Source organism: Streptomyces sp. BF23-19, from assembly GCF_041106355.1.
GTDB lineage: Bacteria > Actinomycetota > Actinomycetes > Streptomycetales > Streptomycetaceae > Streptomyces > Streptomyces virginiae_A.
Genome location: NZ_JBGBPT010000002.1, coordinates 1 through 115,343 on the forward strand (window position 1 = coordinate 1; position 115,343 = coordinate 115,343).

Consider the following 115,343-nt stretch of genomic DNA (forward strand, 5'->3'; position numbering starts at 1 on the left):
CGCACCGGATTCCGGTGCGGGGCACTTCCCGTTGCGCGCTCAGTACGTCCGACGGTGCGCGGGCAGGCCCATGAAGTCGAATAACTCCTCGGCGGCCGCGCGGTGTCCGGCCGCGGCCGGGAGATCCCCGAGCGCCTCGGCCGCATGGACCATGCCCACCAGCGCGGACGCCTCCTCGGCGCGGAAACTCATCGGCTCCGCGAGCTTGTGGGCGTGCGCGTGCAGGTCGAGCGCCACCTCGTGCTCCCCCCACGCCATGTGGAGCCGACCGAGCACGTTCTCGACCTTGGCGAGCCGGATCGGGGCGCCGCTGGTGCGGCCCAGGGCCAAGGAGCGCTCGGCGAACGCGCGGGCCTGCGCGCCGTCGCCCCGCTCGTGCGCGACCTGGGCGGACAACGCCAGCACCAGGGCCACGTCACCCGGCGACCTGGTCTCGTCGCACAGGTCGCGGGCGCGTTTGAGTCCGGCGTCGGCCTCCGCGTACTCGCCGAGCCCCACCTGCGCGAAGGCCAGGTCGGCCAGGGCCATGATCTCGTTGCTGCGGTAGCCGAGGTCGCGGTCGATCTCGATCGCCCGGCCGGCTGCCGCGGCCGCCTCCGGATAGCGGCCCCACCGCTCGTACAGCGTGCTGAGGGTGGTGAGGCTCTCCGACTCCGCGCGCGGATTGCCCAGTTCCCGGGCCGCCGTCACGGACCGCTCCAGCAGGGGAAGGGCCTCCCCGTACCTCCCGAGCATCGACAGCAGCAGCCCGATGGTCGATTCGCTGTTCGCCTCGGTGTGCCGGTCCGCGGCACGGACCGCGGTGTCGCGCGCCTCACGGGCGACCTCCAGCCCCTCCTCGAAGCGGCCCAGCTTCCAGCAGGCCGCGCCCAGATTGGCCAGGCTGATGCCGAGGAGCGCCGGATCGTCGAGTCGGCGGGCCGCCGCCACCGCGAGGTGGCCGACGCTCCAGAACTCGTCGAGCTGCCCGTGCGAGTGCAGGTGGAAGCCGATGTTGCGGCTCAGGCAGGCCGCGTACCGGTCGTGGCCGGACCGCTCGGCCAGGGACACGGCCGCCAGCAGGCCAGCCTGCTCCCGGTCGAACCAGCTCACGGCCTGCTCGGCGTCCCGGAAGCGCGGGCGTTCGCCCTGGTACGGCAGGATGCCGGTGGGGCGGCGCTCACGGCCCGGGAACAGCATCTCGCAGGCCGCGTCCGAGGTCGTCATGTAGTAGCTGAGCAGCCGCTCGACCGCCGCCGCGTCGTCGTCCGCCGTCGCCGGGCCCCGCAGGCTCTGGGCGAAACTGCGCACCAGGTCGTGGAAGGTGTAGAGGCCGATGTCGGGCTGCTGGACCAGATGTACGTCGAGCAGGAACTCCAGGGCGTCCTCGGCGTCCCGGACGGTCGTACCGAGGAGCGCCGCCGCCGAATGGACGTCGGTCCCGGCGCACGGGTACAGGCTGAGGATGCGGAACGCGGTCCGGTACTCCTCGTCCATCGCCAGATAGGACAGCCGAAGGGTCGCCGCGACGCTGCGCTCCCCCGAACTCAGCTCGTCCATCCGGCGCTTCTCGTCGCGCAGCCGCTCGACCAGGTAACGCACCGTCCAGCGCGGCCTGTTGCGCAGCCGGGCGGTCGCGATCCGCAGCGCCAGCGGCAGGTGCCCGCACAGTTCGGCCAGTTCGGCGGAGGCCCCCGGCTCGGCGGCCACCCGGGTGGCCCCGAGGGTCTCCGCCATCAGGCTGGTGCTGTCCTCGGGCTCCATCATCCCGATCGACACCCACTCGACGCCGTCGAGGTCCAGCAGCCGGCCGCGGCTGGTGATCAGGGCGAGGGAGCCGGGCGAGGCCGGCAGCAGGGGCCTGATCTGCGCCGCGTCGACCGCGTTGTCGAACAGGAGCAGCATCCGCCGGCCGTCCAGCTTGGAGCGCCACACGGCGGTGCGCCCCTCCAGGTCCTCGGGAATCCGGTCGCCCGGGGTACCCAGGGTCCGCAGCAGGCCGTCGAGCGCGGCGGCCGGCGTCACGGGCTCGCGACCCGGGGTGAATCCGTGCAGGTCGATGTGGAGCTGCCCGTCGGGATACCGGTCGGCCAGCCGGTGCGCGGCGCGCACCGCCAGGGTGGTCTTGCCCATGCCGCCCATGCCGTCGATGGCCACGATCCGGGCGTAGCGCTCGCCGCCGCGGCCCTCGTCCTGCACGTAGTCGAAGAGCTCGGCCAGCTCCTTGGCGCGGCCGGTGAAGTCGGGCAGGTCGTAGGGCAGGGTGCACGGGGCGTCGACGGGCGCGGTGCGCGTTCCCGGCTCCCCTTCCCGGTCCGCTTCCGTACGGGCCGGGGCCTCGGGTGCCGCGCCCTCGGACACCGCGGTCACGGGACCGGCCGGTTCGGGCGCCGGCTCCACGGGAACCGCCGGTTCGGGCACCGGACGTACGGGTGCCACCATGACCGGCGCCGGCCGTTCGGGCGCGGCCAGCTCGGGGCTGTCCCGCAGGATCGCCTCGTACAGCTTGGCCAGCCGCGGGCCCGGGTCGATCCCGAGCTCGTCCACGAGCAGCTCGCGGACCTCCCCGTACTCCTTGAGCGCCTCGGCCTGCCGCCCGGAGCGGTACAGGGCGAGCATCAACTGGCCGCGCAGCGTCTCCCGCAGCGGGTGCTGGGTGATCAGGGCGCGCAGGCCCGAGATGAGCTCGCCGCTCTCGCCCAGTGCGAGGCACAGGTCGAAGAACTGCTCGGCGGCGGCCAGCCGGCGCTCCTCCAGCGCGGTCGCCGCGGCCTCGATCACCGGTCCGCCGGTACCGGACAGCACCGATCCCCGCCACAGCGCGAGAGCGGACCGCAGTGCCTCGGCGGCCGCGGACCGCCCGCCTTCCCGCAGGGCCTGGCCCGCCGCCCTGGTCAGGGCGTCGAACTCCAGCAGGTCGACCTGGTCGTCCGCCACCACCACGCGGTATCCCGGACCGTCGGTGGCGATCACCTCGGTGCCGGTGGGTACGCGCCGCCGCAGGTCGGCGACCGCCTTGCGGACCTGGTGCGCCGCGGTCACCGGCGGGTCCTTCTCCCAGGTCGCCTCGACGAGGCGAGCCACGGGCACCACCCGGCCGGCTTCGAGAAGCAACATGCACAGGACCCGTTCCTGTATCGCTCCCCCCAACCTCAGCCGTACCTCGCCGAACCATCCCTCGAGCGATCCGAGCACGTTGAAGCGCAGCCTGCCCCCCGCAGGATTCGCGCCACGTCTCTCCCCGGACTCCGCATCCGCCCCCGGCATCGGACATCCACCCCCAAATGAACAAGACCCCTGGCCAGGTCATGTCAACCGGATCATAGGGGTTCCCCCTTGCACGCGGTAAGCATCCGGTAGCAGATCAGGAAGGGCGACACGGACAGTTCATGGGCGGCCCGGAGCAGGCAGCACACGGAGCGAGTACCGAAGGAGCAGGCTGTGGGAAGACTGGAGAGACCGCTGGCCCCCGATGCCGGACCAGTCACCGCGTTCGCCCGGGAATTGCGCAGGCTGCGGACCGCGGCCGGCAGTCCCGGATACCGCGACATGGCCACCCGTGCCATGTTCTCCGCGTCCGTGCTCTCCGACGCGGCCGCCGGCTACCGCCTCCCCACCCTTCAGGTGGCCCTCGCCTTCGCCGAGGCCTGCGGCGGCGACCGCGCCAGCTGGGAGCGCCGCTGGCACGAGGCGGCACGCGCCGACGGGGACGACGGGAGCGCCCGTCCGGCGGTCAAGGCGGTGCAGCAGCACCAGGAGAACGAGCTGCGGGCGGCCGACGTACGCGCCGTGCTGCCGCCGCCCTCACAGCTGCCGATGGAGGCTCATCCCCTGGTGGGACGGCGTGAGCTGCTCCAGCGGGCCCGCGCGCTCACCGCTCCCTCGCCGGACGGACAGCGCCTCGCGGCGCCCCTGGTGATCAGCGGTCAGGTGGGTGTGGGCAAGACGGCCTTCGCCCTGCGGCTCGCCCACGAACTCGCCGTGAACCTGCCCGACGGGCAGCTGTACGCGAACCTCGACCCGGCCGCGGACGGACGCAAGGACGCCGCCGGCATCGCGGGCGGTTTCCTGGAGGCGCTCGGCATCCCCACCGACCGGATCCCGAACGATCCCGGTCAGAGAATTGGCCTGTACCGATCGCTCCTCAACCGGCGGCGGCTGCTCGTGGTGCTCGACGGCGTCCAGCACGAGCGGCAGATCCGGGAACTTCTCGTCGCGGCACCCGAGAGCCGCGTCATCATCACGAGTCGATCGCGTCTACTGGGCCTCGACGGAATTGGCCGGATCCGGCTCCCCGCACTGGACCGCGACGAGTCGATGGAGCTGCTCGCACAGCTCCTCGGCGGCGACCGGGTCGGTGACGAGCCGCGCGCCTGCCTGCGCCTCGCCGACGCCTGCGGGGACCTGCCGCTGGCGCTCAACCTGGCCGGCCGGCGCATCGCGGCCCGCCCCGAGTGGATGCTCCAGGACTCCGTGTCCGAGCTGCTCGGCGACGGTCCCGGCGGGCCGGTCGGCCGCCAGGGACGCGACGGGCAGCGGGCACCCGGCCGCTTCCTGGCCCGGCTGCAGATCGGGGACGACGCGCTGAGCACCCGCCTCGACAGCGCCTACCGGCTGCTGACCCCGTGGGCCCGCCTGATGCTGCGCCAGTTCGCCGGCTCCGACAATCCGCCCTCCGTGGACAACGTGGTGTACGAGTCCGCGGACGCGCTCGCCATGCTGGTCGAGCGGTCCGCGCAGCCGGTGGAGGACCTCCTCGAACGGCTCCTCGACGCGGGGCTGCTCGACCACTCCGACCTGCCCGGGCAGTACGGACTCACGCCGATGGCCCGGGCGTACGCGCTGACGCAGCCGGACCCGACGGAGGAGGACCCGGCGCCCGCGCCCGCGCCGGCACGGGGCCAGGCGCCCGCGCGGCAGCCGAGGTAGGACCGGCCCCGGGGAGGGCGCCGCCGGCCGCCTCAGGCCGCGTGGGTGATCGTGACGTAGAGGTGCTCGTCGAGGATCTTGGCGAGGGACACCCCGGGGCGGCCGATCTCGGCGCACAGGGCGGCCTCGTCGAGGCCGCCGCTCTCCTCCAGCACCGTACGCGCCCAGCTCCGCCCGAGCTCCAGGTGGCGGGCGAAGGCGGCCCGGTCCCGGGCCCCGTGCAGCCGCTGCGCGATGGCCGCGTCCCACGGCATGACCGAGTCGGGCCGTAGCGCGTACAGCGCCTTGGCCGCGGCGGTCGGGCCGAGGCTGCGGCGGCCGATCGACAGCGCCGCCAGTTCCTCGTACGCGGCGGCGAACCCGGCGATCTCCCGCGGGGTGAGCCGGGCCAGCGGCGCGTGCGCGGGTGCGTGCCGCCGCGCCCATGCGGCGAGCCCCGCGCCGAAGGTGTCGGGCTCGCCCTCGCGCGGGTAACGGATGCGGCAGCCCCAGGAGTTCAGCCAGCGGTGCAGAGCGCTGCGGTGCGCGGCGCGCGAGAGGTCCAGGGCGCGGCCGGTCTCCTCGCGAAACGCGAGCCAGCTCCGGTCCACGCCCGCGAAGCCGTTGAACACCTCGGCCGAGGCCCGCAGTTCGGCCAGGGACGGCGCGGGTGGGAGCGGCGGCGCGGCCGGCGGGTCCAGATGGGCGCGGGCGACCTTGGCGGGCACCACCATCCGCCAGGCCTCGGTGACCAGCTCCGTCAGCTCCTCGGCGCCCAGGGCGGCCAGGTGGGCCTCCACCCAGTGAAAGCGCAGGTCGGATTCGCGGGGCAGGAAGAACTTCTCCGGCTCGGCGGCGACGAGCGCCGCCCGCTCCTCCTTGGGGAAGGCGAAGCCCAGCTCGCTCTCGTCCCGGGACAGGGCGAGATAGACGATGCTGCCGATCCGGAACTTCACCCGGTCCCGAATCAGGTGCTCCTCGGTCCTCGGCAGGCTCAGCGCGAGCCGCCGTACGTCGTCCACCGTTGCCATTGCCCGCTCCTTGCGCATCCTGCCGCCGCTCACAGACCCGCGAGCTGCGGGGTGTGGACGTCCAGCGGTGGCCCGTCGAGCGCACCGAGGCCGATCAGGGACGGACTCCTGCCGATCAGCCGGTCGGCCAGCGACCGTGCGATGAGCGGCGCGAACTTGAAGGATGTGCCACCGCAGGCCGCGTACGCGAATCCCGCGCCGCCGAGGGCGACCAGCAGGGGGCCGCCGGTCTCGGCGAAGGACGAGTAGTAGGCGTCCTTGGCCGCGGTGACCCAGGCCGGGCCGAAGCCGGGGAGGATGTCCCCGAACTCCTTCTCCAGCTTGCGCTGCCAGTACGGGTCGGTGGCGTGGTCGGTGATCGCGTCCACCTCGCGGCAGGCGGTCGCCGAGGTCAGCTTGAGGGCCGTGCCCGCCACCGGCGGGATCAGCCAGGCTCCGCCCGCGGTGCCGAGGGCCGGTACGGCCGGAGTGGCCGCCCAGGCCGACGACTGCTGCCGGGGCACCCGGCAGTAGAGGAGGGACTGGCGGTACAGGGTCAGGCGCTCGGAGATGTTCGGCGGCAACAGGTCCCGGGACCAGGGGCCCACGGCCACCAGCACCGCGTCGCTCCGCAGCACCCGCCCGTCCACCAGCCGTACGCTGCCGCTCTCGCCGTCGACGGCGGTCACGGCCCGGTGCTCGATCAGCTCGATGCCCCGCTGCCACTTCAGCCAGCCGACGCAGGCGGCGAGGACCCGTTCGGCGAGCAGGACGCCCGCCTCGTCCTCCAGTACCGCGCCGAGGCCTCCGCCCACGTGCAGATGCGGATAGCGGTCGGCCAGGCCCGCCGCCGTCAGTTCCCGTGCGTGGCCGCCGGCGTCGGCGAGCATCGCCGCCGCGTCCGTCGCGGCCGCGGGCGGCAGGACGGTGAGGGAGCCGACCTGCTCGTAGAACCGCGTCAGGAACAGTTCCTCCAGTTCGACCCAGCGGTGGTGCGCACGCAGTGCGGCCGCCGTGGTCCGCGGGTCCGCCGGGTGCAGGGCCCGCAGGATCCGGTGCTGGTCGAAAGAGGTGGCTCTGCTGTGCGGGATGGGGCCTTGGTCCACGACCGTGACCTTGTGTCCGTCGAGCACGCACTCGACCGCCGTGAGCAGGGCGATCACTCCGCCGCCCACTACCGTCACCCTCGTCGACATCACACACCTCCCTTCAGTTTTCGTTGGAGCCGACGGGTCAGCTGTCGAGGACGATCGTGGTCAGTGCGGCCGCCTTGGCGAGGGACTCCTCGCAGCTCAGGAAGGTGTCTGCGGCACAGATCAGGTTGGCGTAGCGGCTGAGGTAGCCCTCGGGCGGCAGCAGCAGCCGCGCTCCGGGCGCCACCATCACGTTCGTCTCCAGCAGCCCCGGTACGTCCGAGGTGGCGGGTACGTCGACCGAGCGGACGGTGCCGTTCTGCGGCGGGTACAGGAAGCGGATCCCCACGGTGCGGGACTCGGTCGGGTCCCACGCGGGGCGGACGCCGGCGGCCACGTCCGCGGCCAGTTCCCCGGGCTCCACGCCGGTGGCGAGGCTGCCGAGGTAGGGGATCAGGTCGCCGCCGAGGCGGGCGTTCACCTCGATGATCACCGGGCCGCGAGTGGTGAGCTTCACCTCCGTGTGGGTGATCCCGTAGCCGATCCCCAGTTCCCGGTGGGCGGACCGCAGGACGCGCAGCAGTTCCTCGTCGGCGAGCAGCGGGTCGGTGGCGCTGACCACGTGCCCGGTCTCCTCGAAGTAGGGCGCGAGGCCCACTTCCTTGTGCGCGAGGAAGAGCGGGGTCCACTCCCCGTCGAAGACCACTCCGTCGATGCTGATCTCGGGGCCCATGACGCACTCCTCGACCAGCACCCCGCCCTCGTAGTCGCTGTTCCCGCCGCGGCTCGCGGCGTCGGCGACCTCGAAGGCGGCGCGGATGCCGGCCGCGTCGTCGACCCGGATGACGCCGATGCTCGCGCCCATGCCGCGGGGCTTGAGGACGACCGGGTAGCCGAAGGAGTCGGCCGTGGCGAGGGCGGTGTCGGCGTCGGTCACGTAGGCGAAGTGCGGTTGGGGAAGGCCCGCGGCGGTCAGCAACTGCCGGGTGTTGTGCTTGTTGCGGCAGTTGTCGGCGCCCCGGGAGGTCAGTCCGGGCAGTCCGAGCCGCTCGGCTATCAGCGCGGTGGTCACCACGAGCGTCTCGTCGTAGCTGAACACGCCGATCACGCGGTGCTCGGCGGCCACCGCCTCGGCGGCCTTGATCAGGCCCTCCGTGTCGGGCACCAGGCGTTCACGGTCGAGCAGTTCCACCGTGGTGGAGCCGCGTACGTACTCCTGCTGCCAGGTCGGGTCCGCGGCGTCCAGGATCCAGATCGGGCGGCGCCGGGCGGCGCCCGCGAGCAGGTACTCGCGGTAGGCGCGCTGTCCGCTGCCGACCAGGATCACCACGCCGTCATCGGTCGTACGGTCGTCGTCCGTCATCTCGTCACCTCGCGGAGTGGGTCAGGACCCGGTCGCCGGCCGTCGCGATCGCCGCGAGCTGCGGCTGGGCGATGGCCAGGTAGTCGGGGGTGGACAGGGCCACGGAGCGGTCCAGGCGGGCCGCGTTGAAGTAGATCTCTTCGGTGAGGATCAGGCCCTCGTCGACGACGAGGTGCAGATCGGGGTGGAAGCTGAGCGGCATCACCGTGCCGCAGACGCTGCCGGCCAGGCGCTCGGCGATCTCGGGGGTGGCGAAGGCCGTCCGCCCGCCGCCGAAGAGCGCGCCGACCGCCTCCAGGTCGACCTGCCGGTCGCCGGGAACCACCGCGAGCACGTACTTGCCGACCCGCTTGGTGATGCTCACGCGGACGACGATGCACTTGGCGGCCTGGTCCAGCGGGTGGCCGCGCAGGACGCTCGCCAGGTCGGTCCGGCCCTCGGCCGGATGGTCGATCAGCCGGTAGCGCGCCTGATTGCTGTCGAGGAGGCCGATCAGCCGCTGGTACATCAGAGCACCTCGCCGGCGTAGTACCAGTCCTCGGGGTTGATCAGTCCGAAGGGGTTGATCGGAGCCACGCCCTTCAGGTTGTGGGCCACTTCCAGCAGGCGGAAGGGGAAGTTGGGCATCCAGATGACCGGGACCTGCTGCGCGATGTAGTCCTGGTAGGCGTACAGGTCCGCCAGGTCGTCGCTGACCACGGTGCGGGCGATCAGCTCGTCGGCCTTCGGGTCGCTGTAGCTGCCGAAGTTCACCGAGGAGCCGCTCGAGTAGAGCGCCTCACCGGTCGGGTAGAAGCCGGGGCCGTAACCCCAGCCGCCGTTCCAGTCGCTGAACTCCCACAGGCAGGGGCTGTCGGGGCCCGGGGTGCAGGTGGTGTCCTCCAGGACCAGGACGCTCGCCTCGACCTCGGTCAGCACGATCTCGATGCCGGCCTTCGCCGCGTCGGCGGCGTACTTGCGCATGACCGCGGTCAGGGTCTCGTGCCCCTGGGCGTACCGCATCGAGAACCGCAGCGGGGTGCCGGCGGGGATGCCCTCGCCGGCCTCTCCGGGGCCGGTGCCCTCGCGGACGCAGAGCGCCGGGGTGGTGCTGGTGTCCCAGCCGTTCTCGGTCAGGAAGGCACGGGCCGCCTCGACGTCGAAGGGGTACGGGTCCTCGTGCGCGGCGGGTGAGAGCAGCGGGCTGTCCGGCAGGGCCGGGATGGGCCCGGTGGTCGGGTAGCCGTAGCCCTTGTAGACGTCGCGGATGGCGCCCCGGGAGTCGAGGCAGGACTGCAGTGCCTGGCGGAAGTAGAGCTGCTCGAAGATCCTTCCGGAGACGGTGGGGTTGTTGAAGTTGATCGGGAAGTAATGGATTTTGTAAGTGAGTTGGGGGACCAGGTCATAGTGCTCGCCGAGCGGATTGGGACCTCCGAGCAGGGGGTCCCGGGCCGGCTCGGTGACCTCGTCGAAGGGCAGGAAGCCGATCTGCACGCCGTCCAACGCCTCGGGGCCGCGGCGGAGCATCTCGTACTGCTCGGTGTCCGAGCCGGTGGGCACCAGCCGGAACTCGTCCAGGTAGGGCTTGTTGGGGCCTCCGTAGCTCTCGTTGGGCACCAGGACGGCCTCGCCCGAGACGCCGTCGATCGTGTAACTGCTCAGCTTCCACGGTCCGTTGACAACGCTCCAGACGGGGCTGGTGTCCCAGCTCTTGCGCTCGTCGTTGCAGGCCCGCAGGTAGGCGTAGACCGCGGAGGCCTGCGCGGGGTCGTGGGTGGCGTCGGCCGGCCGGTCGTCGGCGGTGCGGTCCCAGGCCTTCGGCAGCGGGGTGATGGTGCTGAACTGGTTCATCAGCACCCAGTTGTGCGAGTAGGCGCGGTCGAAGGTGAAGCTGACCTTGTCCTCGGCGACCTTCTCGTAGCCGGTCAGGTTGTCCGGGAAGAAGCCCGGCGTGTAGCCGCCGAAGCTGTCCTTCTCGGCCTCCAGGAGGTGCATCCACAGCATCACGTTGTCGGCGTCGACGCTCTCGCCGTTCGACCACCGGTAGGGCTTGATCGTGATCGTCGCCGTGCGGCCGTCCTCGCTCCACTCCGGGGGCTCGGCGAGGCTGCGCTCGTAGTCGACCGTCGGCTGCCCGCCGGTGCCGTACCAGTACAGCGGGCGGTACATCAGGGTCTGGAACTCGTGCAGGTTGGCCACCCCGTAGTACTCGCCCGGGGTGAAGGGGAAGATGAAGACCGGGCTGAAGCCGCTGGTGCAGGCCCAGGTCACGCTGCCCCCGCGGAGCGGGGTGGTGGGCGGGGTCATGTCGCTACCTCCTCCAGTGCGGATATGCCGCTGTCCGCGTGGGCTCCGTAGCGCTCCCAGCGCTCGTTGAGCCGGATCCGTCCGTCGTCCAGGAACTCGGGGGTGCTCCAGCACCGCCCGGCGACGACCTCGCCGTCCGCGAGGACCATCGTGTAGGCGAACTCCAGGTTCCCGTCGGGCTCCACACGCCCGTTCAGCGAGCCCCTGCGGACCGGGCCTCCGTCGAAGTCGGCCCAGAGCAGGTCGCCTTCCTGGCGGTAGTGGCCCACGGGGGCGTCCTGGTCGGACGGGTAGCCGGTGTTGCGGAAACTTCTGCCGTCGTAGTCGATCACCGGTGTCGTATCTCCTGAGTGATGCACTTGACCGCGCCACCGGCCTTCAGCAGCTCGGACATGTCCACGGGGTGCGGCTCGAAGCCGCGCTCGCGCAATTCGTCGATCAGGTGGGTGGCGGTCTCCGTCACCACCACGTTCAGTCCGTCGCTCACCGCGTTCAGGCCGAAGGCATCGGCGTCCTGGCGGGTGGCGAGGATCGCGTCCGGGTAGAGCTCCCGCAGCACCTCCTGGCTCTCCTCGGAGAAGGCGGCGGGGTAGTACGCCACCAGGTCCTCGTCGAGGACGAACAGCGCGGTGTCCAGGTGGTAGAAGCGGGGGTCGGTCAGGGTCAGGCCGACCACCGGCAGGCCGAAGAACTCGGCGAGCTCCTCGTGCGCGCCGGGGTCGCTACGGAATCCCGCGCCGGCCAGGATCCGTCGGCCGGCCGGGGCGAAGTCGCCCTCGCCCTCGTTGACGTACCGCGGGAGGTGGATGTCGGTGTGGCCGCGGGCCTCGAACCAGGCCCGGTGGGCGTCGGCCTCGGCCGCCCGCTCCTGGTGGCGGAACTTCGCGATCAGCACCTTGCCGTCGATCACGGTGGCTCCGTTGGCGGAGAACACCATGTCCGGCAGGCCCGGGACCGGGTCGATGAAGGAGACCTCGTGCCCGAAGGCGAGGTACAGGTCCCGGATCCGCTCCCACTGCGCCAGCGCCAGGTCGGCGTCCATCGGCTTCTCGGGGTTCATCCACGGGTTGATCGCGTAGGTCACCTCGAAGTGGGTCGGCCGGCACATCAGGTAGTGCCGCCTGGTGGCCGTACGCCGCGGGGCCTCAGCCATGCTCCGGCCTCATCTCGGTGCTGATGCGGCCGGCCGCGACGTGCGCGGTGGTCAGGGCCTCCGTCAGCGAGGTGCCGGTGGCGCCGATGAAGCCGAGGATGTTGTTGCCCGCCGGGGGGCGCTTGATGACGGTCCCCGCCGTGGCCGTGATCTTGAGGAAGAACAACGCCGGGTCCTCGGCGACCTCGGTCGGCACCTCGATGGACTCCACCGTGCCCGCGCCGCTGATCAGGCACATCGCCGCGGTGTGCACGCCGGTCGGCGCGTAGTGCGAGACGTCGGGCCGCAGGCCGCGGGCCACGTCCGCCACGCACCGGATGGGGTCGTGGCCGGCGCTGATCCGCGCCATGTGGTCGAGCCCGCCGCCGCCGGGGCGGATCGCGATCTCCAGGATGAAGGGCTTGCCCTGGTGGAAGCGCACCTCGGCGTGCAGCACGGACCGGCGCAGTCCTTGGGCGTGGGCCGCGTCCCGGACCACCTCGTGGACCGCGGCGATCTGCTCGGGGGTCAGGGAGCTCGGGGCGTGGTGGACGTCGTCGTCGAAGGTGCCGCTCTCGACGGTGATCCGGTCCACGATGGAGCCGAGGTACACCTCGTCGTCCCAGGCCAGCGCCTCGATGAGGTGCTCGTGGCCGTCGAGGTAGCCCTCGACGATGATCCCGTTCGGGCCGAGGTCCAGGCCGTCGGCCTCCATCAGGGCCCAGGTCATGGTCTCGATGCCCGAGGTGGCGTCCGCGAAGCGGGCCCGCATCTCCTCGGGGTCGTCGACCTTGAACACGAAGTTGCTGGCGGCGCCCAGGGTGGGCTTGAGGATCAGCGGGTAGCCGAGCTCCTCACCGGCCGCGAGGGCGGCCTCGACGTCCGGGGCGTACCGGAAGCCGGGGTGCGCCGCGCTGCCCCGCTCGTGGGCCTGGCGCATCAGCAGCTTGTTGCGGCTGGTCCGGGCGGCCTCGAAGCCGATGCTCGGCAGGCCGAGCGCCTCGGCGACGACCGCCACCGTGACGACCCCGGACTCCGAGAAGGTCAGGACCCCCTCGAACTCCTCCTCCGCGTGCCAGATCTTGGCGGCGGTGACGATGTCCTCGATCTGCTTGGAGCCGGCGATCCGGTAGCGGTCGGCGTCCCAGAAGTCCTCCGTGCCTATGCCGTTGAGGACGTGGACCTCGGCCCCGAGGGCCTCGATCTGCTGGTAGCGCGAGATGTAGTAGGTGGCGTTCTGGCTTGCTTCGATCGCGAGCAGCTTCATCGGTGCCGACCCCCCTCAGACCTTGGCCGGGACGGGCTCGGCGGCCTCGGTGACCTCGGCGGCGGGCTCGGACACGGTCTCGGCGGCGGCAGCGGCGGCCTCGGCGGCGGCGACCTCACGGTCGTGCTTGCGGAGCGAGATGACGGTGAGGGTGGAGATGACGACGACCAGGGCGGAGAGGGCGTAGAAGCCGTTCTTCACGTGGGTGGAGTCGACCAGGAGCGAGATCAGGACGACGGAGGCGGTGCCGGCGGCGAGGCCGAAGGCGTTGGTGGCGCCGAACACGAAGCCCGTCTTCTCCTCGGGGGCCGCGCTCATCAGGGCGGTACGGGCCGAGATGCGGGCCACGCAGAAGGCGATGGCGGCGAAGGGGATGACGGCCATCATGGCGTAGAGGTGGACGGACTCCATGGACAGCAGCACCGCGAAGGCGAGGTAGCCGATCAGGGCCGTCTTCAGCACGGTGGCCTTGGAACTGATCTTCTTGAAGGCCCAGGCGGCGAACAGGGCGCCGATGCCGAACAGGGCGTCGACGATGCCGAGGTAGCCGGCGTTGGACTTGAAGCCCTCGATGACCAGGACCAGCATGATGCTGTTGCCGACGATGATGACGATGTTGCCGATGATGTACAGCAGCGCCAGGCGGGCCAGCGGCGGACGGGACGCGGACAGGCGGGCGGCGGCGGCCGCCGCGGCCTTGGACGCGGCCTCGGTGACGGCCTGGCCGGCCGGACGACGGCCGATGAAGAACAGCAGGGCGGCGGAGAGCAGGAACGTGATCGCGTTGAAGTAGAAGAGCGACGTGGTGCCGACCCAGACGATCACCCAGCCGCCGAGGGCCGCCGAGGCGAGCGTGCCGGCCTGGATGGCGATCTCGGCGTTGCCGTTGAACTGGGCGAGCCGCGACTCCGGGATGCGCTCCTTGATCAGGGCGTTGCTGGCCGGGAAGAACAGGGCCGCGGAGATCGACAGGACGAAGCTGGCGACGTAGCTGACGGTCGAGGGGTTACCGCCGAGGGCCAGCCAGACCGGCAGGGCGATCGCGGCGACCGCGCTGGCCAGGTCCGAGATCATCGCCAGGGTGCGGCGGTCGAAGCGGTCGGCGAGCTTGCCGAAGAAGAGGGACAGCGCCACCTGCGGGATGGTGACGGCGATCATCAGCCAGCTGACCGCCAGCATGGTGTTGGCCTCGGTGAAGACCAGGTACGAGGCGGCGGTGAGCTGGATTCCGTTGCCCAGGTTGGTGATGAAGGTCGCGGGGATGAGCAGTCGTTCTGCCCGATTGGGACGGGGCGGGGCGATCGTGGACACAGTGCTCCTCGGAGGTCAGGCTCGGGTGACGGCCGGCTCGGCCAGGGGCGCGAAGGCCCCGACCGCGGTCGACAGGAGGGGGAGTCGCAGCGGGGCGACGGGGTCGGCCGCGAAGGCGCCGGCCGGCAGGCTCAGATCGGCGCCGGCCCGCTCGGCCCGGGCCGCGAGGTCGACGAGCAGCGGAGCGGCGCACGCGGTCAGCGTCCGGACGGCGAGGACCAGGTCACCGAGGTCGCTCGGGACGCCCGGCGCCACCCGGTCCGCCTGCTTCAGCAACCGGTCGAGGTGCACGACGATCAGGTCCGCGGCCCGGTGGAGGCTGAAGCTCTCCAACTCGTAGTGGGAGCGGAACCGCTCGACGACGATCCCCGCCTCCTGGGCCCCGGTCTCGGAGACCGGCAGCGGCGCGTCCGCCGGAACCGCGGCGAGCAGCTCCTCCAGCCGGCCCGCGAGGTGGTTCCACGGATCGACGAGCCGGGAGCTCGACAGGGTCTCGAGCGCCTCTCGGCTGAAGTTCGTCCGGGAGTGCTCCGGCGCGGTGAGCGCCAGGTAGAAGCGCACCAGGTCGCGGGGTACCTCGGCCACCAGATCGGCGGCCCAGACCACGTGGCCTTTGCTTGTGGAGAACTTCTGGTTCTCCAGTTCGTAGAACTCGTTCGACACGATGGCGTGCGGCTCGACGTACCGGTCGCCGTGCGCCATCAGCAGGGCCAGGTGCGTCATTCCCCAGAAGTAGACGTTGTCGAATCCGAGGAAGTACACGAGGTCGATGCCGTGCTCGGACAGCCAGTGCTCGTCGAAGCGGTCGGTGTGCTCACCGAGTTGCTCCGCCGCGTACCAGGTGCAGTACATCGAGGCGGCCATGCCCTCGGCCCAGGCGTTGAGGACCTGGCCCGGCGTCTCGGTGAAGGGCGCCGGGATGCCCCACGCGGTGGGATAGGTGATCGGGAAGTCCGGCAGCGGCCGGTCCAGCGCCTCCCGGACGAGCTGCGCGGTGTGCGGGCGCAGCACGTCCCGGTGCCGGACGTAGTAGTCGGCGAGCCGGTCGCGGTACTCCTCCATCGGCAGCACGAGGATCTGCGCCTCGCGGTGCGTGACCACGGCGTCCGCATCGACGGTGGAGCGCGGACGCAGCAGCTCGTCGAAGTTGTTGGGGTGGCCGCAGGACTCGCACAGTCCGCCGCGGCTCTCCACGAGGCACACCGGGCAGTCGCCGGCGACCAGGCCCTCCATCAGGTACTCGCCGGTGGCCTCGACGTACGGCAGCCGCACCGTCTTGAGTCGGAACGCCCCCTCGCTGTGGAGGTCGGTGACGAAGTCGATGACGGTCTGGCGGTAGCCCTTGTCGAAGGGGGCGAAGCCGTCGACGGAGACGCCGGCCGCCTCCAGGGTGGCGCGGATCTGCGTGGCGGAGCGCAGGGCCAGCTCCTCCGGGGTCAGACCGGCACGGGCGGCGCTGGCCACCACGTAGGTCTGACTGTCGTCGGTGCCGCTGGTGAAGATCACCGGCCGGTCCGACGCCCGCAGGTAGCGTGCGTACACGTCGCCCGCCAGGTACGGGCCCGCCAGGTGCCCGGTGTGCAGGTCCCCGTTGGGGGTCGGCGGCGGCGCGATGATGACCGTACGGCGTGTCATGCCTGGGCTCCTTCGTGGCGAGCTGCGAACCGCTGTGTCATGTCGAGGTCCCACCAGACGCTGTACATCTCGAAGTCCTCGTCGGACTCGTTGATCACCCGGTGGTCGGAGCCCGGGGTGAAGTGCACGATGTCCCCGGTCGTGAAGGGCCTGCGGACGCCCTGCGACTCCAGGACGGCGGTGCCGGCGACGGCGATGAAGATCTCGTACTCGTGGTGGGCGTGGGCCGTCGATGCGGTGCCGGGCCGGATCACGCACCAGGAGCCCTCGAAGGGGGCGTTGAGCTCGGGCCAGGGCAGCAGCCGCTGCGCGTCGAGGCCGTTCTCGTGCGTCAGTCCTTCACGGTCGAGTGGCTGGGTGAGCATGTGCTTCGGTCTCTCCTCGTCGGACGGGTACGGCTCGTGAGGGGTGCGCGGGTCTCAGACAGCGCCGGCGAAGGCGAGTTCCCGCGGGGCCGGAACCTCCGCGGAGCGGGCCCGGCGGTGCGCCAGGATGTCCTGGGTGATCTCGGCGGAGCGGCCCGCGAGCACGCTGAGCAGCGAGTCGGCGATGCCGTGGGTGGCCTCGTTGACGCCCTGCAGGTAGCAGGCGGCGGTCGCGGGACGGCCGAGGTCGAGCCGGTAGTTGCGGCTCACGTTGATCTCCTCGACACCGATCGACTCCGCGAGGGCCTTGACCGCCCACGGCATCTCGCGGACGAAGCCGGTGCCCAGGAGCACCAGGTCCGTGCGCATCTCCCGCTCGGCTCCCGACTTGCGGTCGACGAGGGTCAGGACGACCTCGTCGCCGTCCATGCGGGCGCCGGTCACGTCCGTCATGGGATGCATGCCCAGGCGCTCCTGGCCGGAGCGGCGGTCCTGGTAGAACTGCCGGTACAGGCCGTCCAGGGTGGCCGGGGAGAGACCGCCGTAGTTGGAGCGGTACATCTCGCCGAGGAGCTGCTGGCGGGCCTCGGGCGAGGAGCCGTAGAACTCGTCGATGAAGGACGTGTAGTAGAGCTCGTTGGTGAACTTGCTGCTCTCGTAGCCGTTCAGACCGATCGAGCGCATGATCATCGTCGGCTTGCACTCGGGCAGGTCCCGCAGCGCTGCGCCGAACAGCTCGGCCGCGCTCTGCGCGCCGCCGATCACCGCGACGCGGTGCGGCAGGTCGGCCCGCACCTCGGCGATGCGCTGCGTGTACTGGGTGCTGTGGATGACGCGCTCGGCCGGCAGACCGTCGAACACGGCGGGCACGTGGGCGTCGCGGCCCGCGCCGATCACGAGGTAGCGGCAACCGATGGTGTCGCCGTCGGCCAGGGTGACCAGCCAGCCGGCCAGCTCACCGTCGTCGCCCGTCACCGCCTCGACGCCGGCGCATTCGCGGCCGTATTCGACCTGCACCGTCTCGAGTTCGTTGGCGACCCACTGCAGATACTCGGATATCTCGCTGCGGTAAGGAACGAAACTCGCGAGGTTGACGAAGGCGTCGAGACGTTCCTGCGAGTGAAGGAAATTGACGAAGGAAAATCTGCTGGTCGGATTGCGCATGGTGACCAGGTCCTTGAGGAAAGACACCTGGCTGAGCGCGTCGGGCAGCAGCATGCCTCGCTGCCACACGATGTCCTGCTCGCGCTCGATCAGCAGGGTGTCACCGGCCAGCTCGGGTGCGAGCTCCTCGACGGCGACCGCCAGCGCCAGGTTCGCCGGGCCTGCACCGACTGCGAGCAGTTCGACATTGCGATGCGCCATGGAAGTACCTCCAGATGGAACAGGTGGACAGGTTCGTACGGTCAGGCAGGACGGTTCGCGTCCTTGCGTTGCCTCCCGGGTGATGACCACATTCCATGGCAGCGCCCGATTGCCCGGAAGCCGTCTCGGCCACGGACAATCAACTCGGCGGCGGCCCTCGCGGGCGGGTTGATTGGCCGGTACCACCGATTACTTCCGGTCAATGCGGAGCCCCATTTCCATGGGGTCACGTGATCAGTTGCGTCACACGTATCCGGCTGGCCGAACCATCCCTCGGGCAGCCGGGCTTCCATCGAAACCCCATGAGAAGGAGCCCTCGTGCCGCTCACCGAGCCCATCACCCCTGCCGGCGCCCTCTACCGTTCCGAGAGCCCCACCCGGGTCGCCACGCGCCGACGTCTGCTGATGTGCCGGCCCCGGCACTACGACGTCACCTACTCGATCAACCCGTGGATGAACCCGCAGCACGCCACGGACAACGCGCTCGCCGTCAGCCAGTGGGAGGGTCTGCGTGACCTGTACCTCGAACTCGGCCACGTGGTGGAGGAGATAGACCCCATCGAGGGCCTGCCCGACATGGTGTTCGCCGCCAACGGCGCCACCGTCGTCGACGGCAAGGTCTACGGGGCCCGCTTCCGGCACGCGGAGCGCACCGCCGAGGGACCGGCGTACCTGCGGTGGCTGGAGGGCCGCGGCTACACGGACTCCCTCTGGCCCGAGTTCGTCAACGAGGGCGAGGGCGACATCCTCACCGTCGGCCGCCGCCTCCTGGCCGGTACCGGCTTCCGCACCGACCCGCGTTCCCACGCGGAGGCGCAGGAGTTCTTCGGCCTCCCGGTCACCTCGCTGACCTTGGTGAACCCGGAGTACTACCACCTGGACACCGCGCTCTCCGTGCTGTCCGAGGACGAGGTCATGTACTACCCGGCCGCCTTCTCCCAGGGCAGCCAGGCCGTACTGCGCGCGATGTTCCCCACCGCGATCCTGGCCACCGCCGAGGACGCGGCCGTCTTCGGCCTCAACGCCTTCTCCGACGGGCGCCACGTACTCCTGCCGGCCGCGGCCACCGGCCTGCACGCCAAGCTGCGGGCGCGCGGCTTCGAGCCGATCGGGGTCGAGCTCTCCGAGCTGCTCAAGGCCGGCGGCAGCGTCAAGTGCTGCACGCTGGAACTGCGCGACCGCTGACCGCGCAACCCTTTCGGCGGCGACGGTGTTTCTACCGTCGCCGCACGGCCCTGGCGGTGGGCCGGGTCGTGACGAATGAAGATCATGACGAACGAAGGAGTCCCGCCATGCCGACCCCCGGTCCGCTCAGCGCCGCCACCGCCACGGTGGCGATCCATCCCACGGCCTTGGGGCCGCTCGTGCTGGCGGCGACGGACGACGCGCTCGTGCTGTGCTGCTACGGCACCACCGAAGCGGCCGAGGAGCGCCTGGGCCGGGGCGGCCTGCGCCCGGCCGGACCGGGGGAGGCGGACGCACCGGGACGCAAGGTCCTGGACGAGGCCCGGGAGCAGATCGACGCCTATCTGGCCGGGACGCGCCGGGACTTCACCGTCGCGACGGACCTGCGGCTCGCCACCCCGTTCAGCCGGCGCACGAACCTGATGCTGGCCGAGTTCGTCCCGTACGGGAGCACCGCGACCTACGCGGACCTCGCCCGGGCGCTGGAGCGGCCCGGCGCCGCGCGTGCCGTCGGCACGGCGCTGGGAGCGAATCCGCTGTGCGTGGTGCTGCCCTGCCACCGGATCATCGGCTCCACGGGCAGTCTCAGCGGCTACGCGGGAGGGCTGGAGGCCAAGCGCCATCTGCTCGCCCTCGAAGCCACGGCCTCGCCGGCCGCCTGAATCCGCCCTCCCCGCCGCAGAAAGCAGAGCATGTGAGCGCGTACGAGCCGTCCCAGCTCCCGGGCCTCGAAGTACCCGGCCCGGTCTTCGCCCCACCCGCGCCCGGAAGCCTCGACTGGACGCGGCTGGCCGCGGAACTGAACACCGAGGGGGTGGCGGTGACCCCGCCGCTGCTGTCGCCCGAGCAGTGTGCGGAGCTGCGGGAACTCTTCGACCACCCCACGGCCTTCCGCAGCACCGTGACCATGGCGCGGCACCGCTTCGGCGAGGGCCTCTACCGCTACTTCGCCTACCCGCTGCCCCCACTCGTCCAGGACCTGAGGGAACGGCTGTACCCGCCGCTGGCCCTGATCGCCAACGAATGGGCCCGGCGGCTGGGGCAGCCGGCCTTCGCCCCCGACCACGAGGGACTGCTCGGGGCGTGCGCTGCCGCCGGGCAGCACCGCCCGACCCCGCTCCTGCTCCGGTACGGGCGCGGCGGCTACAACTGCCTGCACCAGGACGTCTACGGGGACCTGACCTTCCCGCTCCAGGTGGCGATCATGCTCGACCGCCCGGACGAGGACTTCACCGGCGGGGAGAGCGTGTTCGTCGAACAGCGTCCGCGCGCCCAGTCCCGCCCGCTCGTCAGACGGCCGACCCAGGGCCAGGGCCTGATCTTCACCGTCGACCACCGCCCGGTGCGCTCGGTGCGCGGCTGGAGCCGGGTGACGCTGCGGCACGGCGTGAGCGCCGTCCTCAGCGGGGAGCGCCACGTACTGGGCGTCATCTTCCACGACGCGCGCTAGGGGGTGTCTTGCCGATCGGAGCGGGGTGATCGGCGCGAGGTTTTCCCGGTCGATCCCTATACCGGGAGGCGGCGGAATCAACCGGTCCGAGGACCCGGTTTCTGCCGCCTCGTTCCAGCGGACCGCCGCGGTGCGCGGTTCTCGCGGGTCAGCGTCCCGTACGGCGGGCCCGCGCCCGGCAGAACCGCCGCTCGCGCTGAAGTTCCGCTGGAGTTCCGCACCATCGCGCTTCCGTACGGTCGCCTTGCGACGGAGCGCCGATCTTGACGAGCCGTCGTGCACCTCGGCTGATCGGGCGGTCCAACGTGAGGAGCGGTGGCGAACATGCAGCACGTCCAGGGCGCACAGGTCGCGACATCAGGGCACGATCCCGGACCCGACGGTCCGAGCCTGTCGCTCAACAGCTCTCAACACCGGCTCATCACCGCGTCCCTGCAATCGCTGGCGCAGGAGATGAACGACATCGCCGAGCAGGCGTCCGCGCTGCTCACGACACCCGCGGGCCGTCCGTCCACCGACTCCGAGGCCTTCACCCGGATCGCCCGAAGAACCGTGCCCCGCTGGCACTTCGCGATGCTGAACGACACCGAGCGCAACGACGCCCTGGCCGGCGCCCTGGCTCGCGGCATCCCGTCCGGGGCGACCGTGCTGGACATCGGCTCGGGGAGCGGGCTGCTCGCCATGGCGGCGGCCCGGGCCGGCGCGGCCCGCGTGATCACCTGCGAGATGAATCCGCTGCTCGCGGAGGTGGCCCGGCAGGTCATCGACGCCCACGGCTACGGCGACGTCATCACGGTGATCGGCAAGCCGTCGACCTCGCTGGAGATCGGCCGTGACCTCGACGGCCCGGTGGACGTGCTCGTCTCGGAGATCGTCGACTGCGGGCTCATCGGAGAGGGCCTGCTGCCGTCGATCCGGCACGCGCGCCGGCACCTGCTGAAGCCCCACGGGATCATGTTCCCCTCCGCGGCCCGCATCCTCGGCCGTCTGGTCAGCAGCGAGGACATCCTGCGGCTCAACCAGGTCACGACGGCGAGCGGCTTCGACGTCTCGCTCATGAACACGCTGTCCACCCGCGGCCACCTCCCGGTGCGCCTGGGCACCTGGCCCCACCGGTTCCTTTCCGAGACGGCCACGGTCGTGGACTTCGACCTGGCCGAGGACCCCCTGGAGCCGGGCGAGCGCCAGATCGACCTCACCGCGAGCGCCGACGGCGAGGCGCACGCCCTGGTCGTCTGGTTCGAGCTGGACATGGCGGCCGGCACCACACTGACCAACTCCCCGGAGAACACCCGCTCGCACTGGATGCAGGGCTGGGTCCCGCTGGAGAAGTCCGTCCCGGTGAAGGCGGGCGAGAGCGTCCCGCTCCGGCTCCGGTGGAGCGACTTCTCCCTCAGCGTGCACGTCTGACCCACACCGCCGGCGGGCCCACCCCGTACCGCCGGCCGTACCTCCTGCGCATCCGGACCAAGGAGAACGCAATGAGTCACGTACCGCAGCACGTCCCGTTCGAGCTCAGCGGCACCGCACTGCGCGACGCGATCGTGCAGTACGCCACGAACCCGATCTTCCTCGACAACCTGGACTGGCAGAACGACGACAACCCCTACCGTCGCCAGCTGCGCCCGCAGGTCCTGCCGCACCTCGACTTCGACAAGGTGCCGGGCCGGGAGAACATCCTCGACTACACGAGCCTGGCCGTGCAGCGCCTGCTCACCTCCGTCTACGAGGCCGACCTGGTGTTCTTCCCCAAGTCCGGCCTGGAGGGCAAGGAAGAGGACTTCCGCGCGTTCTACAGCCCCGCCAACCGGGCGCTCGGGGAGAGAATACGGCCGGCGCTGGAGCGGTACGCCTTCGGTTTCCTCGACGACGAGGTCGAGACGTCCGGGAAGTGGACGAAGGCGAGCCTGGACAGTTACCTCGACTCGCTCGACATGGGCGGCGGCGAAGAGCTGTCAGCGATCGAGGCGGCCGTCACGGGCTCCACCGACCCCGAGCGCGCCGCCCGCATGTGGCTGGTGCAGTTCGCCCCCGACTTCCTCTCCGAGGCGTCGCCGATGATGCGCAACGTCCTCGGCTACTACGGGCCGGTCCAGTCCGAGTGGTTCAAGGTCGTCATCGACGAGTACGGCTACGGCGTGCACGACACCAAGCACAGCACCCTGTTCGAGCGGACCCTGGAGTCCGTCGGCCTGAAGTCCGACCTGCACCGGTACTGGCAGTACTACCTCAACAGCAGCCTCCTGCTGAACAACTACTTCCACTACCTGGGCAAGAACCACGAGCTGTTCTTCCGCTACGTCGGCGCCCTGTTCTACACCGAGAGCTCGCTGGTCGACTTCTGCCGGCGGGCCGACCGCCTGCTGCACGGTGTCTTCGGCGACTCCGTCGACACCACGTACTTCACCGAGCACGTGCACATCGACCAGCACCACGGCCGGATGGCGCGCGAGAAGATCATCGCGCCGCTCATCGAGGCCCACGGCGAGGGGATCATCCCCGAGATCGTCCGCGGCATCGAGGAGTACCGGGTGCTGCTGGAGGTCGCCGACAAGGACTTCGTCGCGCAGATCTCCTGGATGGACGACCAGCCGGAGCTCAAGAAGCTGCACGGTCCCGTCTACGAGGCCATCAAGGAGGGCCGGGTCCAGGCGCCGGTGGCGCACCTGGTCGAGCCCTTCAACGAGCTCTCCAACACGCACTGCCACGAGGGCGACGAGCTCTGCCACATCGTCTCCGGAACCATGCGCTTCGAGAGCGGGCTCGGCTCCTCCCTGACGCTGGAGGCGGGAGAGGGGGTCGTCATCCGGCGCAACCGGCTGCACGGCGCCGACATTCTGTCCGAGGAGTGTGTCTACGAGATCCACTCGGTGGGGGATTACCGCAAATGCCTGTAGTGAGCTTCCCTGTCGCGGGGCGGGAGAACTGCGTGGTCGTCTCCGGGACGGCCTACGTGTACGCCACGGTCGACGGCCGCGGCTTCGTGATGAACGCCCAGTGCCCCCACCGCGGCGGCCCGCTCCACCTGGCCGGTGTGACACCGGACGCCGGCCGGCTGATCTGTCCCTGGCACGACCGCAAGACGTCCGCGGCGCGGCTGCGCAACGAGATCCCGGCCGTGCGGACCGGGAACCGGGTCACGGCGGTCTTCCCCGACCGTCCCGCCCGCGCCGCGACGGCCCCGGCCGACGTATGCGGCCGCACCAGCCGTGAGTACCGGCCATTGTCGGCCGAACTCGCCCGCCCGGGTGCGGCGGTCTGATCCCATCCCGTTGCACCCGGCGTCGGACATCCGGCGCCGGGTGCAACGGCCTGCACCGACCCGGTGTTCTACAGGTGGCGGCGCACCGGCCGAAGGCATCACGACGAACGAGGAGTGTGGACCATGGCGTGGGACGGCGAGAAGCCGCTTCTGCTGCTGATCGGAAGCAGCGGTCAGCGCAGCAGGGAGTTCATTCTGCGGACGGTGAGCACGCGTTACGCGTTATGGCTCCTCCAGCCGGCACCGGTGAGCTGGGAAGAGCCGTACGTCGTGGGCTCCTCCATCGTCGACAACACCGACGCGGACGCCCTGACGGCGGCCGCCCGGCAGGTGGCCGCCGCGCACGAGGTGGCCGGTGTGTTCTGCTACGACGAGGGCCTCGTCACCCCCGCCGCGCACGTGGCCCGGGCGCTCGGGCTGCCGGGCAACTCCCCCGAGTCCGTCATCGCCTGCCGGGACAAGGCCGCCACGCGGGCCGCGCTGGAGACGGCCCGGGTGCCCCAGCCGGCCTCGATCGGGGTCCGGTCCCTGGCCGAGGCCCGGGCGGCGGCGGAGAAGATCGGCTTCCCCGTCGTGCTGAAGCCGCGCGGGCTGGCCGGCGGGATGGGCGTGCGCAAGGCCGACGGCCCCGAGGACGTGGAGAGCGCCTACCGGGCGGCGTCCGGCGCCTCCTACCCCGGTGTTCCCGTCTTCGACGTGTCGGTGCTCGTCGAGGAGTTCGCCGACGGCCCGGAGATCAGCGTCGACACGGTCTTCTTCGACGGGGAGTGCGTGCCGCTCGTCGTCGCCCGCAAGCAGGTCGGCCTGGCGCCCTTCTTCGAGGAGACGGGTCACGAGGTCGACGGCGCCGACCCGCTGCTGACCGATCCCGAGCTGTTGGAGGCGCTGCGGGCCGCGCACGCCGCCCTGGACTTCCACACCGGCGTCAGCCACACCGAGTTCCGCATCACCGCCGGCGGACTGCGTCTGATGGAGGTCAACGCCCGCCTCGGCGGCGACATGATCCCCTACCTCGGGGAGCTGGCCACCGGCGTCGACGTCGCGATGGCGGCGGCGGACACCGCGGCGGGGGTCCGCCCGAACACCGAGGTACGCCACCGCAAGGCCGCGGCCATAGCCTTCCTGTACCCGGACGAGGACATCGAGATCGATGCCGTGACCGTCCACGAGGACCGCTTCCCGGCCGATGTCCACAGCGCCGACGCGATGGCGGGTCCCGGCTCGGTGCTGCGTCTGCCGCCGCGCGGCTACATCTCCCGCTACGCCCGCGTGATCGCCCTCGCCGACTCGGTCGAGCGGGCCCGCGCCGCCCTGCTGACCGCCCCCGAGATCGTGGAGCTCGACTCCCGCCCGGCGGAGGTACCCGCTCCGTGACGAACACCGGACACGACTCCCCGGAGGGCCGCAAGGCCGCCCGGCCGTCCGTCGTACAGACCCTGCGCGGGATCCCGGGACCGATCTGGCTGGTCCTGGTCGGCATGCTGATCAACCGGCTGGGCAATTTCCTCCAGATCTATTTGGTGCTCTACCTCACCGACAAGGGCTTCAGCACGTCCGCGGCCGCCTTCGCCCTCGGTGCGTACGGCGTGGGCTCGGTCGTCGGCGTCCTGGCGGGCGGCTCGATCTCGGACCGGGTCGGCTACGCGTGGACCATCGTCGGCTCCATGGCCCTCGCCGGCCTGCTCACCCTCAGCCTGGTCTTCCTCGACAGCCTGCCCGTGGTGATCACGGTGGCCGCGGTGATCGGCATCGCCGCCCAGGCCTACCGGCCCGCCTCCTCGGCGCTACTGGTGGAGGCCACCCCCGAGGAACACCACGTCATGGTGTTCGCGGTCTACCGCATGGCGTTCAACCTCGGCACCACCGCGGGCCCGCTCCTCGGCGCCCTGCTCATCAGCTACTCGTACGACCTGATGTTCTACATCGACGCGGTGACGTCGGTGGGCTTCGCCCTCTTCGCCCTGGTCCTGGTCCGCACCGGGACGACCACCGGTCCCGGCGCCCGGGATCCGCAGGCCGACGGCGCCTCGTACCTGGCCGTACTCCGCGACCGCCGCTACCTGCTGTTCCTGCTGGCGCTGTTCCTCAACGCCGTCGTCTACATCCAGCACACCTCCGCGCTGCCGCTCCAGCTCAAGGCCGACGGCCACGGACCGACCTTCTACTCCGCGCTGCTCTCGCTGAACGCGGCCATGGTCATCTGCCTGGAGCTGCTGTTCACCAAATACGTGCAGCACCTCCCCGGACGGTTCGCCGTCGCGCTGGGCGTCGGCCTGGTCGGCGTCGGCATGAACCTCTACGTGGCCGGTCCCGGCATGGCCATGTTCGTGATCGCGACCGTGGTCTGGACGGTCGGCGAGATGATCGGCACCCCGACGGCCTCCGCCTGGCCCGGCAAGGTCGCCCCCGCGCACCTGCGGGGCCGCTACATCGCCGCCTCCTCCTTCCCGATGCAGATCGGCTACGCGGTCGGCCCGGTGATCGGCATCGCGGCGTGGCAGGCCTCGGCCGCCTCCGTGTGGTGGCTGTGCGGAGCACTGACCGCCGTCGCCGTCGTCGTCACCCTGATCGGCATGGCCGAGCCCCCCGCCGACAAGCGGCGGCCGGCCGCGGACACCGAACCGTCGGCCGCGCCGGCGCCCGCCGAAACACCCTGAGCCCCCTGACCCGTGCCGCGGTTCTCCGGCACGCCGTGATCCGGAAGTGAGCGAAGCTGCCCATGGCCTACGCAGACGGCATCGAGAATTTCGTGAAGACGGTCGACGGCGCCCTGCCGCCGGACTTCTACACCTACCCCGTCGAACGACAGCGCGCCCTGTACGACGGGCTGACCGAGGTCCTCCCGATCCCCGTGCCCGAGGGCGTGACCCACCGGGACGCGAGCGTCACCCACGGCGGACGCACCGCCCGGATCCGCATCTACGAGCCGGCCCGGCGCACGGGCGACGCCGTGCTGTTCTACATACGCGGCGGCGGTTTCGTCATCGGCTCCCTCCACAGCCACCACAGCCTGGTCGCCGAACTCGCCGACCGCACCGGCCTGGTGGCCGTCGCCCTCGACTTCGGCATGGCCCCGGAGAACCCGCATCCCGGCCCGCTGGAGGACTGTTACGCCGGACTGTGCGGCACGCTGGCCGACCTGCCCGCCCTCGGGCTCGACTTCATCGACCCCGAGGGCGCGGTGCTCTGCGGGGAGAGCTCCGGGGCCAACATGGCCGTCGTCCTCTCGATGATCGCCCGCGACCGGGGCGGCCCCCGGCTGCGCGGCCAGGCGGTCATCAGCCCGGTGCTCGACTTCACCCGGTGGCGGCACGGCGGCGAGGACGCGCCCCTGCTCTCCGGCGGGGAGATGGAGTTCTACACCGCGTGCTACTGCCCCGAGCCCGGACAGGCGGAGCTCCCGTACGTCTCGCCGTTGCTCACCGGCACCTTCCACGACCTGCCGCCCGCGTACGTGGTGGGCTGCGAGATGGACTCGCTGCGCGTGGACGCCGAGAAGTACACCGCCCGACTGCGGCAGAACGGCACGCCGGTGACGTACGTGATGGAGGAGGGGATGGTGCACGCCCCGGTGCGCGCCCGCCGGATCAGCGAGCCGGCCGGGCGGTTCTTCGCGCGCTACTGCGACGCCGTGGCCGCCCTGGCGGCCGGAGAGGCGGCCGGCCGTGACGAGCGCTGAACGGATCCCGGACGCACCGCAGGGCCCCTGTGTGATCGTCGACCCGTACTCCTCGGGGGCCCTGTTCGCCCGGACGCTGGCCGACCACGGCGTCCCGGCGGTGGCGGTGGTCACCGGCCCCCGCCCCCCGGAGGCCTACGCCGGCTCCTACCGGCCGCAGGACTTCCCCGAGGTCATCGTCTACGAGGGCGACCTGGAGGCCGTCGTCGCGCGGCTGCGGGCGCTGGACCCGCGCTGCGTCGTGGCGGGCTGCGAGTCCGGGGTGGAACTGGCCGAACGGCTCGCCCCGCTCGTGACGCCCGAGCGGTGCAACGTACCCGAACTCGCCGATGCCCGCAGGGACAAGGCCGCCATGGCGGCCGCCGTCGCCGCGGCCGGCCTGCCGGTCATCCCGCAGCTCTGCACCGATGACGCCGACGAGGTGGCGGCCTGGCTGGAGCGCGAGGGCCTGGCCGGGGCGGACCTGGTCGTCAAGCCGCCCAAGAGCGCCAGCACCGACGGTGTGATCAAGCTGGTCGGCGGCGCGGACTGGCGGGCGGTGTTCGCGCGCCAGCTCGGCCGGGTCAACCAGTTCGGCGAGGTCGACGACCGGCTCCTGGTCCAGAAGTTCGTCACCGGGACCGAGTACGTGATCGACACCTTCAGCCACGACGGCAAGCACGCCGTGGTCGACGTGTGCGCCTACCGCAAGGTCGACAACGGTCCGCACATGGCCGTCTACGACACCATGCGATGGCTTCCCCCGGACGATCCGGCCCTGCCCGGCCTCACGGAGTACGTCTTCGGCGTCCTGGACGCGGTGGGTCTGCGCTTCGGCTCGGCCCACGTCGAGGTGATGGGGACGGCGGACGGACCGCTGCTCATCGAGCTCGGGGCCCGGCCGCACGGCGGCGGCCAGCCGCGCTTCAACCGCAACGCCACCGGCGACAGCCAGATCGACCGGACCGTGCGCTGGCTGACCGGGGGCGAACTCCCGCAGGGCTACGAGCTGCTCGTCCACCAGATGTGCGTCTTCCACATCGCGCCCCGCTCCGGAACCGTCAGCGGCACGGCCGCCCTGGACGGGGTCCGCGACCTCCCCAGCCACCACTTCTCGATCCAGAACCTGACCGACGGCGACCACGTCCCCGCCACCAAGGACCTGGTCGACAGCCTCAACTTCGGGTTCGTGATCCTCGCCCACCCCGACGCCGAACAGATCCAGCGGGACTACGAGGCCGTCCGGGCCGCGGAACGCCTGCTTTCCATCGAGGAGCAGCGATCAACACCGCCGCCTTCCTGATCAGTTCCCTGGTGGTGATCATGACGCCCGGACCCGACCTCGTCATGATCACCAACCTGGTGCTGAACGGCTCCCTCCGCGTGGCCACCGCCGCCGCACTCGGCATGATCACCGCGGGGGCCGTCCAGGCCGGACTCGGCGCGGCCGGGCTGGCCGCCCTCCTCGCGGCCAGCCCGGGGCTCTTCGCGGCCTTCCGCTGGGCCGGCGCGGTCGTGCTGCTCGGCTGGGCCGTGCTCGCCGTGCGGCGGGCCACCGCCCGGGTCGGCGCCCAGCCCCCGGCGCCGACCCCGGAAACCACGGCCGTCCCCGCGCCCGCCACGGGTGAACCGTCGGTGCGCCAGGCCTTCGGGCAGGGCCTGCTGTGCACCGGGTCCAACCCCAAGGTGGGCATCTTCCTGATGGCCTTCCTGCCCCAGTTCGTGCCTGTGGGCATGGCCCCCGAGATCGGGGTCCCGCTGCTGGCCGCCTGCTATCTGGCCCTGGGCCTGCTCTGGCTCCTCGCCTGGATGCGGCTGGTCCACCGGCTCGCACCGCACCTGCGGTCCCCGCGGGTGCTGCGGATCGCCGACAGCCTCACCGCCGCCGTGTTCGGGCTCTTCGCGGTCCGGCTGGCACTGGGCGGGTGATGTGGCCTCCCGCCTGCGCCCCCGCTGCGGTCACACCGACCGCAGCGGGCACTGCGCGTCCTCCCGCAGCGCCAGTCTGCGCGCATAGCGCAGCAGCGGAGCGGGGAGGGAGAACCGGTTGGGCGCGCACTCCCGCAGCAGGCTCACGCCGACCAGGCGGCGCAGCGCCCGCGTCGCCTCCAGCGGGGTGGTTCCCGCCAGGTCTGCCATGGCGTAGCCGCTGACGAGCCGTCCCTCGGTCCGCGCGAACAGCCGGAACCAGCGGCGCAGGGGCTCCGGCAGGGACACGTAGGAGAGTTCGAACGCCGCGTGGACCGCGGTGAACAGGTCGTCGTTCTCGACCGGCAGCTCCCGGAACGCCCCGGCCTCCTGCAACTCCACGCAGAGCTGGGCGATACCGACCCGGGGGTGCTCCTCCAGCCGTGCCGCGAGCAGCCGGATCGCCAGCGGCAGACCTCCGCACCGCCGGTTCAGCGCCCTCGCGGCCAGCGGCTCGGCGTCCACCCGCCCGCTGCGCAGCAGCCGGGCCAGGAGCGTGATCGCCTCGTCCTCACCGAGCACGTCGAGGTCGAGCCGCGGGACGCCGTCCCGGGCCACCAGTCCCGGCAGGGTGTCGCGGCTGGTGACGAGGACCGCGCAGCCGGCCGCGCCCGGAACGAGCGGACGGATCTGGCTCTCCTGGCGCGCGTTGTCCAGCACGATCAGCATCCGCCGGTCCGACAACAGGGTGCGGTACAGGTTCGCGGCCTCGTCGAGGGACCGGGGGAGCTCCCCGTCGGGGACGCCCAGGGCGCGCAGGAACGAGGCGAGCACCTCCTGCGGGTGCAGCGCCCGCCGGTCGGCGTACCCGTGCAGGTCGACGTACAACTGCCCGTCGGGGAACCGGTCGCGCACCCGGTGTGCCCAGCGCACGGCCAGCGCCGTCTTGCCCACGCCGGGAAAGCCCGTGACCAGCACGGCCGGGACCTGCCCGACCTGCTCGCCGGTGGGCAGGAGCAGCCGGTCCAGCCGCTTCAGTTCGGCGGTGCGGCCGACGAAGCCCGTGCTCGCCGCCGGTGTCTGGGACGGCCGGGGCCTGGCCGGGGGCGCGGCCGGCCGGGGCGCGGGCGCGGGCGCCGCGTCGAACGCGGCCCACGTGGCCGCCGGTCCCGTCCGCGGCCAGGGCAGCTCCTGGTGCAGGATCCGCAGGTGGGCGCGGCGCAGTTCGTCGCCCGGTTGGACGCCCAGCTCACGGTCGAGCCGGCGGGCCACCTCGGAGTAGATCCGCAAGGCCTCCCGCTGCTCCCCGCAGCTCGCCAGCACCAGCATCAGCCGTGCCTGGAGGCCCTCGTGCAGCGGTTCCTCCTCCGTGGCGCCGCGCAGGGCTCCCAGGACCCGCTCGGGCCGCCGCACCTGCAGGGAGAGGTCGGTGTAGAGCAGCAGGCTCTCCACCCGCTGTCGGGCGGCCGCCATGGCCGCGGGATGGTGCGGCAGCAGCGGTTCGCCGGCCAGGAGCGGGCCGCGCCAGCAGCCGTAGGCGCGTTCGGCCAGCTCGTGGGCCGCTTCCGCGTCACCGGCCCCGTGTGCCTGCCGGGCCCGTGCCCACAGGTCCTGGAACTGGGTCAGGTCGATCTGGTCGCGCTCCAGTTCCAGCACGTAGCCCGTGTGGGTGCGGGCCAGGAACGAAGGGGCCGGTGCCTGCGCCCCGTCACCGGGGAGCAGCAGCACCCGGCGCGCCTGGCTGACGTAGGTGTGCACCAGGTTCTGGTACGACCGCGGCGGGTCCTTCGGCCACAGCGCGTGGGTGATCTCCCCCAGGCCGGCCGCTTCGGGGTACCGCACGGCGAGCAGGGCCAGCAGGCGTCGCACCTTGGCCGCGTGGACGTGGGTCTCGACGCCGCGGTACCGAACGGACAGCGGACCGAGGACGCCGATGTGGAGCCGCTCGTTCCCCGGTCGTACGGCCTCACGCGCGGGCGGCGCCAGCTGCCGTGCGGTGTCGGCGTCGAGGCCCAGCACCCGGGCCAGGAGCCGTACGGTCCGCGTCTGGGGCCGGTGGACCCGGCCGTGCTCGATGTCCCGCAGGACCCGCACGCTCACCCCGGCGCGTTCCGCCAGCTCGCGCTGCGTCAGTCCCTCGCGTCCCCGGAACGAGAGAAGCCGTTCACCGAAGGACCAACTGCCGCCGCTTAAGTCTTCGTCCGCGGGCGCCGTGCCGCGGACGCGGTTCCCCATCATGCCGGGAATACGAGTACGGACGAAAGCGAGGCGGGAAGGCAACGCCTTGTGAATCGTTTTTCCATTGTTGTGCGCAGAACGGTCGCCACCACGCCTCCCCCGAGACCTCACCGGATCTTGAGCAACCCGGACCGTGAGCGACCCGGCTGTGCGCCCACAACTCGTTCGCAACTCTAGCTTCGCGGTGCGACCACTGGTCAAGGGGCTCGCCCCCTTTTGTTCCGAACCGGTCACATCGCACCCCTTGTACCTCCGGCTTTGGGATTCCCACGAATATCGGCCAGATGGCGAGAAATGGGCAGTACTCCATGATCTCGCCCCGACAAGATCTCCGCCACGCCCGGGAAGATCGCACCGGCGCGCCCGATATGCGGATGACATAAAGGGAACCGGATATCACACCGAATGCGAATGGCAAGCAAAGTAAAAGAATTTTGGCGGTAGCTGCAACGTTCGCGCGCGGCCCGGTGTTCACAAGGAGGATGGACGAGACGACTCTCCCGCTGACGGAACTGCTCGCGACCGACCTGGACGACGGGTTCACCGAACTCGTACGCACCCAGGCCGGCACCGTGCGCGCTGTCCTGCTGCGTCTCTCCGGCTCCGCGCGGGACGCCGACGACCTGGGCCAGGAAACGTTCCTGCGCGCCTACTCCGCCCTGCGCGGGTACCCGCCCGAGCGCCGCGGGCAGCTCCAGCCGCGCGCCTGGCTGCTGACCATCGCGGCGAACGTATGGCGCAACCACGTCCGCACCCTGAGCCGCCGGCCCGGCGTCGCCGACGGCATCGAGGTGACGACCATCGAGATCCCGGACGGCTGCCCCGGGCCGGAACAGCTCGCGCTCGACGGCGCGCGCCGGGCCCGGCTGGTGGCCGCGCTGTCCCGGCTGCCGGACCACCACCGGCTGCCCGTGGTGCTGCGGCACATCGGCGAGCTGAGCTACCAGGAGGTGGCCGGGATCCTGGGCTGCCCGGTCGGCACGGTGAAGGCCCAGGTGTCGCGGGGGCTCGCCGCCCTGCGCGCGGAGCCCGGCCTGGCCGCCGACCGCGCGACGCACGGAGCGGCCGGGGCGAAGACGGCGACAGCGAAGACAACAACAGCGAAGACGACACACGAACCGGCCCGGACGGAAAGGAAGGAGGCGACGGGATGAGACTGCCGGACGAGTTGGACACGTTGCGCGAGGCGGCACCCGCGGGGTTCGCGGCCCGCGTGCTGGACCGCGTCGGCGTTCCGGCACATCGCTACGACTGCTACGTGCGGGTCGATTCCCCGGTCGGCCCCCTCTACGTCGCCCACGGGCGGGGCGCGGTGACCGGCTCCGCCGCCACGGACTGGTACGCCGACGACCGGGCGTTCGAGGACGCCTACCGGGCCCGGACCCATCGGTCGGCGCTCTCCGGGGTCAAGCCCCCGCCGGGTCTGGCACGGGCCCTGCGCGGCCGGGACCGGACCCTGCGCTACGAGTTCGGGCCGCTTCCGGAAGAACAGCGCGCCGTCCTGCGGGCGACCCGGGCCATCCCGTTCGGGCAGCTCCGACCGGCGGCCTGGCTGGCCCGCGAGGCCGGGCTGCCGGATCTGGCGCCCGAGGTGGTGGTGGCGGCGGTCCGGGCCAACCCCGTCCCCGTGCTCGTGCCCGCGCACCGGTTGTGCACGGACGACGGGCTCCCGGCCGACTGCGGACTGCCGGCCGGGTTCGAACGGCGGCTTCGGGATCGGGAGGGCGTGGACGCCGAGCGCGTGGAGCGGTTCGTGCGGGCGGGCGCCCGGTTCCTGGGCAGCGGCACCACGCGGATCTTCTGCTATCCGACCTGCGCGCACGCGCGCCGCATCACCGCCCGCCACGAGGTGCCCTTCACCTCGGCCGACGAGGCCTCCGCCGCCGGGTTCCGGGGCTGCCTCAGCTGCCGGCCGGCCGTCGTCTGACCTTCCGGCCTCCGGCCGACGCGCGTTCAGCGGTCGGCGGCGATCAGGTCGAGCAGGCCGGGGAAGCGCAGGTCCAGGTCCACGCGGCGCAGCGTGGCCGCCCGGCTGTTGCCGCGGTCCACCTGCCGCACCAGGCCCGCCTCGCGCAGGATCCGGAAGTGGTGGGTGGTCGTCGACTTCGAGACCGGGAGGTTGAAGGAGGCGCAGGTGCGCGCCGTGCCCGCCGGTTCCCCGAGCAGCTCGCGCACGACGGCGTAACGCAGGGGGTCGGAGAGCGCGTTCAGCACGACCAGCAGGCTCATCTCCTCCAGCGAGGGGTGGCCGTCCTCGTCGGGCATCGCGCCCTCCTCCCATAGGTACGGCTTGCATCATACCTCCCTCCTGTGCCAGCTTAAGGTTCGATCAAAACCGAACCTGGCCGTCAGCGGGCCGGGCCGAGCCGGGAGTTGTGCCCATGAGTACGCAGACCACACCGTCGGCCGCGCCACCGTTACGACCGCAAGAGCCACCGGGGCGGCCGGCCCGGTCGGGGCGCACCGCCACCCTGACCGCCGTGCTCCTCACGGTCCCCGCCCTGCTGTGCGCCGTGACCACCACCCTGCTGCGCGGCGGCTCCCCCAGGAGGACCGCGTGAAGCACACCCAGGTCCTGGTCGTCGGGGGCGGTCCCGTCGGGATGCTCGTCGCCGCCGAGCTCGGGCACCACGGCGTCCGCACCGTCGTACTCGAAGCCGAACCGCGGACCGTCGACCGGCCCAAGGCCGGCACCGTGCACGCCCGCACCGCGCAGGGTCTGGCCCGGCGCGGTCATTTGCCCGTGCCCATCGCGACCGAGGACCTGCTGGGGCGCGGCCGTGCCGAAGGGTTCCACTTCGCGGGTGCCCCGGGACTCGTCATCACCGCCCCCGCCACCGAGCCCCGCCCCGTGCTCGGCCGCTCCCAGGCCGAACTGGAACGGGACTTCGAGCTCCGGGCCCGCGAACGGGGCGTCGACGTGCTGCGCGGACACCGGGTGACCGACATCGTCCAGGAGCCCGACGCCGTCCACGTCAGCGCCCAGGGCCCGGACGGCGAAAGGCGGTTCACCGCCGAGTACGTCGTCGGCGCCGACGGCGCCCGCAGCACGGTGCGCGAGCGGCTCGGCTTCGCCGCGGACACCCACCCGGCCACCGTGTCCGCCGGGCTCGGCCTGGTGCGGCTGACCGACCCGGACAGCGTGCCGTACGGCTGGCACCGCACCCCGCGCGGCTGGACGATCGCGGGCGTCGACCCGTACGGGCACAGCCGGTTCATCACGATCGACTTCCGGGGCCCGCACCCCGACCGGCACTCCCCGCTCACCCTCGACGAGCTGCGCCAGGAGGCCGAACGCGTCATCGGCCACCGCGTGCCCATGGCCGACCCGCGATTCCTGTCCCGCTTCAGCGACTTCGCCCGGCTGGTGCGCAACTACCGACAGGACCGGGTGTTCCTCGCCGGCGACGCCGCCCACGTCCACTTCGCCGTGGGCGGGCAGGGCCTCAACCTGGGTCTGCAGGACGCTCTCAACCTGTCCTGGAAACTCGCGCACACCCTCGCGGGCACCGCGGGCAAGGACCTGCTCGACACCTACGACGCCGAACGCCGGCCCGCCGGGCAGCGCGTCATCGACAACACCCGGGTCCAGCTCACCCTGATGCGGCCGGACCCCGGGCTCGACCCCCTGCGCGACCTCGTCGCCGAGCTCCTGGGGATCGACGCGGTGAACACCCACGTAGGCCACATGATCAGCGCCCAGGAGACCGTGTACCCCGCGCGCACCGGGCGCGGCTCCCGCGGGGAGGGCCGGTTCCTGCCGAACCTGCCGCTCACCACCGCCGCCGGCCCGACCGACCTGATCCGGCTGCTGCTGCCCGGCCGCCCCGTCCTGCTCCTGCTCGGGGAGGCCGGCCGGGCCCACGGCGAGCAGGGCGCGGCCTGGGCCCACGTGGTCCGCACGGTATCCGCGACGCCCGCCCGGCCGCTTCCCTGGAACGCCGTCCTCGTCCGGCCCGACGGGTACATCGCCTGGGCCCCGGACGGCGGAGATCTGGCCGGCGCCCTGGGCGACTGGTTCGGCGAGCCCCGCCGACGGACATGAAAAATGCCCTCCGGTCCTGCGTTTCCGCAGGTCGGAGGGCATTTGAGTGTGGAGCCTAGGAGATTCGAACCCGAAATTGTTACCTCCCTGACCTGCAGAAACGCCGGAAAATCGGACATTAAGCACTGTTTCCATCCTCCTGCGTCCTGCTCCATCTGCCTCGATCAGGCTCCCGTGCTGACATGTCAGCACGGACAACCGCACATTTGCAGAGCGATAACCTCACGGGCTGAAATGCCTGTTCACAGGGGCCTCAAGGTTGTCCACGCCAGAGTTTGCACGGCTCACGGCCTACAGCAATTCCAGAGGGTCAGCGGGCCTCAGGTCAGGCCGGGGCAGCTCGTCCAGGTCGAGGGTGAAGGGCTCCTTCTCGGGTGCCCGCCCCTGAGCCGTAGGTACCCTGTGGACAACCCTTCCTGGGAAACAGCCACCGACTAGGATGTTTGCTGAGGTACGTGCCCCTAGCACCGGAACCTGGGCGAGCCTCCAGGACACTCTGGTTCCATTCGGCACCGTGGGCCTACCCGTACCTTCCGTCCGTGCCGTGCCCATCAGATCCAGGAGGTCTCCCGGTGGCATCTGCCGCGCGGCCGACCACTCCGAAGCCCGGACCGCCCCCCCGCCGAACCCGCTGGTTCCAGCCGAAGCGTTCGGGTTTCGGCTGGGAGCAGGAGGGTCTTGATCACGTACGGCAGCTGATGCCCGATGCTGAGCCGTACCGGGCATGGGCGACGTTCCAGTTCACTGCTCCGTCCGGCCGCGTCAATGAATGTGATCTGCTGGTCGCCGTCCCCGGGGGCCTGTATCTGCTGGAGCTGAAGGGTCACCCAGGCCGCGTCGTCAATCACGGTGACACATGGCAGTTCAACGACGAGAGGGTCCGCACTCTCAAGAACCCCTTGCACCTCACCGATCTCAAGGCCAAGGAACTCAAGAGCCAGCTAGAGCGAGCCGCTCGCAGCATGGGGTCGGATCCGCGCCGGGTTCCCTTCATCAAGCCTGCCGTCTTCCTGCACGACCCGGATCTGGTGAGCGAGCTCGACGAGTTCCAGCAGACCTCGGTCTTCGGGCGTGATGGCGGTGGCAGCGGGCTGCCGGGGATCTGGGACGGCCTGCTGGGCCTGCCGCCCGAGCGGGAGAGCTGGCGCGTCACCCCACAGACCAGCCAGCTCCTCGAAACGCTGATCAAGCGGATCGGTATCAGCCACTCCACGGCGCACCTGCGCTACGGCGACGACTGGCGCCTGGAGCCGCGTGCCCTGGATGCGGGCCCCGGCTGGGAGGACCGTCTGGCGGAACGTGACGACGGCCTGGTCAAGGAAAGCGGCCGGGTACGGATCTACCTGGCCGGCGAAGCCGCCTCGGCCCAGCAGCGCCACGCGGTGGACCGGGCGGCCCGCCGCGAGTACCAGGTCCTGCAGGGCATCAACCACCGCGGCATCGTGCAGGCCGTACAGATCCGCGAACACGTCAGCGGCCCCGCCATCCTGTTCCGCCACCGCGTCTCGGATCTGCGTCTGGACGCCTACCTCGACGCGTACGGCGGCCGGCTGACCCCCGAGCTCCGCCTCGACCTGGTGCGTCAGCTCGCCGAGGCGGTCCGCTACGCCCACAACCGCTCCCTCTACCACCGCGCCCTGTCCGCCCGCTCCGTCTACGTGTCGGCGCGCGAGGACGGGGGCGAGCCGGTGCTGAGGATCGCCGACTGGCAGACCGCCGCCCGCGATTTCGAGACCTCGCTGCACCGCTCGCTCGGGGACACCCCACTGGACGCCGGGCTGATCGCCGATGTGGCCCAGGTGTATCTCGCCCCCGAGACCGACCAGGAGTTCGCGGACCCGGTCGACCTCGATGTCTTCGGGCTCGGCAGCCTCGCGTATCTGCTCCTCACAGGGCGTCCCCCGGCCGACCGGCGCAGCGCTCTCGTCGACCGGCTGGCCGCGGAGGGCGGCCTGCACCCGTATGCGGTGGCTGACGGTGTCTCCGCTGCCCTGGACGACCTGGTTTTTCAGGCCACGGCGGCCGACGCCCGGTACCGGCTGGCCTCGGCCGACGAGTTCCTGCGTCTCCTCGACGAGGCGGAGGCCGATGCGGCGGCCCCCGAGTCGGCCGGTGCGACGGTCCCCGACCCGCTCACCGTCCTGCCGGGCCACCAGCTCGACGGCACCTGGACGGTCGCCCGCGTGCTGGGCACCGGCGCGACCGCCCGCGCCCTGCTGGTTCGGCGCACCGCAGAAGAACCGGGCACCGACGCGGACTCCGTCCGCGTCTTCAAGGTCGCGCTGGACCACGACAAGGATGGCCGCCTGTACGCAGAGGCCCAGGCGCTGAAGGAGGTCGGCGGCGGCCACATCGTCAAGCTGCTGGCCGAGCCCCGGGAGCTGGGCGGCCGCACTGTGCTGGAGATCGAGTACGCGGGCGGCTTCCGCTCACTGACGGACCGCGATCCGGTCAGCCTCGGCTCCCGGCTACGCGGTGAGGGCCCGCTCGGATACGGCCAGCTGGAGCGCTTCGGCAACGACCTCTTCGCCGCCCTCGACAGCCTGGCCGCCCGCGGCGTACGACACCGCGACCTCAAACCGGACAACCTGGGCCTGTTCAAGCGCAGCGACGGCTCCTGGCAGCTCATGTTGTTCGACTTCTCCCTGGCAGACGCCCCGGACCAGGACCTGCACGCGGGCACGCGCGGCTATCTCGACCCGTTCCTGGGTGGCAGCCGCCGCGAGCGCTACGACGATCACGCCGAGCGGTACGCGGCAGCCGTCACCCTGCACGAGATGGCCGCGGGTGAGCGCCCCGTGTGGGGCGACGGCCAGCTCGATCCCCTCACGGTCCTGGACGCCAAGCTGTACGTCGCGAGCGAGCTGTTCGACCAGACGCTGAGTGAGGGCCTGACCGAGTTCTTCGAGCGGGCGCTGCACCGCGATGTCGAGCAGCGGTACGACAGCCTGCGCGACATGCAGGAGGCCTGGCGCCGGATCTTCCGCAGGGCGGACGCGGCGCCCCCGGCCACCACACCCGCCACCGTGGGCATGACCGCGGAGGACATCGAGGACGCCCGCGAGCAGGCGGCAACGGCGGCGGACCTGGAGACGCCACTGGAGGCGGCCGGCCTCTCCCCGCGTGCCGTGTCCGTAGCTGCCGGCCTCGGCGCGTCGACCGTGAAGGCCCTGCTGGAGGTCCCCCCGCACACGATCTCCCGGGCTCGCGGTGCGGGCAACGTGATCCGCAAGGAGCTCAACCGGCGGCACCGCCAGTGGACGCAGGCCTTGCGCAAGCGTCCCGCCACCCGCACGCCTGTGGTGATCCCGGCGGATGCGCCTGAAGAGGCGCTGGAGTCTGTGGAGACGCTGACCGCGCGGCTCACTCCGCCGGAAGGCAAGCGCCGTACGCGGCCGCGGCCCGACGTCGTGCGCGCCACCCTTCAGCTCCCAGGTGGCGCTGCCCTGGAGCCGTGGCCGGGCCAGCCCGTCATCGCCAAGGCGCTCGGCATCAGCCAGCCCACCGTTTCCCAACACCAGCTGGCCGCCGTCGAACAGTGGGCGGCCCTGCCGTGGCTGACGCGCGTCCGCAATGAACTGATCGCCATACTGTCCGAACAGGGCAGGGTCATGACCGCCGAGGAACTGGCGGGAGAACTGCGGGCTCGGCACGGCGCGGGCGGCGACGATGCTGCCGACACTCTGGCCCAGGCGCTGGCCGTGGTCCGTGCGGCGGCGGACACCGAGGCCCGCAAGCGGGGCGAGGACACCCCCGAGGACGACGAACCTCCGGCCAGGCTCGGCATCCTGCGGCGCGGCGGCCGCGTGGTCCTGGCACTGGAGGACCAGCCCGGCTCCGACGACCCGACGCCCGCCGAACTCGCCGACTACGCGGCGGCTCTCGGAGGAGTCGCGGAACGGCTGGCCACCCGCGACCCGCTGCCGGGCAAGGCGACGGTACTGCGTGAGCTGCGCGCGGTAACCGCCCCCGAGGGCATGGCATCGCTGGCCGACACACGGCTCGTCGACCTGGCCGCGGCCATGGCGGGCGGCGTCGGCGTCTCCCCCCGCCTGGAGCTCTTCCCGCTGGGCCTCGACCTCGTCCGCGCCTTGCGCGTCTCGCAGGCCCCCGCCGGGGTACGCACGGACACTGGTATCAGCGCAGCCGACCTGGTGGCACGCGTCCGCGCCCGCTTCCCCGGCCTGTCCGCCCTGGCCGACACCACGTACGTGGAGCTGGACGAGGCGCTGCGGCAGACCGACTTCCCGCTCGCCTACGATCACCAGCGCAAGCGGTTCATGCCGCGGACCCGGGAGACGGCCGGCACCCTGATCGGGCCGACGGTGTCGGCTCTGACCAGCACCGGCTCACTCATCGCCGCGGCGCAGGGCGAGCTCGCGCTGGGGCGGGACCCACGCCGGGTGCTGTCCGCCCGGCTGGAGACGGCCCGCCGGCGCGGCGGTTTCCTCGCGCTCACCGTCAAGGGGCCCGAACTGCCCGGCCTGGCAGCACGGTTGTCGGAACGCTTCGACGTGCTGCCGGTCTCGCTGGACGAGCTGTTCCTGTCCGTACTGCGGGAGCTGGCAGTGGAGCACGGCGTGGCGTGGCAAGCCCTGCTGACGGCGGACGCCGCGTTGACCACGTCCGGCACGATCGGTGCGGGCCTCGCGTCGTACACGCGCGCGGCGGCCGAGCGGGTCGTCACGCGTGCCGCCGCCCTGGCGGAACAGGCGGGCCCGCGTACGGTGCTGCTCGCCCACGAGGCCGCCCTCGCCGCCCGCTACTGGTCCTCCGGCGGGCGCGAGGCCCTGGTCGCGCTCCAGGAGGCGGCCCGACGCCCGTCGGACGCCCCGCACGGCCTGTGGCTGCTCGTCCCCGTGGAGGACCCGGAGGTCTCGCCGGCCCTGGACGGCCGCACGGTGGACATCGTGGACCGGGCGAGCGAGTGGGCGGTGCTGGACGGGCTGTTCCTGAAGGAGTTGAAGGGCCAGGGGGCCCGGGGTCCGGAGAGGGTGCCCGTCACGGGCTGACGCGCGCCGAGGCGGGGAACGGCTGTGGCCGGTTTTCCCTCCCCTCCGCCCCGAGCCCGGCCTAAGATCATCGGGTGCCGCAACTCACACAGGAAGACCACTTCGCCTCAGCCGCCGAGCGGCACTTCTGGGACGCCGACTACCTCCGGACGGACGGTCGGCTGCCCGCCGCGGACCACCTCTACGGATTCGCGGCGGAGTGCGCGACGAAGAGTCTGCTGCTGCGGTTCACCGAGGTGAGTATGGATCCCAAGCCTGGTGAGGCCACGCCTTCATCCAAGCCATGGGCCGAGCATCCGGGCGATCCCGACCGGCTCATCGAGTTCGGCCATGTCAACCAGCTGGTCAAGGAGATCGCGCTGCTGGCACACGGCCGGGCTGGGGCACAGCTCCATCTGGCACTCGGCGCCAACCTGCACGTGTTCAAGAAGTGGAATGTGAAGTACCGGTATTTTGACGGTGGTTACGCCCAAGCTGATGTGGTGGACCGCCGACGGCTGGCCGCGCACAACATACTCGTCCTGCACCAGCAGGCCCAGCTCGACGGAAAGCTGCCGTGATGTCCTCCCCCTTCCCCGTGCGCTTCGACGCGGCGCGGCAGTACGCGATCGAGGCCGCACACGGCGTGACCGGGCAGGGCTTCGGCGTCGTCCTGGTCCGGGATGTGCTCGGCCGTTTCTCCCTCGTCGTCGACGACACCGGCAGGCAGCAGGACGCGGCCCCGCTCCACGAATCCTGGCAGGCGGAGTTCACCAGCCGCCTCGGTCCATACTCAGCTGACCGGCCGGTGCTGCTCGCCTCGCGGATGTTCTCCGCCGACGCGGTACTGAACTCTCCCCGGGTCGTGGCCGATCCGGCAGGAGCATCCACCGCGAGTCCGTTCCGCTACCTCGACAACACCGTGGTCGGCGAGGACTGGGCCAGGGTGGCCGCACCCGACCCCGGCCCCGTCCGGGCGGGCTCCCGCGCCCACCGCACCGCGCTGTACGGCTTCAAGGGCGGCGTCGGCCGCACCACGGCGACCGCGGTGCTGGCCCGGCACCTGGCCGACCTGGGCCACTGCGTCCTGGTGGTCGACCTCGACCTGGAGTCACCCGGCGCCGGCCCACTGCTGGCGGGCCGCGACCTGCCCCGCCACGGGATCGTGGACCACCTCGTCGAGGCGGCGGTGGACAACGCCGAGGGGCTGGAGCTCGTGACCCGCACGGCCTACGCCCCCCACCACCGGTACGGCGAACTGTGGGTGGCCCCCGCCCGGGGCCAGGGCACACCGGGCACGCCCTACACCTACGTGGACAAGCTGAACCGCGTCTACTCCGACCTTCCGGGCCTGTCCTTCGCAGGCCGACTGGAGCAGGCGGTCGCGGCATGCGAGGACGCCGTGGAGCGCGACGGCGATACGGGCCGCCGCCCCGACGTTGTGCTGCTCGACAGCCGCGCCGGCATCCACGACATCGCCGCCGTGACCATCTCCCAGCTGTGTGACGTGGCCCTGCTGTTCGGCGCGGACAACACCCAGACCTGGGCCGGCTACAGCGACCTGTTCGCCGCCTGGCAGTCGTCGGCGCAGGCTCCGCGTATCCGCGAGAAGCTCCACATGGTGGCGTCGATGGTGCCGGACTCGGTGCACTTCCCGATGCGGGGCTACCTGGATTCCTTCCGCGCGCACGCGTTCGAGGCGTGCTCGGTCCTGTACGACGAGGTCGCGCCGCGCGAGCAGGCCGACCCGGACACCGACACCTCGCCGGAGACGCCGTTCGCCCCGTCCCTGCACGACGACTGGGCCCCGCACGCGCCCGTCCCGATCCTCTTCGACCAGGGCCTGGTCGGCATGGACTCGGTCAACGTGCCCGACTGGTGGGACCGTGCCTTCGTCCAGGCCGCGTACCGTGACTTCCTGGCCACCGTCATCCCGCTGATCGAGGACGCCCTGAAGGGCGACGGGGACCGGGAAGGAACACGATGACCGAGGCGCCCCTGACCGCACGCGAGTACCGGGACCTGCTGTCGGCCGCGCTGGCCGAGGCCATGACGGCCGACGCCCGCCACCCGACGGCCCACACGCTCTTCACCCCGGACTCGCACCGCAGCGCCCTCTACGTCGACAACGTGGTGGTACAGGGCGGCCGGGGCGCTGGCAAGACCTTCTGGTACTGGTCGCTGCTCGACGAGAAGCTCCGCGGCCTCGCCGCCGACGAGTACCGCATCAACCGCCTCCGCCGCCTCGGCGTCGCCCCCGGGTACGGCCTGGCCCCGCGGCACGAGTGCTACCCCGGCCCGATGGTCCTGCGCGGCCTGCTGGAAGCGGGCGAGGACCCGTACGACATCTGGTACACGGTCCTGCTCGCCTCCCTCGACCAACCCGACCTGCGCGGCCTGACCGAATGGGCCGACAAGATCGCCTGGGTGCGCGCAAACCCCGGCCCGGCGGAGCGCACCATCGAGGAGGCGGACCGGCGGGCGTACGGGGAGAACATCGTCCACCTGCTGCTCTTCGACGCCCTGGAGCACCTGCACAGCGACCGCCGGCACGCCGACCGCCTGGTCGGCGGCATCCTGCGGCTGGCCCTCCAGATGCGGTTCGCCACGCGCAGCCTCCGCCTCAAGGTGTTCGTGCGCCCCGACATGTTCGAAGCGGCCCGGCACCACTTCGCCGACGCCTCCAAGCTGTCGGCGTCCTCGGCACGGCTGGAGTGGACCCAGACCGACCTCTACGGGCTCCTCTTCCACTACCTGGGCAACGAGGACGGGGACGGGGCCCGGCGGTTCCGCGAGACCACGGGCGGCTGGCAGCCGGAGGCCGACGGCACCCGCCAGACCCCGCCGAGGCTCCTGTCCGGCAACGAGGAGGCCCAGCAGCGCCTGTTCGAGGAGATCGCCGACGAGTTCATGGGCAGCAACATTCGCAGGGGCAGAACGTACGCCTGGCTGCCGAACCACCTGATGGACGGCCGCGGAAAGGTCAGCCCCCGCAGCTTCCTCCAGGCCCTGTCCACGGCAGCCGAGACCACCCGAACCCAGCACTCGGAACATGGGCGTGCTCTGCACCACGAGGCGATCCAGAAAGGGGTACAGGAGGCATCGACGCAGCGTGTACAGGAGGTCAGCGAGGACACGCCCTGGGTGGAAATTGCGATAAGGCCGCTCGCGGGTTACCAGGTGCCCATCACAGCGGAGACTGTGCGACGGCTGTGGAGGGAGGCGGATCTTTCGGCAGCGCTGGCAAGGGAAGCCGCCCGCTACGCGCAGGCCGACACCCCCGACCTCGTCCGCACCGGGCCGCGCCACCCGGAGGACCTGCCCCGGCTGATCACGGAGCTGACCGAACTGGGCGTGATGACCCCGCCCCGCACCGATGGCCGCCTGGACCTGCCCGATGTGTACCGGCTCGCGTTCGGTCTGGGCCGCAAGGGCGGGGTCCCGCGCCCGAAGTAGCCCCCCGGCCAGGCCTCGGGGCCTGCCGCCGCTCCCGCTACCCGGCGCCGGGCTGGCAGGATGGGCGGATACGCCGTGCTCGTGACACGGCGGGCTTGTCGGGGATGGAGAGGTTCCGCCGGTGTCGTCTGAGGAAACCGTCATGGTGACGGGTGCATCGCTGAACCATGAGAAGCGGGAGGCGCTGCTCAAGGATCTGCAGAAGCAGGTCGCACTGCTGGTGGAGGACCTACGGGAACGCGCTGGCCTGGCTGAGTTCGACGGGCCGCTGCGCGCCGAGTACGAACAGGCCGTGGAATCGGAGCGCACCTCCCCGCAGCACTACGAGTCCTGGCTTGAGGACCGACTCGTCCAGATCGCCGCCGCATGGGTCCTGGCCTGCGTCTTCGTACGGTTCAGCGAGGACAACGGGCTGATCCCGGACGCCTCACTGTCCGGTCCCGGCGAACGGCTGGCCGAAGCCCAGGACCGGCACGACGACCACTTCCGCACTCACCCGGAGCACAACGACCGCGACTGGCTCCTCACCTCTTTCCAGGCCCTCGCGGACGCGCACCCCACCGCCGCCGCCCTCTTCGACGACCGCCACAACCCGATGCTGGAGGTCCTGCCCTCGTACGGGGCGGCGGCACGGCTGCTGGCGTTCTGGCGGGAGCGGGGCGCGGACGGCGAGATCCGCTACGCCTTCACGGACCCCGAGTTGAGCACGCGTTTCCTCGGCGACCTCTACCAGGACCTCTCCGAGTACGCCCGCAAGACCTACGCCCTGCTCCAGACTCCCGTCTTCGTGGAGGAGTTCATCCTCGACCTGACGCTGGAACCGGCCGTGGAGGAGTTCGGTCTCGACCCGGCCTGGAAGCACCGCCCGGCCGACTGGAAGGGCGACCTGGACGACGATGGACAGGTACGGGGCCTGCGCTGCATCGACCCGGCCTGCGGGTCGGGGCACTTCCTGCTGGGCCTGTTCGAGCGGCTGCTGGGCAAGTGGCGGGAGCTGGAACCCGGCGCGGAGAACTGGCTTCAGATCCGCCGGGCCCTGGAGTCCGTCCACGGCGCCGACAAGAACCCGTACGCAGTCTCCATCGCCCGCTTCCGGCTTCTCGTCGCCGCGCTGAAGGAAGGCGGGGTACGCGAACTGCGCCGCGCCCCGGCGTTGCCGGTTCGGGTGGCGGTGGCCGACTCGCTGCTGCACGGCCGCGAGGCTGGCCAGGGCTCAGGCCAGACCCTCGATGATGCCGAGCGAGGCGAGGCCTTCACGTACCGGACGGAGGACGTCCAGGAGTACGTGGACGAGGTGGACCTGCTGGGCCGGGGTGCGTACCACGTGGTGGTGGCGAACCCGCCGTACATCACGGTCAAGGACAAGCAGGAGAACCAGAACTACCGGGATGCGTACTGGGCCTGCTCGGGAAAGTACGCGCTCTCGGTGCCGTTCGCCCAGCGGATCTTCGAATTGGCGATCCGGGCCGGCGGCGACGAGCGGAACGGCGGCTTCACCGGTCAGATCACGGCGAACTCCTTCATGAAGCGGGAGTTCGGCAAGCTCCTCATTGAGTCGTTCTTCCATGGCGGTCGCTACAAGGACACCGGCACAAAGCGCTGGGATGTTTATTCCGGGGTCGAACTGACCCACATTATCGACACCTCGGGCGCGTACATTCCCGACCACGGTACACCGACGGTGATTCTGGCCGGGCGGAACCAGATGGCACGTCAGGCGAACCCGATCCGAGCTGTGCTAGGCGTACAGGGGGAGCCGGCTCTACCTGAGGATGCCGCACAGGGCGTCGTGTGGACTGCAATCATTCAGCAGGTAAGGAAGCATCGAAGTGAGTCCGCCTGGGTTAGCGTGGAGGACGCTGAGCGAGCTCGGTTCGCCGCGCATCCATGGTCTCTTGGTGGTGGAGGCGCAGGCACGGTCACCGAAGTAATCCAGTCCGCCGCATTGCGCAAGCTGTCGAGTCGGGCCGAGTCCATTGGAATCACCGCGGTCACGGGTGAAGACGACTTGTTTCTCCTGCCGCGCAACGGTGCAGCCGCAAGGCTCCAAATTGCTGCCACGCAGCCACTCGTGACGGGCGATGCCATCCGGGATCACACGTTGGAGCCGGAATTCGATTCAATTTGGGTGTACTCGAAGGATTATAAAGCCCTTCCGTGGGGGTCGATCGGCACATCACAACACCTGCTCTATCCATATCGCTACGCAATCTCCTCGCGTAGGCGATTTGGCGTGCCAATAATGGAGCGCGGCATGTTCTGGCACGAGTGGCAGGAACTGTATCCGAGCAAGCTGAGAAACCCCCTATCCATCGCTTACGGAGAGGTCGCCACACATAACCACTTTGTGCTGGATCGAGGTGGAAATGTATTCAAGCAAACCGCACCTGTAATCAAACTACCAAAGTCAGCTCCCGAAGAGGAACACCTGGAGTTGCTGGGAGTCCTGAACTCCTCAACCGCATGCTTCTGGATGAAGCAGGTGAGCCATGTCAAGGGCGGGAGCGGTATCGGGCGCGGTGTACAGGACGAAGCTTGGGAGAACCGGTACGCCTTCAATGCCACCAGGCTCCAGGAGTTCCCGCTCCCCGATGCCCTCCCTCTCGCCCTCGCCCGCGAGCTGGACCGCCTCGCCCAGGAGCTCGCCAGGCACGAACCCTCCGCCGTCACCGCCACCGACGCCCCCACCCGTGCCGCCCTCGATGAGGCCAAGGCCGCCCAGGAGCGCATCCGGGCGCGGATGATCGTGCTACAGGAGGAGCTGGACTGGACCGTGTACGGGGCGTACGGGCTGCTCACACCCAAGGAGGTGGCGCGGACCACCCTGCCCGTCGACCCCGCCGAGCTGACCGACGCCGACGCGCCACGGCTCCGGCTCGGTCAGCGAGCCTTCGAGATCGTGCTGAAGCGAAAGGCCGACGCCGGCGAGATCCAAACCGCCTGGTTCAAGCGGCACCGCTCGGAGGGCACCGCCGTCACTCAGATCCCGGACACCTGGCCCGACGCGTACAAGCAGGTCGCCAAGGCCCGGCTCGACGTCATCGCGTCCCACAAGGACATCCGGCTGATCGAGCGCCCCGAGTACAAGCGCCGCTGGTCCACCGAGGAGTGGGAGAAGCGGGAGGCCGCCGCCCTGCGCGCCTGGCTGCTGGACGCGACCGAGCGCGAGGAGCTGTGGTTCGAGCAGCGCGGGGAGTACACCGCGCCGCGCACCCTCACGGTGTTCCAGCTCGCTGACGCCCTGCGGCACGACGAGGAGTTCCAGGACGTCGCAGCCCTCTACGCCGCCAGCCACCTCGACAACCCCGACGCCTCCCTCGCCACCGTCCTCGCCAAGGTGGTCGACGCCGAGCACGTCCCGTACCTCTCCGCCCTCCGCTACAAGGAGCCCGGCCTGCGCAAGCGCGCCCAGTGGGAGCGCGTGTGGGACGAACAGCGGGAGGAAGACCTCACGGGGGAACGCCGGGACATCAAGGTGCCCCCGAAGTACACGGGCACCGACTTCCTCAAGCACTCCTACTGGTCCAACCGCGGCAAGCTCGATGTGCCGAAGGAGCGGTTCATCTCCTACCCCGGCGCCTCCCCGGACGGCGACCAGTCCCTTCTTCTCGGCTGGGCCGGCTGGAACCACCGCGACCAGGCCGAAGCGCTGGTCAACCTCATCAACGACCGTTCCTCAGAGGACGGCTGGGGTAAGGAAGACCCGCGTTTCGTGCCGCTGCTGGCCGGACTGCTGGAGGTCATGCGGTGGGTTCGTCAGTGGTACGACAAGGACGACGAGGAGTGGGGCGACAACCCCGCCACGGAGTTCCAGACCGCCCTGAATCGCGCCTGTACCGAGCGCCGCCTCTCGGAGTCCGACCTCCGCGACTGGCGCCCCGAGAAGGGGCGGGGTGGCCGTAGAGCGGCCACGGCGTAGTCACCGGGTGCCTGAACCCAATGGGCCGCCGCCCGCCTGCCGACGCATTGTCGCAGGCGAGCGGCGGCCCACTTTGTCATGCGGCGGGCGGCTGCTCTGCGCGCACAAAGGTGCCCTTGATGGGAACTGTGATCACAAGCCCTTGATCGCGAAGCTCGCGGACCGCACGGCGGATGGTGTTGACAGCCACGCCGTACTGGTCGGCAAGGTCACGTTCGGCCGGGAGCCTCGCCCCAACAGGCAGGTGTCCGGTACGGATCTGCTCGGCAATGTGGTGCACGACCTGGATATACACGTAAACGTGGCTCGCAGGGTCAGGGCTCCAGTCACGGTCGTCTGCCATGACTGAACGCTAAAGCGGCCCTTAGCACCTCACCACATGCGGGATGATCCGCACGCATCCACATGCTTCCTATTGCTACCTAATGCATCAGGATGCAATGCTGGTTGGGACAGCAAAGACCCCGGCGGCCTGGCAGGGCCCCGGGGCACGGCCTAACGCTTCAAAGGAGCGTCGACATGCACGACCTTATCCGCCGCCTCACCCATTGGCTGAGCCTCACGCTCGCCCCCGGCACCGGAGTGCACCACGCGGGCGCCCGCCGGGCGGCACCGTACGCCAAGCCCACGTCCCGCCCGGCCTGCGTGCCGGTACGGCTGCCGCGCCACCGCTCCCCGTACGGGCTGGAGCCGGCCCTCCAGCTCGACGGCCGGGCCGCCAGGCTCGTACGCCCGTACCTCCTCGCGCACGAGAACGCGCAGGAGCAGGCGCGCCAGCGTTACCGCCGCCTCGCTCTCGTCCTCGCCGCCGACTTCGGCATCGACCTCGACCCGCACGTGATCGGCGCCCGGGTGGTGACCGCCTGATGGAAAGCCCCACCACCCTGCGGCTGCTGCCGTGGCCCTCTCCGGAGGGCAAGCCGTGCTACCTCGCGACCGACGAGAAGGGCGGCTACCTGTCCCGCCTCGCCGACAGGACGGAGGCTGAGCAGATCGAGATCGGCACGGAGGTCCTCACCCACGCGCGCGAGGCGCTGAGGGACCCGCTGTCCCCGCGTTCGGAGATCCACTACGCCGCGATCCGGCTCGCGGAATGCCTCACGGACGCCCTGCGGGTCGCCGAGTCCCGCGGCCTGCGCCTGCCCTCGCCCGACCCCGAGGGCCCGGAGGATCAGCAGGTCACCGGGGAGCGGAAGCCCGGCCACGAACCGCCCCCGCGGGTCCGGTGATGCGGGCTATGGTCGTAAACACGACGCGCCGAAGGAGTATCCAGGTCATGACTGCCCACGCCACGGAACCCTCACCGCTCGTCCCGCGCATGCCCGAGCGGAACCCGAAGGCCCTGCGCGAGGCGATCGCCCGGCACGCTCCTCAGCTCCTCCCCGACTTCGACGAGCACTGGAAACGGGCGATCGCCGACACCTTCGACATCGGCCCCCTGCCCGCCTTCCTCGCCCGCTGGTGGGTCGAGTACTCGATCGCACGCGATCCGGAGCTCGACGCCCATGTGAGGGATCTCCACAGCCGCGCGGCAGAGACCGCCGACTACACCGAGGCCAAGGCCCTCCTCGAAGAGGTGTCGAAGATCCGCTACAGCGCGCGGGACCTGGAGCCCGGCCAGTGACCGATGACGGATTCATGGGTCCGCCGTGGCAGATGGACTGGCGGCTCGACGCCCTCGCCAACCGCAACGCCCTGCCCGAGCCCGTACAGAAGATGCTGAACGAGGCCCGTGCCGAACTCGTCACGGCGAAGGATCCGTACTTCCGGGGGATCGACGGCAATGGCGGCCTCCCGGAGACCATGTACGTCGAACCTGTGCGGTCCACAGAACCCAAGGGGTCTCACATCCTGTACTTCGACAACCACCGAGGCTGGCTCGTCTACACCTTCGACCGGCGCCCCGAGGATCCGCAGATCGTGGTCGTAGAGGTCTTCTGGCAGTGAGCTGAAGCCGGGCGCACGCCCGCGATGTCCTTCCCGCATCAGACCCCGCCTTGGCCACACCACCCCTCCCGACCCCGCCGAGCTGGCAGGATGGAGGGGTGGTGTGTGCGGGGCCCAGGTGACCAACCGGCTCCGCCGGGTAGCCGGCCGGGTGGCCGGGCGGGTTCTGTGGGGAGCTGGAGCGGCTGATGGCCAAGGGCAGCACGATCGCGCTGAGGGATGTCCTCGACATCAGGGAGGACGCCCACGCCGGCGACTTCAAGATCGCACTGTCCCACGGCTTCGGCGACTCCTCCGCCGGTTCGGTGGCGGACTACGTGGTCACCGAGCAGCTGGCGAAGGAGTTCGACAAGGCGCTGCGCCTCGTCCGCGGCGCCGTGCGGAAGAACACCTCGTACGCCGCCTACCTGCACGGCTCGTTCGGCGCCGGTAAAAGCCACTTCCTGACCGTGCTGCACGCGGTGCTCAACAGCGACGCGGCGGTCCGCGCCAAGCCTCGGCTGCGCGAGGTGGTCGCCGACCACGACGACTGGCTGCCCGGCCGGAAGTTCCTCATGGTGCCCTACCACCTGGTGGGTGCCGCCAACCTGGAGTCGGCGCTGCTCGGCGGCTACGTGAAGACGGTGCGGAAGCTGCACCCCCAGGCGCCCACGCCGTCGGTGTTCAAATCGGACTCGCTGCTGGCCGACGCCCGCACCCTGTGGGAATCGATGGGCGACGAGGCGTTCGTACGGCTGCTGCCCACCGCGAGCACCGCCGCGCCCGCAACCGGCGACGGGCTCGCCCCCATCGGCTCCGCGCCCGCACCCGCGGCACACACCGGCGGCGACGGCCTGACGCCGATCGGCGCCGTCGCGGCCACCCCGTGGACCGGCGAGCAGCTCGCCGCGGCCTTCGCCGCACCGGCGGGGGACAAGAGGCGCGAGCGCCTGGTGTCGGCGCTGATCAGCGGGCCCATGAAGTCGTACGCGGCCGGTGCGGCCGGAGACGCGAACGCGTACGTCTCGCTGGACGACGGACTCAGCGAGATCAGCAAGCACGCCCGCACGCTCGGGTACGACGGCGTGGTGCTCTTCCTCGACGAGCTGATCCTCTGGCTCCAGGCCCGGATGCGGGAGCGCACCTGGGTCAACGAGCAGATCCAGAAGCTCGTCAAGCTCATCGAGTCCGACAACCCGGACCTGCCCGTGCCGATCGTGTCCTTCATCTCCCGCCAGCGCGACCTGTCGCAGCTCGTCGGCAAGGACATCCTGGGCTCCGATGTGCAGAACATGGAGCAGGCACTGGAGTACCTGAAGGAGCGCTTCACCGTCATCAACCTGGAGGACCGGAACCTCCCGGAGATCATCAAGGAGCGGGTGCTCAAGCCCAGGACGGGCCAGGAGGACGTGCTCCGGTCCGCCTTCAAGGGCATCGACGCGTCGAACCAGCAGGTCAAGGACATCCTGCTGGACGACGGTGGGGCCACCCACGCCGACTGGGACGACTTCCGCGCCGTCTACCCGCTCTCCCCCGCCCTGCTGAACGTGCTCGTGGCACTGTCCGGCGCGCTCCAGCGGGAGCGCAGCGGCCTCAAGCTCGTCCAGCAGCTGCTGGAGAAGAACGCGGACGCCCCGCTCGGCCGGCTGATCCCGCTCGGCGACCTGTGGGACGTCCTCGTCGACGGCACCGGCGCCGCCTTCACCGACCAGCTGGGGCACGAGGCCGACGCAGCGGAGAAGTTCTACACCAAGGCCCGCCAGAACCTGCTGCGGAAGTACGGCCGCGAGGACCACCCCGACTTCCTCGCCGACGTCCGTTTCGTCAAGACGCTGCTGCTCTCCGCGCTCGCCCCGGACGTGCCCGCGCTGCGCAGGCTCACCGGCGCCCGGCTCGCCGCCCTCAACCACGGCTCCGTCCACTCCCGGACCGTGCCCGTCGGCGCCAAGGTCATCGAGCGGATGAAGTACCTCCAGGGCGAGTTCCCCAGCGAGCTGCGCGCCGAGGGCAGCAGCACCGACCCGGCCTACTCCCTGCACCTGTCCGACCTGGACGTCGAGCCGCTGCTCAAAGCCGTCGTCGGGGAGGACAAGGTCGGCGTACGCCGGGTCTGGGTGAACGACCAGCTGTGGGATCTCCTTGAGGTGAGGAGGGGTGAGATCGTCGACACGAAGGAGATCGTCTGGCGGGGCACCAAGCGCACCGCGGAGTTCTACTTCGGCAACGTCGCCGACACCCGCAAGGTCTCGGACGAGCAGTTCACCCCCAGCACCGAGGGAAACATCCGCTTCCTCGTCGACTATCCCTTCGACGAGGACGACGACCGCTACCCCACATTCGACTTCCAGCGGGTCGAGAAGCTGCGGAGCGAGGGCATCACCGCCCCCACCCTGGTGTGGCTGCCCGACTTCTTCTCCGAGCAGCGCAAGGCCCAGCTCGGGCGGCTCATGCGGATCACCTTCCTGCTGGAGCGCAACCGGCTGGACGAGTACACCCGCAACTACTCCCCGGACGACCGCGCCAAGGCCCGGCGCCAGCTCGAGCTTGCCCGCGACACGCTCACCAGCACTCTCGTCGACGCGCTCGGCGAGGTCTACGGAATCTCCGCGCCCACCGAGGGCACCACCTCCGCCACCGTGGTCGACGGCCGCCATGTGCTGTCGCTCCAGCCGGAGTTCGCGCGGCCGGAGCTCGAAGGCGGCAAGACGTTCACCGACAACGTCCTCCACCTCGCCGACGGCATGTTCGCGGCGCTCTACGACAAGCACCCCGACTTCGGCACCGACCGCGCGGGAGCCCGCAAGGCCGTCACCGTCGGCGAGCTGAGGACCGTCCTGAAATGGATCACCCGGGCGATGGACGAGGGCGGCCGCGTGGAGGTGGACAACACCAACGGAGACCCGGCCACGGTCAAGCGGATCGTGGAGCCGCTGGAGCTCGGCACCGTCCACGACGGCCCGCTCGTCCTGCGGGCCGACTGGCGCACCCGCATCAACCAGGCCGCCGCCCAGAACGGGCAGCGCGAGCTCCTGAAGGCCGAGGACATCCGCCGCTGGATCACCCAGGAGCCCCTCGGCTACAAGGGCCTCGACAAGGACGTCGTGAACCTGCTCATCGCCGCGTACGCGCTGCTCGACGACCGCGCCTGGGTGCAGTACTCCGGACGGCCCGAGGCCGCGGCGCCCGATCTGACGGCGATCGGGCCCGGCTGGGCCCTGCGCGCCCAGCCGCTGCCCGACAAGGAGGTCTACGAGGCCGCCCGCGAGCACGCCGGCCGCCTCTTCGGCGTGCCCTCCAAGCCGCAGCCGTACGCGCGGAACGTGAACAGCCTCGCCAAGGGCGTCCGGGACAAGGTCAAGGAGTTCGAGGGGAACGTCTCGGGCCTGCGCGGCACGCTGGAGCGGCACGCGGCACTGCTCGGCCTCGGCGGGGCCGATCCCGCCCCCCGTACGGCGATGCTGCGCGAGGCCCTGGCGCTGCTCGCCCGGCTGAGCCGGCACGATAACGACGACACCGCCCTGGTCAAGGAACTGGCCACGGTGTCCCACGAGACGCCCGCCCGGGAACTGGCCCACACCATGGACCACGCCGGAGCCGTACTGGGGGCCCTGGACGCGACCGACTGGCGGCTGCTGACGAGCGTCCACGGACTCCGCGACCGCGACGACAGCGTGGGCGACCGCGCCGGACGGCTCCTCGCGCAGATCGCCGAGACGGCCCGCGCCTCGGAGTTCGAGCGCTCCCTCGTGCCGGTGCTCGACTCGGTACGGGAAGCCGCTATGGCCATCGTCGACGCGGCGCTCCACGTGGAGCGCACGGCCCCGCTGCCGCCCCAGCAGGAGGCCCCGACCGCGGAGCAGATCCCCCTCTCGGAGCACGGGACCCCGCCGGTGTCCTCGCAGCCCACGGAGTCCGGCCCCGGGACGGCCACCTCCACCGCCGGCGCCTGGCAGGCGCAGACCGGGACCGCACACAACGGGGCGCCGGACGGGACCGATTCACCGGCCCTCGCCGCCCGCAGGGTCATCGGCGCCGGGGCCGGCGGGCCCGAAACCGTGCTCGCCGCGGAGCTGGCCGCCGTACGACAGGAGATCGAGGAGTTCCGCGCCGAGAACCCGCACCTGGCGGTGGAGATCGTCTGGCGTGCCGTAGACGGCACGGAGCGGCCGGTGGGCCGGCCTGAAGACGGCGCCGGCCGCACGGCCGGGGACCACGAGGACGGCGGAACCGGAGGCGGCCGCCGATGACCCCGCGCCCCGTCGTCGGCCGCCGCGCGATCGAGGTGCTGCTCCAGGCCGAACTGCCGCAGGCCGAAGGGAAGCGGCTCGTCCTGGTGGACGCGGCCTACGAAGACCGAGGCCGGGACACCGAGTTCACCGTACGCGTCGACGGTGAGCACCGTCGCGTCCGCGTTACCGACCAGGAATCCCTGCTGGGGATCGCCGACGCCTGGCAGCGGCACCGGACCGAGGCAGCAGCGGGCCAGGACGACGTGCTCGTCGTCACCGGACAGGTCCCCGCCGACCAGCTCGGCTGGGACCTGCGCGCCCACGCGGTCCGGCACCGGCCCCTGTCCGTCGACCGAGCGGAGATCGTCAAGCAGCTCTTCGGCGCCACCGACGTGGACGCCCGAATGTCCGGCGAGCGCTGGCTGCTCGACGCGCTGCTGGAGGCCGAGCCGGTGGACGGCGGCTGGCCCCGGGCCGGCGCGGTGCTGACCCGTGACCGCGCGGTCCGCGCGCTGCTGGAGCAGCGGCTCCGGCTAGGCGACACCACCTCCGACACGCTCGACCTCGACGCCGACACCCTGTTCGCCTGGTCCCGCACACCGGCCGGCCCCGCCTCCTACGCCGCGCTGGCCACGGCCGAGCGCGACGGGCTGGCCGCGTGGCTCACGCAGGCCGTGGGACCGGCCGCCGCCACCCTGATGGCCCTGGCCGCCGACGGGCGGGGCCAGGACGCGCTCCCGCTGGGGGCGCTCGCCTCCGCGGCCCTGTCCTCGCCGTCCGCCGAAGCCTCCGGGTTCGCCCTCGGCACCCTCTTCGGCCAGGCCCTCTCCTCCTTCGACGAGCTGCGGCCCTTCGCGGACGCCGCGACCGGCGTACTCACCCGCTGGATCGCGCAGGCGGAGGGCAGCGGAGCACAGCGTGAGGACGCGCGCGGCCGGGTCCTCGACGTCCTCGACCACGCCGACCGACTTGCCGCGGACGCCAGGCTCAGCCCCCTGATCGGCACCGACCGGCTGCTGCCGTCCGGCTACCGGGCCCGGCTGCGCGACCTGGCCACTCTCCTCGACGGCCCGGCAGGGCACGCGGAGGCCGCTCTTCGCGAACTCTCCGAGCACCAGCTCAGCACCGTCTACGCCGACTCCACGGAGACGGCCTGCACCGCCGTGCGGCTGCTGCGCTGGCTGCGCTCACCCATGCCTGCGGTGGGATCGGTGGCGCAGGGCGTCCACACCCACATGACGTCCTCCGGGTGGGCGGACCTTGCGGTGGGCGTCCTGGCCGAGGGCGACGGCTCGCGGGACGGTGTCGTCTCCGGCGCCTACGAAAGGCTGATAGCAGCCGCACGGGAACGCCGGGCCCGGCTCGACGAGGCGTTCGCCCACCGGCTCACGGTATGGGCGGAAGGCGCCTCCGCACAGGCACCGGGCGGTTCCCTGCTCATCGAGAACGTGCTCGCCGAGGCGGCCGCGCCGCTCGCCAGGAGCGGCGGAAGGCCCCTCCTGCTCGTCCTGGACGGCATGAGCGCGGACGTCGCCGTCCAGCTCGCCGGGGAACTCGACCGGCGCGTCTGGACCGAGGTGGTGCCCAGGCCCCGCGACGGCGAGCAGGCCACCCGGCGGGCAGCGGTGTCCATGCTCCCGTCGCTGACGAAGATCAGCCGGACGTCCCTGCTGTGCGGACAGCCGGAGCAGGGCGGCCAGGACAAGGAGCGGGCCGGATTCACCGCCTTCTGGAAGCGGCGTCACCGCGGCCGGGGCGCGCAGCTTTTCCACAAGGGTGGCTACGAAGGTCCCCCCGGCCACCGGCTGGCCCCCGAGCTGCTCCAGGCCCTCGCGTCCGACGACATCGTCGGAGTCGTCCTCAACACCATCGACGACGCGCTCGCCGACGGGCGCGAGGGCGCCCGCGGACGCTGGCGGCTCGGCGACATCACCAAACTTCCCGACCTGCTGAACGCCGCACGGGACTACGGCAGGCCGGTCGTCCTCGTATCCGACCACGGCCACGTCCTCGACCGCACCCCGCGCGGACACCAGCCCGCCCCGGCCGAGGGGGTGGGCGGCGCACGGTGGCGCACCGGCACCCCCGGAGACGGTGAGATCGCGGTGGCCGGCCCCCGGGTGCGGACCCCCGGCGGCCGAGCCGTCCTGCCCTGGCGCGAGGACCTTCGGTACACGGCCCGGCAGGCCGGCTACCACGGCGGCGCCTCCCTCGCGGAGGTCACCGTCCCCGTGATCACCCTCGTACCGTCCGCCGCCCTGATCCCCGAGGGATGGACCCTGCTGCCGTCCGAACGCATCGCACCGGGCTGGTGGCACGGCGAAGAGGGTTCTGCGGCCTCAGCCCCGGAACCCCTCACCGGCGCGCCCGCCGCCGCCACGACCGGGGCCGGCGCGGCCGCCATCGACGCGGCAGAAGAAACGGCCGTCACCCGGCCGGAGCCCGCGGCTGAGGCCGCTCCCCATCCGGCCGACCCCGCCGGCCTGGGCGAACGGATCGTGGGTACCGAGCTGTACCGGGCGCAGCGCCAGTTCGTCCGCGGTGTGCAGGACGCCAAGGGCGACAGGGCCGTCGCCGCCGCGCTGGACGCGCTGGCGGCGGCGGGCGGCAAACTGTCTCCCGGCGCGGTGGCCGCTGCGGCCCAGGCTGCCACCGGCAGGTCGCAGCGCAACGCGGAGCGCTTCGCGACCGTGCTGGAACGCCTGCTCAACATCGACGGCTACCCCGTGCTCCAGCTCGTCGAGTCCGGGCGTACCGTCCAGCTCAACAAGGCGCTCCTGGAAGAGCAGTTCCTGGGAGACGCCGGATGACCACACCGGTGACCTCGGTGAGTGCCGCGCGGCGGCGTGAGGTGATCGACGCGCTGCGGCGCGGCACGGTTCCCCAGGCCGGCCTCGGGCTGTTCGCCGTCGGCCTGGAGCGCTTCGAGACCGCTCTCGACGACGACCTCACCATCGTGGCCCGCGGCGGCTCGGCGTTCCACGCGCTGCGCGGCGAGTACGGCTCGGGCAAGACCTTCTTCGCGCGGTGGCTCGCCGAGCGTGCCAAGCGCCGCGGCCTCGCCGTCAGCGAAGTACAGATCTCCGAGACCGAGACCCCGCTGCACCGGCTGGAGACGGTCTACCGCCGGCTCGTCGAACGTCTCACCACGGCCACCCACCAGCCCTCCGCCCCCCGGGCGGTCGTCGACTCCTGGTTCTACGCCCTCGAAGAAGAGGTCCTCGCCGACGGCGCCGTCACCGAGGACGACGAGGCCGCACTGGCTCAGGCCGTGGACGAACTGCTGGAGCGGCGGCTCGCCGATGTCGCCCGCACCACCCCGGCCTTCTCCGCGGCCCTGCGCGGCTACCGCCGGGCCGTGGCGGCCGGGGACGGTGCACAGGCCGAAGCGCTGATCGCCTGGCTGGCCGGCCAGCGCTCGGTGGCCGCCTCCGCCAAGCGCACGGCGGGTATCCGGGGCGACCTCGACCACTTCGGCGCCCTCGGCTTCCTCCAAGGCCTTCTCACGGTCCTGCGAGACTGCGGGCACCCCGGCCTGCTGCTCGTCCTCGACGAGGTCGAGACGCTGCAGCGGATGCGCTCGGACGTACGCGAGAAGTCCCTCAACGCGCTGCGCCAGCTCCTCGACGAGATCGACGCGGGCCGCTTCCCCGGACTCTTCCTCGTCATCACCGGCACCCCCGCCTTCTACGACGGGCAACAGGGCGTACAACGCCTCGCGCCGCTCGCTCAGCGCCTAGCCACCGACTTCACCACCGACGCGCGTTTCGACTCCCCACGGGCCGTACAACTGCGTCTGCCGGGCTTCGACCTGCCCGCACTCGGCGAGTTGGGCCGCAAGGCACGTGATCTGTACGCGGGAGCGGCCCGGCACCCCGAACGGCTCCCGGACCGGGTCGACGACGCCTACGTCGACGAGCTTGCTCGCGCCCTCACCGGTTCCCTCGGCGGCAGAGTCGGTATCGCCCCCCGCCTGTACCTGCGCAAGCTCGTCGCGGACGTTCTGGACCGGGTCGACGAGTTCACGGACTTCGACCCCCGCGCGCACTACGCACTCACCCTGAGTAACGACGAACTCACCGAGACCGAGCGGAACGCGGCAGCCGGCGCCGGCGATGTCGAACTGGACCTGGACCTGGACACATCATGAAGGGCCCGTCATGACGGACCCGGCCGACGCCCTCGACCTCCTGGACCCGGCCCTCGCACACCACATCGTCAATGCACTGGGCTGGCGCTCCCTACGCCCTCTCCAGGAGGCGGCCGTCGCACCCCTGCTCGGCGGCGAGGACGCTCTCCTGCTCGCGCCCACAGCCGGCGGCAAGACCGAGGCGGCCGTCTTCCCGCTGCTGACACGGATGAACCGGCACGGCTGGAAGGGCACCAGTGTGCTGTACGTGTGCCCGCTCAAGGCTCTGCTCAACAACCTCCACCCCAGGCTGCGGACCTACGCCGAGTGGCTGGGCCGCAGCGCCGAGCTGTGGCACGGCGACGTCACGACGCCCCGCCGCCGCCGTATCCTCACCGACCGTCCCGACATCCTCCTCACCACGCCCGAGTCCCTGGAATCCATGCTGGTGAGCTCCCACGTCGACCACCGCGCCTTCTTCGCGGGTCTGCACGCCGTCGTCGTCGACGAGGTCCACGCCTTCGCAGGCGATGACCGGGGCTGGCATCTGCTCGCCGTCCTGGAACGCCTGAGCCGTGTCGCCGGACGCCCGTTCCAGCGGGTCGGCCTGTCGGCCACGGTCGGCAATCCCGGCGAGCTGCTGTCCTGGCTGCAGGGCGCGGGACAGGGGCGACGGCCGGGCCGGGTCGTAGCGCCCGATGCGGATCGCACGGCACCCGCGCCCTCCGTGGACATCGAGCTCGACTACGTCGGCTCCGTCGCCAACGCGGCCACCGTGATCGCGGCACTGCACCGGGGTGAAAAGCGCCTGGTCTTCTGCGAGAGCCGTCGTACGGTCGAAGAACTGGGCGAGCAACTGCGCCTGAGGGGCGTGACCACCTTCCTGTCCCACGCCTCGCTGTCCGTGGACGAGCGGCGACGCGCCGAGCAAGCCTTCGCCGAAGCCCGCGACTGCGTGATCGTCTCCACCAGCACCCTGGAACTCGGCATCGACGTCGGCGACCTGGACCGGGTCATCCAGATCGATGCACCGGCCACCGTCGCTTCATTCCTCCAGCGCCTGGGCCGCACCGGGCGACGCCAGGGCAACAAGCGCAACTGCCTGTTCCTCGCTCTCGACGACGCCGGCCTGCTGGCAGCTGCCGCTCTCCTGCTCCAGTGGTCCCGAGGCTGGGTGGAACCCGTCGTCGCCCCGCCCGAGCCCCGCCACCTGGCGGCCCAGCAGCTGCTGGCCCTGTGCCTGCAGGAGCACCGGGTCGGGGAGAACTTGTGGCAGCAGTGGTGGGGCGGTGTCGGTCCCTTCGGCCCGGATGCGGCGCCCGTGGTGCGCCACCTGGTGGAGCAGGGGTTCCTGGACCAGGACGGCGGGCTGCTGTTCATCGGCCCGGAGGCGGAACGCCGCTACGGACACCGCCACTTCATGAACCTGACGGCGGTGTTCACCGCCCCGCCCGAGTTCACCGTCTTCAGCGGTCGCTCGGAAATCGGCCGTACCGATCCGGACCTGCTCACCGAGGAGGTCACCGGGCCGCGCAAGCTGCTGCTCGCCGGACGCAGCTGGCTCGTCACGTACATCGACTGGCGCCGCAGGCGTTGCTTCGTGGTACCGGCCGACGAGGGAGGACGCGCCCGGTGGAGCGGCTTCGGCGGGGACCGTGTCCGATCGTTCACGCTGACCCGAGCGGCCCGCGATGTCCTGCTCGGTGAGGACCCCCCTGTACGCCTGACGAAACGGGCCACCGCCAGACTCACCAAGGCTCGCGAGACTCACCTGCACACGGTGCACCCGGCTGGGACTCTCATCACCCGTCTTGCCGACGGAGACGTCCGCTGGTGGACCTGGGCCGGGCATCGTGCCAACGCCACGCTGGCGGCTTCGCTGCCGGCTGTCGTCGCCCCACAGCGGCGATTCGGCGACCAGTGGGTCCGGCTTCGCGACGACCTCTCCCCTGCCCGCTGGAAATCCGCTGTCGCTGACACCGCTGCCGGGATGTGCCTTCCCGACGTAGACGGACGGGCGGTGCGCGGTCTCAAATTCAGCGAGGCGCTCCCCGCCCGGCTGGCCGAGGCAACGCTCGCCGCACGCGCCGCGGACGAGGAAGCGGCCCGTACGGTCCTGGCAGAGCCGGTGCGACTGACCACACTCACCTCCCCGTAGGCAGGCCTCGCTCATCCTGCCTACGGCAAGGCTCTCTGACAGGATCCAGGGGATCCACGGGGGAGACGAGTGGCTGCCCACTCCTGAATGATCAGGGCTTCTCGTAGGCCGAGTGGGCACCGCCATGCCCACTGATGGGCACGAGAATCGGAACAAAAAGACCCTCCTCCCCGCGTTTCCGCAGGTCAGAGAGTATTTAGGCAAGTGGAGCCTAGGAGATTCGAACTCCTGACATCTGCCTTGCAAAGGCAGCGCTCTACCAACTGAGCTAAGGCCCCGTGGAAGTGGACGCACCCGTCCCGTGCGGGAGGTGTGGTCGTTCCGCAGAACAGAGTACCGGGTGTACCCCCTCATCTCGCAAAATGATAGGGACTCCCGCCGTGCGACCACTCTCCGTAAGATGCTCGCGAGGTTCGCACCAGCGAAGGGGAGTAGTCAGAGTGGACGCAGTACAACAAGAGGCCACGGCCAGAGCCAGAGAGCTTCAGCGCAGTTGGTACGGGGAGCCGCTGGGAGCGCTCTTCCGCCGGCTCATAGATGACCTCGGCTTGAACCAGGCCCGCCTCGCTGCCGTCCTCGGACTGTCGGCGCCCATGCTGTCCCAGCTGATGAGCGGCCAGCGAGCCAAGATCGGGAACCCGGCCGTGGTCCAGCGCGTCCAGGCCCTCCAGGATCTCGCCGGCCAGGTGTCCGACGGAAGCGTCAGCGCGGGGGAGGCCACCGATCGGATGGACGAGATCAAGAAGACCCAGGGGGGTTCCGTCCTCAGCAACAGCGGCCAGACCACCACCAGCTCCGGCGCACCCACGGTCAAGCGGGTCGTCCGCGAGATCCAGTCGCTGCTGCGCTCGGTCTCCGCGGCCGGCGACATCATCGACGCGGCGAACACCCTCGCACCCAGCCACCCGGAACTGGCAGAGTTCCTCCGGGTGTACGGCGCGGGCCGCACCGCCGACGCGGTCGCCCACTACGAGGCCCACCAGAACTGACACGCACGAGGGCGGACGACGGGTGACAGGGGACGGGCGCAGCGATGGGTGAGGTGTTCGCCGGTCGGTACGAGCTGATCGATCCGATCGGACGCGGTGGCGCCGGTGCCGTGTGGCGGGCCTGGGACCACCGCCGTCGCCGTTACGTCGCCGCGAAGGTCCTCCTGCAGAGCGACGCCCACACGCTCCTGCGGTTCGTACGGGAGCAGGCGCTGCGGATCGACCATCCGCACGTACTGGCTCCGGCCAGCTGGGCGGCCGACGACGACAAGGTCCTGTTCACCATGGACCTGATCGGCGGCGGCTCGCTCGGTCATGTGATCGGGGACTACGGTCCCCTGCCGCCCCGTTTCGTGTGCGCCCTGCTCGACCAGCTCCTGTCGGGGCTCGCGGCGGTGCACGCGGAGGGCGTGGTGCACCGCGACATCAAACCGGCCAACATCCTGATGGAGGCCACCGGAACCGGGCGGCCGCACCTGCGGCTGTCCGACTTCGGCATCTCCATGCGCAAGGGCGAGCCGCGGCTGACCGAGACCGACTACGTGGTCGGCACGCCGGGCTATTTCGCCCCCGAGCAACTCCTGGGCGCCGAGCCCGACTTCCCCGCCGACCTCTTCGCCGTGGGGCTGGTCGCCCTGTACCTCCTCCAGGGCCGCAAGCCCGATTCCCAGGCGTTGGTGGAGCACTTCTTCGCGGAGGGCACCCCGGGCGCCCCCGAAGGCGTTCCCGCCCCGCTCTGGGACGTCATCGCCGCTCTCCTGCAGCCGGACCCCCAGAGCCGCTTCCGGACGGCCACAGGGGCGCGCAAGGCCCTTGCCGAGGCCGTGGAGCTGCTGCCGCCGCCCGCCCCGGACGAGGAACCGGTGGAGGTGTTCGACCAACTCGGCCCGCTGCCGCCCGGATTCGGCCCGCAGGGTCCGCTGAGCACGGCGGCCGCGCCCCCGCGCGAGCCCGCCGCCGAGGCCGCGACCCCGGGTACTTCCGCCTCCGTCACGGTGCCCGCGGAGCCCGTCCGGCCGGACCCGCGCGGTACGGCGCGCGCCGCTGGGACGGCCTTGTCCGCGCCGACGACCCCGTATCCGGCCGACCCCGCCGTCCCGGTCCCCGCCGCCCCCGCCCCCGCCGTCCCGGCTCAGGCGCCGGGGTACGGGCCCTCGGAGACGGGCAGCTTTCACCTCCCGCCGCCGACGACACCGGCCGCGGCGACCCCGCCGGCCGTGCCGGTCCCCTCGGCCCTCGCCGCGGCGCCGGTCCGGCCGGGCCGCGGGATCGCCCCGCCCCCGGCGAAGGCGGTGGCCTCGCTGCTCGCCGCGGCGCTGCTCTGCTTCGCGGTGGGCGTCTGGGCCCTCACGCAGCTGTAGGACCGCGCCCCCGCCGCCCGAGCAGCGTCCAACCACCCAGCACCAGCAGCAGGACCGTCCCGGTGCCGAAGCCGGCGCCCGCCACGATCCGCATCGTGGAGTGCCGCTCGGCGGCCTCGGCCGCCTCCGGGGCGGTGAGCCCCTCCCTGGCCGCGGCCCGGTCCTCGTCGCCCACCCCGAAGCCGCCCGCGGCCGGACTGCCCTGGTACGCGGGCCCCTTGACCGGCGCACCGGCGACGTCCAGGCGCAGGGTCAGCGGCACGGGCACCGCGTCCTCGGTGAAGTCGGCGACCTTCGCGCCCATGGTCACCGCGACGTAGTACCAGCCCGCGAGGGAGACGGGCTGCACGGTCCGGTCGTTCGCGAAGCGGTTCTCGTACGTGACGGGCGGGGTCTTCTCCAGGGTGATCCCGGCCTGCTTGCCGTCGTACGACACGTCCTGGTCGGAGATCAGGCCCCGGTACGGGCTGTACAGGGAGACGGTGAGCCCGCCCGAGGCCGAGCCGTAGGTCTTGGTCATCTTCGCGGCCGCCAGTTCGGCGCCGAGGCCCAGCTGCTGTCCCCAGTCCAGCGGGACCCGGTAGAAGCGGGTCTGCCCGGGCCGCATCTCGTCGCGCCACACGCCGGCGCCCAGGGCGCGCGCGTCGTTGAAGCCGGTGCCGCCGTCGCGGGGCACCGCCTCGGTGCCGGGCAGCGCCGGGGCGCCCGAGGGCCAGGTGCCGGGCGCGGTGGTGGGGGCGCCCGGGCCGCGGCCGGGCTCCCGCTGGACCTTGATCTCCAGCGGCCAGGGGCTCTGGTCGTAGCCCTTGGCCGACGTCCGCGTGACCTTGGCGTAGTACACGCCCGCGGGCGCGCAGTCCTCGTCCTCGGAGCCCCTGCGGACCCCGGCGGCGGCGATCGGGTAGGCGTCGTAACCGAAGTTCGCCCGGCCGCCGCTGTCGGGGCAGGAGCGCCCGGCGGTGGTCATGATCTCCACGTCGATGCCGTCACCGCCGGAGACCTTCGCGCCGGCCGCGGGGCGGACCACGGCGGAGACGTAGACGTCGGACCCGTCCTTGTCCAGGACGAGCCGGTACATGCGTTCGCCCGGTCCGAGCGTGTCCCGGTAGACGTTCCCGGCCTCGATCAGCGGGGCGTCCGCCGTGGAGGGCTTGCCCTCCACGGCCTGGGCGCCGTCGGCGGCCCGGTAGGTCGGCAGGGGTCCGGGTGCGGCCCCGTCGGCGTACGCGACCCCCGGCAGCCCCGCCACCAGGCCCAGGGCCGCCGCCCACACTGCCGTCCGTCCCCGAACCATCACGCCCACCCCGAGTTTGCTCGCGCAAGCCAAATATTTACATAACGGAAGTTTTCGTCACAGAGCAGCACAAAGCCCCGGCAGCAGCGGCAGCCGGGGCTTCATGAGATCAGCCTTGGGTCTCACACACCGGAACCAGAGGGCACGGAGTCAGTTGCCTCCGTCCACAGGTCCTGCTCGGCGCGGTCCGCCTGGATCTGGCGGTACACGAGGAGCCCGCCGATGGCGGCCAGTGCGACCAGGAGCAGCTTCTTCACCGCGCGACCTCGTCTTTCGTTGACGTAGGGGACTTCTGGCGCCCAACAATACACACCGACCGATACCGATCGGTGACCTGCCGGCCCACCAACTGGCCCGACGACAAAGAACCCCAGGCCTTGGCCTGGGGGTCTTCGACACTGTGGGGCTAACAGGATTTGAACCTGTGGCCTCATCCTTATCAGGGATGCGCTCTAACCAACTGAGCTATAGCCCCATCCGCGCTGCGCGCTGACTCCTGAAGATTAGCGCACAGACCCGGTCAGGCCAAAATCCGTTGCCCGAGGGCGTCTGCGCAGGTCATCCGACCCGTCGCGGGCGCCCGAACAGAGGGCCTACTCGTCCTCGGCGAGGGTGAGCTCCACACCGCCGACGAAGCCCGCCGACAGGTTGTAGATGAACGCGCCCAGCGTCGCCAGCGCCGTCGCCAGCACCACGTCGATCACCGCGATGACCGACGTGAAGATCAGAACGCGCGGCAGCGACAGGAACGACTGGAGGTCGAAGCCGTTGCTCTCGTTCGAACCGGTCGCCTCGCTGATCGTGCCGCCGACGGTCGAGAAGACGCCCATCGCGTCCATGACCATCCACAGCACGGCCGCCGCCACGATCGTGCAGATGCCGAGCGCGATCGACAGCAGGAAGCTGACCTTCATGACCGACCACGGGTCGGCCTTGGCCACCCGCAGTCGCGCCTTGCGCGTGCGAGGGGCCGTACGGACCCCCGTGCGCGGCTTGCGCTGCGCGGCCGCTCCCTTGCCGCCCTGCGCCGTCCCCGGGCCCGAGGGCGCCGGGTAGGCCTGCGGCGGGTGGTACGGCTGTGCGGGCGTGTCCTGGCCTGCGTCCGCGCCGACCGACGGCTTCGGTCCTCGGGTGTCCGTCACGGTTCCCCCCTGGGAGTCCGCGGCAGGGCCACGGGCACCGTTCGCTCCAGTCTTGGCCGGTCCGGCGCCCGTGGCTCCACTCACGACTTACTCCTCGTGCTCCCCGGCCGAGGGCTGCGTGCCCCCGGCGGCCTCGGCGGCCTGTCCGTCGGCCACCTCGGTGTCGTTCTCGTCGGCCTCGACCTCGTCAGCTTCCTGACCGGCCTCGGCGTTACGGGCGATGCCGACCACGGCATCGCGCTTACCCAGGTTGATCAGCTGGACGCCCATGGTGTCACGGCCGGTCTCCCTGACTTCGTTGACGCGCGTACGAATCACACCACCGCCGAGCGTGATGGCGAGAATCTCGTCCGTCTCGTCGACCACGAGCGCCCCGACGAGCGATCCGCGGTCCTCCACGATCTTGGCGGCCTTGATACCCAGACCGCCACGACCCTGGACGCGGTACTCGTCGACCGGCGTCCGCTTGGCGTAGCCGCCGTCGGTCGCGGTGAAGACGAACGTACCCGGCCTCACAACGCTCATGGAGAGCAGTTCGTCACCTTCACGGAAACTCATGCCCTTCACACCCGAGGTGGCGCGACCCATCGGGCGCAGCGCCTCGTCGGTCGCCGTGAAGCGGATCGACTGCGCCTTCTTGCTGATCAGCAGCAGGTCGTCCTCGGCGGACACCAGCTCCGCGCCGATCAGCTCGTCGTCGCTGCCGTCCTCCGTCTCGCGGAGGTTGATCGCGATGACGCCGCCCGAGCGGGGCGAGTCGTAGTCCTTGAGCGCCGTCTTCTTCACCAGGCCGCCCTTGGTGGCCAGGATCAGGTACGGCGCCGCCTCGTAGTCACGGATCGCGAGGATCTGGGCGATCTTCTCGTCCGGCTGGAAGGCCAGCAGGTTCGCCACGTGCTGCCCGCGGGCGTCGCGGCCGGCGTCCGGCAGCTCGTACGCCTTGGAGCGGTAGACCCGGCCCTTGTTCGTGAAGAACAGCAGCCAGTGGTGCGTGGTGGAGACGAAGAAGTGGTCGACCAGGTCGTCCTGCTTCAGCTTGGTGCCGCGCACGCCCTTGCCGCCGCGCTTCTGCGAGCGGTAGTCCTCGGTCTTGGTGCGCTTGACGTAACCGCCGTGCGTGATCGTGACGACGATGTCCTCTTCGGCGATCAGGTCCTCGATGGACATGTCACCGTCGAAGGGCACCAGCTTGGAACGCCGGTCGTCGCCGAACTTCTCGACGATCGCCGCCAGTTCCTCGCTGACGATGGAGCGCTGACGCTCCTCCGAGGCCAGGATGGCGTTGTACTCGTTGATCTTGGCCTGGAGCTCGTCGTGCTCGGCGACGATCTTCTGGCGCTCCAGGGCCGCGAGGCGGCGGAGCTGCATCTCCAGGATCGCGTTCGCCTGGATCTCGTCGATCTCCAGGAGGCCCATCAGGCCCTCGCGCGCGATCTCGACCGTGTTGCTGCGCCGGATCAGCGCGATGACCTCGTCGATCGCGTCCAGCGCCTTGAGCAGACCGCGCAGGATGTGGGCGCGCTCCTCCGCCTTGCGCAGGCGGAACTTCGTACGCCGGACGATGACCTCGATCTGGTGCGTCACCCAGTGGCGGATGAAGGCGTCGATCGACAGCGTGCGCGGCACGCCGTCCACCAGCGCCAGCATGTTCGCGCCGAAGTTCGTCTGCAGCTCGGTGTGCTTGTAGAGGTTGTTCAGCACGACCTTGGCGACGGCGTCGCGCTTGAGCACGATCACCAGGCGCTGGCCGGTCCGCGACGAGGTCTCGTCACGGACGTCGGCGATGCCGCCGACCTTGCCGTCCTTCACCAGGTCCGCGATCTTCTGCGCGAGGTTGTCCGGGTTGGTCTGGTACGGGAGCTCCGTGACCACCAGGCACTGGCGGTTCTGGATCTCCTCGACCTCCACCACCGCGCGCATCGTGATGGAGCCGCGACCGGTCCGGTACGCCTCCTCGATGCCCTTGCGGCCCACGACCAGGGCGCCCGACGGGAAGTCAGGGCCCTTGATCCGCTCGATCAGCGCGTCCTGGAGCTCCTCGTGCGAGGCCTCCGGGTGCTCCAGCGCCCACTGCGCACCGGCCGCGACCTCGCGGAGGTTGTGCGGCGGGATGTTGGTCGCCATGCCGACCGCGATGCCGGCGCTGCCGTTGACCAGCAGGTTCGGGAAGCGCGCCGGGAGCACGGTGGGCTCCTGGTTGCGGCCGTCGTAGTTGTTCTGGAAGTCGACGGTCTCCTCGTCGATGTCCCGGAGCATCTCCATGGCCTGCGGCATGAGCTTGCACTCGGTGTAGCGCATCGCGGCCGCCGGGTCGTTGCCCGGGGAGCCGAAGTTGCCGTTGCTGTCGACCAGCGGCATGCGCATCGACCACGGCTGGGCCAGGCGGACCAGGGCGTCGTAGATCGAGCTGTCACCGTGCGGGTGGTAGGTACCCATGACGTCGCCGACGACACGGGCGCACTTGTAGAAGCCCTTCTCGGGCCGGTAGCCGCCGTCGTACATCGCGTACAGCACGCGGCGGTGCACCGGCTTGAGGCCGTCGCGCACGTCCGGCAGGGCGCGCGAGACGATGACGGACATCGCGTAGTCGAGGTAGGAGCGCTGCATCTCCGTCTCGAGCCCGACGGGCTCGATGCGCAGCACGGGCTGCTCCTCCGCGGGGTTCTGTGCGGTGGGGGTGGTTTCGTCGGCCATTGCTGGTCAGAAGTCCTTTCAGGCGGCGGTCAGCGGAGCCGACTCAGATGTCGAGGAAGCGGACGTCCTTGGCGTTGCGCTGGATGAAGGAGCGCCGCGCCTCGACGTCCTCACCCATCAGCACCGAGAACAGGTCGTCGGCCTGCGCCGCGTCGTCCAGCGTGACCTGGCCGAGGACCCGGTGGTCCACGTCCATGGTGGTGACGCGCAGTTCCTCGGCGTTCATCTCGCCCAGACCCTTGAAGCGCTGGATCGAGTCTTCCTTGATCCGCTTGCCGTTCTGCTTGCCGAGCTCCACCAGCGCGTCCCGCTCGCGGTCCGAGTACGCGTACTCGAAGTCGTCCCGGCCCCACTTGATCTTGTAGAGCGGCGGGCGCGACAGGTACACGTGACCGGCCTCGACCAGCGGCCGCATGAAGCGGAAGAGGAAGGTCAGCAGCAGGGTGTTGATGTGCTGGCCGTCGACGTCGGCGTCCGCCATCAGGATGATCTTGTGATAGCGGAGCTTCTCGATGTCGAAGTCCTCGTGCACACCGGTACCGAAGGCGCTGATCAGCGCCTGGACCTCGGTGTTCTGGAGGATCTTGTCGATCCGCGCCTTCTCGACGTTCAGGATCTTGCCGCGGATCGGCAGGATGGCCTGGTACATCGGGTTGCGGCCGGACTTCGCGGAGCCACCGGCCGAGTCACCCTCGACGATGAAGATCTCGCACTTGGTCGGGTCGTTCGACTGGCAGTCGGACAGCTTGCCCGGCAGCGAGGCGCTCTCCAGCAGACCCTTGCGACGGGTGAGGTCACGGGCCTTGCGGGCCGCGACGCGCGCCGTGGCCGCTTGGATCGACTTGCGGATGATGTCCGCGGCCTCGACCGGGTTGCGGTCGAACCAGTCGTTGAGGTGCTCGTGGACGACCTTCTGCACGAAGGTCTTGGCCTCCGTGTTGCCCAGCTTGGTCTTCGTCTGGCCCTCGAACTGGGGCTCGCCCAGCTTGACCGAGATGATCGCCGTCAGACCCTCGCGGATGTCCTCGCCGGCGAGGTTGTCGTCCTTCTCGCGCAGCAGCTTCTTGTCGCGCGCGTAACGGTTCACCAGACCCGTCAGGGCCGCACGGAAGCCCTCCTCGTGCGTACCGCCCTCGTGCGTGTGGATCGTGTTCGCGAAGGAGTAGACCCCCTCCGTGTACTGCGAGTTCCACTGCATCGCGATCTCGACCGAGAGCATGCGCTCCTTGTCCTCGGCCTCGACGTCGATGACGGTCGGGTGGATGAGCTCACCCTTGCGCGAGTTGAGGTACTTCACGAAGTCGACGATGCCGCCCTCGTAGTAGTACTTCACCGTGCGCGCCGTGGGCTCGGCGGTGTCCGCGTCGGGGTCGTCCGCGCCGACCGTGGCCTTCGCCGACTCGCGCTCGTCGGTCAGCGACAGGGTCAGGCCCTTGTTGAGGAAGGCCATCTCCTGGAAGCGCCTCGACAGCGTCTCGAAGGAGTACTCGGTCGTCTCGAAGATGTCGCCGTCGGCCCAGAAGGTGACCGTGGTGCCGGTCTCGGCGGTCTCCTCGTTCTTGGCCAGCGGGGCCGTCGGGACGCCCAGCTTGTAGTCCTGGGTCCAGCGGTGGCCGTCCGTCTTGACCTCGACCGCGACCTTGGTCGACAGGGCGTTCACGACGGACACACCGACACCGTGCAGACCACCGGAGACGGCGTAGCCGCCGCCGCCGAACTTGCCGCCCGCGTGCAGGACCGTCAGGACGACCTCGACGGCCGGCTTGCCCTCGGACGGGACGATGCCGACCGGGATACCGCGACCGTTGTCGACCACGCGCACCCCACCGTCGGCGAGGATCGTCACGTCGATGGTGTCCGCGTGCCCGGCCAGCGCCTCGTCGACGGAGTTGTCGACGACCTCGTAGACGAGGTGGTGCAGACCACGCTCACCCGTCGAGCCGATGTACATACCCGGCCGCTTGCGGACCGCGTCCAGGCCCTCGAGGACCTGGATCGCACTGGCGTCGTAATTCTTCTCGTTGGAGTCGCCGGAATCGGCCACGAAGCGCCCTTTCTGGCACAGCGCAGCCCGTACTCCGGACCAGCAAGTGCGCCAGCGGAGCGGCCGCGTCGATCTGCGTTGTCTGCGTGATCCCGCGAATGGGCGGGATTCGCTCCAGTCTACCGGTACCACGGACATGAATGGGGGTTTGCCGGTACCTGAGTCCGCATGTGCCGCCCTGAACCTCCTCTCTCCGACTCCCCACATCCGGGGAGGGGCTCAAAGAGGCTCACACGGGCATCCAGCGCTTCGGCCTGTCAACCTCCGGCTACCGTGAGGGACGCCACCCGCCGGACCGCCTACTCACCCGTAGGTGTCGCCCGGGCCCTTGCTGCCCGGCGCCCGCCACGGCCCGTAGCCCTTCGGCCGGCCGCCGGGCCCCTGGACCTTGATCAGGCGCACGGTGCCCTGGCCAAGATCGGCGTTCAGTCGCGCGACCAGCTGCGGAGCCAGCAGCTTCAGCTGCGCCGCCCACGCCGAGGAATCGCACCGCACGACAAGCTCACGGTCCTCGTACCGCTGCGGTTCACAGTGGGCCGCGATCTCCGGGCCGACGATCTCCGGCCAGCGCTCCATCACGCCCGCCACCGCCATCGGCATCTCCCAGCCGCGTTCGGTGCGCAGCCGGTCCAGCGCCGCCATGAGCGGCATCGGGTCCCGGCCGTCCGCACGGGCTCCCGAGCGCAGCCCCGGCTGCCGACTCTTCTTCCCGCCGACCGCGTTGCCCCGGGCCCGCGCCTGCTCGCGCGCCGCCGCGAGGGCCTGGCGCGCGAGGTCCACCCCGGATGCCTCCGGGGTCCTGCGACCCTCCTGCGGGTCCTTGGCGTGCTCGTTCACAGCCGGGTCACCTCACCGCCGGACACCCCGAACCGCGTTCCGACCAGCACCCCCGGGACGTCGTCGTCCACCGCCGCCGTCACCAGGACCTGCTCGCCCGGGGCCACCAGCTCCGCCAGCCGCTCCCGACGCCGGGTGTCCAGCTCCGCGAACACGTCGTCCAGGATCAGCACGGGCTCGCTGCCCTCCGAGCGCAGCAGCTCGTACGAGGCGAGCCGCAGCGCCAGCGCGTACGACCACGACTCCCCGTGGCTCGCGTACCCCTTCGCGGGCAGCTCCCCGAGCCGCAGCACCAGGTCGTCGCGGTGCGGGCCCACCAGGGTCACACCGCGCTCGATCTCCTGCTTGCGCACCTCGGCCAGTGCCGCCAGCAGCACCTCGTAGAGGGCCTCGCGGGTGCGGGCCGCACCGCTGTCCACCGGCTCGCCGGCCGAGGACTTGTACGCCAGACCCAGTGGGCCGCCGCCGGGCGCGAGCTGCTCGTAGGCCTTGTCCGCCAGGGGGAGCAGGGTCGCGATCAGATCCAGCCGTTGGGCGAGCAGTTCCGCGCCCACGCGCGCGAGGTGCTGGTCCCACACGTCGAGGGTGGACAGGTCCAGGGAACGGCCGCCGTGCCGGCGGGCCATCGCCGCCGACTTCAGGAGGGTGTTGCGCTGCTTGAGCACCCGCTCGTAGTCGGAGCGGACCGCGGCCATCCGCGGCGAGCGCGCCGTGACCAGCTCGTCCAGGAACCGGCGCCGCTCGCCCGGGTCGCCCTTGACCAGGGCCAGGTCCTCCGGCGCGAACAGCACCGTCCGTATGATCCCCAGCACGTCCCGCGGCCTGACCTGCGAGGAACGGTTGATCCGGGCCCGGTTCGCCCGGCCGGGATTGAGTTCCAGTTCCACCAGCTGCTGCCGCTCGCCCTGGGTGACGGCGGCCCGGATGATCGCCCGGTCCGCGCCCATCCGCACGAGCGGGGCGTCCGAGGAGACCCGGTGGCTGCCCAGGGTCGCCAGGTAGCCGATCGCCTCGACGAGGTTGGTCTTCCCCTGGCCGTTGGGGCCCACGAAAGCGGTGACGCCCGGGTCGAGGGGAACCTCGGCCCGGGCGTACGAGCGGAAGTCGGCCAATGAGAGATGCGAAACGTGCATTCGGCGCCGACCTCCCCCGGCTTCCCACTACTCGCTGTGGTGCTGTGCTGCTGTCCCTCTGGGCCGCTCGGCCCCGGGCTGTGACGTGCTACTTCTTCTCGACCGCGTGGCCGCCGAACTGGTTGCGCAGCGCGGCGATCATCTTCATCTGCGGGGAGTCGTCCTGCCGCGAGGCGAAGCGCGCGAACAGCGACGCGGTGATCGCGGGCAGCGGTACGGCGTTGTCGATCGCCGCCTCCACCGTCCAGCGTCCCTCGCCGGAGTCCTGGGCGAAGCCACGCAGCTGCTCCAGGTGCTCGTCCTCGTCGAGGGCGTTCACGGCCAGGTCCAGCAGCCAGGAGCGGATGACGGTGCCTTCCTGCCAGGAGCGGAAGACCTCGCGGACGTCGGTGACCGAGTCCACCTTCTCCAGGAGCTCCCAGCCCTCGGCGTAGGCCTGCATCATGGCGTACTCGATGCCGTTGTGGACCATCTTCGCGAAGTGGCCGGCGCCGACCTTGCCGGCGTGCACGGCGCCGAACTCGCCCTCGGGCTTGAGGGCGTCGAAGACCGGCTGCACCCGGGCAACGTCCTCGGCGGCGCCGCCGTACATGAGCGCGTAGCCGTTCTCCAGGCCCCAGACGCCGCCGGAGACACCGCAGTCGACGAAGCCGATGCCCTTGGCCTTCAGCTCCTCGGCGTGCTTCTCGTCGTCGGTCCAGCGGGAGTTCCCGCCGTCGACGACGATGTCACCGGGCGACAGCAGCTCGGCGAGCTCGTCGACCGTGGACTGGGTGGCCGCACCGGCCGGGACCATGACCCACACGACGCGGGGGGCCTGCAGGCTGTCCACAAGTTCCGGCAGGCTGTGGACATCCGCGAGGTCCGGGTTGCGGTCGTATCCGATGACGGTGTGGCCTGCGCGGCGGATGCGCTCGCGCATGTTGCCGCCCATCTTGCCGAGACCGACGAGACCAAGCTCCATCAGGTGGTTCCTTAAGCGTTGTGGCCGTCTTTGCCGGGGCTTCCCCGGCCGTGTCCTCACCGGACGCGCAGGGGGTCGCCCACCGGATCCGAGCCTACGCCGGGCCGTGGCGGCGGGCCCTGCGGGCGCTCCATGGCGGCCGATCCGGGTTTCCCGGTTTCCGGCTTTCCGGGTTCTCCCCCGGTGGCTCCCCACCCTGTGGACGACGTCGGGCCCGGTCCCGCTGCGTGCGAGACCGGGCCCGACGTCGACAGGTGGAGCGTCAGCCGGACAGGCGCACCGGCATGATCAGGTACTTGTAGGCCTCGTCCGCCTCCGCGTCGATCGCCGGGCGGCCGCTGAGCAGCGCCGGCTTGGTCGACGTGGTGAAGCTGAGCTGGGCCACCGGGGAGGCGATCGCGCTCAGGCCGTCCAGCAGGAAGGTCGGGTTGAAGGCGATCGAGATGTCGTCGCCGTCCAGCTGGGCGTCGACCCTTTCCACAGCCTGTGCGTCGTCGGAGGAACCGGCCTCCAGGATCAGCACGCCCTGCTCGAAGCTGAGGCGGACCGGGGTGTTGCGCTCGGCCACCAGGGCCACGCGCTTGACGGCCTCGACGAAGGGCGCGGTCTCGATCACGGCGATCGAGTTGAACTCCGTCGGGAACAGCGTCCGGTACTTGGGCAGGTCGCCTTCGAGCAGCCGGGTCGTGGTGCGGCGGCCGGCGCCCTCGAAACCGATCAGGCCCTCGCCCGCGCCGGAGCCGGACAGCGCCAGAGTGACGGTGTCACCGCTGGTCAGCGAGTTGGCGATCTCCTGGAGCGTCTTGGCGGGCACCAGGGCCACGGCCGACGCCTCCGGGTTCTCCGGCTTCCACAGGAACTCGCGGACCGCGAAGCGGTAGCGGTCGGTGGAGGCCAGGGTGACGCGGTCGCCCTCGATCTCGATGCGGACACCGGTCAGCACCGGCAGCGTGTCGTCACGGCCGGCGGCGGTGGCCACCTGCTTGGCGGCGGAGGCGAAGACCTCGCCGGCGACGGTGCCGGTCGCAGTCGGCATCTGCGGCAGTGCCGGGTACTCCTCCACAGGCAGGGTGTGGAGTGTGAATCGCGAGGAGCCGCAGACCACGGTCGCCCGTACACCGTCTGTGGAAATCTCCACCGGGCGGTTGGGGAGGGCGCGGCAGATGTCGGCGAGCAGCCGGCCGGAGACCAGGACGGTGCCGTCCTCCTCGACGTCCGCCTCGACCGAGACCCGGGCCGAGACCTCGTAGTCGAAGCCGGAGAGGCTCAGGGTGCCTTCCTCGGCCTTGAGCAGCAGGCCCGCGAGGACGGGCACCGGCGGCCGGGCCGGGAGGCTACGGGCCGCCCAGGCCACCGCCTCCGCGAGTACGTCGCGCTCCACCCGGATCTTCACCGGAACCGCCTCCTGCTGTTGCTCGCTCGTCTGCCGGCCTTCGTCGTCGGCTCGTCGATGCCTCGACCGATGCCGGGGACCAGTCTGACGTACGGCGCCGACACTCGGTGCGGCCGGCGGTCAAGTCGGGAGCGAGGCGTCGGGGCGGGCGATCGACGAGTTGTGCACAGGACCCGCTTGAAAACCGAAACCGGCCTAACTCTCTATGGGGGTAGTAGTAGGGCCTGTGGAAACGGTGGATAAGCCCGTTCTCGCAGGTCAACCCCGGTTTTTTATCCACCGACCCTGTGGGTGACACCGGTGGACAACCCCGTGTCTCTGTGGAGAACGAAAAGTTCTGCACAGGCTGTCCCCAGGTGACCCCGATTACTCCACAGGTGCGTCCCCAGCTTTCCCCCGGTACTCCACAACCCAAACGTCTACATCGGTGTGACCGCTTTCACTCCGGGCGGTGAGAGGGGGTGGTGTGTTGCCGAACAGTGGACAAGGGTGTGGAGAAGGCCGCGCATCCTGTGCACAGGACGTGGAAACCTGTGGGCCGACGGTGGACAACGCCGTGGACAGGGCTGTGGACGAAATATTTGTCCACAGCCTGTGGATGACGTTTGTGCACAATTCCACAGGGGGCTGACCTGCCCTGATGGAACCTCACCCCGCATCCCTGTGGACAGATTGTGGGCGACGCGACCCGTCCCCAGGGTGTGGACGGAAGAAAGTCTCCCAATCTGTGGATGAGTTGCTCCCGCGGGGGCGTATTCGAACAGGTCAGGGGCGCGCGAACGAAGAAGGGCGCCCCCGTTGTGGACCGGGAGCGCCCTCTGAATGCGTTTGAAGAGGCCCTGGAGCGGCCCCGAACCGGGTGTCGGGGAGCCGCGCTCAGCCGTTCTTGATGCGGTTGGTGAGCTCGGTGACCTGGTTGTAGATGGAGCGGCGCTCGGCCATCAGAGCCCGGATCTTGCGGTCCGCGTGCATGACGGTCGTGTGGTCGCGGCCGCCGAACTGCGCCCCGATCTTGGGCAGTGAGAGGTCGGTGAGCTCCCGGCACAGGTACATGGCGATCTGCCGGGCGGTGACCAGGACCCGGCTGCGCGAGGAGCCGCACAGGTCGTCCACGGTCAGGCCGAAGTAGTCGGCGGTGGCCGCCATGATGTCGGAGGCCGTGATCTCCGGAGCGCTGTCCTCGCCGCCCGGGATCAGGTTCTTCAGGACGTCCTCGGTGAGGCCCAGGTCGACCGGCTGCCGGTTGAGGCTCGCGAAGGCCGTGACCCGGATCAGCGCCCCCTCCAGCTCGCGGATGTTGCGCGAGATGCGGGAGGCGATGAACTCCAGTACCTCCGGCGGGGCGTTGAGCTGCTCCTGGACGGCCTTCTTGCGCAGGATCGCGATACGGGTCTCCAGCTCGGGCGGCTGGACGTCCGTGATCAGGCCCCACTCGAAGCGGTTGCGGAGCCGGTCCTCGAGGGTCACCAGCTGCTTGGGCGGCCGGTCGGAGGAGAGCACGATCTGCTTGTTGGCGTTGTGGAGCGTGTTGAAGGTGTGGAAGAACTCCTCCTGCGTCGACTCCTTGCTCGCGAGGAACTGGATGTCGTCGACGAGCAGGATGTCCATCTCGCGGTAGCGCTTGCGGAACGCGTCGCCCTTGCCGTCGCGGATCGAGTTGATGAACTCGTTGGTGAACTCCTCGGAGCTCACGTACCGCACCCGGGTGCCGGGGTAGAGGCTTCGCGCGTAGTGCCCGATGGCGTGCAGCAGGTGCGTCTTGCCGAGGCCCGACTCCCCGTAGACGAAGAGGGGGTTGTAGGCCTTCGCGGGCGCCTCGGCGACGGCCACCGCGGCGGCGTGCGCGAAGCGGTTGGACGCGCCGATGACGAAGGTGTCGAAGAGGTACTTGGGATTCAGTCGCGCGGTCGGCTCCAGCGGGCCCGAGGTGGAGCCGCCGGACGGGGACGGCGCCGAGGGCCGGCCGGGGGCCTGGCGCGGCGCCGGCTGCTCGTACTGCTGGGGCTCGTACTTCTGCTGCTCGTATTGATGGGACTGGTGCTGCTGCTGGGACTCGTACGGGGACTGCTCGTACTTCTGCTGCTCGTAGGAGCCCTGGTCGTAACCGGAGGGCTCGGGCTGCTGGAGGTAGCCCGGCTGCGGGGAGGCGTACGGGTCGCGCTCGGGGAAACCGCCGAGGCGCGGCTGCTGCCAGCCGTAGTCGTCCTGTTGGCCGCCGCGGGGCCAGGCGCCGGGCTCCGGGCGCTGCTGCTGGTAGTCCGGGTAGGCCGGGCGGGCGGTGGGGAGCTGGTCGTCGCCCGGGCCGCCGCCGGGGCGCTGGCCGCCGTACGGCTCGTACCCGCCCTGCTGCTGGACGGGCGGGGCGGGGGGCGCGGGCTCGCCGGCGGAGTCGTCCACGGTGATGGCGATCCGGATGGGGCGGCCGCACTCACGGCTGAGCGCGTCACTGATCAGTGGGGCGAGGCGGCCCTCGAGGACGCGCTTGCCCCATTCGTTGGGGACGGCCAGCAGTGCGGTGTCGGCGACGAGTGCCAGGGGCTGACACCGCTCGACCCACTGCTTGTCCTTGGGCTCGATCCCCGGCTGTCCCTCCCCGAGGAGCTTTTCGAGCACCCTTGGCCACACTGCGGCAAGATCGGCAGGTACGTCAGCCACAGAGCACGCTCTCTCACAGGGGTCCCACGAATGTGTGGTTCTTTGGGACGGTCGGGACAAAAAATCCGGGGTCAGGCAACGGTAGTCAGGCCAGCGGGTACGGTTCAAGTCGTTGTCCACAGCCTGTGCACAGTGTGGGGCAACGCCGGCTCGGTTTGACCGGATGGCGTAGCCGCGCGTACCGTAACGAGGTCGAGTTGTCGATGGCTGCTGCCGCCTGCCTACCGATGGGCGAAGGTCACTGATAGTGATCATTTAGCGGTGCCACTCGGGCGAACACGCGAGTTTCCTCGTGGGCGCACGGTGACAGCCAGGCGATGTCCCGCCACAACGATTCATTCTCTGGAGCCCCCGAGTGAGCAAGCGCACCTTCCAGCCGAACAACCGCCGTCGTGCCAAGACCCACGGCTTCCGCCTGCGGATGCGTACCCGTGCCGGTCGCGCGATCCTCGCGAACCGTCGTGGCAAGGGCCGCGCCGCCCTTTCCGCGTAACCACACGCAGGTCGTGACGTCGTGCTGTCTCCCGAGAATCGGCTGAGGCGGCGCGAGGACTTCGCGAGCGCGGTACGTCGAGGTCGTCGGGCTGGTCGCCCGCTCCTCGTCGTCCATCTACGTACAAGCGGTGCAACGGACCCGCACGAGTCGGGGGAGATCGATCCCTCGTCGCGTGCGGGTTTCGTCGTCAGCAAGGCTGTCGGCAACGCCGTCGTACGTAACCGGGTCAAGCGCCGTCTGCGCCATTTGGTCCGCGAGCGGCTGTCCCAGCTGCCCGCCGGTAGCCTGGTGGTGGTACGCGCGTTGCCCGGAGCGGGTGATGCCGGCCCCGACGAGCTGGCCCGGGACCTGGATGCCGCTCTGGTGCGGCTCCTGGGAGGCGTGGCTCGATGAAGTACCCGCTGCTCGCTTTGATCAAGCTGTACCAGTGGACGATCAGTCCGCTGCTCGGGCCGGTGTGCCGCTACTACCCGTCGTGTTCGCACTACGGGTACACGGCCATCGACCGGCATGGTGCGGTGAAGGGGACGGCCCTGACCGCCTGGCGGATCCTGCGGTGCAATCCGTGGTCCCCGGGTGGCGTGGACCATGTCCCACCCCGTAAACGCCCGCGTTGGCACGAGCAGCTGCGCAGTGCGTTGCGTAGATCTCGCAATGCTCAAGGAGCCTGATTAGTGGACACGATTGCCAGTCTGTTCAGCTTTATCACTTACCCCGTCTCGTGGATCATCGTCCAGTTCCACTCGATGTACGGGGCGATCTTCGGTGAGTCGAGTGGGTGGGCCTGGGGCCTGTCCATCGTGTCCCTGGTGATCTTGATCCGTATCTGTCTGATCCCGCTCTTCGTGAAGCAGATCAAGGCGACGCGGGGTATGCAGGCGCTCCAGCCGAAGATGAAGGCGATCCAGGAGCGTTACAAGAACGACAAGCAGCGTCAGTCCGAAGAGATGATGAAGCTGTACAAGGAGACGGGTACCAACCCGCTCTCCTCGTGCCTGCCCATCCTGGCGCAGTCCCCGTTCTTCTTCGCGCTGTACCACGTGCTGTCGAACATCGCCGATGGCAAGGCTGTCGGCGCGATGGACCAGCAGCTGGTCGACAGCGCTCGTGCGGCCAAGATCTTCGGTGCGCCGATCGCCGCGAAGTTCATGGACAGCCCGGAGAAGGTCGCCGCACTCGGCGCCACCCTGACGGACGTTCGGATCGTGACCGCAGTCATGATCATCATGATGTCGCTGTCGCAGTTCTACACCCAGCGTCAGCTGATGCAGAAGAACGTCGACCTCTCGGTCAAGACGCCGTTCATGCAGCAGCAGAAGATGCTGATGTACATCTTCCCGCTGATCTTCGCGGTCATGGGCATCAACTTCCCCGTCGGTGTTCTCGTCTACTGGCTGACCACGAACGTCTGGACCATGGGTCAGCAGATGTACGTGATCAACCAGAACCCGACGCCGGGCAGCAAGGCGCAGGACCAGTACCTGACCCGCCTGCTGAAGCAGATCACCTCGCACGGTGAGCTCAAGGGCCGGGGCAAGAAGCGGGTCGTCTCGGCGATCGTCGCCAAGGGCCCGGACCGCAACGACAACGAGCGCAAGTTCATCGCCGCCCTCAGCAAGCAGGGCATGGCCGCCCAGGCCGACGGCTCCGTGATCAAGAGTGTCGAGGCCACGGCAGACTCGGATGCGGCGAGCGGCGGTGCCGCGAAGCGGCAGCAGCCGAAGCGCCAGTCGAAGTCGCAGCGTCAGACTCCCAGCAAGCCCGCTCCCAAGAAGTAAGAAGGAGTCCCTCCCGTGACGGAAGGCACCACCACCGCCGCCGCTGAGAGTGGCGACACCCTGACCCGCCTCGAGCAGGAGGGTGAGATCGCGGCCGACTACCTCGAGGGTCTGCTGGACATCGCCGACCTGGACGGCGACATCGACATGGACGTCGAGGCCGACCGGGCCGCGGTGTCGATCGTCAGTGACTCCGCCAGCCGTGATCTGCAGAAGCTCGTGGGCCGCGACGGTGAGGTTCTGGAGGCTCTGCAGGAGCTGACCCGCCTCGCCGTGCACCGGGAGACCGGGGACCGCAGCCGGCTGATGCTGGACATCGCCGGGTTCCGCGCGAAGAAGCGCGAGGAGCTGGCGGCGCTGGGCGCCCAGGCCGCGGCGGACGTGAAGGCGTCCGGCGAGCCGCTGAAGCTGGCTCCGATGACCCCGTTCGAGCGGAAGGTCGTCCACGACGCCGTGGCGGCCGCCGGTCTGCGCAGCGAGTCCGAGGGCGAGGAGCCGCAGCGCTTCGTCGTTGTGCTCCCGGCCTGATCGTCGACGCGAGTTGTTTCGGCCCCGTCTGTGTCGCAGGCGGGGCCGATGTTTGTCAGCCTGGCCTGACAGGTGAACGACGCCTCATCTTGAAGACGTGGTTTTTTCAGAACCATGCGGTACGGAAGGACGGTCCCCGTGACGGAGGCAGCTGAGCTTCCCCCGGCGCCTGAAGAGGCGCGCGCGGTGTTCGGTGAGTTTTTCCCGGAAGCTGTGCGGTACGCGGAGCTGCTGGCGGACGCAGGAGTCAAGCGGGGCCTGATCGGGCCGCGTGAGGTGCCGCGCCTGTGGGAGCGGCATCTGCTGAACTGCGCTGTGCTGTCGGAGGTGGTCCCGCAGGGCGTCACCGTGTGCGACGTGGGCTCGGGTGCGGGTCTGCCCGGTATCCCGCTCGCCCTGGTGCGCCGGGATCTCAAGATCACGCTGCTCGAACCGCTGCTGCGGCGTACGACCTTCCTCCAGGAGGCCGTGGAGCTGCTGGGCCTGGACCACGTCACGGTGGTGCGCGGGCGGGCCGAGGAGGTCCTGGGCAAGCTGCAGCCGGTGCATGTGGTGACGGCGCGTGCGGTGGCTCCGCTGGACCGGCTGGCCGGCTGGGGTGTGCCCCTGCTGCGGCCGTACGGCGAGATGCTGGCCCTGAAGGGCGACACCGCGGACGAGGAACTGGTGTCGGCGAAGACGGCGCTGGCGAAGCTCGGTGTGGTGAAGACCTCGGTGCTGCACGTGGGTGAGGGTCTGGTGGATCCGCTGTCGACGGTCGTGCGGGTCGAGGTCGGAGAGAGCCCTGGAGGGGTGAGGTTCGCGGCCAAGCGGGCTAAGGCGGCGCGGGTGGGACGTACCCGCCGACGCCGGTGACCTGCCGCTGATTCGCTGAGAGCCGGGGCCCACACGGGAGATTTCATCCGTGTTGGGCCCTATAGGTATGGATTTCGGAGTGTCGTAGAGGCCGGGAGACTCCCTCCGGGCATCGTGTTTCACGTGAAACGTCGCTCTCTGCTGCACGGAATCATCAGCCGCGGTCGTGCGGCTGCGTCCCCCCTCCAACGCAAGGACGCAAGGGGGACAGAGTTGTCCACAACGGTGGATTCATCCACAGGAGTACGGGCCCCGCTGGTTCGCGACCCGGGTGACATGGGAGGCTCTGTTCATCGCGAGCCTGATGTCGAGGAGAGTGACACCGTGCGGTCCGACGCCAACCTCGCGGGGCCGATGGCCGATCCGGTCCCCGGTCCCCGCTCTGAATCGGCGGGTGAGGATGTTTCACGTGAAACATCGCCTCCGCCTCTTGTAGACAACGACACCCCCATCGGCCGAGCTGCGCAGCAGGCGGTCGATGCACTGGGGCGCGCCGGTGAGAGGCTGCCCCGGCCGAATCAGACCCGGGTGATCGTGGTCGCCAACCAGAAGGGCGGCGTGGGTAAGACCACGACGACCGTGAACCTGGCGGCCTCACTCGCGCTGCACGGTGCACGGGTCCTGGTCGTCGACCTTGACCCGCAGGGCAACGCGTCCACGGCGCTGGGTATCGACCACCACGCCGATGTGCCGTCCATCTACGACGTGCTCGTGGACAGCCGCCCCCTGCTGGAGGTCGTCCAGCCGGTGGTGGACGTGGAGGGGCTCTTCTGTGCCCCGGCCACGATCGACCTGGCGGGCGCCGAGATCGAGCTGGTGTCGCTCGTGGCGCGGGAGAGTCGCCTGCAGCGGGCGATCCAGGCGTACGACCAGCCCCTCGACTACATCCTGATCGACTGCCCTCCCTCGCTGGGGCTGCTGACGGTGAACGCACTGGTGGCCGGCGCGGAGGTGCTGATCCCGATCCAGTGCGAGTACTACGCGCTGGAGGGCCTGGGGCAGCTGCTGCGCAATGTCGATCTGGTCCGGGCCCACCTCAACCCGACGCTCCACGTGTCGACCATCCTGCTGACGATGTACGACGGCAGGACGCGGCTGGCCTCGCAGGTGGCGGAGGAGGTGCGCAGCCACTTCGGCAAGGAGGTGCTGCGGACGAGCATCCCCCGGTCGGTGCGCATTTCCGAGGCACCGAGCTATGGGCAGACGGTGCTCACGTACGACCCGGGTTCCAGTGGTTCCCTCTCCTACCTGGAGGCAGCGCGAGAGATCGCGTATCGGGGGGTCGGTATTCAGTACGAGGCCCGGCACGCCCATCTGGGCGCGGGCACGAACAGCACGCAGAGTGTGGCGGAGGGGATCCAGTGAGTGATCGACGTAGGGGTCTGGGGCGGGGGCTCGGTGCGCTGATCCCCGCGGCTCCGCAGGAGAAGACGCCCCCGGTGATCGGTGCCGGTTCGACGTCCCCGTCAGCGGTGCCGACGCTGGCTTCGGAGCGGGGGGTCGCGGCGGCGAAGCTCGCTGCGCTCGTACAGGCCGATGTTTCACGTGAAACATCGCTCGCGGTGGTTCCGGTGCCCGATGTGGAGACCGAGACCGAGGTCGAGAGCAATACGGTCGCGGGGGCGATGTTCGCCGAGCTCCCGATGGACGCGATCACGCCGAACCCGCGCCAGCCGCGCGAGGTGTTCGACGAAGATGCGCTCGCCGAGCTGGTGACCTCCATCCAGGAGGTGGGCCTGCTTCAGCCGGTGGTGGTGCGGCAGGCGGCCCCCGGCCGCTATGAGCTGATCATGGGTGAGCGGCGCTGGCGTGCCTGCCGCGAGGCCGGGCTGGAGGCCATTCCGGCGATCATCCGGGCGACGGACGACGAGAAGCTGCTGCTGGACGCGCTGCTGGAGAACCTGCACCGGGCTCAGCTGAACCCGCTGGAAGAAGCCGCGGCCTATGACCAGCTGCTGCGTGACTTCAAGTGCACCCACGACCAGCTGGCCGACCGGATCGGGCGCTCGCGTCCCCAGGTGTCGAACACGCTGCGGCTGCTGAAGCTGTCCCCCTCGGTGCAGCGCCGGGTGGCCGCGGGTGTGCTGTCGGCCGGGCACGCGCGTGCGCTGCTCTCGGTGGAGGACTCCGAGGTGCAGGACAAGCTGGCGCACCGGATCGTGGCCGAGGGTCTTTCGGTGCGCGCGGTCGAGGAGATCGTGACGCTGATGGCCTCGGAGCCGTCGAGCGTGGTGAAGCCGAAGGGTCCGCGTGCGGGTGCCCGGGTGGCTCCGGCGCTCAACGAGCTGGCTACGCGGCTGTCGGACCGGTTCGAGACGCGGGTGAAGGTGGATCTGGGCCAGAAGAAGGGCAAGATCACCGTCGAGTTCGCCTCGATGGAGGATCTGGAGCGGATTCTGGGGACGCTGGCGCCGGGCGAGGGCCGGGTGCTGGATCAGGGTCTTGCCGGGGAGTGATCCCCAGGCTGCCGAGGGGCGGATCGCAGCGGTGCGAACCGGTGCGATCCGCCCCTTCGCTTTGCTGTCGAAGAACGATGGACCAGTGGATACGATGCGGTCATGGGTCGTCGGCTGGTACCGCTCACGCTGGACAACCTCCAGGACCTGCCGCGTCGTTGCCGGTCCTGTGTCTTCTGGGAACTGGACCCGGTCAGCGGCGACGCCGCTGTGAAGGCCGGTACTCCGGCGCAGGAGAAGGAGGCGTGGATCTCCGCCGTCCTGCTGGAGTGGGGATCCTGCGGCCGAGTGGTCTACGTGGACGAGGTGCCGGTCGGCTTCGTCCTCTACGCGCCGCCGGCGTACGTGCCGCGGGCCACTGCCTTTCCGACCAGCCCGGTCTCGCCCGATGCCGTGCAGCTGATCACCGCCTGGATCATGCCGGGGTATCAGGGACAGGGGCTGGGGCGGGTCATGGTCCAGACGGTGGCCAAGGACCTGCTGCGGCGTGGATTCCGGGCGATCGAGGCGTTCGGGGACGCCCACTGGGAGGGTCCGGCCTGTCTGCTGCCGGCGGACCATCTCCTGGCGGTGGGCTTCAAGACCGTACGGCCGCATCCGGTGCATCCGCGGCTGCGGCTGGAGCTGCGCTCGACACTGTCCTGGAAGGAAGACGTGGAGCTGGCGCTGGATCGGCTGCTGGGCGCCGCGCGCAAGGAACCTGCGCTGCGGCCGCTGTGAGCGCGAGACGCGGAACGGGGCCGCCCCATGGAGGGGCGGCCCCGTTTCACGTGAAACATCGAGCGCGTCAGGCGGTCTTGACCTCGACGAACTCGGAGAGGTCGCGCAGGATGGCGGCCTTCGGCTTCGCACCGACGATGGTCTTGGCGACCTCGCCGCCCTGGTAGACGTTCAGCGTCGGGATGGACATGACGCCGTACTTGGCGGCCGTGGCCGGGTTCTCGTCGATGTTGAGCTTGACGATCTCGATCTGGTCGCCGTACTCGGAGGCGATGGCCTCGAGGGACGGCGCGATCTGGCGGCAGGGTCCGCACCAGGCGGCCCAGAAGTCCACCAGTACGGGCTTGTCGCTCCTGAGGACCTGCTCGTCGAAGTCAGCGTCGGTCACGTTCTTGAGGGTGCCGGCCACAGCGGCCTCCTTCTTCATTCCTGCGGGGTGTGGGGTGGGGCAGTGTGGGGGTCGGACCGGTCAGACCGTTGCGTGGACCTTCTCGGCGTCCGCGAGCGCCGCGAGGAAGCGCTCGGCGTCGAGGGCGGCGGAGCAGCCGGTGCCCGCAGCGGTGATGGCCTGACGGTAGGTGTGGTCCACGACGTCGCCGGCGCCGAACACGCCGGTGGCGCTGGTCCGCGTGGAGGGGGCCTCGACCTTGAGGTAACCCTCCTCGTCGAGGTCGAGCTGGCCCTTGAAGAGCTCGGTGCGCGGGTCGTGTCCGACGGCGATGAAGAGGCCGGTCACGGGCAGCTCGGAGGTCTCACCGGTCTTGGTGTTGCGCAGGGTGAGGCCGGAGAGCTTCTGGTCGCCGTGGATCTCCGCGACCTCGCTGTCCCAGGCGAACTTGATCTTCGGGTCGGCGAAGGCGCGGTCCTGCATGGCCTTCGAGGCACGCAGGCTGTCGCGGCGGTGCACGATCGTGACGGACTTGGCGAAGCGCGAGAGGAAGGTGGCCTCCTCGATCGCGGTGTCGCCGCCGCCGACGACGGCGATGTCGTGGTCCTTGAAGAAGAACCCGTCGCAGGTGGCGCACCAGGAGACACCGCGGCCGGAGAGGGCGTCCTCGTTGGGCAGGCCGAGCTTGCGGTGCTGCGAACCGGTGGTGACGATGACGGCCTTGGCGCGGTGCACGGTGCCGGCGGTGTCGGTGACGGTCTTGATCTCACCGCTGAGGTCCACGGCCACGACGTCGTCCGAGATCAGCTCGGCGCCGAAGCGCTCGGCCTGGGCACGCATGTTGTCCATGAGGTCGGGGCCCATGATGCCGTCCTGGAAGCCCGGGAAGTTCTCCACCTCGGTGGTGTTCATCAGGGCGCCACCGGCGGTGACGGCTCCTTCGAAGACCAGCGGCTTGAGCGAAGCGCGTGCGGTGTACAGGGCGGCGGTGTAACCGGCCGGCCCGGAGCCGATGATGATCACGTTTCGGACGTCGCTCACGGGTTTCTTCCTCGTCTCTGCGGACTGCGTACTGCCTACCGGGGGCCGGTGCGGACTCTCACCCCACCCAACGGATCCTACGGCGCATGCATTCCCCGCTTGGCCCACCACGGCCCTGAACGCCTCGGCTACCGCGCGTAGGTGTGCGTCAGAAGGACCTTTCCGGGGGCGTCCGAACCGCTCTGCTCGCATGCGGTGTCGACGAGGTAGGCGTCCACGCGGCCGGAGTCGGCAGGGTGCGGCAGGACGAGGAGATAGACGGGGGTGTCCTGGTAGCTGCCGCGTTCGGCGGCGAGCGGTGTGTCGAGCCGGCCGGTGGCCTGCTGGACACAGGCGGGGACGGAAGCCGCACCCCGCTTGTCCCCCGGGGCGGGGGCGGTGTTCTCCAGACCGAGGGTGTTGTTCTGCCCCTCAGGAACGTTCTTGGCGCCCTGGCCGCCCGCGATGAGCTGCCGGACGCTGTCCTGGAGTCCCTGAGCGGTGTACGTGCCCTCGCCCGAGGCAGCGGCGGACGGCCGCGCGGCGGAGTCGGACGCCTGGCCACTCGTGGCGGTCTCGTGGGTGGTCGTGCCCGAGAAGTCGCCGAACAGGAAGATGCCCAGGGCGCAGGCCGCGGCTCCGACCAGACCGGTGAGGACGGCGATCCGGCGACGCGCGCGGCGTCGCCCGGGTCCGGTTGGGCCGGTCGGGTGACCGGCGGGCGCGGTTCCACGTGAAACATCGCGGTCCGGTGTGCGGGGCCGGTCGACCGGTGCGTCCTGGACCCGCGGCTGGGTGGAGTCGAGAAGCGCCTCCGCGGCGAGGGCCGCGTCGATGCGTCCGGCGATGTCGGCGGGCATCCGGGCCGGGCCCGGGAGGGTGCCGAGGAGCGAGCGGATCTCCTCCAGGGAGGCGCGGACATCGGCGCACAGGACGCAGTCGTCGAGATGGCGTCGGATTTCGGCGGTACGGGACGGGGAGAGGAGACCTTCGGTCAGGTCGGAGATCTCCGAGACGTCCGGGTGCCGGATCGTGCCGGTCGTGCCGGACATGCCAGTGGGCGGGGTCATGATCGTCCACCTCCGCCCTTCACAGCGTCTGGGTCTGGATGCCTGGGTTCTGCCGCTGGTGGGACGGGTGGGCCCGGCGTCCGGTTCCTTCCCCGCTCGATGGCGGTGTTATCCCCGGCATTCGTGCGCAGATGAGTGAGGAGTGGCACGAGTTTCGCCCGGCCGCGCGCGCACCGGCTCTTGACGGTGCCGGTGGGCACGTCGAGGAGCCGGGCGGCCTCGGCGACGGGGTATCCCTGCATGTCGACGAGGACCAGCGCGGCCCGCTGATCGGCCGGGAGGGTGCTCAGAGCGGCCAGGAGCTGGCGATGGAGGTCCTGGCGCTCCGCAGGGGCCTCCGCCGACTCGTGGGGCTCCAGAAGGCGCTCCAGGCGGTCCGTGTCGTCGATCGGCGAGGTCCGGCGTGAGGCGGCCTTGCGGGCCCGGTCCAGGCAGGCATTGACAGTGATCCGGTGCAGCCAGGTGGTGACGGCGGAATCCCCGCGGAAGGTGTGGGCGGCCCGGTAGGCGGAGACCAGGGCGTCCTGTACGGCGTCCGCGGCCTCCTCCCGATCCCCGAGGGTCCGCAGCGCCACGGCCCACAGCCGGTCGCGGTGCCGCCGCACGAGTTCACCGAAGGCATCGGGATCACCGGCGACGTGCAGTGCGAGCAGGTCCCGGTCACTGTCTCCGCCAGTCGTTGCGTCGCGCATCACACCTCCCTTCCCGGAGGGAGCGTACGGGGCAGACGGGACGAATACGAGGGTCCGCTGTGCCGACGGCGCAGCGGACCCGGGACGTACCGATCAGGGAGTCGGCTGGTCGCCGATGCCGAGAACCTTGATCTCGTTGATGCCGCCGCGGAAGCCGTCCCCACCGCCTTCGGAGGGGAGTGCGGTGATGTGCACCAGCACGAAGCGGGTCTTGATCGGAGTCTCCACCGTGGCCTCCAGTTTCTTCCCCGCGTTGCCCAGTTTCACGAAGTCCTGGGGGAAGTCGGAGATGCCGCGCGGTGAGGAGGCCTCGGGGGCAGCGGCGCGGACCTCGACCTTGTGTCCCGCGCTGCGCATGTCCACGTCGATGCCCGTCACCTCCTGGACGCTGCCGAGGTCGACGACGATGCCACTGCCGTCGTCATAGCTGTCCAGGTTGCCGAACTTTCCTTCGTAGCCGTAGAAGATCTTGGTGACCCACGCGGTGTCGCGGTTGTTGTCGATGGCCTTGTCGGCGTCTTCGCTCTTGATCGGGTCCTTGCCGAAGACGGATGCGTTGACGATGCGCAGCTGCTTGCTCTCCGCAGGCTTCTTCTCGTCCCCGTTCGTCTTCGGGGACTCCGAGTTGTTGGTGCCGCCGCTGTCGCCCTTGACCCGGTCCAGGAGCGTGTCGGCGAGCTGCCAGCTGCCCAGGCCCAGAGCGGCGATGAGCAGGGCGGCCACACCCCACTTCAGGACGCGACCGGTGCGGCTCTGCAGCGGGTTCGGCGGTACGGCGATGGTGCGAGTGGCCTGCGCGCCGGGGTGAGTCGGCGGACGGCCGTAGCTGCCCTGCTGGTAGGTGGTGTGCTGGTACTCGGGCGGGGCGGTGAAGGCGGGCTCCGGCGGCCGGATGCGGGGCATCGCGGCCACGGCCTTGGCCAGCTCGTCAGGAGTGGTGCAGGCGGGCTCCTGGCGGGAGGCGGTGGCCCCGTCGTTGGCGAGTGCGCGCATGGCGAGTTCGCCCAGGCCGCGGTGGACACCGGCGCGTACCTGGTCGGGGGCGATCAGGCCGACGCCCTTGGGCAGGCCCGTGAGGCCGTACGCGTCGCTCTCGTACGGCCAGCGTTGGGTGAGGGCGGCGTACAGCAGGGCGCCGATGGCCTCGGTGTCGGCCCGCTGCGGGGTCTCGCTGGTGATGCCGCGCAGGGCGGCGTTCACGGCGAGGCCGCGGATGCGGTACTGGCCCGTGGACGTGCGCAGTATCGCGCTGGGAGTCAGCCGCAGATGGGCGAGACCCTCACGGTGCGCGGCGGCCATCGCCTGGGAGACCTGGCTGACGAGCTGGTAGGCCTCGTGGGCCTCCAGGGGGCCGACGGCGAGGAGGGCGGTGAGTTCGGTGGCATCGGGCAGCCACTCGTGGACGACGTAGACGAGGTCGTTCTCCTCCACGGCGTCCAGGACTTGGACGAACCGTGGGTCGCCGAGCAGGGCGGAGGACCGTGCGGCGGCCAGGACGGAGCGAGCGCGCGCGTGGTCGGCGGGCATCAGGTGCACACCCACGGCCCGGCGCAGTTTCTCGTCCATCGCGCGCCAACTGCTGAATCCGTCCACACGGGTGACGCACTCTTCCAGCCGATAGCGTCTGGCGAGCTTGTGTCCGCTGTGCAGTTCGGGTGCGGCCGCAGGGGCCGGGTTGGTGCGTTCGCCGTCCTTGTCGGGCATGGGTCCGTCCGCGGCTCGTCCGTTCTGGGTGTCCACCCCGTCGGACGTGGCCTGTGCCGCCTGAGCGGTCAGCGGCTCATTGCCGCTGTTGTCGGCCACGTCGACGGCAGCCGTGCTACGTTCCGCCACCGTCGTTCCCGCCTCCCCATTCGTTGCGCGCTGTCGGCCAGTCTGCGAAGCCATGCCAATTGTGCCCACAGTCCGACGCTAAGCACGACACACGAAAGGGGGCGACGGTTGTGCGCATCAGCGCCCCAAACGTCCGCGGACCATTCCGACCATCGCGTTGAGCTCTTCGACCCGCATCCGCTTGGCGGCGATGAGGAACACCGCGGCCAGAGCGATCCCGCCGGCGACGAGGGCCGCGGCGGAGCCCGTGACTCCGCTGCCCAGCCACTGGGTGACCCCGTAGGCGGCCGCGCCGGCCACGGCGGCGGCCGGGACGCAGGCACCGGTGAGACGGGCGTAGGTGCGCATCACGTGCGCCCCGTCGAGGTCGCCACCGAGCCGGGCACGCAGCCGGCGCCAGGCGACGCCGACACCGACGGCGTAACCGAGGCCGTAGGCCGCGGCCATGCCGACCACCGCCCACCGGGCGGGGAGCACGAAGAACGAGAGCGTGGAGACGGCCGCGTTGACGGCGGCGACGATCACGGTGTTGTAGAAGGGCGTGCGGGTGTCCTCGTAGGCGTAGAAGCCACGCAGGACCACGTACTGGATGGAGTACGGGATCAGGCCGAGGCCGAACGCCATCAGGATGTAGCCGATGTTCTGGGCGCCCGAGCCCGAGCCGGCGTAGAGCAGGGTGGCCATCGGGACGCCGAGGGCGAGGAACGCGAAGGCGCAGGGCACGATCGCGACCGCCGAGGTGCGCAGCCCGTAGGAGATGTCGTCGCGGACCGCGGCGGCGTCGCCGTCGTGCGCGGAGCGGGAGATGCGGGGCAGTACGGCCGTCATGACGGAGACGGTGATGATGGCCTGCGGCATCTGCCACAGCAGCAGCGCGTAGTTGTAGGCGGTGATGCCGGTACCGGGGTGGCCCTGCTTCTCGGCCACGGACCCGGCCCAGGTGGCGAGCTGGGTGACGACCACGAGGCCGACCTGGTTGGCGAGGACGAAGAAGAACGTCCACTTGGCCAGGCGGGCGGCCTTGCCGAGGCCGTGGCCGCGCCAGTCGAAGCGCAGGCGCGGCTTGAAGCCCGCGTCGCGCAGGTACGGCAGCATGGCGAGAGCCTGGACGGTGAGGCCGAGCAGGGTGCCCAGGCCCAGCAGGCGCACGCCCTCGGCGGTGACGGTGGTGGCGTTGACACCGGAGGTGGTGAAGCCGCCGAAGGCCCAGATGAACGCGCCGAAGGTGGCGATGACCACGATGTTGTTGAGGACCGGGGTCCACATCATCGCGCCGAAGCGACCACGGGCGTTGAGGATCTGACCCAGGACCACGTGGATGCCCATGAAGAACATGGTGGGCAGGCAGTAGCGGGCGAAGGCGACCGCGACGTCCATCTGCTGGGGGTCGGAGGCGATCTTCGGCGACATCATCGTGATGAACACCGGTGCGGCCAGGACGCAGATGGTGGTGATGCCCGCCAACAGCACCACGACGAGGGTGAGCAGTCGGTTGGCGTACGCCTGCCCGCCGTCGCTGTCGTTCTTCATGGCCCGGACCAGCTGCGGGATGAAGACGGCGTTCAGGGCGCCGCCACCGACCAGCACGTAGATCATCGTGGGCAGGGTGTTGGCGATCTGGTACGTGTCGTTGAAGGTGCCGACACCGATGGCACCGGCGATGACCAGGGTCCGCAGGAAGCCGGTGATGCGGGAGACGATCGTGCCCGCGGCCATCAGCGCGCTGGACTTCAGCAGGCTGGAGGCCCGCCCGGCGGGCTTGCTCGGCGCCGGTGCGGCGACGGGCGCCTCCTCGGCGGGGGTGCGGGGCGCCGCCTCCTGGTCCCGGTACAGGTGGGCGAAGGCGTCCGGTTCGAGCTGCTCGTCCGAGGCGTTGGTGACGAGGGAGTCCACGCCGACGAACTGGGTGGTGGTGGCGTGGTCGCCGTACGGCAGGTGGCGCGAGGGCCCGTCCGGCTCGGGCGGCGGGGTCTGGGCCCAGACGTGCGGGTCGGGAGAGTACGAGGGCGCGCTCGGCGCGGCGTAGAGCGGGCCGGGCTCCTGGTAGGTGCCCGGCGGCGGCGGCGGGTGCGAGGCCCGGTCGTAGAGCACCTCGGCGACGGGGTCCTGGGCCGACAGGTCCTGGGACCGGTACGGGTCGTGGTCGTAGGCATCCTGGACATACGGGTCACGCTCCGGCGCGGGCGCAGGCGCGGGAACCTGCCCGGGCACCGGGGTGCCCGGGGCAGTGCCCTGGGAGGGCGCAGGCCCACCAGTGCCCTGCGCGCGGTCACCGTCGTACGGCGCGTTCATCGAAACCCCACCTCATCGTCCCCAGGCCGACCGGCCACGGCGTCAATCAACGGTCCACTGTCTCACTCGTGCCGGACCCCTCGGTGCTTTGCGCTCCGGTGTCCGGGGACTCGTCACTCGGCTGCGTGGTCTCCTCGGCGGCCACGCGTGCTGCGACGCGCTTGCGACTGGCGTACATCTTGATGCCTGCCAGGACCAGGAGGAGCACACCGCCGGCGATGACGAGCATCACGGTGGGCGTGATCTCGGTCGCCTCGACGGTGAACTTGCGTTCCTTGCCGTAGGGGACGCCGTCCTTGGTGAACAGCTGCGCCGTGACCTCGACGGGGCCGCTCGCCGTGGCGTTGGCGGTGAACTTGACCGTCTGTGTGTGGTCGCCCTGCACGGTGACCTGCTGTTCGGCCTCGCCCTTGTCGCCGAACATCAAGCGGGTCGGGTTGGCGGACTTCACGCGCAGGACGAGGTCGTGGACGTCCTGGACCAGGCTGTTCTGCACGCTGACCGGGATGGTGGCGCTGTGCCCGGACAGGGTGGCGTCGGACTTGGGGATGACCTTGACCTTCTCGGTGAGACCGATCAGGTAGTCCTGAACCTCGTCCCGGTAGAGGCGGGCCTCGTCGGGGCGGCCGCGCCAGGACGTGGACATCTCCCGGTTGGTGGTGTTGCCGAAGGGGATCTCCACGCGGTCGGGCGCGGCGAGGATCACCTTGAAGCGGTCGAGGGTGTTCTGCGTGGTGCGGATCTTCTCGAAGGCCGACACCGGCAGCTCCTGCTTGCGCAGGGCCTCGGGGTACTGGCCGGCGCCCGGCACCTGGGTGGTGGCTCCGGGGTCGGGCTTGGCGGCGGCCGCGGCCTCGAGGTCCCCCGGCTGGGTCCAGCGGCCCGCCTGGAGGCCGCGTACGGCTGCGGCCATCGACTGGACCTGGCTGACGCTGGGCGTTCGCTGCGGGGCGACGACGAAGCTGCGCGGCTCGTCGGTCCCCTGCAGGTTCAGGGCGAGGCTGTGGGCGAGGAACCGCTGCACGGCGAGCGTGGAGGTCCCGGCGTTCAGCATGTCGCCCTCGAAGGCGGTGGACAGGTCGGCGTCGGCGACGACGGCGGTGGTGCCGGCGCCGATGGGCCGGGCGGCCGAGGGGGTGTAGCCGAGGGCTCCGCTCTCCACGAGGCTGTCACTGCGGGTGAGGACGTTGTGGGCGCCGGCCGAGGTGGCGACGTTCACGATCGAGGGATCGATGGCGCCGTCCACGGGCCACGAGAAGTCGGTGGACGCGGGGACGTGCAGGACCGTCTCGACGGCCTGCTTCGCCTTGTCGGTCGCGGGGCGCAGCTGGCCCAGGGTGCCCGAGACGTCCTTGCCGTGGTGGGCGAGGGAGGCGAGGTCCGGGTCGGCGAACGGCAGGGCGACGACCTTCTTGCCCTGGACGGCCGTCTCCAAGGAACTCAGCCACTGCTCGGCGATGGCCTTGCTCTTGCCCTGGACGGGCTTGCCGCCCGGGCTGCGGACCCGGTAGCCCTTGGTCATCGCGTCGACCGTGTAGAGCAGATCGGGGTCGATGACCCAGGTGATCGGCAGGTCCTTGCCGAGGGCGACCATCTGCTCCAGGCGCCCGCCCGGCCTGAGCTCATCGGCGAGGGAGTCGTCGAGGAAGACGGGGGTCTGGAGCTCGTCGGAGCCGGTCTCCGCCGTCACGCGGGTGGTGGAGATCAGCGGCCAGGCGTAGGTGAGCTGAGAGCGCTTGGCGGCGGCCTCCGGCTGCCAGGGCAGGAAGGTCCGCTTGATGCCCATCACCTGCTCGGACGGCCGGCTGTCGGTCACCCCGGACAGGGAGACGCCGAGCGGGTAGACGCCGTCCTTGTCCAGCTCCAGCTTGTTCACCGGGATGGTGAGCGTGAACTCCTGGCTGACCTTCGACGGCAGGGAGTCGATCTTCACCGCGTAGGCCGGGTCGATCTCGCCCGGGTCGGCGCCGGCCCGGAAGCCGGTGCGCTCCGCCGCCTCGTCGATGGACGAGCGATCCGCGAGCGCGGGCCCGACCCGCAGGCCCACATGCGCACCGGTGATCTTCTCGGGACCGGTGTTGAGCACGGTGCCCTTGATGGTCAGGGTGTCGCCCTTGACCGGTGCCGTGGGGGCCATGGAAGTCAGCTGGACGTCCACGGACGAGGCCTGAGCGGCCTCGGCCCGGGGGGCCGGCGAGTAGATCAGGGCAGCCAGCACGGGCGTCCCGGCGAGCAGGACGATCGCCCGCCGCAGCCACCTACGCGGGGCAGGAGCGGGGGACGCCCCCTGGTTTTCTGCCGCCTCGGCCACGCGCTAGCCCGTCCCTCGAAGTGTCAGTGGTCGTCTTTTGTGCGTCCACGCATGGTAACGAGGCCCGCTGTGTGCGAGTGCCGCGCCTTGCTCCACATGATCGGCTCAGGGGCCCGGTGGCCGTGTATCGGGGTGGCCGCAAAACGGGGCGGCCCCTGGGGGGCCGGGCACGTACCCTTTTCAGTTGTGCCGAACGCCAACGAAGACAACCCCAGTGCCCTGAGTCAGGTGCAGCGCCGCGCGGTCAGTGAACTGCTGCGGGTCGCTCCTGTCGCCGACGAGCTCGGCCGCCGTTTCCAGGAGGCGGGCTTCCGCCTCGCCCTGGTCGGTGGGTCCGTCCGCGACGCGCTGCTGGGGCGTCTCGGCAACGATCTCGACTTCACCACCGATGCCCGCCCCGAGGACGTTCTGAAGATCGTCCGGCCGTGGGCGGACTCGGTGTGGGACGTCGGTATCGCTTTCGGCACCGTCGGGGCACAGAAGAACGCCCGCTCCGGGGACGCCGTACGGAATTTCCAGATCGAGGTGACGACGTACCGCTCGGAGGCCTACGACCGTACGTCCCGCAAGCCCGAGGTCTCCTACGGCGACTCGATCGACGAGGACCTCGTCCGGCGTGACTTCACGGTCAACGCCATGGCCCTGGCCCTGCCCGAGCAGGAGTTCATCGACCCGCACGGCGGTCTGGAGGACCTGGCCGCCGGCGTGCTGCGCACGCCCGGCACCCCGGAGGAATCCTTCTCCGACGACCCGCTGCGGATGCTGCGGGCGGCACGGTTCGCCGCGCAGCTGGACTTCGAGGTCGCCCCTGAGGTCGTCGCGGCCATGAAGGCGATGTCCGAGCGGATCGAGATCGTTTCCGCGGAGCGGATCCAGGGTGAGCTGAACAAGCTGATCCTGTCCGCCCACCCGCGCAAGGGTCTGGGACTGCTGGTGGACACGGGACTGGCCGACCGGGTGCTCCCCGAGCTGCCCGCGCTGCGGCTGGAGAGTGATGAGCACCACCGGCACAAGGACGTCTACGACCACTCGCTGATCGTGCTGGAGCAGGCGATCGCGCTGGAGGAGGACGGCCCGGACCTGGTCCTGCGGCTCGCGGCCCTGCTGCACGACATTGGCAAGCCCCGCACCCGCCGGTTCGAGAGCGACGGCCGGGTCTCCTTCCACCACCACGAGGTGGTGGGCGCGAAGATGACCAAGAAGCGGCTCACCGCTCTGAAGTACTCCAACGACATGATCAAGGACGTGTCCCGGCTGGTGGAGCTGCACCTGCGCTTCCACGGCTACGGCGACGGGGAGTGGACCGACTCCGCGGTCCGGCGCTACGTCCGCGACGCAGGTCCGCTGCTGGAGCGTCTGCACAAGCTGACCCGGTCCGACTGCACCACGCGTAACAAGCGCAAGGCCAATGCCCTCTCCCGGACCTACGACGGGCTGGAGGAGCGCATCGCGCAGCTGCAGGAGCAGGAGGAGTTGGACGCGATCCGGCCCGATCTGGACGGCAACGAGATCATGCAGGTGCTCGACGTGAGCCCCGGTCCGGTGATCGGCAAAGCCTATGCCTTCCTGCTGGAGCTGCGGCTGGAGAACGGCCCGATGGGCCGTGACGCCGCTGTCGCCGCGCTGAAGGAGTGGTGGGCCGCGCAGGCCTGACGTACGAAGCGAAGGGGTCGATGTTTCACGTGAAACATCGACCCCTTCGCTTCGTCAGCGCTGATGTTTCACGTGAAACGTCGTTCGCCCCGGGCCAGGAGCACGGCGGTCGCGGCGTAGAGGGCGGAGACGATGAGGATCAGGGCCACGGACCGGCCGTCGGCGGGGAGCATCAGGGAGGCCACCGCCGCCGCGCCGACGAACGCGACGTTGAAGAGCACGTCGTAGACGGAGAAGACGCGGCCGCGGTAGTCGTCGTCCACCTGGGACTGCACTTCGGTATCGGTGGCGATCTTGGCGCCCTGGGTGGCGAGGCCGAGCACGAAGGCGGCGGCCAGCATCGGTTCCGGGGCGAAGAACAGACCGAGGGCCGGTACCAGGACCGCGGCGCTCGCAGAGCAGGCGGTGATCCAGCCGAGCGGGCCCAGCCGGCCCACCAGCCAGGGGGTCACCACGGCGGCGGCGAAGAATCCGGCGCCGGAGGCGCCGACGGCGATGCCCAGCAGGGCCAGCCCGTCGGCTTCGTTGTCCGACCAGGCGTAGCGGCAGAGCATCAGCAGCATCACGAACAGGGCCCCGTAGCAGAACCGCATCATGGTCATCGCGACGAGCGCCCGGGCGGCCTCGCGCCGGGAGGCGAGGTGGCGCAGGCCCTCGGCCATCCCCCGCACCGTGAGGGCGACCCCTTCGGTGACCGAGGGATGGATCCGGCCGGCGGGGTGGTCCGGCCCGAGGAGGTCGATGGCCAGCTGCATGGAGACGAGGGCCGCGGACAGGTAGAGCCCGGCGCCCAGGAGCACCACGAGGGCGTTGGAGTCGGAGGCCAGCAGCCGGACGAGGAAGGCCAGCCCGCCGCCCGCCACCGCCGCGAGGGTTCCGGCGGTGGGGGAGAGAGCGTTCGCGGTGACCAGCTGGTCGGGTCCGACGACATGGGGTAGCGAGGCGGCGAGCCCGGACAGCACGAAGCGGTTGACGGCGGTCACGGACAGGGCCGAGGCGTAGAACAGCCAGTCGGGTACCTGCGCGACGATCAGCATTCCGGTGACGCAGGCGAGGAAGGCCCGCAGGAGGTTGCCGTAGAGGAAGACCTGGCGGCGCCGCCAGCGGTCGAGCAGCACCCCGGCGAAGGGACCGATCGCCGAATACGGCAGCAGCAGTACCGCCATGGCGGAGGCGATGGCCGCCGGGGAGGTCTGCTTCTCCGGGGAGAAGATGACGTAGGTGGCGAGTGCGACCTGGTAGACGCCGTCCGCGGCTTGGGAGAGCAGCCGTACGGCGAGCAGGTTGCGGAAATCCCTCAGGCGCAGGAGTACGCGCAGATCACGTACGACAGGCATGAGGGCAAGGGTCACATACGCGGAGGGTCCCCGGGCAATGTGCCCGGGGACCCTCCGCGGAAGAACTGCCGAAGTCCAGGTGTCGTGACGACCCTTGGGTTCGGTTAGCGCTCGACCTCGCCCTTGATGAACTTCTCGACGTTGGCCAGGGCCTCGTCGTCGAAGTACTGCACCGGCGGGGACTTCATGAAGTAGCTGGACGCCGACAGGATCGGGCCGCCGATACCGCGGTCCTTGGCGATCTTCGCGGCGCGCAGGGCGTCGATGATGACACCGGCCGAGTTCGGGGAGTCCCACACCTCGAGCTTGTACTCGAGGTTCAGCGGGACGTCGCCGAAGGCGCGGCCCTCGAGGCGGACGTAGGCCCACTTGCGGTCGTCGAGCCACGCGACGTAGTCGGACGGGCCGATGTGGACGTTCTTCTCGCCGAGCTCACGGTCGGGGATCTGCGAGGTGACGGCCTGCGTCTTGGAGATCTTCTTCGACTCGAGGCGGTCGCGCTCGAGCATGTTCTTGAAGTCCATGTTGCCGCCGACGTTGAGCTGCATGGTGCGCTCGAGACGGACACCGCGGTCTTCGAACAGCTTCGCCATCACGCGGTGCGTGATGGTGGCGCCGACCTGCGACTTGATGTCGTCGCCGACGATCGGGACACCGGCCTCGGTGAACTTGTCGGCCCACTCCTTGGTGCCGGCGATGAAGACCGGGAGGGCGTTGACGAAGGCGACCTTGGCGTCGATGGCGCACTGGGCGTAGAACTTCGCCGCGGCCTCGGAACCGACGGGCAGGTAGCAGATCAGGACGTCGACCTGGCGGTCCTTGAGGACCTGGACCACGTCGACCGGAGCCTCGGCGGACTCCTCGATCGTCATGCGGTAGTACTTGCCCAGGCCGTCGTAGGTGTGGCCGCGCTGGACGGTCACACCGGCGTTCGGGACGTCGCAGATCTTGATGGTGTTGTTCTCGCTGGCGCCGATGGCGTCCGAAAGGTCGAGGCCGACCTTCTTCGCGTCGACGTCGAACGCGGCGACGAACTCGATGTCACTCACGTGGTAGTCGCCGAACTGGACGTGCATCAGACCGGGGACCTTGGCCGCCGGGTCGGCGTCCTTGTAGTACTCGACGCCCTGCACCAGCGAGGCGGCGCAGTTGCCTACGCCGACGATGGCTACGCGAACCGAACCCATTCCGGTTGCTCCCTGTTTGTTCTCGGACGAGGTCTGCGAGATGCAGGCCTCATTTTTCAGTTTCGTCGGACGGACCGGATCGTCTGCGATCCCGTCCCGCCCGCTCACTCTCGATGAGCTCGTTCAGCCAGCGCACTTCGCGCTCCACGGACTCCATGCCGTGCCGCTGCAGCTCGAGCGTGTAGTCGTCGAGGCGCTCCCGCGTCCGGGCGATCGAGGCGCGCATCTTCTCCAGCCGCTCTTCCAGCCGGCTGCGGCGGCCCTCCAGCACCCGCATGCGGACGTCTCGTTCGGTCTGGCCGAAGAAGGCGAAGCGAGCGGCGAAGGACTCGTCCTCCCAGGTGTCTGGACCCGTGTGGGAGAGCAACTCCTCGAAATGCTCCTTACCCGCGGCCGTCAACCGGTAGACGATCTTGGCGCGGCGCCCTGCGAGTGAAGCGGCGAGCGCGTCCTCCGGGGCGTTGCCCGGCTCCTCGATCAACCAGCCGTTGGCGACCAGCGTCTTGAGGCAGGGGTAGAGCGTCCCGTAGCTGAAGGCTCTGAACACCCCCAGCGAGGTATTGAGCCGCTTGCGCAGCTCATAGCCGTGCATGGGGGATTCGCGAAGCAGGCCGAGGACGGCGAACTCGAGGATGCCTGAGCGTCTGCTCATCCGCCTGCCTCTCCTCCGCCCCTGAGTCTTTATACCGAGCTGATGTATCGGCTCGATACATCCAGACGATAGAACGGGGCGCTCTGATCGACAAGTGGAGACGTAGTGACCGGTGTCACATCACCAATTCGCACCAGGCAGGTTGCCTGATTTGGGGTGAACTTCGGCACTGGGCGCGTTTTGAGCGTGCGTAGTCTGTGCGCCAGGACACCGGGGGGGACCGGAACTAATCTGCCGCTTCCAGGCCACTCGCCTGCCCGAGGAGTAGTCGTTCGATGAGCGAGCACCGTCGCAAACCGCCGCAGCCCGAGGGCGGTGGGCGCGCCTCAGCCCGCCGCGCCGCCCAGCCGCGCCCTGGAAGGGGCGCGGCCGAACGTGACGTCCCCACGGCGTCACACAGCGGCTCGTACGCACCGCAGCCCTCGGGCAGCCGTGCCGAGGCCCGCCGGTCCGCCCAGAGAGGCAGCGGCCGCGGGAGAGGAACCGGCACCGCCACGCGCGGCACCGGGCGTCCGGACAAGCGGCTCATCAACTACCCGCGGTCGGACAGGGACGGCTGGAAGCGCTTCGTGCCGTCCTGGAAGTTCGTCGCCGGCACGGCGCTGGGCTTCTTCGCCGTCATCACGGCCGGTGCCGGCATCGGCATCGCCATGGTGAGCACGCCGGACCCGAACAAGGCGGCGCAGGCGCAGAACAACGTCTTCTACTGGGCCGACGGCAGCCAGATGGTGGCGACGGGCGGTTCGATGAACCGGCAGATCGTGCCCATCTCCAGCATCCCCCGGTCGATGAGGGACGCCGTGATCGCGGCCGAGAACGAGTCCTTCGAGACCGACAAGGGCGTGGACCCGATGGGTGTCGCCCGCGCCGTGTACAACATGGCCACGGGCGGCTCCACCCAGGGCGGCTCGACCATCACCCAGCAGTACGTGAAGAACACCTACCTGGACTCGGACCAGACGCTCAAGCGGAAGGCCACCGAGCTCTTCATCGCGATAAGGCTGGGTGTCTCCGAGGAGAAGGACAAGGTCCTCGCGGGCTACCTGAACACCGCCTACTACGGCCGCGACGCCTACGGGATCCAGGCCGCTGCCCGCGCCTACTTCGGCAAGGACAGCCAGAACCTGAACCCTTCCGAGTGCGCCTTCCTCGCCGCCGTGCTGAAGGGCCCCAACCTCTACAACCCCGACGGTGGCATCGGCGCCGCCGCCACCCCCGCCCTCAACGAGAAGCGGGCCCGCGAGCGCTGGTCCTGGGTGCTGGACCGCGAGGTCGAGGTCGGCCGGATGGACAAGGCCGAGCGGGCCAAGTTCACGGACGCGGACTTCCCGCCGCGTGTGGAGTCGGAGCAGGCCCGCGGCATGACCGGCCAGATCGGCTACCTGGTCGACACGGCCAAGGCCTACGTGATGAAGACCAAGAGCATCACCCCGGAACAGATGGCCCTGGGCGGCTACCGGATCAAGACCACTTTCCAGAAGCCGAGGGTGGACGCCCTGGTCAAGGCGGTCGAGGACACCCGCAACGGGTTCATCGACGAGAAGGGCCGCCCCGAGACGGACACCTTCGTGCAGTTCGGCTCGGCCTCCGTGGACGTGAAGACCGGGGCCCTCGTCGCCCTGTACGGCGGCCCGGGCTGGGATCACAAGTACTTCAGCAACAACGCCAACACCAGCGGTGTCCCGGTCGGCTCGACCTGGAAGCCGTACGTGCTGGCGGCGGCCATGGAGTACGGCACCCAGAACTCCAAGGGCAAGGGCATCTCGGCCGACAGCAAGTACATGGCCAACGACCTCACCGTGATCAACAACCGTGAGGGGAGGCCCCTGCGCGACGCGTCGGGCGCGCCGTTCAAGCAGAAGAACGAGAGCCCCACCCCCTTCGGGTACGTGACCCTCAACGAGGCGATGGAGAAGTCCATCAACGTCCCGTTCGCCCAGCTCGTCTTCGACGTCGGCCACGACAAGGTCAAGGCCGTGGCCAAGTCCACGGGCATCCTGGAGGAGTCGATCAACCCGAACACCGACGCCTCCTTCGCCCTCGGTACCTCCACCCCGAGCGCCATCCGCATGGCCGACTCGTACGCGACCTTCGCCGCCTCCGGCACGCACCGCGAGCCGTTCTCCGTGACCGAGGTCTGGAAGAACGGCGAGAAGCTGTCCGGCTTCGAGGCCCCCAAGGACCAGCGGGCCATGGACAGCGCGGTCGCCGACAACATCACCAAGGTGCTGGAGAACGTCGTCGAGAACGGCACCGGCAAGAAGGTCAAGAAGCTGGGCCGGCCCGCCGCGGGCAAGACCGGAACCACGGACGAGAACAAGTCGGCGTGGTTCGTCGGCTACACCCCGGAGCTGTCGACCTCGGTGGTCCTCTTCCGTACCGACCCCAACTCGCCGGACAAGAAGCTGATCTCCATGAAGGGTGTGGGTGACATCCCCTCCCTCCACGGTGGTGACATCCCGGCCGAGATCTGGACCGAGTACATGGGCGAAGCGCTCAAGGGCCAACCGGTCAAGCAGTTCCCGGAGGCCGAGGACATCGGCGTGACCGCCGACTCCGCCGGCGCCCCCTCCCCCACGCCCTCGGCCGTGCTCTCGCCGTCCCCCTCCCCGTCGACCTCTCCGTCGACCTCTCCGTCGCCGTCCCCGTCCCCGTCGAAGGGCGGCCGGCCCTCCTGCCCGCCGTGGAAGCTGTACTGCGACCCGGACACCACGCGCGGGACCACCAACGGAGGTACGGACAGCGGCACCACGTCCGGCAATACGTCCGGCACCAGCTCCGGGGTGATCGGCGGACCCAGCGGATCGCCGACGCCGACCGGCAAACCGGGCCGCCCGGGCGGCATCACCGGCGGGTTCGACGACGCCGGCTCCTAGTGACCCGTAGCGCCGCTCTCTGAGCGCAGAAAGCCCGTCCACCCACCGTGCGACGGCCTTCTCCCATGTCCGGTCCCGTACGGCAGGATGACCCCCATGACCAAGGTGCACGAGGACAGCCCCGTACTGCCCACGCGGCAGGACGAGGTCGCCGCAGCCGGCAGCGAGCTCATCGGCGGCCCGCTCGGCCGCTACGCCCGCCTCGGCGGGCACTGGCTGGGGCCGGTCCGGGTCGTGGCGCTCATCGCCATCGGCATGTTCGCGCTCGGCATGGTCCAGAAGCTGCCCTGCTACGACTGGGCGTGGTTCCGGGGGGCGGGCTCGCAGTACACGCACGCCTGCTACTCCGACATCCCGCACCTGTACGCGGTGCGCGGCTTCGCCGACAACCTGACGCCCTACTTCGACCGGCTCCCCGGCGACATGGAGTACCTGGAGTACCCGGTGCTCACCGGGCTCTTCATGGAGATCGCCTCCTGGCTGACCCCCGGCAGCGGCTCCACGCAGCACCGCGAACAGATGTACTGGATGGTCAACGCGGGCATGCTGATGGCCTGCGCGGCCGTCATTGCCGTGTGCGTCGCCCGCACCCACCGCCGCCGTCCCTGGGACGCCCTGCTCTTCGCCCTGGCGCCCGCCCTCGCCCTGACGGCGACGATCAACTGGGACCTGCTGGCCATCGCCCTGACCGCCGCCGGGATGCTCATGTGGTCCCGCGGCCGGACGGTCCTCTTCGGCGTCCTCATCGGCCTGGCCACCGCGGCCAAGCTCTACCCGGTACTGCTGCTCGGCGCGCTGTTCGTGCTCTGCTGGCGGGCCGGGAAGTGGCGCGCCTTCGGCGCCGCGGTACTCGGCGCGGCCGGAGCCTGGCTCGTGGTCAACCTGCCGGTCATGCTGTTCGCCTGGGACGGCTGGAAGAAGTTCTACACCTTCAGCCAGGAACGGCCCATCGACTTCGGCTCGGTGTGGCTGCTGATCTCCCAGCGCTCGGGCAACTCGCTGGACGGCGCCAACACGTACGCGACCGGCCTGACGCTCCTGCTCTGCGGGGCCGTCGGACTGCTCACCCTGACCGCCCCGCGCCGGCCCCGCTTCGCCCAGCTGGCCTTCCTCGTCGTCGCCGCGTTCATCCTGTGCAACAAGGTCTACTCGCCGCAATACGTGCTGTGGCTGATCCCGCTCGCCGCACTGGCCCGGCCGCGCTGGCGGGACTTCCTGATCTGGCAGGCCGGCGAGGTCGTCTACTTCCTCGGGATCTGGTTCTACCTCGCCTACACCTCCAGCGCGGACAAGCACCAGGGCCTGCCCGTGGAGGGGTACCAGCTGGCGATCACCGCCCACCTGCTGACGACCCTGTACCTGTGCGCGGTCATCGTCCGGGACATCCTGATGCCCGAGCGGGACGTCGTACGGCGGGACGGCTCGGACGACCCCTCCGGCGGCGTCCTGGACGGCGCGGAGGACGTGTTCGTGCTGTCGGACGCGGCGAGGGCGCCGCAGAACGCGACGCCCTCGGAGGGACAGCGGGTCGCCTGGGGCGCGAGCCCCCAGGACTGACCGGTCGGACTCAGGCGTCGAGCACCCGGTCGAACTGGGTGGTGGTGTGCCGCAGGTGCGCCACCAGCTCGTCGCCGACCTTCGGCTCGCTCGCGTCCGAGGGCACGAACAGGATCGACACCTGCATGTGCGGCGGCTCCGCGAACCAGCGCTGCTTGCCTGCCCACACGAAGGGCGAAAGGTTCCGGTTGACCGTCGCCAGACCCGCCCGGGCGACGCCCTTGGCGCGCGGCATCACACCGTGGAGCGCCTTGGGAGCCTCCAGGCCCACCCCGTGCGAGGTGCCACCGGCGACCACGACCAGCCAGCCGTCGGAGGCGGCCTTCTGCTGGCGGTAGCCGAACCGGTCGCCCTTGGCCACGCGCGTGACGTCGAGGACCGCGCCGCGGTACTCGGTGGCCTCGTGGTCGCCCAGCCACAGCCGGGTGCCGATGCGGGCCCGGAAGCGGGTCTGCGGGAACTGCTGCTGCAGCCGCGCGAGCTCCGCGGCCCGCAGGTGGCTGACGAACATGGTGTGCAGCGGCAGCCGGGCCGCGCGCAGCCGGTCCATCCAGCCGATGACCTCCTCGACGGCGTCCGAGCCGTCGGGGCGGTCCAGGGGCAGGTGCAGCGCGAAGCCCTCCAGCCGGACGTCCTCGATCGCGGCGTGCAGCTGGCCGAGGTCCTGCTCGGAGATGCCGTGACGGCGCATCGAGCTCATGCACTCGATGACCACCCTGGCTCCGACCAGACCGCGCACCCCGTCCAGGGACGCGACCGAACGGATGACCCGGTCCGGCAGCGGCACCGGGTCCTCGCCCCGCCGGAACGGGGTGAGGACGAGCAGGTCGCCGCCGAACCAGTCCTTGATGCTGGAGGCCTCGTACGTCGTTCCCACGGCCAGGATGTCGGCGCCCATGCGGGTCGCCTCCTCGCAGAGCCGCTCGTGACCGAAGCCGTATCCGTTGCCCTTGCAGACCGGGATCAGCCCGGGGAACTGGTCCTGGATCTGCTTCTGGTGCGCACGCCAGCGCGCGGTGTCGACGTAGAGCGTGAGCGCCATGCCCGTCCGGAACCTCTCCTGAGAAGCTGCGTGGTGCAGCGGTGCTGTGTGTGCGTGTGGGGTGGGGCCGGTCAGCGGCGCGACATGTAGATGTCGAGGGCCTTGTGCAGCACCTTGTTGAGCGGGAAGTCCCACTCACCGACGTACTCCACGGCCTCGCCGCCCGTACCGACCTTGAACTGGATCAGACCGAACAAGTGGTCGTTCTCGTCCAGCGTGTCAGAGATGCCGCGCAGGTCGTAGACGCTTGCGCCGAGCGCGTACGAGTCGCGCAGCATGCGCCACTGCATCGCGTTCGAGGGGCGGACCTCGCGCTTGTGGTTGGCAGAGGCGCCGTACGAGTACCAGACGTGCTGGCCGACGGTGAGCATCGTGGCGGCGGCCAGCGGCTCTCCCTCGTGCGTGGCGATGTAGAGCCGCATCCGGTTGGGGTCCTCGGAGTTGAGGGCCGTCCACTGGCGCTGGAAGTAGCTGAGCGGACGCGGGCGGAACTTGTCGCGCTCGGCCGTGATCTCGTACAGGTGCTGCCAGGTCGGCAGGTCGTCGTAGCCGCCCTGGACGACCTCGACACCGGCCTTCTCGGCCTTCTTGATGTTGCGGCGCCACAGCTGGTTGAAGCCCTTGAGGACATCGTCCAGCGAGCGGTTGGCCAGCGGTACCTGGAAGACGTAGCGCGGCTGGACGTCACCGAAGCCGGCGCCACCGTCCTCGGCCTGCTGCCAGCCCATGCGGCGCAGCTTGTCCGACACCTCGAAGGCGCGGGGCTCGATGACCGAGGCCTCCACGTCGCGCAGGCGCTTCACGTTCGGGTCCTGGATACCGGCCTTGATGGCGGTCGAGTTCCAGCGGCGGATGACGACGGGCGGGCCCATCTTCACGGTGAAGGCGCCCTGGTGCTTGAGGTGGGCCAGCATCGGCTGGAGCCATTCCTCCAGGTTCGGGGCGTACCAGTTGATGACCGGGCCCTCGGGGAGGTACGCGAGGTACCGCTTCACCTTGGGCAGCTGCCGGTACAACACGAGGGCCGCTCCGACGAGTTCGTCGGACTCGTTGAACCATCCGAGGTTCTCGGAACGCCACTCGTTCTTCACGTCGGCCCACGCCGGGACCTGGCAGTGGCTAGCCGAGGGCAGGCTCTGGAGGTAACCCAGATGCTGCTCTCGGCTGATGGTCCTCAGGGACAGGCTCATGCGGGGCGTCTCCTCCGGCGGCTTCGCTGGCTATGGCGCGAAGCCTACTGCGACAGGGGCGCCACCCTTCTGGGGGACGGGCCGGGGGTCCGGGCCGGTGCGTGGCCGGCGCCCTGCCGAGGAGGTGTCCCGGCCGGCCCGCTCAGCCCCCGAAGAGGCCGCCGTGGAACATGCCCAGGTAGAAGCCGATGGCAGACGCGCCAAGGCCGATGATCAGCGCGAAGCGCTCGCGTGTCGTGACGGAGACGAACTGTCCGTACGCGCCGGTCAGGATTCCGATCAGCCCGGCCCACGAGCTGATCAGGTGAAGGTTGTGGAAGAAGGCCGTGACGAACGCCACGGCGCCGAGGGTCAGAGTGACCGCCATCAGGGTGTCCTGCAGCGGGTGGGGCTTGCCGTCGGTGGAGAGGAGCGAGATCTGAGGGGGCCGCATTGCCTGTGCCATCGGAAGGGCACCTCCTGGCTGAAGCTGGCGGTGCTGCGGGCTGCCTCCGGCAGGGGGCCGAGGGCATAGCACCGAGCACACCCGATGGATACAGATTGTGGCCCTCTCTCGGCGGATTTCAACCGGAAGGACGCGACCAGGTAGTCTGTACAGCTGCGCGGTGTCTGCTCTACGGACACCGTGCTCACGCATCACGACCCTCCTGCCACGGAACGACCGTGGCCGCTGAGTCCAAAGGAGGTGGGTTCCACATGCGTCACTACGAAGTGATGGTCATCCTCGACCCCGATCTCGAGGAGCGCGCTGTCTCCCCGTTGATCGAGAACTTCCTCTCCGTCGTCCGTGAGGGCAACGGAAAGGTCGAGAAGGTCGACACCTGGGGCCGTCGTCGTCTCGCTTACGAGATCAAGAAGAAGCCCGAGGGCATCTACTCGGTCATCGACCTTCAGGCCGAGCCTGCGGTCGTCAAGGAGCTTGACCGACAGATGAACCTGAACGAGTCGGTTCTCCGGACCAAGGTCCTTCGCCCCGAGACCCACTGAACTTCGGTTCAGCGGTAATCGGGATCGAGTAGCACAGCAGCCCAGCAGCAATCCCCGCCGAGAGGTTCATCCATGGCAGGCGAGACCGTCATCACGGTCGTCGGCAATCTCGTCGACGACCCCGAGCTGCGCTTCACCCCCTCGGGTGCGGCGGTCGCGAAGTTCCGTGTCGCGTCCACCCCCCGCACCTTCGACCGTCAGACCAATGAGTGGAAGGACGGCGAGAGCCTGTTCCTGACCTGCTCGGTGTGGCGGCAGGCGGCGGAGAACGTCGCCGAGTCCCTCACGCGAGGCATGCGCGTCATCGTGCAGGGCCGGCTGAGGCAGCGGTCGTACGAGGACCGTGAGGGTGTCAAGCGCACGGTCTACGAGCTGGACGTCGAGGAAGTCGGCCCCAGCCTGAAGAACGCCACGGCCAAGGTCGCCAAGACCACCGGTCGCGGTGGCCAGGGTGGATACGGCGGCGGCGGTCAGCAGCAGGGCGGCGGCGGTGGCAACTGGGGCGGAGCCCCCGGTGGCCAGCCGCAGCAGGGCGGCGGAGCTCCCTCCGACGACCCGTGGGCGTCCAGCGCGCCGGCCGGTGGTGGCCAGCAGCAGGGCGGCGGCGGGGGCGGTTGGGGCGGAAGCTCCGGCGGCTCCGGCGGTGGCTACTCGGACGAGCCGCCCTTCTAGGGCAGCTCGCATCCCCACTTCTTGATCACACAGGAGAGACACAATGGCGAAGCCGCCTGTGCGCAAGCCTAAGAAGAAGGTCTGCGCTTTCTGCAAGGACAAGACCGTGTACGTGGACTACAAGGACACGAACATGCTGCGGAAGTTCATTTCCGACCGCGGCAAGATCCGTGCCCGCCGCGTTACCGGCAACTGCACGCAGCACCAGCGTGACGTCGCCACGGCCGTCAAGAACAGCCGTGAGATGGCGCTGCTGCCCTACACGTCCACCGCACGATAAGGAAAGGGTGACCGACTAATGAAGATCATCCTGACCCACGAGGTTTCTGGCCTCGGTGCCGCCGGCGATGTCGTCGACGTCAAGGACGGTTACGCTCGCAACTACCTGGTCCCGCGTGGTTTCGCGATCCGCTGGACCAAGGGTGGCGAGAAGGACGTGGCGCAGATCCGCCGCGCCCGCAAGATCCACGAGATCGCGACCATCGAGCAGGCCAACGAGGTCAAGGCCAAGCTCGAGGGTGTGAAGGTCCGTCTGGCCACCCGCGCGGGTGACGCCGGTCGTCTCTTCGGTTCCGTGACCCCGGCCGACATCGCCACGGCGATCGAGTCCTCGGGTGGCCCGAAGGTCGACAAGCGCCGCGTCGAGCTCGGCTCCCCGATCAAGACCCTCGGTTCGTACCAGGTCTCCGTGCGTCTGCACGCCGACGTGGCCGCGAACGTGGGCATCGAGGTCGTCGCCGCCTAAGGGCTGCGCATGAAGGGCCGTACCCCTTTGGGGGTGCGGCCCTTCGTCGTTGTCGGGCGGGGTTTCACGTGAAACACCGCCCGCTCGGCCCCGGACGTTTCACGTGAAACACGACCGGGGCCGGACGGCACACCCCTCAGCGGGTGGCCCCCGCGATCAGCCATCGGCCAGAGCCGGCGCGCAGCCGGAGCGTGATCATCCGGACCACCATCATCAGCGTCATGGCCCACCAGAGCGCCGTCAGGCCGCCTCCGAGGATGGGTACGAGCAGTGCCGCCGGGGCGAAGGCAGCCAGGGTCAGGAGCATGGCCCGGGCCAGGTAGCGGCCGTCTCCGGCGCCCATCAGGACCCCGTCGAGCACGAAGACGATGCCGGACACGGGTTGGGAGAGGGCCACGACCAGCAGGGCCGGCAGCAGGGCCGCCTCGACGGCCGGATCACTGGTGAACAGCGGGATGAACACCGGGCGGGCCAGGACGACCAGCAGTCCGAGTACGACGCCCGAGGCGATCCCCCACTGCACCATGCGGCGGCAGACGGCCTTGGCACCGTCGGTGTCGCCCGCGCCCAGGTAGCGGCCGATGATCGCCTGTCCGGCGATCGCTATGGCGTCCAGGGCGAAGGCGAGCAGGCTCCACAGGGAGAGCAGGATCTGGTGGGCGGCGAGATCGGCGTCACCGAGCCGTGCGGCCACGGCGGTGGCGATCATCAGGATCGCGCGCAGCGACAGGGTGCGGACCAGCAGCGGGGCGCCCGCCTGGGCGCAGGCCCGGATGCCTGCGGGGTCGGGGCGCAGTGAGGCACCGTGGCGCCGGGCGCCGCGGACGACCACGACGAGGTAGGCGGCGGCCATGGCGCACTGGGCGATGACCGTGCCCCAGGCGGAGCCGGCGATGCCGAGGCCCGCACCGTAGACCAGGGCGACGTTCAGGCCCGCGTTGAGGGCGAAGCCGCCGATGGCGACGTAGAGCGGCGTACGGGTGTCCTGGAGGCCGCGGATGACCCCCGTGGCGGCCAGGACCATGAGCATGGCCGGGATACCGAGGGCGGAGATCCGTAGATAGGTGATCGCGTACGGGGCGACGGTGTCGGAGGCGCCGAAGAGCGAGACCAGCGAGGGGGTCGCGGGCAGCACCACGGCGACGACGGCCGCGCCCAGCAGGAGGGCGAGCCAGATGCCGTCGATCCCCTGCCGGATGGCCGCCTGGAGGTCTCCTGCGCCGACGCGGCGGGAGACGGCCGCGGTGGTGGCGTAGGCGAGGAAGACGAAGACGCTCACGGCGGTGGTGAGGACCGCTGCGGCGATGCCGAGGCCGGCCAACTGGGGGGTGCCGAGGTGTCCCACGATGGCGCTGTCGGCCATCACGAAGAGGGGCTCGGCGACGAGTGCGCCGAAGGCAGGGAGAGCGAGTGCGAAGATCTCTCGGTCATGCCGTCCCGGCCCTGCCTTGGGTGCTGCGAGAGCCTGTGTCATGCGCTCAATCTAATCTTCCACAGGTAATGGATGCAACCGCCTTTGGATCCTTACTGACGCGTTGACTTGGGCGTTCCTCGCACCTCGTTGGAGGCGATCTTGAGACGGTGGCCAAGAATTTTCTCCACCGTTGTGGCTGGAGGGGAAAGTGGCAGGTCAGGGCGGGTGTCGGGGTGGCGCGGGTGATTTTGTCCACAGCGTCGTCCCCCGGTCCGTACACAGCTTCCGGCGAGTTACCCACAGCATTGGCGCCGTCATCCACATGTCATCCACACAGCCTGTGGATAACAAGATTGGCTGACGCCGCTCTCGGGCCTACCGTGGTTCGTTGCCCGACTCGCCGACAGCGGATTCGGGTGCCCCAAATGTCAGAGCCGTGTCGTAGAAAGAGTGACACGGCGAGGTCCGCGTTGCGGACGGGAGGAGGCGGCCCGGTGAGCATGCCCGAGCCCATGGACGACCCCTGGGCCGACAGCGGTCCGGGTGACCGTCTGCCCGCCCGTCCGCGCCGTAACAGCGAAGGCCGTGGCCGCGGGGACGAACAGCACGACCGGGGCCGCGAGGGCGGCTCCTGGGACTCCGGCGGTGGCGGCGGCTTCGAGCGCGTTCCGCCCCAGGACCTCGACGCCGAGCAGTCGGTGCTCGGCGGCATGCTGCTCTCCAAGGACGCCATCGCGGATGTCGTCGAGGTCATCAAGGGCCACGACTTCTACCGGCCCTCGCACGAGACGATCTACCAGGCCATCCTCGACCTGTACGCCAAGGGCGAGCCGGCCGACCCGATCACCGTCGGCGCCGAGCTGACCCGTCGCGGCGAGATCAGCAAGGTGGGCGGGGCCTCGTACCTGCACACCCTGGTCCAGTCCGTGCCGACCGCGGCGAACGCCGAGTACTACGCGGAGATCGTCCACGAGCGGGCCGTCCTGCGACGCCTGGTCGCCGCCGGTACGAAGATCACGCAGATGGGCTACGCGGCCGACGGCGACGTGGACGAGATCGTCAACAGCGCCCAGGCCGAGATCTACGCCGTCACCGAGCAGCGGACCTCCGAGGACTACCTGCCGCTCGGCGACATCATGGAGGGCGCCCTCGACGAGATCGAGGCGATCGGCTCCCGCAGCGGCCAGATGTCGGGCGTTCCCACCGGCTTCACGGATCTGGACTCGCTGACCAACGGTCTGCACCCGGGCCAGATGATCGTCATCGCCGCCCGTCCCGCCATGGGTAAGTCCACGCTCGCGCTGGACTTCGCCCGGGCCTGCTCCATCAAGAGCAACCTGCCGAGCGTGATCTTCTCCCTCGAAATGGGGCGCAACGAGATCGCCATGCGCCTGCTCTCGGCGGAGGCCCGGGTGGCGCTCCACCACATGCGCTCGGGCACGATGACGGACGACGACTGGACCCGGCTCGCCCGCCGCATGCCGGACGTCTCCGCAGCCCCGCTCTACATCGACGACTCCCCCAACCTGTCGATGATGGAGATCCGGGCCAAGTGCCGTCGGCTCAAGCAGCGCAACGACCTCTCGCTCGTGGTCATCGACTACCTCCAGCTGATGCAGTCGGGCGGCTCGCGCCGCCCCGAGAGCCGTCAGCAGGAGGTCTCGGACATGTCCCGAAACCTCAAGCTGCTGGCGAAGGAGCTGGAGGTCCCCGTGATCGCGCTCTCCCAGCTGAACCGTGGTCCGGAACAGCGCACCGACAAGAAGCCGATGGTCTCCGACCTGCGTGAATCGGGTTCGATCGAGCAGGACGCGGACATGGTGATCCTGCTGCACCGCGAGGACGCGTACGAGAAGGAGTCCCCCCGTGCGGGTGAGGCGGACCTGATCGTGGCCAAGCACCGTAACGGCCCCACGGCCACGATCACGGTGGCCTTCCAGGGCCACTACTCACGCTTCGTGGACATGGCCAACACGTAGCATCCGATCATGGATGAGCTTGCTGAGGACCTGGAACTTCTCCCTTCCACCCGGCGTGCGTTGAGGCACCGGATCGCCGTCGCGCAGAGCGAAGGGCGGGCGCCGTCCGTGGTGGCGGCCGTCCTGCGCGGCGGGGAGGTGCTCTGGGAGGGCTCCCGGACCTCGGTCGAGGGGCACGGCCCGGACGGCGACGTGCAGTACCGGATCGGGTCGATCACCAAGACGTTCACGGCGGTCCTCGTGATGCGACTGCGGGACGAGGGCCTGATCTCGCTCGCCGATCCGCTGGAGAAGCACCTGCCGGGAACCGCCGCCGGCCAGGTGACCATCGCCCAACTGCTCTCCCACACCAGCGGGTTGGCGGCGGAAACGCCCGGTGAGTGGTGGGAGCGCACCCCCGGCGAGCAGCGGCCCGAGCTCGGCGACGTGCTGGGGGAGGAGCCCTTCAAGCTGACACCGGGTACCAGGCACCACTACTCCAACCCCGGGTACACCCTGCTGGGTTCGCTGGTGGAGGCGGTGCGTGGACGGTCCTGGGAAGAGGCGCTGCGTACCGAGGTGCTGGAGCCGCTGGGGCTGGAGCGCACGAGCGGAGAGCCGCAGGCCCCGCACGCGGGCGGCTGGGCGGTGCACCCCTGGGCGGACGTGATGATGCCCGAACCCCTGGAGGACCTCGGGCTGATGGCCGCGGCCGGCCGGCTGTGGTCCACGACCCGGGACCTGGCACGGTTCGCCGCCTTCCTGCTGCGCGGTGACGAGCGCGTCCTGTGCGCCGAGTCCGTACGGGAGATGCGTACGGCGGCCTCGCCCCCGGAGCCCGGGCTCGCCGAGCACGGATACGGTCTGGGCTTGCAACTGGCGGCCGTCGGCGGGCGCAAGCTCGTGGGGCACAGCGGGTCGCTGCCCGGCTTCGTCGCGGGGCTGTGGCTGAGCGAGGCGGACGACCTGGCGGCGGTGGTGCTGGCGAACTGCACCTCGGGACTTCCGGCCTCGACGGTGGCAGCGGATCTCGTGGGGATCGTGGCGGACGCCGAACCGCGCTTCCCGCGGCCGTGGCGGCCGTTCCTGGAGTCGGACCACGTGCCGCTCGAACTGTGCGGTCCCTGGTACTGGGGGACTTCGCCCCAGGTGGTGCGCCTGACGGCGGACGGGCTGCTGGAACTGGGTCCGGTGGGCGTGAGCGGGCGCACGGCCCGCTTCCGGGCGGAGCCGGACGGCAGCTGGACCGGGCTTTCCGGCTACTACGCCGGTGAGACGCTGCGGGCGGTGCGCCGTGCCGACGGCTCGGTGAGCCATCTCGACCTGGCGTCCTTCGTGTTCACGCGGGAGCCGTACGATGCCGACGCCCCGGTGCCCGGCGGGGTGGACCCGCAGGGCTGGCGGGGCATCGGCTGACGGCCCGGTTCCGGTCCGGGTTCCTCACCGGACCCGGACCCGGACCCGTGAGCGGATCAGGCTACGAGTTCACGCTCCAGCGGAGTACGGAAGCGCGGGGTGATCCGGGCCTCTCCCACCCATGCGGCGAGCCGCCCGGCCTCGGCGGTGATCGCCTGCTCGGCGGCCCGGCCGGGGTTGCCCAGCAGCCGCCGGACGATCTCACCGTCGGGACGCTGCGCCCAGCCGCCGACGATCTCGCCGTTCCACCACACGGTGGGGCCGATGTTGCCGGCGTAGTCGAACAGGGCACTCCGGTGGGCGGGGTCGAGGTGGAAACCGCGGTCGGCCCAGCCCATACCGGTGGGGTCGAGTCCGGGCAGCAACGCTGCCCACGGCTCCGGCGCCGGTTCGGGCCCCGTGTCCCCCGGGCTGACCAGGGCGGTGGTGCCGTCCTCCAGGCGGACCTGGTCGGGTCCCACGGCGACGAGCGCCTTGCGGACCTCCGTGAGGGTCCAGCCGGTCCACCACTTGAGGTCGGCCTCGGTGGCGGGGCCGTAGGCGTGCAGCCATCGACGGGCGATCTCGACGCGGGCCTCGGCGGCGGGTACGGCGGGCCAGGGCTCGGTGTGGACCCAGCGGTACTGGCTGGAGGTCCATGAGCCGCGCGGTCGGTCACGGCGGATCCGGCCGTCGGCGGCGAGCAGTCGGATGACCCGGGTGGCGACCCCCTGCTCGGTCTCGTACTTCTTGCCACGGCTGATGGTGATCTTCTGGCGCAGAGCGGGGACGGCCGCGGACAACTGGCTGCCCGTGGAGGGGCCGTGGGTGTCGAGGGCGGCGAGCGCGGCGGCCTCCGCTCCGGCGAGCCACGCGGCGTCGAGTCCCTGTCCGTCCTCGTCGAGGCGCTTGAGGAGGGTGCGGCGCTCCTTCGCGGCGATCGCGCGGGCGGTGGAGGCGTCGACATGCGGGGCGAGCTCGGCGGAGACCGCGAAGAGCGTGTTGCGCATGCTGAGCAGGCGCACGAGGCTTACGTCCTCGTAGAGCGCCCGCTCGATCATGTCCGGGCCGCCTGCGGTGAGCCGGGCACGGGCCGAGAGGAAGACGGTCGCGGCGTCGGTGGCGTGCAGGGCGACGACGGAGTCCGCCGCCTCGGCGACGGTCGCGGCGCGGGCCGACGGAGCCAGGCGGTGGCGCCGGCCGAGCCGGTGACGTCGCTCGGCGGTGGTGACGAGAGGGAGGCTCATCCTCCCGATCGTAGGCCGGGCCGCCGATGCGGCGGCCCGGCCTACGGGAACGTCCGGTCAGAGCTGGAGCTTGAACCCGACGTGCGAGGCGGTGAAGCCGAGCCGTTCGTAGAAGCGGTGGGCATCGGTACGGGTCGCGTCCGAAGTCAGCTGTACCAGCGCGCAGTTCTCGGCGCGGGACTTCTCGACGGCCCATTCGATGAACCGGGTGCCCAGGCCGCCGCCACGTTCGTCGGCGTGTACGCGGACGCCCTCGATGAGGGAACGGGTGGCCCCCTTGCGGGAGAGCCCGGGGATGATCGTCAGCTGGAGGGTGCCCACGACACGGTCGGCGCGGACGGCGACGACCAGGTGCTGGTTCGGGTCGCCGGTGAGGCGCTTCAGTGCCGCGAGGTACGGGGTGAGGTCCTCCGGGGACTCGCGGGTTGCGCCGAGCGGGTCGTCGGCCAGCATGGCGACGATGGCGGGCACATCGGCCTCGGTGGCCGGCCGGATCGTCAGCTCGGGAGTGTCGGTCATGATGCGTTCTCCTCTCAGCCCGCGGCCACGGTGAGCGGCGCCCACCGGCGGGTCCAGTCGCCGGGTAGGCCGGGGATGTCCCGCGTCATGACGGCGTTGAAGGCCACGGAGGCCAGGCCCCGGTCCTTGAGCCAGGCGAGGAGTTCCTCGTGCCGTACGTCGACATCGGTGCGCAGCTCCCGGTCGGTGCCGATCGCCAGCGCGGTGACCAGGGACTGTGCGGTCGCGGTGTCATGGGCGATCAGCGGGCCGATGACCTGGGTGTCCATGTTGGGCCAGGCCGCTGCGTAACCGGTGAGTGTGCCGTCTCCGGAGCGGTCCTCGGCGACGATCAGCTGGTCGGCGAAGGCGGGCAGCCGGATGATCATGTGCGTGCGGTCGGTGCCGAAGACCTCGGCGTCCAGGCTCAGGATGCGAGGCAGGTCCTCGGCGGTCGCCGGCCGGATCCGGGAAGTCTCGTGCGTGGCGGGGGCGATCTCGTGCCGGAAGGCGCCCCTCAGCATCTCGGCGCGGCCGGTGGTCTCGAAGCCCAGCTCCTCGTACAAGGGGCGCCCGTAGGGGGTGGCGTGCAAGGTGAGGGGAATGCCCTTGAGCACGTCGTCGCAGACGTGGGTCATCAGACGGCGGCCCAGACCCTGGCGGGCGAAGCGGTCGGCCACGAGAACCATCCCGATGGCGGCGAGCTCCGGTCCGGCATGCGATTCGCCGTAGCGGGTGACGACGCATGCGGCCGCGAGTCCCCGGCCGTCCGGGGCGTCGACGCCGTAGCCGTTTCCTGCGGCGAGGAGCAGACGCCACTTGTGTTCCTCGCGGAGCCATCCGCGATCTTCGGACAGGTCGGCGCAGCGGCGGAGATCATCCACGGTCAGCGCCCGGATCGGTAGATCGGTGATGTGTGGTGGTGTCACCTGGCCCAGACTGGATCATGGACCGGAAGTCGTCCAGAGGGTTTGCGGGTGGATGTTTCACGTGAAACACCAGGCACCCCGGCACGGTGCGCCGGACGTTGTTTCACGTGAAACGCGGTGTTTCACGTGAAACGGACCGGCTAGCCTCGTGGGCTATGACCCTCCTGCACCTCTTCGATCTCGACGGGACGCTGATGTACGGCTCGTCCTCGCCGGTTGAGATCTCTCGGCAGCTCGGGCTGAGCGCCGAGATCGCCGAGCTGGAACGAGCCTTCGGCGCGCAGAAGATGAGGCCGCACCAGTTCTCGGTGGCCGCCCACGCGCTCTGGGCCGATCTGACGCCCGCGCATGTCCGGGCGGCGTTCGACGGGGCTCCCTGGCTCGCGGGGATCCGGGACGTGTGGCAGGAGATCCGGGAACGCGGGGACTACTGCGCGGTGATCTCCCTGTCTCCGTCGTTCTTCGTGGAGCTGCTGCTGGAGTGGGGTGCGGATGCCGCGCACGGCTCGGTCTTCCCGGCGGTGCCGTTCACCCGTCCCGTGGAGGAGTCGGGGATCCTCACGCCCGAGGGCAAGGTCACGGTGGCGGACCGGCTCTGCGCGCAGTTCGGTGTGAGCCGGGACGACTGCGTCGCCTACGGGGATTCGGTGACCGACGCCTTGCTCTTCGATGTGGTGCCGGTCTCGGTGGCGGTCAATGCGCGGCCTTTCCTGGCCGAGCGGGCGACTCATGTCTACGAGGGTCGGGATCT

At 70.4% G+C, this 115,343-nt stretch carries 92 protein-coding genes, 2 tRNA genes and 1 pseudogene (1 of these 95 running past the window's edge); 50 read left to right on the plus strand and 45 right to left on the minus strand.

The genetic code is table 11. From position 1 onward, the window contains the following. Positions 1-39: 39 nt before the first annotated feature. Positions 40-3,246, minus strand: coding sequence for a BTAD domain-containing putative transcriptional regulator (locus AB8A24_RS01265; protein ID WP_369474317.1), 3,207 nt, complete (start codon positions 3,244-3,246; stop codon positions 40-42). A gap of 174 nt (positions 3,247-3,420) precedes the next feature. Here AB8A24_RS01265 and AB8A24_RS01270 point away from each other — a divergent pair, with 174 nt between their 5' ends. Then, a complete protein-coding gene (locus AB8A24_RS01270) occupies positions 3,421-4,908 on the plus strand; it encodes an NB-ARC domain-containing protein (RefSeq protein ID WP_328962509.1) in 1,488 nt (495 codons plus the stop codon). Positions 4,909-4,940: 32 nt separating this feature from the next. Here the strand turns inward: AB8A24_RS01270 and AB8A24_RS01275 are convergent, their stop codons facing one another. The 12 genes from AB8A24_RS01275 to AB8A24_RS01330 are packed head-to-tail and all read right to left on the minus strand — an operon-like array spanning position 4,941 to position 17,754. Continuing rightward, a complete protein-coding gene (locus tag AB8A24_RS01275; protein ID WP_328962510.1) occupies positions 4,941-5,918 on the minus strand; it encodes an MmcQ/YjbR family DNA-binding protein in 978 nt (325 codons plus the stop codon). A 29-nt stretch (positions 5,919-5,947) separates the two neighbouring features. Then, positions 5,948-7,093 carry an FAD-dependent oxidoreductase gene (locus tag AB8A24_RS01280; RefSeq protein WP_328962511.1) on the minus strand — a complete coding sequence of 382 codons (1,146 nt, stop codon included), beginning with the start codon at positions 7,091-7,093 and terminating at the stop codon, positions 5,948-5,950. A 37-nt stretch (positions 7,094-7,130) separates the two neighbouring features. Continuing rightward, positions 7,131-8,393, minus strand: coding sequence for an ATP-grasp domain-containing protein (locus AB8A24_RS01285; RefSeq protein ID WP_328962512.1), 1,263 nt, complete (start codon positions 8,391-8,393; stop codon positions 7,131-7,133). Between the two features lie 4 nt (positions 8,394-8,397). Beyond that, positions 8,398-8,901, minus strand: a complete 504-nt coding sequence (locus AB8A24_RS01290) for a YbaK/EbsC family protein (RefSeq protein ID WP_030714047.1) — start codon at positions 8,899-8,901, stop codon at positions 8,398-8,400. Then, positions 8,901-10,679 carry an ABC transporter substrate-binding protein gene (locus AB8A24_RS01295; RefSeq protein WP_328962513.1) on the minus strand — a complete coding sequence of 593 codons (1,779 nt, stop codon included), beginning with the start codon at positions 10,677-10,679 and terminating at the stop codon, positions 8,901-8,903. Before AB8A24_RS01295 ends, AB8A24_RS01290 begins: the two co-directional genes overlap by 1 nt. Continuing rightward, on the minus strand, positions 10,676-11,011 hold the full coding sequence (locus tag AB8A24_RS01300; protein ID WP_328962514.1) for a hypothetical protein: 336 nt from the start codon (positions 11,009-11,011) through the stop codon (positions 10,676-10,678). The genes AB8A24_RS01295 and AB8A24_RS01300 overlap by 4 nt, the downstream gene beginning before the upstream one ends. Further along, entirely contained in the window at positions 11,008-11,832 is an 825-nt protein-coding gene (gene ddaH, locus AB8A24_RS01305) for a dimethylargininase (protein ID WP_328962515.1), read from the minus strand. The genes AB8A24_RS01300 and ddaH (AB8A24_RS01305) overlap by 4 nt, the downstream gene beginning before the upstream one ends. Beyond that, positions 11,825-13,078: an ATP-grasp domain-containing protein gene (locus tag AB8A24_RS01310; RefSeq protein WP_328962516.1), complete on the minus strand. Its 1,254-nt coding sequence runs from the start codon at positions 13,076-13,078 to the stop codon at positions 11,825-11,827. Before AB8A24_RS01310 ends, ddaH (AB8A24_RS01305) begins: the two co-directional genes overlap by 8 nt. Positions 13,079-13,093: 15 nt before the next feature. Further along, a complete protein-coding gene (locus AB8A24_RS01315; protein ID WP_328962517.1) occupies positions 13,094-14,389 on the minus strand; it encodes an MFS transporter in 1,296 nt (431 codons plus the stop codon). 15 nt (positions 14,390-14,404) lie between these two features. After that, complete coding sequence (locus AB8A24_RS01320) at positions 14,405-16,024, minus strand: class I tRNA ligase family protein (protein ID WP_328962518.1); 1,620 nt, start codon at positions 16,022-16,024, stop codon at positions 14,405-14,407. Next, positions 16,021-16,389 carry a cupin domain-containing protein gene (locus AB8A24_RS01325; RefSeq protein ID WP_328962519.1) on the minus strand — a complete coding sequence of 123 codons (369 nt, stop codon included), beginning with the start codon at positions 16,387-16,389 and terminating at the stop codon, positions 16,021-16,023. Before AB8A24_RS01325 ends, AB8A24_RS01320 begins: the two co-directional genes overlap by 4 nt. A 54-nt stretch (positions 16,390-16,443) precedes the next feature. Then, complete coding sequence (locus AB8A24_RS01330) at positions 16,444-17,754, minus strand: SidA/IucD/PvdA family monooxygenase (RefSeq protein WP_328962520.1); 1,311 nt, start codon at positions 17,752-17,754, stop codon at positions 16,444-16,446. A 318-nt stretch (positions 17,755-18,072) separates the two neighbouring features. Here AB8A24_RS01330 and ddaH (AB8A24_RS01335) point away from each other — a divergent pair, with 318 nt between their 5' ends. The 11 genes from ddaH (AB8A24_RS01335) to AB8A24_RS01385 all read left to right on the plus strand — a co-directional run bounded on the left by ddaH (AB8A24_RS01335) (position 18,073) and on the right by AB8A24_RS01385 (position 29,238). Next, positions 18,073-18,939 carry a dimethylargininase gene (gene ddaH / locus AB8A24_RS01335; protein ID WP_030714021.1) on the plus strand — a complete coding sequence of 289 codons (867 nt, stop codon included), beginning with the start codon at positions 18,073-18,075 and terminating at the stop codon, positions 18,937-18,939. Positions 18,940-19,046: 107 nt separating this feature from the next. Then, positions 19,047-19,601, plus strand: a complete 555-nt coding sequence (locus AB8A24_RS01340; RefSeq protein ID WP_328962521.1) for a methylated-DNA--[protein]-cysteine S-methyltransferase — start codon at positions 19,047-19,049, stop codon at positions 19,599-19,601. A 32-nt stretch (positions 19,602-19,633) separates the two neighbouring features. Next, positions 19,634-20,389 (plus strand): 2OG-Fe(II) oxygenase, encoded by a 756-nt coding sequence (locus tag AB8A24_RS01345; protein WP_328962522.1) that lies wholly within the window; start codon positions 19,634-19,636, stop codon positions 20,387-20,389. Between the two features lie 324 nt (positions 20,390-20,713). Further along, complete coding sequence (locus AB8A24_RS01350) at positions 20,714-21,799, plus strand: 50S ribosomal protein L11 methyltransferase (RefSeq protein WP_328962523.1); 1,086 nt, start codon at positions 20,714-20,716, stop codon at positions 21,797-21,799. Between the two features lie 71 nt (positions 21,800-21,870). After that, entirely contained in the window at positions 21,871-23,286 is a 1,416-nt protein-coding gene (locus AB8A24_RS01355; protein ID WP_328962524.1) for an iron-containing redox enzyme family protein, read from the plus strand. After that, the gene (locus AB8A24_RS01360) at positions 23,286-23,651 is read left to right on the plus strand and encodes a Rieske 2Fe-2S domain-containing protein (RefSeq protein WP_033214911.1); all 366 of its coding nucleotides are present in this window, start codon (positions 23,286-23,288) and stop codon (positions 23,649-23,651) included. The genes AB8A24_RS01355 and AB8A24_RS01360 overlap by 1 nt, the downstream gene beginning before the upstream one ends. Before the next feature lie 123 nt (positions 23,652-23,774). After that, a complete protein-coding gene (locus AB8A24_RS01365; RefSeq protein ID WP_369474324.1) occupies positions 23,775-25,025 on the plus strand; it encodes an acetyl-CoA carboxylase biotin carboxylase subunit family protein in 1,251 nt (416 codons plus the stop codon). Further along, positions 25,022-26,308: an MFS transporter gene (locus AB8A24_RS01370; RefSeq protein ID WP_328962526.1), complete on the plus strand. Its 1,287-nt coding sequence runs from the start codon at positions 25,022-25,024 to the stop codon at positions 26,306-26,308. The genes AB8A24_RS01365 and AB8A24_RS01370 overlap by 4 nt, the downstream gene beginning before the upstream one ends. A 62-nt stretch (positions 26,309-26,370) precedes the next feature. Beyond that, a complete protein-coding gene (locus tag AB8A24_RS01375) occupies positions 26,371-27,330 on the plus strand; it encodes an alpha/beta hydrolase (RefSeq protein WP_369474326.1) in 960 nt (319 codons plus the stop codon). Next, positions 27,317-28,612: an ATP-grasp domain-containing protein gene (locus AB8A24_RS01380; RefSeq protein WP_328962528.1), complete on the plus strand. Its 1,296-nt coding sequence runs from the start codon at positions 27,317-27,319 to the stop codon at positions 28,610-28,612. The genes AB8A24_RS01375 and AB8A24_RS01380 overlap by 14 nt, the downstream gene beginning before the upstream one ends. A 20-nt stretch (positions 28,613-28,632) precedes the next feature. Continuing rightward, complete coding sequence (locus AB8A24_RS01385; RefSeq protein WP_369474327.1) at positions 28,633-29,238, plus strand: LysE family translocator; 606 nt, start codon at positions 28,633-28,635, stop codon at positions 29,236-29,238. A 30-nt stretch (positions 29,239-29,268) separates the two neighbouring features. Here the strand turns inward: AB8A24_RS01385 and AB8A24_RS01390 are convergent, their stop codons facing one another. After that, positions 29,269-31,455 (minus strand): BTAD domain-containing putative transcriptional regulator, encoded by a 2,187-nt coding sequence (locus tag AB8A24_RS01390; protein ID WP_369474329.1) that lies wholly within the window; start codon positions 31,453-31,455, stop codon positions 29,269-29,271. Between the two features lie 482 nt (positions 31,456-31,937). Between AB8A24_RS01390 and AB8A24_RS01395 the strand changes: the two genes are divergently transcribed. Together AB8A24_RS01395 and AB8A24_RS01400 are read left to right on the plus strand one after the other, a co-directional pair. Then, on the plus strand, positions 31,938-32,609 hold the full coding sequence (locus AB8A24_RS01395) for an RNA polymerase sigma factor (protein ID WP_328962531.1): 672 nt from the start codon (positions 31,938-31,940) through the stop codon (positions 32,607-32,609). Beyond that, complete coding sequence (locus tag AB8A24_RS01400; RefSeq protein ID WP_328962532.1) at positions 32,606-33,382, plus strand: MGMT family protein; 777 nt, start codon at positions 32,606-32,608, stop codon at positions 33,380-33,382. The genes AB8A24_RS01395 and AB8A24_RS01400 overlap by 4 nt, the downstream gene beginning before the upstream one ends. Before the next feature lie 26 nt (positions 33,383-33,408). Here the strand turns inward: AB8A24_RS01400 and AB8A24_RS01405 are convergent, their stop codons facing one another. Continuing rightward, positions 33,409-33,720 carry a helix-turn-helix domain-containing protein gene (locus AB8A24_RS01405; protein WP_328962533.1) on the minus strand — a complete coding sequence of 104 codons (312 nt, stop codon included), beginning with the start codon at positions 33,718-33,720 and terminating at the stop codon, positions 33,409-33,411. Between the two features lie 116 nt (positions 33,721-33,836). Between AB8A24_RS01405 and AB8A24_RS01410 the strand changes: the two genes are divergently transcribed. From AB8A24_RS01410 to pglX, 7 genes are all read left to right on the plus strand, one after another. After that, positions 33,837-34,016 carry a hypothetical protein gene (locus AB8A24_RS01410; RefSeq protein ID WP_328962534.1) on the plus strand — a complete coding sequence of 60 codons (180 nt, stop codon included), beginning with the start codon at positions 33,837-33,839 and terminating at the stop codon, positions 34,014-34,016. Continuing rightward, positions 34,013-35,500, plus strand: a complete 1,488-nt coding sequence (locus AB8A24_RS01415) for an FAD-dependent monooxygenase (RefSeq protein ID WP_328962535.1) — start codon at positions 34,013-34,015, stop codon at positions 35,498-35,500. The genes AB8A24_RS01410 and AB8A24_RS01415 overlap by 4 nt, the downstream gene beginning before the upstream one ends. Before the next feature lie 572 nt (positions 35,501-36,072). Beyond that, positions 36,073-40,512 carry a BREX system serine/threonine kinase PglW gene (gene pglW, locus AB8A24_RS01420; RefSeq protein WP_328962536.1) on the plus strand — a complete coding sequence of 1,480 codons (4,440 nt, stop codon included), beginning with the start codon at positions 36,073-36,075 and terminating at the stop codon, positions 40,510-40,512. Positions 40,513-40,586: 74 nt separating this feature from the next. Further along, positions 40,587-41,072, plus strand: coding sequence for a hypothetical protein (locus tag AB8A24_RS01425; RefSeq protein WP_328962537.1), 486 nt, complete (start codon positions 40,587-40,589; stop codon positions 41,070-41,072). Further along, complete coding sequence (locus AB8A24_RS01430; RefSeq protein ID WP_328962538.1) at positions 41,072-42,478, plus strand: KGGVGR-motif variant AAA ATPase; 1,407 nt, start codon at positions 41,072-41,074, stop codon at positions 42,476-42,478. The genes AB8A24_RS01425 and AB8A24_RS01430 overlap by 1 nt, the downstream gene beginning before the upstream one ends. After that, on the plus strand, positions 42,475-43,947 hold the full coding sequence (locus AB8A24_RS01435) for a hypothetical protein (RefSeq protein WP_328962539.1): 1,473 nt from the start codon (positions 42,475-42,477) through the stop codon (positions 43,945-43,947). Before AB8A24_RS01430 ends, AB8A24_RS01435 begins: the two co-directional genes overlap by 4 nt. A gap of 142 nt (positions 43,948-44,089) precedes the next feature. Beyond that, positions 44,090-47,866, plus strand: a complete 3,777-nt coding sequence (gene pglX / locus AB8A24_RS01440) for a BREX-2 system adenine-specific DNA-methyltransferase PglX (RefSeq protein ID WP_369474333.1) — start codon at positions 44,090-44,092, stop codon at positions 47,864-47,866. Positions 47,867-47,942: 76 nt separating this feature from the next. Here pglX and AB8A24_RS01445 read toward each other — a convergent pair whose 3' ends face one another. Next, entirely contained in the window at positions 47,943-48,209 is a 267-nt protein-coding gene (locus tag AB8A24_RS01445; RefSeq protein ID WP_328962541.1) for a winged helix-turn-helix domain-containing protein, read from the minus strand. 176 nt (positions 48,210-48,385) lie between these two features. Between AB8A24_RS01445 and AB8A24_RS01450 the strand changes: the two genes are divergently transcribed. The 8 genes from AB8A24_RS01450 to AB8A24_RS01485 all read left to right on the plus strand — a co-directional run bounded on the left by AB8A24_RS01450 (position 48,386) and on the right by AB8A24_RS01485 (position 60,308). Beyond that, the gene (locus AB8A24_RS01450) at positions 48,386-48,733 is read left to right on the plus strand and encodes a hypothetical protein (RefSeq protein WP_328962542.1); all 348 of its coding nucleotides are present in this window, start codon (positions 48,386-48,388) and stop codon (positions 48,731-48,733) included. After that, positions 48,733-49,095, plus strand: a complete 363-nt coding sequence (locus tag AB8A24_RS01455; protein ID WP_328962543.1) for a hypothetical protein — start codon at positions 48,733-48,735, stop codon at positions 49,093-49,095. Before AB8A24_RS01450 ends, AB8A24_RS01455 begins: the two co-directional genes overlap by 1 nt. A gap of 47 nt (positions 49,096-49,142) precedes the next feature. Beyond that, a complete protein-coding gene (locus AB8A24_RS01460) occupies positions 49,143-49,490 on the plus strand; it encodes a DUF6247 family protein (protein ID WP_328962544.1) in 348 nt (115 codons plus the stop codon). After that, positions 49,487-49,813 (plus strand): hypothetical protein, encoded by a 327-nt coding sequence (locus tag AB8A24_RS01465; RefSeq protein ID WP_328962545.1) that lies wholly within the window; start codon positions 49,487-49,489, stop codon positions 49,811-49,813. The genes AB8A24_RS01460 and AB8A24_RS01465 overlap by 4 nt, the downstream gene beginning before the upstream one ends. A 188-nt stretch (positions 49,814-50,001) precedes the next feature. Continuing rightward, on the plus strand, positions 50,002-54,039 hold the full coding sequence (locus AB8A24_RS01470; protein ID WP_328962546.1) for a hypothetical protein: 4,038 nt from the start codon (positions 50,002-50,004) through the stop codon (positions 54,037-54,039). Next, positions 54,036-56,831 (plus strand): BREX-2 system phosphatase PglZ, encoded by a 2,796-nt coding sequence (pglZ, locus tag AB8A24_RS01475; RefSeq protein ID WP_328962547.1) that lies wholly within the window; start codon positions 54,036-54,038, stop codon positions 56,829-56,831. Before AB8A24_RS01470 ends, pglZ begins: the two co-directional genes overlap by 4 nt. After that, a complete protein-coding gene (gene brxD, locus AB8A24_RS01480) occupies positions 56,828-58,171 on the plus strand; it encodes a BREX system ATP-binding protein BrxD (RefSeq protein WP_369474336.1) in 1,344 nt (447 codons plus the stop codon). Before pglZ ends, brxD begins: the two co-directional genes overlap by 4 nt. Positions 58,172-58,181: 10 nt before the next feature. Beyond that, the gene (locus AB8A24_RS01485; protein ID WP_328962549.1) at positions 58,182-60,308 is read left to right on the plus strand and encodes a DEAD/DEAH box helicase; all 2,127 of its coding nucleotides are present in this window, start codon (positions 58,182-58,184) and stop codon (positions 60,306-60,308) included. Between the two features lie 205 nt (positions 60,309-60,513). Here the strand turns inward: AB8A24_RS01485 and AB8A24_RS01490 are convergent. Beyond that, positions 60,514-60,586: transfer RNA gene (locus AB8A24_RS01490), tRNA-Ala, on the minus strand. Positions 60,587-60,748: 162 nt separating this feature from the next. Here AB8A24_RS01490 and AB8A24_RS01495 point away from each other — a divergent pair. After that, entirely contained in the window at positions 60,749-61,297 is a 549-nt protein-coding gene (locus tag AB8A24_RS01495; protein ID WP_328962550.1) for a DNA-binding protein, read from the plus strand. A gap of 44 nt (positions 61,298-61,341) precedes the next feature. Further along, positions 61,342-62,658: a serine/threonine-protein kinase gene (locus tag AB8A24_RS01500; protein WP_328962551.1), complete on the plus strand. Its 1,317-nt coding sequence runs from the start codon at positions 61,342-61,344 to the stop codon at positions 62,656-62,658. Here the strand turns inward: AB8A24_RS01500 and AB8A24_RS01505 are convergent. The 11 genes from AB8A24_RS01505 to dnaA form a co-directional block, all read right to left on the minus strand. After that, positions 62,645-63,952 (minus strand): hypothetical protein, encoded by a 1,308-nt coding sequence (locus AB8A24_RS01505; RefSeq protein ID WP_369474339.1) that lies wholly within the window; start codon positions 63,950-63,952, stop codon positions 62,645-62,647. The genes AB8A24_RS01500 and AB8A24_RS01505 overlap by 14 nt on opposite strands. A 122-nt stretch (positions 63,953-64,074) precedes the next feature. Then, the gene (locus AB8A24_RS01510) at positions 64,075-64,209 is read right to left on the minus strand and encodes a DLW-39 family protein (protein ID WP_208809277.1); all 135 of its coding nucleotides are present in this window, start codon (positions 64,207-64,209) and stop codon (positions 64,075-64,077) included. Positions 64,210-64,353: 144 nt separating this feature from the next. Next, a tRNA-Ile gene (locus AB8A24_RS01515) sits at positions 64,354-64,427 on the minus strand. Positions 64,428-64,545: 118 nt separating this feature from the next. Beyond that, entirely contained in the window at positions 64,546-65,178 is a 633-nt protein-coding gene (locus tag AB8A24_RS01520) for a DUF3566 domain-containing protein (protein WP_328962553.1), read from the minus strand. 3 nt (positions 65,179-65,181) lie between these two features. Next, the gene (gene gyrA / locus AB8A24_RS01525) at positions 65,182-67,788 is read right to left on the minus strand and encodes a DNA gyrase subunit A (protein WP_369474342.1); all 2,607 of its coding nucleotides are present in this window, start codon (positions 67,786-67,788) and stop codon (positions 65,182-65,184) included. Positions 67,789-67,831: 43 nt separating this feature from the next. Further along, entirely contained in the window at positions 67,832-69,853 is a 2,022-nt protein-coding gene (gyrB, locus tag AB8A24_RS01530; protein ID WP_030383918.1) for a DNA topoisomerase (ATP-hydrolyzing) subunit B, read from the minus strand. A 282-nt stretch (positions 69,854-70,135) separates the two neighbouring features. Further along, a complete protein-coding gene (locus AB8A24_RS01535) occupies positions 70,136-70,669 on the minus strand; it encodes a DUF721 domain-containing protein (protein WP_328962555.1) in 534 nt (177 codons plus the stop codon). Continuing rightward, positions 70,666-71,802, minus strand: coding sequence for a DNA replication/repair protein RecF (gene recF / locus AB8A24_RS01540; protein WP_030713969.1), 1,137 nt, complete (start codon positions 71,800-71,802; stop codon positions 70,666-70,668). Before recF ends, AB8A24_RS01535 begins: the two co-directional genes overlap by 4 nt. Before the next feature lie 88 nt (positions 71,803-71,890). After that, positions 71,891-72,826, minus strand: coding sequence for a phosphogluconate dehydrogenase (NAD(+)-dependent, decarboxylating) (gene gnd, locus AB8A24_RS01545; RefSeq protein WP_266383128.1), 936 nt, complete (start codon positions 72,824-72,826; stop codon positions 71,891-71,893). Positions 72,827-73,028: 202 nt separating this feature from the next. Next, on the minus strand, positions 73,029-74,159 hold the full coding sequence (dnaN, locus tag AB8A24_RS01550; protein WP_328962556.1) for a DNA polymerase III subunit beta: 1,131 nt from the start codon (positions 74,157-74,159) through the stop codon (positions 73,029-73,031). An 876-nt stretch (positions 74,160-75,035) separates the two neighbouring features. Continuing rightward, positions 75,036-76,814, minus strand: coding sequence for a chromosomal replication initiator protein DnaA (gene dnaA, locus AB8A24_RS01555; RefSeq protein ID WP_266383131.1), 1,779 nt, complete (start codon positions 76,812-76,814; stop codon positions 75,036-75,038). A gap of 355 nt (positions 76,815-77,169) precedes the next feature. Here dnaA and rpmH point away from each other — a divergent pair, with 355 nt between their 5' ends. The 9 genes and pseudogenes from rpmH (at position 77,170) to AB8A24_RS01600 (ending at position 83,647) form a co-directional block, all read left to right on the plus strand. Then, positions 77,170-77,307: a 50S ribosomal protein L34 gene (rpmH, locus tag AB8A24_RS01560; RefSeq protein WP_008741645.1), complete on the plus strand. Its 138-nt coding sequence runs from the start codon at positions 77,170-77,172 to the stop codon at positions 77,305-77,307. 21 nt (positions 77,308-77,328) lie between these two features. Continuing rightward, the gene (rnpA, locus tag AB8A24_RS01565; RefSeq protein WP_078851074.1) at positions 77,329-77,703 is read left to right on the plus strand and encodes a ribonuclease P protein component; all 375 of its coding nucleotides are present in this window, start codon (positions 77,329-77,331) and stop codon (positions 77,701-77,703) included. Continuing rightward, positions 77,700-77,954: pseudogene (yidD, locus tag AB8A24_RS01570) on the plus strand (membrane protein insertion efficiency factor YidD); the annotation flags it as partial. The gene rnpA and the pseudogene yidD, both read left to right, overlap by 4 nt. Positions 77,955-77,984: 30 nt before the next feature. Beyond that, entirely contained in the window at positions 77,985-79,088 is a 1,104-nt protein-coding gene (yidC, locus tag AB8A24_RS01575) for a membrane protein insertase YidC (RefSeq protein ID WP_266383136.1), read from the plus strand. A gap of 15 nt (positions 79,089-79,103) precedes the next feature. After that, the gene (locus tag AB8A24_RS01580; protein WP_030008408.1) at positions 79,104-79,616 is read left to right on the plus strand and encodes a R3H domain-containing nucleic acid-binding protein; all 513 of its coding nucleotides are present in this window, start codon (positions 79,104-79,106) and stop codon (positions 79,614-79,616) included. Positions 79,617-79,754: 138 nt separating this feature from the next. After that, entirely contained in the window at positions 79,755-80,471 is a 717-nt protein-coding gene (rsmG, locus tag AB8A24_RS01585) for a 16S rRNA (guanine(527)-N(7))-methyltransferase RsmG (protein WP_030008407.1), read from the plus strand. Between the two features lie 276 nt (positions 80,472-80,747). Continuing rightward, entirely contained in the window at positions 80,748-81,836 is a 1,089-nt protein-coding gene (locus tag AB8A24_RS01590; RefSeq protein WP_328962558.1) for a ParA family protein, read from the plus strand. Next, positions 81,833-82,927 carry a ParB/RepB/Spo0J family partition protein gene (locus tag AB8A24_RS01595; protein ID WP_328962559.1) on the plus strand — a complete coding sequence of 365 codons (1,095 nt, stop codon included), beginning with the start codon at positions 81,833-81,835 and terminating at the stop codon, positions 82,925-82,927. Before AB8A24_RS01590 ends, AB8A24_RS01595 begins: the two co-directional genes overlap by 4 nt. Positions 82,928-83,029: 102 nt before the next feature. After that, positions 83,030-83,647 (plus strand): GNAT family N-acetyltransferase, encoded by a 618-nt coding sequence (locus AB8A24_RS01600; protein ID WP_328962560.1) that lies wholly within the window; start codon positions 83,030-83,032, stop codon positions 83,645-83,647. A 67-nt stretch (positions 83,648-83,714) separates the two neighbouring features. Here the strand turns inward: AB8A24_RS01600 and trxA are convergent, their stop codons facing one another. The 7 genes from trxA to AB8A24_RS01635 form a co-directional block, all read right to left on the minus strand. Continuing rightward, positions 83,715-84,056, minus strand: coding sequence for a thioredoxin (gene trxA, locus AB8A24_RS01605; protein ID WP_030713943.1), 342 nt, complete (start codon positions 84,054-84,056; stop codon positions 83,715-83,717). 60 nt (positions 84,057-84,116) lie between these two features. Beyond that, entirely contained in the window at positions 84,117-85,076 is a 960-nt protein-coding gene (gene trxB / locus AB8A24_RS01610; protein ID WP_369474347.1) for a thioredoxin-disulfide reductase, read from the minus strand. 128 nt (positions 85,077-85,204) lie between these two features. Continuing rightward, positions 85,205-86,125, minus strand: a complete 921-nt coding sequence (locus AB8A24_RS01615) for a hypothetical protein (protein WP_369474348.1) — start codon at positions 86,123-86,125, stop codon at positions 85,205-85,207. Beyond that, positions 86,122-86,817 (minus strand): RNA polymerase sigma factor SigM, encoded by a 696-nt coding sequence (sigM, locus tag AB8A24_RS01620; RefSeq protein ID WP_328962562.1) that lies wholly within the window; start codon positions 86,815-86,817, stop codon positions 86,122-86,124. Before sigM ends, AB8A24_RS01615 begins: the two co-directional genes overlap by 4 nt. Positions 86,818-86,910: 93 nt before the next feature. Next, the gene (locus tag AB8A24_RS01625) at positions 86,911-88,650 is read right to left on the minus strand and encodes a protein kinase family protein (RefSeq protein WP_328962563.1); all 1,740 of its coding nucleotides are present in this window, start codon (positions 88,648-88,650) and stop codon (positions 86,911-86,913) included. A 117-nt stretch (positions 88,651-88,767) separates the two neighbouring features. Then, on the minus strand, positions 88,768-90,942 hold the full coding sequence (murJ, locus tag AB8A24_RS01630; protein ID WP_369474350.1) for a murein biosynthesis integral membrane protein MurJ: 2,175 nt from the start codon (positions 90,940-90,942) through the stop codon (positions 88,768-88,770). A gap of 46 nt (positions 90,943-90,988) precedes the next feature. Further along, complete coding sequence (locus tag AB8A24_RS01635) at positions 90,989-93,253, minus strand: DUF6049 family protein (RefSeq protein ID WP_328962565.1); 2,265 nt, start codon at positions 93,251-93,253, stop codon at positions 90,989-90,991. A gap of 186 nt (positions 93,254-93,439) precedes the next feature. Here AB8A24_RS01635 and AB8A24_RS01640 point away from each other — a divergent pair, with 186 nt between their 5' ends. Further along, positions 93,440-94,906, plus strand: a complete 1,467-nt coding sequence (locus AB8A24_RS01640) for a CCA tRNA nucleotidyltransferase (RefSeq protein WP_369474352.1) — start codon at positions 93,440-93,442, stop codon at positions 94,904-94,906. Between the two features lie 68 nt (positions 94,907-94,974). Here AB8A24_RS01640 and AB8A24_RS01645 read toward each other — a convergent pair whose 3' ends face one another. From AB8A24_RS01645 to AB8A24_RS01655, 3 genes are all read right to left on the minus strand, one after another. Further along, complete coding sequence (locus AB8A24_RS01645) at positions 94,975-96,243, minus strand: MFS transporter (protein WP_328962567.1); 1,269 nt, start codon at positions 96,241-96,243, stop codon at positions 94,975-94,977. Between the two features lie 104 nt (positions 96,244-96,347). After that, positions 96,348-97,430, minus strand: coding sequence for an inositol-3-phosphate synthase (locus AB8A24_RS01650; RefSeq protein ID WP_328962568.1), 1,083 nt, complete (start codon positions 97,428-97,430; stop codon positions 96,348-96,350). 49 nt (positions 97,431-97,479) lie between these two features. Further along, the gene (locus AB8A24_RS01655) at positions 97,480-98,082 is read right to left on the minus strand and encodes a PadR family transcriptional regulator (protein ID WP_030008393.1); all 603 of its coding nucleotides are present in this window, start codon (positions 98,080-98,082) and stop codon (positions 97,480-97,482) included. Between the two features lie 275 nt (positions 98,083-98,357). Between AB8A24_RS01655 and AB8A24_RS01660 the strand changes: the two genes are divergently transcribed. Next, positions 98,358-100,958 (plus strand): transglycosylase domain-containing protein, encoded by a 2,601-nt coding sequence (locus AB8A24_RS01660; RefSeq protein ID WP_328962569.1) that lies wholly within the window; start codon positions 98,358-98,360, stop codon positions 100,956-100,958. Positions 100,959-101,054: 96 nt separating this feature from the next. Then, the gene (locus AB8A24_RS01665; RefSeq protein WP_369474355.1) at positions 101,055-102,515 is read left to right on the plus strand and encodes a glycosyltransferase family 87 protein; all 1,461 of its coding nucleotides are present in this window, start codon (positions 101,055-101,057) and stop codon (positions 102,513-102,515) included. A 10-nt stretch (positions 102,516-102,525) separates the two neighbouring features. Here the strand turns inward: AB8A24_RS01665 and AB8A24_RS01670 are convergent, their stop codons facing one another. The 3 genes from AB8A24_RS01670 to AB8A24_RS01680 all read right to left on the minus strand — a co-directional run bounded on the left by AB8A24_RS01670 (position 102,526) and on the right by AB8A24_RS01680 (position 105,192). Next, positions 102,526-103,557, minus strand: coding sequence for an alanine racemase (locus tag AB8A24_RS01670; protein WP_328962571.1), 1,032 nt, complete (start codon positions 103,555-103,557; stop codon positions 102,526-102,528). 71 nt (positions 103,558-103,628) lie between these two features. Further along, positions 103,629-104,747, minus strand: a complete 1,119-nt coding sequence (locus AB8A24_RS01675; protein ID WP_030713907.1) for a peptidoglycan bridge formation glycyltransferase FemA/FemB family protein — start codon at positions 104,745-104,747, stop codon at positions 103,629-103,631. Positions 104,748-104,889: 142 nt separating this feature from the next. Next, on the minus strand, positions 104,890-105,192 hold the full coding sequence (locus AB8A24_RS01680; protein WP_030008388.1) for a hypothetical protein: 303 nt from the start codon (positions 105,190-105,192) through the stop codon (positions 104,890-104,892). A 251-nt stretch (positions 105,193-105,443) separates the two neighbouring features. Here AB8A24_RS01680 and rpsF point away from each other — a divergent pair, with 251 nt between their 5' ends. The 4 genes from rpsF (at position 105,444) to rplI (ending at position 107,151) form a co-directional block, all read left to right on the plus strand. Next, entirely contained in the window at positions 105,444-105,734 is a 291-nt protein-coding gene (gene rpsF, locus AB8A24_RS01685; protein WP_004950685.1) for a 30S ribosomal protein S6, read from the plus strand. Between the two features lie 72 nt (positions 105,735-105,806). Next, positions 105,807-106,406 carry a single-stranded DNA-binding protein gene (locus AB8A24_RS01690; RefSeq protein WP_328962572.1) on the plus strand — a complete coding sequence of 200 codons (600 nt, stop codon included), beginning with the start codon at positions 105,807-105,809 and terminating at the stop codon, positions 106,404-106,406. A 43-nt stretch (positions 106,407-106,449) separates the two neighbouring features. Further along, complete coding sequence (rpsR, locus tag AB8A24_RS01695) at positions 106,450-106,686, plus strand: 30S ribosomal protein S18 (protein WP_003956534.1); 237 nt, start codon at positions 106,450-106,452, stop codon at positions 106,684-106,686. A gap of 18 nt (positions 106,687-106,704) precedes the next feature. Next, positions 106,705-107,151 carry a 50S ribosomal protein L9 gene (gene rplI, locus AB8A24_RS01700; RefSeq protein WP_030008386.1) on the plus strand — a complete coding sequence of 149 codons (447 nt, stop codon included), beginning with the start codon at positions 106,705-106,707 and terminating at the stop codon, positions 107,149-107,151. Positions 107,152-107,287: 136 nt separating this feature from the next. Here the strand turns inward: rplI and AB8A24_RS01705 are convergent, their stop codons facing one another. Continuing rightward, positions 107,288-108,625, minus strand: coding sequence for an MATE family efflux transporter (locus AB8A24_RS01705; protein ID WP_369474359.1), 1,338 nt, complete (start codon positions 108,623-108,625; stop codon positions 107,288-107,290). Between the two features lie 452 nt (positions 108,626-109,077). On the opposite strand from AB8A24_RS01705, the gene dnaB reads away from it, so the two are divergent. Together dnaB and AB8A24_RS01715 are read left to right on the plus strand one after the other, a co-directional pair. Next, the gene (dnaB, locus tag AB8A24_RS01710) at positions 109,078-110,544 is read left to right on the plus strand and encodes a replicative DNA helicase (RefSeq protein WP_328965916.1); all 1,467 of its coding nucleotides are present in this window, start codon (positions 109,078-109,080) and stop codon (positions 110,542-110,544) included. A gap of 9 nt (positions 110,545-110,553) precedes the next feature. After that, entirely contained in the window at positions 110,554-111,939 is a 1,386-nt protein-coding gene (locus AB8A24_RS01715) for a serine hydrolase domain-containing protein (RefSeq protein ID WP_369474360.1), read from the plus strand. A gap of 56 nt (positions 111,940-111,995) precedes the next feature. Here the strand turns inward: AB8A24_RS01715 and AB8A24_RS01720 are convergent, their stop codons facing one another. Genes AB8A24_RS01720 through AB8A24_RS01730 form a run of 3 tightly spaced genes read right to left on the minus strand, consistent with a single transcriptional unit; the run spans position 111,996 to position 114,592 of the window. Further along, on the minus strand, positions 111,996-113,165 hold the full coding sequence (locus AB8A24_RS01720; protein WP_328962574.1) for a winged helix DNA-binding domain-containing protein: 1,170 nt from the start codon (positions 113,163-113,165) through the stop codon (positions 111,996-111,998). 57 nt (positions 113,166-113,222) lie between these two features. Next, entirely contained in the window at positions 113,223-113,684 is a 462-nt protein-coding gene (locus AB8A24_RS01725; RefSeq protein ID WP_328962575.1) for a GNAT family N-acetyltransferase, read from the minus strand. A 14-nt stretch (positions 113,685-113,698) separates the two neighbouring features. Then, positions 113,699-114,592, minus strand: a complete 894-nt coding sequence (locus tag AB8A24_RS01730) for a GNAT family N-acetyltransferase (protein WP_328962576.1) — start codon at positions 114,590-114,592, stop codon at positions 113,699-113,701. A 155-nt stretch (positions 114,593-114,747) separates the two neighbouring features. Between AB8A24_RS01730 and AB8A24_RS01735 the strand changes: the two genes are divergently transcribed. Then, a protein-coding gene (locus tag AB8A24_RS01735; RefSeq protein WP_328962577.1) for an HAD-IB family phosphatase crosses the window boundary here: on the plus strand, positions 114,748-115,343 show its 5' portion. It continues 55 nt past the right edge of the window; 596 of the gene's 651 nt are visible here — the first part of the coding sequence; its start codon is at positions 114,748-114,750; its stop codon lies beyond the right edge, outside the window.

What these genes read in the sequence shown, in the direction of transcription:
- AB8A24_RS01660 (WP_328962569.1), top strand. Translation starts at nt 98,358, where the DNA reads ATGAGCGAGCACCGTCGCAAACCGCCGCAGCCCGAGGGCGGTGGGCGC.
- AB8A24_RS01385 (WP_369474327.1), top strand. Translation starts at nt 28,633, where the DNA reads ATGACGCCCGGACCCGACCTCGTCATGATCACCAACCTGGTGCTGAAC.
- rpsF (WP_004950685.1), top strand. Translation starts at nt 105,444, where the DNA reads ATGCGTCACTACGAAGTGATGGTCATCCTCGACCCCGATCTCGAGGAG.
- AB8A24_RS01365 (WP_369474324.1), top strand. Translation starts at nt 23,775, where the DNA reads ATGGCGTGGGACGGCGAGAAGCCGCTTCTGCTGCTGATCGGAAGCAGC.
- AB8A24_RS01655 (WP_030008393.1), bottom strand. Translation starts at nt 98,082, where the DNA reads ATGAGCAGACGCTCAGGCATCCTCGAGTTCGCCGTCCTCGGCCTGCTT.
- AB8A24_RS01430 (WP_328962538.1), top strand. Translation starts at nt 41,072, where the DNA reads ATGTCCTCCCCCTTCCCCGTGCGCTTCGACGCGGCGCGGCAGTACGCG.
- AB8A24_RS01720 (WP_328962574.1), bottom strand. Translation starts at nt 113,165, where the DNA reads ATGAGCCTCCCTCTCGTCACCACCGCCGAGCGACGTCACCGGCTCGGC.
- AB8A24_RS01460 (WP_328962544.1), top strand. Translation starts at nt 49,143, where the DNA reads ATGACTGCCCACGCCACGGAACCCTCACCGCTCGTCCCGCGCATGCCC.
- AB8A24_RS01265 (WP_369474317.1), bottom strand. Translation starts at nt 3,246, where the DNA reads ATGCCGGGGGCGGATGCGGAGTCCGGGGAGAGACGTGGCGCGAATCCT.
- AB8A24_RS01295 (WP_328962513.1), bottom strand. Translation starts at nt 10,679, where the DNA reads ATGACCCCGCCCACCACCCCGCTCCGCGGGGGCAGCGTGACCTGGGCC.
- AB8A24_RS01290 (WP_030714047.1), bottom strand. Translation starts at nt 8,901, where the DNA reads ATGTACCAGCGGCTGATCGGCCTCCTCGACAGCAATCAGGCGCGCTAC.
- AB8A24_RS01320 (WP_328962518.1), bottom strand. Translation starts at nt 16,024, where the DNA reads ATGACACGCCGTACGGTCATCATCGCGCCGCCGCCGACCCCCAACGGG.
- AB8A24_RS01600 (WP_328962560.1), top strand. Translation starts at nt 83,030, where the DNA reads ATGGGTCGTCGGCTGGTACCGCTCACGCTGGACAACCTCCAGGACCTG.
- recF (WP_030713969.1), bottom strand. Translation starts at nt 71,802, where the DNA reads ATGCACGTTTCGCATCTCTCATTGGCCGACTTCCGCTCGTACGCCCGG.
- AB8A24_RS01505 (WP_369474339.1), bottom strand. Translation starts at nt 63,952, where the DNA reads ATGGTTCGGGGACGGACGGCAGTGTGGGCGGCGGCCCTGGGCCTGGTG.
- dnaB (WP_328965916.1), top strand. Translation starts at nt 109,078, where the DNA reads ATGGACGACCCCTGGGCCGACAGCGGTCCGGGTGACCGTCTGCCCGCC.
- AB8A24_RS01615 (WP_369474348.1), bottom strand. Translation starts at nt 86,125, where the DNA reads ATGACCCCGCCCACTGGCATGTCCGGCACGACCGGCACGATCCGGCAC.
- AB8A24_RS01395 (WP_328962531.1), top strand. Translation starts at nt 31,938, where the DNA reads ATGGACGAGACGACTCTCCCGCTGACGGAACTGCTCGCGACCGACCTG.
- AB8A24_RS01665 (WP_369474355.1), top strand. Translation starts at nt 101,055, where the DNA reads ATGACCAAGGTGCACGAGGACAGCCCCGTACTGCCCACGCGGCAGGAC.
- AB8A24_RS01725 (WP_328962575.1), bottom strand. Translation starts at nt 113,684, where the DNA reads ATGACCGACACTCCCGAGCTGACGATCCGGCCGGCCACCGAGGCCGAT.
- AB8A24_RS01650 (WP_328962568.1), bottom strand. Translation starts at nt 97,430, where the DNA reads ATGGGTTCGGTTCGCGTAGCCATCGTCGGCGTAGGCAACTGCGCCGCC.
- AB8A24_RS01285 (WP_328962512.1), bottom strand. Translation starts at nt 8,393, where the DNA reads ATGACGGACGACGACCGTACGACCGATGACGGCGTGGTGATCCTGGTC.
- AB8A24_RS01375 (WP_369474326.1), top strand. Translation starts at nt 26,371, where the DNA reads ATGGCCTACGCAGACGGCATCGAGAATTTCGTGAAGACGGTCGACGGC.
- AB8A24_RS01690 (WP_328962572.1), top strand. Translation starts at nt 105,807, where the DNA reads ATGGCAGGCGAGACCGTCATCACGGTCGTCGGCAATCTCGTCGACGAC.
- AB8A24_RS01645 (WP_328962567.1), bottom strand. Translation starts at nt 96,243, where the DNA reads ATGCCTGTCGTACGTGATCTGCGCGTACTCCTGCGCCTGAGGGATTTC.
- AB8A24_RS01705 (WP_369474359.1), bottom strand. Translation starts at nt 108,625, where the DNA reads ATGACACAGGCTCTCGCAGCACCCAAGGCAGGGCCGGGACGGCATGAC.
- rplI (WP_030008386.1), top strand. Translation starts at nt 106,705, where the DNA reads ATGAAGATCATCCTGACCCACGAGGTTTCTGGCCTCGGTGCCGCCGGC.
- gyrA (WP_369474342.1), bottom strand. Translation starts at nt 67,788, where the DNA reads ATGGCCGACGAAACCACCCCCACCGCACAGAACCCCGCGGAGGAGCAG.
- AB8A24_RS01670 (WP_328962571.1), bottom strand. Translation starts at nt 103,557, where the DNA reads ATGGCGCTCACGCTCTACGTCGACACCGCGCGCTGGCGTGCGCACCAG.
- AB8A24_RS01405 (WP_328962533.1), bottom strand. Translation starts at nt 33,720, where the DNA reads ATGCCCGACGAGGACGGCCACCCCTCGCTGGAGGAGATGAGCCTGCTG.
- AB8A24_RS01340 (WP_328962521.1), top strand. Translation starts at nt 19,047, where the DNA reads ATGCCGACCCCCGGTCCGCTCAGCGCCGCCACCGCCACGGTGGCGATC.
- AB8A24_RS01455 (WP_328962543.1), top strand. Translation starts at nt 48,733, where the DNA reads ATGGAAAGCCCCACCACCCTGCGGCTGCTGCCGTGGCCCTCTCCGGAG.
- AB8A24_RS01325 (WP_328962519.1), bottom strand. Translation starts at nt 16,389, where the DNA reads ATGCTCACCCAGCCACTCGACCGTGAAGGACTGACGCACGAGAACGGC.
- murJ (WP_369474350.1), bottom strand. Translation starts at nt 90,942, where the DNA reads ATGAACGCGCCGTACGACGGTGACCGCGCGCAGGGCACTGGTGGGCCT.
- AB8A24_RS01400 (WP_328962532.1), top strand. Translation starts at nt 32,606, where the DNA reads ATGAGACTGCCGGACGAGTTGGACACGTTGCGCGAGGCGGCACCCGCG.
- AB8A24_RS01485 (WP_328962549.1), top strand. Translation starts at nt 58,182, where the DNA reads ATGACGGACCCGGCCGACGCCCTCGACCTCCTGGACCCGGCCCTCGCA.
- AB8A24_RS01675 (WP_030713907.1), bottom strand. Translation starts at nt 104,747, where the DNA reads ATGAGCCTGTCCCTGAGGACCATCAGCCGAGAGCAGCATCTGGGTTAC.
- AB8A24_RS01500 (WP_328962551.1), top strand. Translation starts at nt 61,342, where the DNA reads ATGGGTGAGGTGTTCGCCGGTCGGTACGAGCTGATCGATCCGATCGGA.
- AB8A24_RS01390 (WP_369474329.1), bottom strand. Translation starts at nt 31,455, where the DNA reads ATGATGGGGAACCGCGTCCGCGGCACGGCGCCCGCGGACGAAGACTTA.
- brxD (WP_369474336.1), top strand. Translation starts at nt 56,828, where the DNA reads ATGACCACACCGGTGACCTCGGTGAGTGCCGCGCGGCGGCGTGAGGTG.
- AB8A24_RS01350 (WP_328962523.1), top strand. Translation starts at nt 20,714, where the DNA reads ATGCAGCACGTCCAGGGCGCACAGGTCGCGACATCAGGGCACGATCCC.
- AB8A24_RS01715 (WP_369474360.1), top strand. Translation starts at nt 110,554, where the DNA reads ATGGATGAGCTTGCTGAGGACCTGGAACTTCTCCCTTCCACCCGGCGT.
- AB8A24_RS01450 (WP_328962542.1), top strand. Translation starts at nt 48,386, where the DNA reads ATGCACGACCTTATCCGCCGCCTCACCCATTGGCTGAGCCTCACGCTC.
- AB8A24_RS01355 (WP_328962524.1), top strand. Translation starts at nt 21,871, where the DNA reads ATGAGTCACGTACCGCAGCACGTCCCGTTCGAGCTCAGCGGCACCGCA.
- AB8A24_RS01275 (WP_328962510.1), bottom strand. Translation starts at nt 5,918, where the DNA reads ATGGCAACGGTGGACGACGTACGGCGGCTCGCGCTGAGCCTGCCGAGG.
- sigM (WP_328962562.1), bottom strand. Translation starts at nt 86,817, where the DNA reads ATGCGCGACGCAACGACTGGCGGAGACAGTGACCGGGACCTGCTCGCA.
- AB8A24_RS01280 (WP_328962511.1), bottom strand. Translation starts at nt 7,093, where the DNA reads ATGTCGACGAGGGTGACGGTAGTGGGCGGCGGAGTGATCGCCCTGCTC.
- pglX (WP_369474333.1), top strand. Translation starts at nt 44,090, where the DNA reads ATGGTGACGGGTGCATCGCTGAACCATGAGAAGCGGGAGGCGCTGCTC.
- pglZ (WP_328962547.1), top strand. Translation starts at nt 54,036, where the DNA reads ATGACCCCGCGCCCCGTCGTCGGCCGCCGCGCGATCGAGGTGCTGCTC.
- AB8A24_RS01330 (WP_328962520.1), bottom strand. Translation starts at nt 17,754, where the DNA reads ATGGCGCATCGCAATGTCGAACTGCTCGCAGTCGGTGCAGGCCCGGCG.
- AB8A24_RS01435 (WP_328962539.1), top strand. Translation starts at nt 42,475, where the DNA reads ATGACCGAGGCGCCCCTGACCGCACGCGAGTACCGGGACCTGCTGTCG.
- AB8A24_RS01310 (WP_328962516.1), bottom strand. Translation starts at nt 13,078, where the DNA reads ATGAAGCTGCTCGCGATCGAAGCAAGCCAGAACGCCACCTACTACATC.
- AB8A24_RS01590 (WP_328962558.1), top strand. Translation starts at nt 80,748, where the DNA reads ATGGGAGGCTCTGTTCATCGCGAGCCTGATGTCGAGGAGAGTGACACC.
- AB8A24_RS01410 (WP_328962534.1), top strand. Translation starts at nt 33,837, where the DNA reads ATGAGTACGCAGACCACACCGTCGGCCGCGCCACCGTTACGACCGCAA.
- rpsR (WP_003956534.1), top strand. Translation starts at nt 106,450, where the DNA reads ATGGCGAAGCCGCCTGTGCGCAAGCCTAAGAAGAAGGTCTGCGCTTTC.
- ddaH (WP_328962515.1), bottom strand. Translation starts at nt 11,832, where the DNA reads ATGGCTGAGGCCCCGCGGCGTACGGCCACCAGGCGGCACTACCTGATG.
- AB8A24_RS01445 (WP_328962541.1), bottom strand. Translation starts at nt 48,209, where the DNA reads ATGGCAGACGACCGTGACTGGAGCCCTGACCCTGCGAGCCACGTTTAC.
- AB8A24_RS01680 (WP_030008388.1), bottom strand. Translation starts at nt 105,192, where the DNA reads ATGGCACAGGCAATGCGGCCCCCTCAGATCTCGCTCCTCTCCACCGAC.
- AB8A24_RS01470 (WP_328962546.1), top strand. Translation starts at nt 50,002, where the DNA reads ATGGCCAAGGGCAGCACGATCGCGCTGAGGGATGTCCTCGACATCAGG.